Origin of the sequence: Olleya sp. ITB9 (assembly GCF_001315805.1) — a bacterium.
Lineage (GTDB): Bacteria > Bacteroidota > Bacteroidia > Flavobacteriales > Flavobacteriaceae > Olleya > Olleya sediminilitoris.
In genome coordinates this window covers 1-115343 of sequence record NZ_BCBW01000057.1, presented here as the reverse complement: position 1 = coordinate 115343, position 115343 = coordinate 1, and the positions used below count along the sequence as shown (strand labels likewise).

Here is a 115343-nt window from a genome sequence, read left to right as displayed (position 1 = left end):
CAGCAGTTTTTGCAGCTTCGGCAGCATTATTAATTGGTGTTGGTTTGGCCTTACAAACGTTATTTCAGGATATTATTTCTGGTGTGTTTATTTTAATAGACCAATCTGTACACGTTGGAGATATTATAGAAATTGACGATAAAGTTGGTCGTATTGAAGAAATTAAACTTCGTACTACAAGAGCAGTTACAATAGACAATAAAGTATTAATTATACCTAATCATTTATACTTAACCAATAGTTTGTATAATTGGACACAAAACGGATCAACTACCAGAGAAAGCGTCGATGTTGGAGTGGCTTATGGAAGTGATGTAGATTTGGTTAAGACATTATTGTTACAAGCAGCAAAATCATGTAAAATGGTGTTTGAACAACCAGCTCCTGCAGTTTTGTTTACAGATTTTGGGGACAGTGCTTTAAATTTTAGAGTTGCATTTACTATTGCGGATAGCTTTAATGCTAGAATCCCTAAAAGCGAAATTAGATTTGCAATAGATAAATTATTCAGAGAAAATAATATATCTATTCCATTCCCTCAAAGAGACATACATATCATACAAGATAATAATCAAAAACAAGAATTAAAAATTAAATAACAAGACACTATATGAGATTATATTTAGGGACTATTTTATTAACGTTAATGCTACTTGGTAGTGTAAATGTTGCCAATGCTCAACTAACAGATTTAGCTAGATTAGAGTATTCCTATGTGCCTAAAAGTAATTCTGAAGATAGTTTTGACAGAGTTAGAGCTCTTTTAAATTACCCAATTAAAACCAGTGAAGACTGTTATTTAATTGTTGGTGCAGAGTATAGTCGATTAACATTAGATTTAGAAGACAGTTATCCTTTTCCGACCTCTAATTTAAGACGTTTACATATCTTAGATTTTAATGTTGGTTATACTTTTAAGTTAAATAAAAATTGGAGATTAGGAGCTAAAGTTACACCCAGAATAGCGTCTACTTTAAGACATAAAATAACTGGAGATGATATATTTTTAAATGGAGGAATTTATGCCATTAACGATAAAACTAAAGACGCCAACATTAAAAAGCCTTACAGATTAATTTTGGGATTAACCTACAATAGTACAACTGGTATACCATTACCATTACCTTTTGTTAGTTATTTTAGACGTGTCAACGAGAGTTGGTCTTATAATTTAGGAGTGCCAAAAACTAATATCAAGTATTTTTTTAACGAAAAAAATATCGTACAAACCTTTGTTGGTATTGATGGTTATTTTGCTAATACACAAGAAGTTTTTACTATAGATGGTAAACAAGCAGACAGTATTTCTTTGTCAGTAATATTAGCAGGTTTAGGTTATGAATATAATTTTACAGATAATTTGGTATGGTATTCGTATGTTGGTCATACAATTAGTATGAGTAATAGATTAAGAGATGAAAATAGAGAAGATGTTTTTAAGTTAGATAACGTAAATGCATTTTATTTAAGAACAGGAATAAAATTTAAAATATAATGCCAAAAATATTAGTAATAGAAGACGAAGCAGCCATAAGAAGGGTTTTAGTAAAGATTCTTTCTGAAGAAAATGATACCTATCAAGTTGAAGAAGCTGAAGATGGATTAGTTGGTATTGGAAAAATTAAAAAAGAAGATTACGACCTTATACTTTGCGATATTAAAATGCCTAAAATGGATGGCGTTGAGGTATTAGAAGCAACTAAAAAAATTAAGCCAGAAATACCAATGGTTATGATTTCTGGTCATGGAGATTTAGATACAGCAGTAAATACAATGCGTTTAGGTGCGTTTGATTATATTTCAAAACCACCAGATTTAAATCGTTTATTAAATACTGTACGTAATGCTTTAGATAGAAAAGAATTAGTAGTAGAAAACAAAATTCTTAAAAAGAAGGTCAGTAAAAAATACGAAATGATTGGAGATAGCGATGCTATTTCTCAAATCAAAGATATGATTGATAAAGTAGCACCAACAGATGCTAGAGTATTAATTACTGGACCAAACGGAACAGGTAAAGAGTTAGTCGCACATTGGTTACACGAAAAAAGTACACGTGCAAAAGCACCAATGATTGAGGTGAATTGTGCAGCAATACCTAGCGAGTTAATTGAAAGTGAGTTATTTGGTCATGTTAAAGGTGCCTTTACAAGTGCAGCAAAAGACAGAGCAGGTAAATTTGAAGCTGCTAATGGAGGAACCATTTTTTTAGATGAAATTGGAGACATGAGTTTATCAGCACAAGCTAAAGTTTTACGTGCTTTACAAGAAAGTCGCATACAACGTGTTGGTAGTGATAAAGACATAAAAGTTAATGTACGTGTGGTTGCTGCCACTAATAAAAATCTTAAAAAAGAAATTGCAGATGGTAATTTCCGTGAGGATTTATATCATAGACTAGCGGTAATATTAGTTAAAGTTCCGGCTTTAAATGACAGACGAGAAGACATTCCGTTGTTAATTAATCATTTCTCTAAAAAAATAGCCGAAGAGCAAGGGACTGCACACAAATCATTTTCGGCTAAAGCCATAAAATTATTACAAGATTATGATTGGACAGGTAATATTAGAGAGTTACGTAATGTTATTGAAAGACTAATTATTTTAGGAGGACCAGAAGTTAGCGAAAAAGATGTAAAACTATTTGCTAGTAAATAGTCGTTAATATAAATAAAAAAGCCTCAATATTAATTGAGGCTTTTTTTATGTTTTATTGTTTACAGGTCTTTAATTTTTCAAGATACTGTTGTGTGATTTTAACAGCTTTCTCTAAATAATAAGATTTAATTTCAGGCATAGTTGCTGTTGTGGCATCCATAGTACTTCCAGTATTGTCATTAACTGTAGTGTTGCAATTACAGCTTTGAAGCAAGTTATTGTAACTAGACACATTATTAGCAATAGCTTGGTTTTGTTTAATAATAAATTGCTCTTTTTCTAATTGTGCTTTTTTTGCTTTTTGGTCTGCTAACTGTTGTTTTAAAGCGTTAGCTTGTTGTTCCAACGCAGCTTGTTGTTGTTTTAATTGAGCTTGTTGTTGCTCTAATTGTGACAAAGCACTACCACCATTATCGGTTGTGACATCAGTAGTTGCTGTAGTCTCAGAGCTTGTACAAACATCATATTCGTAAAAAATATCCAAAATCAACTTTTCAGCCATTTGTAAATAAGTACGTCCAGATGCTAAATCATCTGCTAACAAAGCAGTATCCATATACGTGCTAATGCTTCTAGATAAATCTAAAGCTTTAGTACAATCAGAATCTTGAAGGCTAGTTTTAACGTTTTCAATAGCTTTTTTGCACAAATCAGCATGATATTGTAAACCAGCTAAGTTATAGGACTCAATACCAGCAGTAAGGTTTTTACTAACAATACCAAGGTTGGTATGTACGTCTCCAGTTACATAATTTTTTGCATGCGTTAATTGTAACGCAATGATGCACAATAAAATAGTAAAGTAATTTTTTTTCATAAGTAGGGTTTTTTGTTGGGAAATGCTAAAATAATAAATTTTCGCAATTAAACGACTTTTTTTGTATTTAAACTGATAAAATTTGTTAAAATATAGTTTAAAACAATGATTTTTGTGTTTTTAATAATTATTTTCGATTGTTTTAAGAGTGTTCTAAAAAGTGATTAAACAGCAAGTATTAATAATTACATTATATTTAGTAAATAAATTATTAGCATGAAGGACATAAAAATTAGCGACCATAAAATCACAAAAATTAAATTAAGTGACTTACCAAGCCATATAGATATTAATGCAGATAAAGACCAAACCGAAGATGCTTTACGCAAAGTAAGACGCCAATTAGGAAAGCTTCAAGACACCATGTATGCACATGGTAAATACTCGGTTTTAGTCTGTTTACAAGGTATGGATACGTCAGGTAAAGATAGTTTAATACGTGAGGTTTTTAAAGATTTTAATGCAAGAGGTGTTGAGGTTATGAGCTTTAAAGTACCAACAGATTTAGAGTTAAAACACGACTACCTTTGGAGGCATTATATACAATTACCAGCAAGAGGTAAATTTGGAGTGCATAATCGTACACACTATGAAAACGTCTTAGTAACACGCGTACATCCAGAATATATTTTAAGCGAGAATTTACCAAACGTAAACAGTATCAAAGACGTTGATGAAGCCTTTTGGAACCATCGCTTTGAGCAAATTAATAATTTTGAAAAACACTTAACAGATAACGGTACTTTAGTCTTTAAGTTTTTTATGAATTTATCAAAAGAAGAACAGCGTAAAAGACTATTACGTCGATTAGATAAAAAAGAAAAAAACTGGAAATTTTCTGCAGGAGACCTAAAAGAACGCAAATTATGGGACCTATACATGAATTGCTATCAAGATGCAATAAACAGGACAAGTACCAAAAATGCACCATGGTATAATATTCCAGCAGACGACAAACCTACAGCACGACTAGCAGTAGCTCAAATTTTGTATGACACATTAAAGCAATACACAGACATACAAGAGCCAGAATTGGATGACAAAACCAAAGCCAATCTACATTTGTATAAAGAGCAATTAAATAACGAGTAAAATATATTTGGCGTTACCACAAGGGTCGCGCTTTCCATTATATCTTTTTTTGCCATATATGGCAGCAAAAAAAGGATGCCATTTCAATCGCTAACGCAACTATCATGAAACAACTAGCAATTATTCTAACACTATTACTATCAATAAACGCAACAGCACAAACAGATCAAGAAGTCGTAAAAACCATTTATAGTCAATCCTTAACCAATGGTAAAGCCTACCAATGGTTAGACCATTTATCAAACCAAATAGGAGGACGTTTATCAGGATCTACAAATGCAGAAAAAGCTGTACAATACACAAAACAAGAACTAGAAAAATTAGGATTAGACAAAGTTTGGTTGCAAGAGGTAATGGTTCCAAAATGGGAACGTGGTGCCAAAGAAGTCGCACATTTTACAACCCAAAATAATACTTTTAATGTTAATATTTGTGCACTAGGTGGCTCTGTGGCAACATCAAAAAAAGGGTTAGAAGCAACAGTAATAGAAGTCAAAAGCTTTGAAGAGTTAGCAACACTAGGTACTAAAGTAAAAGGTAAAATAGTATTTTTTAATGGAGCCATGAATCCAGAATTAATACACACCTTTGAAGCTTATGGTGGATGCTCTAAACAACGTTATGCAGGAGCTTACGAAGCAGGTAAACTTGGAGCTGTTGGTGTAATAGTACGTTCTCTAAATTTAAGACAAGACGATTTGCCACACACAGGAAGTATGAGTTACATGGATTTGCCAAATAACCAACGTGTACCATCTGCAGCAATAAGTACAAATGATGCTAATAAATTATCTCAAGCCTTAAAAAAGGATGTTAATCTAAAATTCTATTTTAAACAAAGCTGTCAACAATTTGAAGATGTGCTGTCATACAATGTAATTGGAGAAATTACAGGAAGTCAATTTCCAGATGAATATATGGTTGTTGGTGGACATTTAGATTCATGGGATTTAGGAGATGGATCTCATGACGATGGTGCAGGAGTAGTGCAATCTATGGATGTTATAAGATTATTAAAAGAAAGTGGTATCAAGCCAAAACGTACCATAAGAGTGGTTCTGTTTATGAATGAAGAAAACGGTCTGCGTGGTGGAAAAAAATATGCAGAAGAGGCTAAACGTAAAAACGAGAATCATGTCTTTGCGCTTGAAAGTGATTCAGGAGGATTTTCGCCTCGTGGTTTTAGTTTTGATTGTAGTGAGGCAGCATTAAATAAAGTACTAAGTTGGCAGTCTTTATTTAAACCGTATTTAATTCATTATTTTGAAAAAGGGTATAGTGGTGCAGATATAGGACCACTAAAAAACGACCATATCGTTATGGCTGGTTTAAGACCAGATTCTCAACGTTATTTTGATCATCATCATGCTGCAAACGATACCTTTGATGCAGTCAATAAACGCGAGCTAGAATTGGGTGCAGCAACAATGACAAGTTTAGTGTATTTATTTGATAAATACGGAACAAGTAATATACCACAGGTTAAAGAATTTAAGGACTAGTAGGTGAGTTATTTTGTTTTTATAGCAGAAGTTTTAATGGATATCTATTTGTTTTTTTTAGATTTCAAATTCTGGAAAAAGAAAAGAGCACAACGTAGATATGAAAAGGAAAACAGATTGCCTAAAAAGCGCATGATTTATCCTTCAGAAAAAAATCCATTTAAAATTTTTGGTCCTTTTCATTATTTTAATAGTTCCTATTTCTATCATAATATCCTAACTAAATATTAATGATTATGATCTAACAGAAAAGCGAATAGATAAAATTCAAGAGTTATTAACTGCCGAAAAAAAAGCATTCACAATATATCCTAAAGAATTAAAAACTATAATTAGAAATAACCCATTTCGTAAAAACTTAACAAAAGACTAATGGAATAATCTATTTTATTATTCTACCTCAGATGATGGTTTAACTTACAAGTTAGTTTCAAAAGGTCCAGATGGTATTTTAAACACTAAAGATGATATTAAATAAACGTTTATGTATGATTATAATGTCAATCGTTTTTTTTCAATGTAAAAAAGAAAAACAATTGACTGTCAATGCTACGCAACAAATTGTTGAAAAGGAGAGTGTTACATTAGATACTTTAAAACTTACAAAGGGTTATGATTTTCCTGTAGGTAAACCAGATGCTAAACGTTATTATAATGCGCAAAAATTTCAAGAAAACAATCATTTAGGTGATGATTGGAACGGAGTAGGAGGTGGTAATACAGATTTAGGAGATCCAATTTATGCTATAGCTAACGGTTATGTTTCTTTTGCTAAAGATGTCAAAGGTGGTTGGGGAAATATTATTAGGATTATACATCATAATCCTGATGCTACCAAAGTAGAATCTTTGTATGCGCATTGTCAAAAAATATTAGTAAACAAAGGAGATTATGTTACCAAAGGAACTAAAATAGCAACTATAGGTACAGCGGATGGAGCATATTTGGCTCATCTTCATTTTGAAATTAGAGATCAAATTAATTTGCCAATTGGTCCTGGATATTCCAGCGATATAAAAGGGTATTTAAATCCAACAAAGTATATCAATAATAATAGATAAAATGAAAACATTATCAGTCTTACTCCTTTACTTAACAACAACAATTATGATATCTCAAACTAAAACAAATTTACCGTATTTTGAGTTGCCAGAAGCATCAAAAAACTTTACAGCAGGCACTGTTGCAGCAAGACAAATAGATGCGTTGGGTTTTAGGTTTTATCATGCTACGGATGGATTGACTCAACAAGATTTAGAATTTAAACCAGATGATGATGCTAAAACTTCAAATGAAACCATTAAACATATTTATGAGCTTTCAAAAATAGTTTTAAACTCTACTTTAAAGCAAGATAATATCAAATCTCAAACTGTTCTTGATTTTAATCAATTACGTACACAAACTTTGCTTAATTTAAAGCAAGCAGCAGATATTTTAAGATCAAGCAATGATATATCTCAATACGTTATAATATTTGGGGATAATACAATTCCTTTTTGGAATAATATTAATGGTCCAATATCAGATTCTATTTGGCACTGTGGTCAAATTGCTTCTTTTAGACGCATGTCAGGTAATCCAATTAATCCAAAGCTTAACCACTTTACTGGAACAGTAAAAAAAGACTAAATTATGAGTAACGCTATAATGCATCAAATTCATCCAGTATTGCCAGTTCAAAATGTTTTGGCAGCTTTATTTTTTTACACTCAAAAATTAGGTTTTGAAATAGCTTTTGTGGACGACCCAAAAGATCCTAAATACGCAGGAGTTAAACGTGATCATATAGAAATTCATTTACAATGGTACGACGAAAAAGAATGGGATTTTAATGCGGATAATAGACCTATGCTGCGTATTGCAACACAAAATGTTGATTACCTGTATCAGGAATATAATTTTAAAAGAGTATTTAAAGAAAAAACTGTAGTAAAAAGTACAGATTGGGGAACTAAAGAGCTTTCTTTTTATGATTTATTTAAAAACGGATTAACGTTTTACCAAAATATTTAGTTTTTCTGATTGACTAATTTGTTTAAACTATCTAAAGTCAATGGTTTTTCAACATATTCGGTAATCATATCATAGGTTTTTGATTTTTTTTTGTCTTTTTCATCAATAGAAGAACTAGTCATGTATAAAGGCGAGCTAATGTCTAAACCAATGTTTTTACAAGCATCTAAAAACTGCCATCCATCCATGATAGGCATATTTATATCTAATAAAATAAGATCCGGAAATGTAGATTTATTTTTATGTAAATTAGTCAATCCATCCAAAGCTTCTTTTCCATTTTTGAAAATTAAAAATTGCTCAGAAAAGGCATTCATTTTCATTAGCTTTTTAACAGCAAACGTATAAATTAGATCATCATCAATTATACAAACAAGATTGATAGTGTTATTCATAATCAAATAAAATGCTAAATTTTGTGCCAATATCAACAGTACTTTCTACTTCAACAGATCCACCTATAGCTTCTATTTGATTTTTGGTTATAAATAACCCTAGACCACGTGCTTCCTTATGTTTATGAAACATATTATACATCCCAAACAATTTATCTCCATATTTGTCAAGGTCAATACCTAATCCATTATCTTTAATTGTAAGTATAACTTTATTATCTTTTCTAATTGCTTCAATGTTAATTATTGGATTAATATCTAGTTTCCTGTATTTAATAGCATTAGTTAAAAAGTTAATTAATATACTATCAATGTAAGCTGGTATCCCTTTTATTGTAGTTTTTGGGTTGATTTTGACATTGATGGTTGCATGATTTTTAATTGAAAGTGCTTTAATGCTATTTAGTGCATTATCTGTGTATTTAGATAAATTGATAGCTTCTAACGCTTTATTTTCATAGTTGTTATAAATAGCAACTTCATTTAAATTAAGGATAGTTTCATTCAAGTTTTCTACAGCCTTTTCTATTAACGGAAAGTATTCGTTAGTTGTAAAATTTGGATATTCTTCTTTTTTCAACTTAAGTAGCATGTCTAAATTTCCTCCGTGAGACCTTAAGTTATGGGATACGATGTGTGCAAAGTTTAATAATCTATCGTTTTGTTTAGAGCTAACGTCAAGTAATTCGGATATTTTATTTTTACTATCTTTTATTTCAGAAACATTATTAATGTTTGCTATAAAATGTTCTGGGATACCGTTGTAATCTCTAACTATTGTTAAAGATAGTATACAATGTACGTTAAAACCTTCTTTATGCAGGTATCTTTTTTCTGTTTGGAAATTGTCTATATCTCCAGATAGCATAAGTTTTAACTCCTTTTGCCCAATTAAACGGTCTTCAGGATGTGTCAATTGCAAATAAGTAGACTTTAAAAACTCTGTTTCTGTGTAACCTAGCATTTTACAAATACCAGGATTAATTTTTTTCCAATTACCATTTAAATCTAATATAGCAATACCTGTTATGGAGTGGTTGAATAAGGTGCGTAGTTGTTTTTCTTTTAAAGCTGTAGCATTGGCTTTAACAGTTTTGTCATGAATATCTTGAAAAACACCTCTAATAGCAATACAAGTGTCATTTTCAAATTTTGGATAGCCAATTGCTCTTATCCATTTTTCTTTTCCTGAAGGTGTAATAATAATAAACTCGTCGTCAAAACTGTTCCTTGATTCAAGAGATTGATTAAGTAATAGTGTAATCTTATTTCTATTTATACCTTCTTTATAGAAATTTATAGCTGTATTAACATCAGGAATATAATCCTGTGGTACTTCATGAATTTTTTTTGTTACAGAACTCCATTTAAGATTGTTAGACATTAAATCTAATTCCCAAGAGCCAATTGCCAATGAATTTTCAATGAGATTTAAAAAATCATCATCATGAATTTCGTTTGAAATAATTTGGTGAGAATTATTTGGAGTCATATATTATTAATTTAAGGACACCCAAAAGATAACTTTAAAATAATTTTAATTTTTGGATGCTCTAATGTAATATATTTTTTCGACAAAAAGCTTCTTTTTCCGGTTAAAATACAAATTTGCTTTATTGATAAGTTTCTTTTTTTTTTTTCAATACTAAAATTTAACCGAATTTTTATTTCGGTATTTAAACTAATAAAACACTGTTATCTAGTGTTTTATTAGTTTCTTTTTTTATTTTGTAACAAGTTTTTTCTTGTCTTTAGGAGTTAATTCAATTTCTACTTGATTATTAATTATATCCTCAAAAGTTTCTCGTTTTCTAATCAAATGCGCTTGACCATTATAAACCAAGACTTCTGCAGGTCTGTATCTAGAATTATAATTACTAGCCATAGAGTAGCAATAGGCTCCAGCATTACTAAAAGCTAAAATGTCACCTTCATTAATTTCGGCAATACGTCTATTATTAGCAAAAGTATCTGTTTCGCAAATGTAACCAACAACACTATAAAAACGTTCTCTACCTTCTGGATTAGAAATGTTTCTAATCTCATGCTGAGATCCATATAGCATTGGTCTAATTAAATGATTAAAACCACTATCTACTTGTGCAAAAACAGTTGAAGTTGTTTGTTTAACTGCGTTTACGTTAACTAAAAATTGGCCAGCTTCACTAACTAAAAATTTTCCAGGTTCAAATGCTAAGGTTAGTGGTTTACCATATTCTTTACAAAACTCATTAAAACGTTGACTTAATTTTTGTCCTAATTCTTCAATATTAGTTTCAATATCACCAGTTTTGTAAGGTACTTTAAATCCAGAACCAAAATCTATAAATTGTAAATTTTTAAAGTTTTTAGCTGTTTCAAATAAAATCTCGCTAGCATATAAAAACACATCAATATCTAAAATATCACTACCTGTATGCATGTGGATACCGTTAATATTCATTTTAGTATTTTCAACAATCCTTAAGATGTGTGGTATTTGATGTATCGAAATTCCAAATTTACTATCAATATGTCCAACAGATATATTTGTGTTACCTCCAGCCATTACATGTGGATTTATTCTAATACAAACAGGTGTTTCTGGATGTTTAGTTCCAAACTGTTCTAATATTGATAAATTGTCAATATTAATTTGACAACCTAACTTAGCAACTGTTTCAATTTCTAATAAAGACACACCATTTGGTGTAAAAATAATATCCTTTGCTTTGTAGCCAGCAGCCAGACCTAAATGTACTTCTTGTATAGAAACAGTGTCAAGTCCTGCACCTAATTGTTTCATAAATTTTAAAACAGAAATATTAGATAACGCTTTAACAGCATAGTTAATTTTTAATTGTTTAACAGTGTTAAAAGCAGAAGTCAAACGTTTATATTGTGCTTCAATAATATTAGCGTCATAAACGTATACTGGACTTCCAAAGTCTTTAGCTATTTCTAGTAATTGGCTGTTTTGCATGTTGTAATTTTTTGTCAAAGTTATTTTTTTAGAACAAAAAAAAAATTAAAACAATAAGATATTACACATTTGTAACATATTGTTAATTATTTAACAAATTAAAAATTATTTAAATTGTTGGTTTTTTTCATAATTAAATATTAGGGTAAGTTAAAGTGATTATTTACTTTTGTAACTCTAAAATTTTACTCTAAACAAGATGAATTTACACGAATATCAAGGAAAAGAATTATTAAGCAGCTTTGGCGTACGTATCCAACGTGGTATTGTTGCTCAAAATGCTGACGAAGCAGTAGCTGCGGCAAAAAAACTAACTGAAGATACAGGAACAGGATGGCACGTTATTAAAGCGCAAGTTCATGCTGGTGGACGTGGTAAAGGTGGAGGAGTTAAGTTAGCCAAAAATTTAGATGAAGTTAAAGATATAGCTGGTCAAATTATTGGTATGGACTTAGTAACACCTCAAACATCTGCAGAAGGTAAGCGTGTACACCAAGTTTTAGTTTGTGAAGATGTGTATTATCCTGGAGATGAAGAACCAGATGAATTTTATATCTCAGTATTATTAAACAGAGGAACTGGTCGTAACATGATTATGTATTCTACAGAAGGTGGAATGGATATTGAAACTGTTGCTGAAGAAACACCACATTTAATATTTAATGAAGAAATAGATCCTGCTACAGGAATATTACCTTTTCAAGCAAGACGTATTGCTTTTAACTTAGGTTTATCTGGTTTAGCTTTTAAAGAAATGACAAAGTTTGTTACTTCTTTATACACTGCTTATGTAAAATCAGATTCTTCTTTATTTGAAATCAATCCTGTATTAAAAACTAGTGATTCTAAAATAATGGCTGTAGATGCAAAAGTATCTTTAGATGCAAATGCATTATACAGACATAAAGATTTAGCAGCTTTACGTGATTTACGTGAAGAAAACGCAATCGAAGTTGAAGCAGGAGAGCAAGGTTTAAACTATGTTGATTTAGACGGAAACGTTGGTTGTATGGTAAATGGAGCAGGATTAGCTATGGCAACAATGGATTTAATTAAGCAAGCAGGTGGTGAGCCAGCTAACTTTTTAGATGTAGGTGGTACTGCAGATGCTGCAAGAGTTGAAATAGCATTCGAGCTTATTTTAAGAGATCCAGCTGTAAAAGCAATTTTAATTAACATTTTTGGAGGTATTGTACGTTGTGATCGTGTCGCTCAAGGTGTTATAGATGCTTACAAAAACATGGGTAACATTAATGTGCCAATTATTGTACGTTTACAAGGGACTAATGCAGATATAGCTAAAAAATTAATTGATGATTCTGGTTTAGATGTAATGAGCGCAACAGAATTCCAAGAAGCAGCAGACAAAGTACAAGCAGTATTAGCTTAGTACATTAACTTATATATAAAAAAAGAGCAACTAAATTAGTTGCTCTTTTTTTTTGGTTTAGAATAGGTTTTATTTAAATCTATTTTTTTAGGTTTCGCTTTCGCGGAAATATGGCCTGATGGTTTCTCTCCCTTTTTAGGCATTGGTCCTCTTAGATGGATCACTAATCCATTTAAAAAATTACGTAAAATCTGATCTCCACACTCTACATAATTAGGATGGTCCTCTCTTCTAAAAAAAGCACTTAATTCGGTTTTAGAAATTCTGAAATCTACTAATTCTAAAATTTTAATAATATCAGTGTCTCTAAAACTATGAGCCACTCTCAGCTTTTTAAAAATATCGTTATTTGTCATGTTCTTAATATAAAGTACAAAAGTACAAATTTGAAAACGGTTAACTAATTATAATGAAAACAATAAAATGCATACAATTTTTTACTTAATAAATCGTTTTTAGAATTTAGTAAAAAATTAAAACAAATATAAATATCAGATCATTCAATACTAAAGTTTATTAATCTGAAAATAATTTAAAATCATTGTTAAGCATCATTTTACATCTATTTATTTGGATAAAATAAAAAGCGATTAACATCATTAAATAGTGTTGATATAGTTTTCAGACAAGTTGTAATTAATTAAAAATCAATTAAATAGAGGGTTATTTTTCGATGAACTACCAATTTTAAATGATTATTATATAACAATATTAGTTAACTTTATAATAAATAATAATCCCTTAATATTATGCATAATAGAAAAGAAAAATTAAGTCTATTATCAGAAATGATTGCATTTGCAAAAAGTGATGATAATATTAAAACGGTAGAGTATAATTTTTTGTTAGCAGTTGCTAAACAATTAGAAATATCAAGAGAAGATTTTGATTATTTAATTAATAATCCAATAAGTAGAATCAATCTTAAATCCCATAGTCAGCGTATCGTGCAATTCCATAGAATGGTATTATTAATGCATGTCGATAAGGCTAGAACACAAAACGAGCTTGCTAAATTGTATAACTATGGTCTTAGAATGGGTTTAAACCATAACTCTATTACTAAAGTATTATACTTAATGGAAGGTTTTCCTGATATGATAGTTCCTGCAGATGTATTAATAGACATTTTTAAAGTGCAGTATAATTAACTATTGTATTATTTTGAATACCTATTAGAAAAATCAAATACTAATATTATAAATCTAGCTTATTAAGTTAGACAATAAAAGTGTGTTAAGAAGCTATTCAACAAGTATAATTAGTTAAGCCTTTAAAGCTTCTAATTTTCCTTGATAGTCTTTAATTTCATCTCTTAGTTTTGCAGCAACAATAAAATCTAATTGTTTAGCAGCCTCTTCCATAATTTTACGTTTCTCTCTAATTTTCTTTTCTAATTCACCTTTAGATAAATATTCGCTTTCTGGCTCAGCAGCTTTAGCAGCCTCTAGGTCGTAACTATAAGTACTAACCGAGTTTTGTGATAAAGCACTATCCAAGCTTTTATTTAAAGCTTTAGGGACTAAGTTGTTTTTAGTATTATAATTGATTTGCTTGGTACGTCTATATTCAGTTTCATCAATGGTTTGTTGCATGCTTTTAGTAATCTTATCTGCATACATAATTGCTTTACCATTAAGGTTACGTGCTGCACGACCGACAGTTTGAGTTAAAGATCTAGCCGAACGTAAAAAACCTTCTTTATCTGCATCTAAAATAGCAACTAAAGAGACTTCAGGTAAATCTAAACCTTCACGTAATAAGTTAACACCAACTAAAACATCATAAATACCTTTACGTAAATCTTGCATGATTTGAACACGCTCTAAGGTATCTACATCACTATGTATATAATTTACACGCACATTTATTCGGCTTAAATATTTAGTTAATTCTTCAGCCATACGTTTTGTAAGTGTAGTAACTAAAGTACGTTCGTCCTTTTCAACACGTTGTTGTATTTCTTCAATTAAATCATCAATTTGGTTTAAGCTTGGTCTGACTTCAATAATTGGATCCAAAAGACCAGTTGGACGTATTACTTGCTCTACATAAACACCATCCGTTTTTTGTAGTTCATAATCTGCAGGAGTTGCACTAACATAAACGACTTGGTTTTGTAACGCTTCAAACTCTTCAAATTTTAACGGTCTGTTGTCCATAGCAGCAGGTAGTCTAAACCCATAGTCAACAAGGTTTTCTTTTCGACTTCGGTCACCACCATACATAGCATGTACCTGAGATACCGTTACGTGACTTTCATCTACAACCATTAAATAATCATCTGGAAAGTAGTCTAATAAGCAGAATGGTCTTGTGCCAGGTTCACGACCATCAAGGTAACGCGAATAATTTTCGATACCAGAACAATACCCTAATTCTCTGATCATTTCTAAATCAAATTCGGTACGTTCTTTCAGACGTTTTGCTTCTAAATGTTTACCAATGTCTTTAAAGTAATCGTGTTGTTTTACTAAATCATCCTGAATAGATTTTATAGCGTTTTGTAACACATCAGGAGAGGTTACAAACATGTTTGCTGGATATATGGTAAGTCTGTCGTATTTTTCTACTATTTCGTTAGTTTGAATATTAAAAGCTTCTATTTCTTCAATTTCATCTCCAAAAAAATGAATTCTGAAAGCATCATCAGCATAACTTGGGAAAATGTCTACAGTATCGCCTTTTATTCTAAAATTACCATGTCTAAAATCTGCTTCAGTACGCGAGTATAAACTTTGTACTAATTGATGTAATAATTTTGTGCGTGAGATTTGTTGGTCAACCTCAATAGTAATTACATTTTTCTGAAACTCGACTGGATTACCAATACCATATAAACAGGATACAGAAGCAATAACTATGACATCACGACGTCCTGATAATAGGGAAGAGGTTGTGCTTAATCGCATTTTCTCTATCTCTTCATTGATAGATAAATCTTTTTCAATATAAACACCAGAGGTAGGTATATAAGCTTCTGGTTGATAATAATCATAGTAAGACACAAAATACTCTACAGCATTTTCTGGAAAAAACTGTTTAAATTCTGAGTACAACTGAGCAGCTAATGTTTTATTATGTGCTAAAACTAAGGTAGGCTTTTGTGTTTCTTCAATCACATTGGCTACAGTAAAGGTTTTACCAGAACCTGTAACACCTAATAAAGTTTGGTATTTGTCTTGATTGTCCAAACCACCAACTAATTGTTTGATAGCATTAGGTTGATCTCCAGTTGGCTTAAACTCTGAATGTATTTTGAATTTCATAAATACAAAATTACAGAATAATAAGCAGTTTTTTATTTAAAGGAAGGTTAAAGCTTGTGTGGCTTATCTTATTAAACTAAAATGACCTCTTGTAGTTGTTCCGTTAGGGAAAGTCGCTAAATACCAATAATCATTGGTTGGTAATAGTTGTCCATTTAATGTTCCGTCCCAACCATTAGATTCAGGATTTATTTGATGTAATAGTTTACCAAAACGATCAAAAATCTTAATGTCCAAATTGGTATTAAAGTCTAAAGTCATTCCTGAAGGCTTCCAATATTGATTATAAATATCTCCATTTGGAGTAAAGTATTTAGGAAAACCTAATATGGCAAACGTTTGCTGAGTAATACCACAGCCATCAATATTTCTAACATATACAGTATGTAATCCAGAATTTAAATTGGTAAATACATTGCTGTTTTGATAGCTTCCTTGGTCCAAAGCGTACTCAAAATCACCGTTATTTTCAAGTATTATTGTAGTAGTATTGTTACTAGTCAATTGAGTGTAATTAATCTCTTGTATAATAGGAGCTTCAATTGCTGTAACAGTTATATCTCTAGTATTAAAACAACCATTTGGATCTGTAATAATTACTGTGTAAATACCAATTTGATTTATGTCTATAAAAGACGTGTTGACACTTGTATCTGTTCCGTTTAGTAACCATTGGTAATAATAGTTGCTAGGTGAGTCGTTTAAAACGCCTCCTTGTAAAGTTATGGTTTCAGGATAGTTATTTAAACAATACTCAACAGTTTCATTTACTGATACTTGTGGTGTGTACAATACATTAAGTTGTACTTCTGTAATAGCATAACAATCGATGCTGTTGGTTTTGACTTTTGCAATTATAGTTTGTGTGTCTGGTTGTGTTGTTAAAAATTGTGTTGGCAACGGATTGCTTTCCGCGAAAGCGTCCTCCATTGTATTGTAAAAAATTATTGAAGCATTGGCAGGAACTTGAGGTTGGATTTGTGCAGCGACCTCGTCTAAATCAAAAGTTGCTAAACCGTCAATGTCACCATCATCACAACCATCAAAACTATAATTAGGCAAAGTATTATTGGATATGCCCAATGCTATTTGAGAGATATTTGTACAGCCAGACTGATTATTAACCAATAAAGTATAAACGGTTTGGTTTACACTTGTGTTTTCAAAATTTTGAGGTGTCGCAATTGGGTTTGATTGTTGTTCGGCATCCAATTGAGAGGTATAAAAACCTTGTATAGATAAATCTGGATTTGAGCCTAAGAGGGTTTGGTCGACAGAAAATAAATTATAATTACTAAAGCCATCTTGATCAAAATCGCATTGTATTATTGAGGTGTTTGAAGTTGGAAAATCATCATATTTTTCGATAACAATTTCACCATAACTAATGCAACCATTGTCTAAAATAACCTCAACGTTGTATGTTCCTGCATCTTGAATGTCTAATGTAGGATTGGTTTGAGTAGCTAATAAGGTGTTGTCTTGATACCAAGTGTAAACGTTATTACCAGTTTGTGTTGCGTCCAAAGTAATAATATCGTTTGGACATAAAGCATTATTTGTGTCTTCTAATAAATTAGGACCTAAGTTAGTGGTGACTTGAAAACTTCCAGCTTCTAAAAATACAGCAGAATCGTATCTGTAATTTTGCTCGTCTGCAATTACAAGCTTTACTTGATAGGTTGCATTAGGTGTTGTGTTTGCTGTAGCAGAAAGTACTTTGGTTTGTCCATTAAAATTGATTGGTGCATTGGCATCATTCCAACTTCCAAAATAAAACTGATTTTCTTCTTGACAACCACCTGGTATTTCTGGATGAACGGTTGTAACCTTTACAGGTGTTTGTGTATTAGGTACTAAAGCTATATTTTGGTATTGTTGTTGACCAACTTCGCGAATTAAAAATCCAAATAAATCAGAAAATTGACATGTATTAGGATTATTTTCTTGATACTCTTCTGATGCAAAAATGTAATTGAAGCTAATTTGAGAGGCTACAGTAGAAAATTCAAATTCAAGTATGGTTGCGTTGATAGTATTGTTTTCGTTTAAAGCTATTTCTAGATCTTGGTCACCAGACCAATTATTAGCATTGTCATCACTTAAGGATGTGTTAGGACCATTAACATTACTTAAGCGTCCAGTACTTAAAACAATACCATTTTGAAACGGAAACGTTGTACCTGTTGCGTCAAAATAACCATAACTTTGGTCTGAACCTCCAAAATCGCCACCAACAACATTGGTTACTTGAATATTTGTAATACAGTTACTGTCAATTAAAACATCTTCTATTAACTGTTGAGGTGTATAAGTTTGTACGTCTGTTGTAACGTTTTGTGCAGTAATAACATTAACAATCAAAACTAAAACTAAAAGTAATCTACTTTGCATATCAATTTTTAGGGATAGCAAAGGTAAACAACAATTATTTTTAAAATAAAATTTTAAGTGTTAAAGCTTTAGAGCAAAATGACCTTTAACCTGAAACTCAACAGCTCCCTTTTTAACATCAGCAACAAACCAATAATCACTACTTGGCATTAGGTTTCCATTATAACGTCCATCCCATCCCATCGAGCTGTGGTTTAGCGTTTTTAATAACTTACCATAACGATCATAAATATTAACAACAGTACCTTCTAATTGGTTGACACCAGTGATGTGCCAAGTATCAAAGTAGCCATCTCCATTTGGAGTAACAAATTTAGGTGTATCAATTATTACTATTTCTTTAGATGTCGAGTTACAGCTATTTAAATCTATAACCGTAATCACATGAGGTCCAATGGGTACATTAGTAAATAGGTTAGATTCTTGAGGAGCTTCGTCGTCAAATTGATATAGGTAATTTCCAATACCAGAAACCTCAACGGTTACATTATTTGGATCTGAAAAATCTACAGTCTCAGTAAAATCTATTGTTGCAGCTTCCGACTCTGACACAGTAAACGTTGTTGAGGTTGTACAACCGTTTTGTGTAGTTACTGTAACGGAATATGTTCCTATTTCTGTTATTTCTATATAACTACTTGTGCTATTAGTTGACCAAGCATAATTATCTGTAGGTATATTAGTCTCAGCAGATACTAATAAAGGTAAGTTTTCTAAACATAATACCTGATCTTGAATATCCAACTCTGGTTTTCTATTTACAATAGTTTTAAAGCTTGTAGTATTGTAACAACCTGTGGTATTATTTTGAACTCTAATGAAGTATTCAGAATTATTTTCAGAATCTACGTTTAAATCGTCTAGTATATTAGTGTTATTTTCTGCATCAACTAGCGTTTCAAAATAAGAGACAGTAAACTCACTAGGATTTTGACCATTTAAAGCTGTAGCTGTTTGTTGACTAAAATCAAAAATTGCAAAGGTGTCATAGTCATTATCACATTGCTCTAAATCTGGAACTGTTCCTGCTGTTGGTATTGGAAAAGCTTGCAGTGTAAAACTGCCTATATTATAACAGATGCTATTAGTAAAATTAGCTCTTACAAATATAGTTTGATTACCAATAGTATAGTTGTAATTGTTGTCTAAAGCATTTTGTTGTGCTTCAGCATCAACTTGTGAAGCATAAAAAGTTGCTTCAATAGATAGTGTTGTGTCTGTAATATTAGGTAAAGCTTCGTTTAAATTATAAGTATTCGTGCTATCTTCACAGGTGTTTACTACAACATTTGGTGTTATAGTTGGAGGCGTATTAACTGTTAGTAATAACGGAATTTCGGCATAACAATTAGAAACGGTATTTAATACTTTAATATAAACTGTTTGTGGATTTACTGTGTTTGTAAAGTTAGTAGGATCCATGATTCTGTTTGAAGATAATTCTAAATCTTCAGAAGAAGTATAATATTCAACAACAGTGTTATCTTGTCTTATAGAAAGTACTTCAAATTCTGAAACCGTTAAATCAAACGTTGCAAAACCATCCGTATTATCATCACACATTTCTAAACCACTAGCAGAGTTTGTTGAAGGTACAGCAATAACGTTAAACACAAAACTTTCTATACCTTTACAAAACGTACCATTGTCTATAGTTGCAAATACTTGTTGCGGATTTACAGTGGTTGTAAAACTATCAGGTAAAGGGTTGGTTTGTGCTTCTGCATCTGCAAGCGTTAAGTGGTAAGTTATACTTAATGTTTCAGGTGAATTTTGACTGATTTGAGAAGATATTTCAGTTAAATCAAACGTAGAAAACCCATCATTTGAAACATCATCACAAACAAACACATCTGTTGGTGCATCGTAAATTGGGTTAGAACTGACTTCTATTTGAAATGACGATGTGCCATAACAATCTGAATCTGTAGTGTTTTGAACACGAACAAATATAGTCTGAGGATTAGAGATGTTTTCATAAATATTATTTTTGTTAATTGGGTTATTTCCAGAATCAGCATCTACTTGAGATGTATAATATAACACTTGCTTACCTGTTTGTCCATTAAGTATTTCGGCATCTTTATTAGAGAATAAAAATTCGCCTATTTGGTCTCCATCAGTCTCGCAACTAATATAGGTTTCAATTGCATCAAAGACAGGTAATGTGTTGACATAAATTCTAATATTGTCTACTCTAAAACATCCTGTTGTTTCGTTTTCAACACGACAAAATACCATTTGGGTGTCTGCATTGTAACTAGTATCGTTTAGTATAGGGTTACTGTTAGATTGAGCATCCACTTGTGTGTTGTGAAATGTAATGGTTCTGTTGTTGGTATCTGGTACCATTTGATCTATAGACTGTGTTAAATCTACAATAGAAAAACCATCTTGATCATCATCACAAATAATAATGTCTTCGGCATTATTTACTTGAGGAGCAGGTAATACGTTAATAGTTAAAGCAGAAGTTGCACTACAACTATTTTGATTTTGGACTCTAACATATACTGTTAAAGGGTTACTTGTATTGTCATAAAAAGGTGGTAATGCATTAACGTTAGCTTCTGCATTAGCTTGAGATGCAAAATATTTTACTGTTCCGCCTTCAACACCAGTTGCAACATAATCGTCAAAGCTAGTTAAGTCTATACTTGTAAACCCATCACTGTTGGTATCACAATAATTTTGTGTTGTTAATGTTTGTATATCAAAACCTTGGTTAATTATTAGTTGTATTGAAGATTTATAAGAGCATGCTGGACTCTGTAATGTAATAAATAATGTTTTAGGTGCATTGTTTACAGTATACGGTTGGTTTTGGTTAATAGCATTGGTGTTTGCTGTTTGGTCTTCAACGGTTTCATAAAAATCAATTGTTAGATCTTCGTTACCATTAATTATCATAATACCAACTTGTAGTAAATCAAAATCTACAATTCCATCATTGGAAGCATCATCACATTCGTAAAAATCTGTTATTTCGGTACCAGTTTCAAGTAAAAAAGTGTGTAATTCTTGTGGTACTATTGACACGCAACCAGTATCATTGTCTTCAACTCTAATAAATAAGGTTTGTACAAATTGTTGCGTATTTGGATAGTTGGTTGGATTGTTAATAGGGTTTGTGCCTTCATAAGCTTCATCTTCGGTTTCATGATGAGTTACTGTCACATTTGTAAGACCTTGTAATACGTCATCAAGATTTTCGGTTAAATCAAAATTGTCATAACCATTTCCGTCTTGTTCACAAGCATCTAAAGATAATGTGTCCATATTGATATCAGGAAAGTTATTAATCTGAATATCTAAAGTTGTTGTCGTACTACAACCTGTAGTTATATCTAATACACTAACGTAAAGTGTTTCAGTATTACTAACAGGAGTATAAGGCGACTCTATTTGGTTTTCAATACTGTTTGCATCAGTTTGATTAAAATGATAATTAACATAGTAGTTTGGATTATTGTTAGTGATTTCGTCGTTTTTTACCGTTAAATCAATTGCACTATTATTAGCAGCGCAAATTGTTAAATTAGAAGGGTTAGTTATTGATAAATAAGCGTTTATTATTAAATCAAAACTGCCCATGTATACACAACCAGAACTATTATTTTGTGCTCTAAAATATATTGTTTGTGTAGGGTTTGTACTTAAATACTGTATGATAGCATTAGTGTTTTCTATTGCTTCATTTTGATATAAATGAAATGTTGTCGTATAAGTTGCACTTGGTAAAGTCGTTTCTACTTCAGAAATTTTTGTACTTAAATCAAAGATTTCTTCTCCATCATTTGAAGCATCATCACAAACTTCAAAATCTGATATTAAAGTTCCGTCTTGAATGGTGTTTAAAGCAATATTAATTGAATCTTCAAAAGTACAAGTGTTTGTATTTAATGGTACAGTGACTTGCACAGTGTAGTTTCCATTTGTATCAACAAATAGAGAGTTTGTATTCTGTCCTGCTATAATTGTATTGTTTACATACCATTGGTAAGTTGCTTGCGGATTATTAGTGTCTGCATTTAATGTAATAGAAGTGTCACATGTATTAATGTCCTCACCTAAATCCACACTATCTGTAAAACTGTTACCTTCAATAAATACAGCAGTATCAAAATTACGATCGGTTTGATCTGCAATTATTAATTTAATGTTGTATTGTACGTTTGGCAGTATGTTAGCAGATGCACTTAAAACTGTGGTACGACCATTAAAGTTTGTGTCTCCTACGTTATAACCTTCAAAATATTGACCATTTTCTGCAGTACAAAACCCAACAATATCATCATGAATAGTATTTGTATTTACAGGTATACTTGTATTTGGGACAACAGCAATATTTTGATATGCATCACCACTTCCAGCTTCTCTAATTAAAAAAGCAAAACCATCAGAATATAGACATGGATACTCAGCAAAATATTCTTCTGAAGCTAAAATGTAATTAAATTGAACTGTATTTGAAGCTGATATAAAATCAAACTCAATTGATGTTGCATTTAATGTGTTATTTATACCTAAGGCAGCTTCTAAATCTGGATCTGTAGTCCAAGCTGTAGTTCCTTCGTTTAAAGGACTAGTATTTAATGTGTTTCCTGCAGAGTTAGCTTGACCTGTAGATAACATTATTCCGTTTTCAAACGGAAAATCAGATCCAGCTTTTTCAAAATAACCAAAACTTGAAAATCCATCAATATTTCCGTTTACAGTAGAATTTATATTAGATACCTCAACACAGCCTTGTACTAAATTATCCTGAACTAATTGTTGTGCAGAAAACGAATCATCAATAGATATCTGTTGAGCAAAACTTGCTGACGAAAGCACTAAAAGTAGAGTGAAAAATGTTGGTCTTAGGTTAATTTTCATTGCTTTTATTGGTTTTTTGTTAAAACACGATGAAATACATATATTATCGATTAAAGGACAAACATATATAAAATATCGACTAAACGCAAATTTTGACGATAAAAAGAAATTTTTATTTTCCTGATTTCTAAATTATTAGCAAAAAGTCACGTTTTTAGACTTGCTAAGCGTATTTTGAGATATAGCTATTTTTTTAGAAAAAAATGTTTCTATTGGAGTTTGAGAGGATAGTTTTATTAAATGAAGCTTAGCTAGATTGTTTTAATAACTCAAAAACATCATTTATTTTGAAGAATACTAATTTTGAATGTTATATGGGTAGGTAAAAACGGTACAACCTGAAGTATTGATTAATACTAAATATAAAGTCGATTATTTAGTAATTAATATAAACCCACCCTGTTTGGATTTGGTAATTAGGGTCTTTAAGATTTAGTACGTAAAAATATGTGCCTGTAGGAACAATGTCTCCTTGATTAGTTAAGCCTTGATTAACTTGACCATACCATTTTGTATTATTATTACCTATAAAGATTAAAGTGCCATAACGATTATATATCAATAATTCGTGATCTTGAAAGACATTATATAATCCTTGAATATTAAAATAGTCGTTTATGGTATCTTGATTTGGAGAAAATCCATCCGGAATAATAGGAGGGCAGTTAGTTGTGTTTAAGGTAAAAAGAAATAAGTCGAAACATAATTGTGTTTGTGCAGCAACATATATTGTTTGTGGAGTTGTATTAGAAATGTAATGATTTGGATTTGTTATGGCATCTTGATTGTTTAAATCATCTAAACTGCTATAAAAAAATAGGTCTTGATACAAGTTTAGGTCTATATTAATTAAAGCATTGTTTAAATTATAAATGCCTGTATTATAACCTTGATCACAAGCTACTAATTCAGCAAGCTGAATAGTTTCAGGAATTGGTATAAGTTGGATGGTCGAGAATGTGTTATTGTTTACTTCATTTGTTTCAGTTACTAAACCATTATTGTTTCCGTCGTTATCAACTTCAATTTCAATAATAAAAGTATCAGGTATAGTATTAGGTATTTCTAAAGTAATTTGACTTGTTTCTTCTTCTCCAATACCAATTATAGTGTTGGTTTGACTTTGCCCTATTAATACGTTGTCTATAAAAAAAGCAATTGGTGTATTGGTTGGTAAAGCAGCTGTGCTATTGTTGTTGTATACAGTATAATCTATAGTAATGCTTCTGGTATTACAGTTTGTTTGGTAAAAATTTTGTGTAACCGTTGCATCTGGTAATTGACTATTTAAAACGGTAATAATATTGTTAAGAATGATTAAATCGGCTCTAAAAATACCGTTACTATCAAAATCACCTGTGGTTAGATTAATAGTAACTTCTGTATCTCCAATTTGTATATTGTTTTCGATGTTATAAACATCTAAATCAGCATTATAAAAGTTAGTAGAATTTGTAAAACTATTGGTTCCGTTAAAAGCATTGTCAGGTAAATTTAGAGGAGGATTGGATAAGACATTTCCGTTAATTGATAGTGATTCTCCAAAATTTAAAGCATTATCTCCTTCCCAAGCTAAAAAACCAATTTTAGCATTATTGTTATCAAGTACGTTTACGTTTTCTAGAATAATAGTTTTATCTTGAACGTCAGCGTTAATAATTTCCAATCCTAAAAATAGATTAACTTGATTTAGTGGTAATGTTGGTTGTTCATAAATAACATATAAACTCCAACCTGCGTAATTAGTTCTGTTATTACAATAACCTGGAGTGTTTGTTAATGTGTCAGAAATATCTAAATCTGAAAAAATATAATTTGTACTGCCTTCATTATTAATTTGATCAGTGACTTCTGCATAGCTAGCAAAATAGGTAAGCAAACCATTACTACCTACATTATAGTCTACAGTAAATGTATCTTGGGCATTTATAGATGTAGTGTTAAGCGTAACTTGGTTATCGCCAGTTCCAGAACCAGACCAAAATAAATAGGCAGCAACAATGTTTGTATTGTTTGGTAATGTTAAATTGGCTTGAGAGGATGGAAGTGTTTCGCAAAAGAATTGAGAAAGATTATTTTCTGCTTGATTTAAAGTGTTTCCAATAGCTATATAATCATAGCGTCCATTAAATTGTTGAAACAATTCAATGTTTTGTGCACTTGCTTTAGCAAAGCAAAGTCCAATTATTATAATGACGAAAAATACATGTTTCATTAGTTTGTATTCTTGCTTAAATGTACAAGTTACTATCGTTTTAAAGTGAAATGATTTCTATAAATACGTCCATCCTGAAGTTTTACTGTAAACCAATAATCGTTAGTAGGTAATGGTTGTCCGTTAAAAGTACCATCCCAACCTTGGCTGTTAGGAGTGAATTCTTTTAGTAGTTTTCCGTATCTATCAAATATTTGAATAATTGAATTAGCTTGAAACTGAGAGGAGACTCCATATACTTGCCAATAATCGTTTTTTCCATCGTCATTTGGTGTGAAAAATAAAGGAAATCCAATTACCGAAAACATTTGATCTATTGTGCCACAATTATTTTTGATATCTGTAATATTAACCTGATAAATTCCTGGTTTTATATTATTAAAGATGTTATTATTTTGAAACCCTGTTGAAAGTCCTTCAGCATTAATTAATTCAAAAGCGTAGTCTCCTTCACCTGAAGTCAAGATTGTTACGACATTATTATTTAAACTGCCATCAACTACAATAATATCTTCAATAGTTGCAATGTTTGAAGGTTGAACAGTAAAGGTTTTTGTTTTTGGGCAACCTTCTGCAGTTGTTACAGTAACAGTAAATTGACCAATTGTATTGACCTCAATAGAGGCAGTAGTTTCGCCAGTTGACCAATTATAGTAATAGTTAGGGTTTGCTGTGTTGGTTGCTGTTAGTTGTATGGTTTCAGGAAATTGATTAAGACAATATAAAACAGTTTCGTCTTCTGTAATTTGTGGTAAGGGATTAATAGTTAACAAAAATTCGCTAATACCGTAACAGGCATTGTTGTTTTCTGCTCTAGCGTAAATGACTTCATTGTAAGGGATTGTATTGTTATATAATGAAGGTAAAGCATTAACTTCTAAAAGAGCATCATCGTATGTACCATAATAGCTAACCGTAATACCAGCAGGAAGTCCATTTGTTATCTCTGTTGAGAAAGTATCTAAATCAAAGGTGTTAATTCCATCTTCAGAGCCAAGTTGGTCACAAACAGGAGGAGCAATATAATCATTAGTTTGTGTAACGCTAACTTCTAAAGTTAACTCGGACAAAGCAATACAGTTTGTTATGGTATCTGTAACAACAACATAAATATTTTGAGGGTTTGAGGTATTACTATAAGCGTCTCCGTTTATAGGATTTGTCTCTGATTGCGCATTGCTGAAAGTTGTATAAAATGCTATAGTATTCTGGCTGTTGTTATTAGTTATGTTTGCTGAAGCTTCATTTAAATTAAATATAGTCTGACCATCTGGAACTCCATCTTCGTCACATTGAAATAAAATGTCATCATAGGCTTCAGGTACAGGATTAACAGTAATGTTAAAGCTATTGGTAGTAAAGCAATCTGTGTTAATACTATTTTCTAATCTTACAAAAATAGTTTCTGTGATAGGTGTTGTGTTGTAATAATTATTTGGTAAAGGGTTTGCACCTATGTCAGCATCATTTTGTGTGTTGTGATACGTTATATTATAAAGTGTTGTACTTTGTAATCCATAGACTTGCGTATTGTAGCTTGCTAAATCTATAGTTGTTTGTCCATTAGTGTCGTCTCCATCGGTAGAATCATCACAAGTTTCATAGTCGGATAAATTATCTATAATTGGAGTATTATAAATTTCAATATTAAAACTAGTAGTATCATAACAATTGTTATTACCAAAATTGAAAATTCTAGCAAAAATGGTTTCTTGTGAAGCATTTACAAGATAATTATTTGGCAATTCATTTTGCCCCAAATCAGCTTCATTTTGTGTTGAATGATAGGTAATTTCAAATTCTAAAGAATTTTGACCATTTAAGATTGATTCATTTTGATTAGATAGCAATATATCACTACTGGAATCATTATCATCATCACAAATAATAATATCATTTGGTTGAGTAGCAATAGGTATATCATAATAAGTTACAATAGCTTGTCCTTCTTTTGTGTCACAGTCACCATTATTTAAATCAATAATAACCTCATAGTTTCCATTTTCATTTATTAATAACTCATTTGGTATTGTTGGAGTTGTAAGGATAGTACCATCTTTATACCAAGTATAAGTTGCTCCATTAATATCTTCAGCTGTTAGCGTATAGTTTTCTCCTGTGCATAATGGTAAGACTACAGAGTTGGAGGTGTCAGTAGGGATGATATCAATTTTTTCTGAAAAGAAAGAAGAAATAAAAGGAGGTAAGCCTTGCCTTGAGACGCGACCATTCAAGCTTATTGCTTCATGTTGGTAATCTGAAAATTGACCTAATTGATTTGGATTATTAATAACACTTAAAAAAGGAGAGCCTTGATTATAAGTTGCACTTAATGATCTGTAAATTTTACCGTCAGGACCTAATTGTAAAGCACTTCTATACATGACTCTTTGGTCTAAAACTTGTTCTGATTGGCTTATATTATTAGACGTTAGATCATATTGAAGCAAGGCACCATATTGTGCACTGGTATTTTCAAAATTATCGGAGTCTGTTTCAAAATATGTACTAACGTATAATACTTGATTATTAGGTGAAAATTCTACTCCATAGGCACGTTGTGTTTTTCCTAATGGATTGATATTTATTTGTATTTGTTGCGAGTTACTTACCTGTCCAGTATTAGTATCAAAGTCATATAAAAATAAACCACTACCAACGTTTGCAGAAGCTATTTTTGTTCCGTCTGGAGAAAATTTTAAATACCCTCTTCTTTCTGAAATACTGAAAGGTATCGTTGATGTAACTGGAGTAGTGTTTACACCAGTTGAAGAAACTTCAAAAGCATAAAAAGTAGTGTTATTGTTGTCTACAGCAGAAGGGTTTGTTAAAGCATCATTACTTGCAAAAGTCACCACCCAAATATTTTGAGATTGGCAATCTTTAAGTACTGCACTTAATTTTTCTGAAGCTCTAGATAATAAAAATTGATTTTTAATATTAGTTACAGCTCCTAGTCCATTATCTAATGACATGTTGACTTCAGTAAAATTGAAGCCTTGGTCTTGTTGCCCAAAAAACTCTGTACCTTGAGTAAATATGTAATAAATATTTGGGTCACCTGGTTTAGGAATAATTATGGCAGACTGTGTACTTGAAGGGTTACCATCCAGGTTATTACCATTAAGCATAACATTATGGTTTTTATTATACACAGTAATTCCATCTGTGTAAAATAATAAATCACCAGCACTATTTGATATGCTTGTACAGCCTTCATCAGTTGCTAATTGACCATCAGTTAATGCTGTAACAGCATTAGTGTTTGTGTTAAATTGTATTCCAGCATTATCACCAAAATACCAGTTTGCAGCTTCATTTTGCGCCTGTAATATAAAGCTGCAAAGTAGTATTAATACTAAAAATATCTTTTTCATAAAAAAATCTATAATTAGTAAATGTATTATAATAAAATCTTATAAATAAATGTAGTTTGTTAAAAAATAAACAAGGTTTTTTATAAATCTCTTTTTTGTAATAATTTATAAGAGAAAAATACAAATAAACTAGTCCACCCAAGAACAATAAATATTTCGTACCAATGTACAGCAAAATCATATATAAGTTCTGTTTTTTCTGGAGACTTCATAGCTACAATACGTCTAAAGGGTTCGTCTATTAATTTAGACATAGACTTTAATGGTAAAAAGTTTTGAATTTTAGTCGCAATGTCATCATCGTAATTTTTTAATATTATACCATATATAATCCATTCGATTATAAATAGGATGAATAAAAAAGCTAGTGCAAATGCAGAGCGTTTTATTAATACTGCAGCAAATAAGCATAAACTAAAAAAGCCAATAAGTTTTACTAAATAAGCAAGTAAAAAGATGCTTTCACTAAACATATAATAAGCTTCACTGTCACCATTATAGTATAGTCCAATAGCTAAAGTTAAAATACCAACTAATAGTGTCGATACAACAGAGAAAAATACTATAGCATAAAATTTTGACAGTATAAACTCTTTTTTACTAAGACCATCAATTAAGTTTTGCTTGATGGTTTTGTTACTATATTCATTACCAATCATGCTAACCACAACTATAGCAAAAAATAGCTTAAATAATGACGAGAAAAAAGTGGTAATATGCCAAATGTATGGAAAATCAAAAATTCCTACACTACCTAAATCTATTGTAAATAGACCAAAGAAATTGATTTTAAATGAGGATAATAATATGATGAAAAACGGTAATATAAATGAAAAGAAGATTAATATTTTACTAACCCTATTTTCTAAAAGTTTTTGTAATTCTATTTGTAAAAGTCGTAACATGATTTGTGTGTTTTGATGGATTAGTTTTTGTCTTCTAAGTTATCTGTAAGTTGAAGAAATTGTTCTTCTAAACTTTCTTTACGCAATACTAGATGCGACAGTGCAATACCTTTGTCTAATAGCTCTTTGTTAAAAGAGGCTGCAGATGTTGGTGCATTTAAAAAGGCAGTTATTAAATCCTCTGTTACTTTTGTGTTTTTAATATTTGGATGCGTATTTAGATAATCTAAAAGTGCTGTGTTGTTATCACATTTTAATTCAAAAAAGCCATCACTAGAAATCATTTGATCTACTGGACCTTCATATAATTTATTTCCCTTTCTAAGTACAACAACATGTGAGCACACTTTTTCAACTTCATCTAATAAATGAGACGCTAATAAAATGGTTGTACCTTGACTTGCAATATCTTTAATTATAGCTCTAATTTGGTGTATACCTTGAGGGTCAAGACCGTTTGTGGGTTCGTCTAAAATTAAAATTTCAGGATCGTTAAGTAATGCAGATGCTATTGCAAGGCGTTGCTTCATCCCTAAAGAAAAGGTTTTAAATTTACTGTCTTTACGGTCAAGTAAGCCTACTAGTTCTAGTTTTTCGTCTATTTTTTCTTCAGTAATTCCCTTTATTTTACAAACTAATTTTAAGTTTTTGTATGCTGACATGTAAGGGTAAAAGTTTGGACGCTCTATAATTGCTCCAACTTTTTTTAAGGCGTCATGTGTTGAGGTCTGACCATCAAACCAGCTAAAATCTCCGCTGGTTTTATTAACGACGTTTAAGGTAATACCTAATGTTGTAGATTTACCACTTCCGTTTGGTCCTAAAATACCGTAAACGTTTCCTTTTTTAATGGTAAATGATAAATTGTTGACAGCTGTTAAGTTGCCATATTGTTTAGTAAGATTACTAATGTTAAGAATGGTGTCCAAGATAAATGGTTTTTTAGTACTAATTTAAAATTAGTAATGGTTGGTTTAATTGTAAGACGATAGTACTGTAAAATTGTTACAAATTAAAAATTAGTTTTAAATTTGATACACTATATAAAGCTATGAAAGACTTAAAAATTTCTAAAAAAAAGCCATCTTATCCTATAAGTGATAAGTTGAATGATTATTTGTCAGAATATAACCGGAACTCTAAAATCACTATTTTATATGACGATTTACTGCGTTTTCAAGGCGCAATTACGGTTTATGATAAAGATGATAATGATACACTTTGGGTACGTGTTTATTTTAGCGAATTTGATAGAGCAGAAATAGACTTAAGTCTTAAAAAAGTATACACAAGATTGCATTCTGATGGAAATGAAACTTCAATTCCGTTTTTAAATGTTGATGCAATTGACTATTGTACCTTTGGTAACTCTAAACCTTTTAGAATAAAAGTTAGAAATATTTTAAATGATAATTACACTTATTTTTATGTCAAAAAAGCTGATGCTTCACGTATTTATGGATTAGAATTAGAGCATATGTTGTCTCCGTACAATTTGAATTTTATGGTGCATGGTAATACTTTAATAGAAGAACATATAGCAGGAATACCTGGAGACGAGTTTATTAAAACCATGCTTAATGATTGTACAGAATCTGAAAAATCTCAAATAGCCAAAGAGTTTGTTAAATTTAACGAGCGCTGTATGATTAGGCTTTTAGGAGATATGAGAGCTTATAATTATGTGATTGTGCCAACACATGATTTTGATCATGTGGTATTTAAAATTAGAGCTATAGATTTTGACCAGCAATCATACGAAGGTAAGTTTAATGTGTACAGACCTCAGTTTTTTAAAGAAAATTTAAAGTTAGTTGAGTTAGTTACAAAAAAGTTTAAAAAAGAATCTATTGATCAATACAAAATAGAAGAACGTTCCATAGTTGCTAAACGTATGATAAGTTACAACGATCGTATTGATCAATTATTAGATTGTATGGTAAATGATACTATATCAAACCCAGAGCATATTAAACTTTTAAAATCTAAAATCTATGATTATACCTTAGATCTAAAGTTTAAGAAAAGCCAGAATATGGGTCAAATAGTAAAAAACGCATTATCGTTTGTAAAACGAAACTATGAGAATGTTAATACTAAAGGGTTTTAATTCCAGTTTTCGTTAAAATCTAAATTGTCGTAGTCATCAATATTAAAGTCATCATCAAATTCTGCGTCAAATTCATCTTTTTCAGCTTCAAAAACTTTATCAGGAGCTTCAGTTGGAACTTGACCTTGTACATACATTAGGTTTGGATAATCCACACCTTCAGCAGTTTCAACAATTTCTGCTAACTCAACAAAAAAGGTCCACATACTCATAAAATCGTACACATAAATTAGCTTCGTTTGTGCCTCGTGTACTGTGTCTGAGATAGAAGTTTCGTTCATTAACTTAACTTCATTTAGACCATCACTCATGTCAAAAAGACTTATTTCTTCACCTTGATTCCATTCTTCATCACTAATATAAAATGATGCCATTTCAGTACCATCAAAGCCAAAACATTGTGTAATAACGTTGTGTAAGTCTTCCATAGTATCGCTTTCACGAATTTCAAAATCTCTGAAAATATCTTCTTCTGTATCGTTATCAAGTATAACTCTAAATCTGTAAATCATAATAAAAAAATAAGTGTGTAAAGATACTGTTTTTAGGTGTTATTTGCTAAAACGATGTAACGTAAATGTCATGGCACTCAATAATAAAAAGGCACCAACTTGATGGACAACACCTAACCAAACCGGAACTTGTAATATTAATGTAAATACACCAAGTACAAATTGTAAAAAGACTAAACCTAATAATAAATTTAATGCTTTTTTCTGGTAATGTGAGTTAATATATTTTTGACCTTTAAAATAAATAAAAAGTATAAAAATAACCACAAGATAGGCTAATGTACGATGTGCAAATTGCACACCACTTTTACCTTCTGTAAAATTGGCAAATAAGGTGTCACGTTCTATATAAGCGCTTTCATGTATAAATTTACCTTCGCTCATCATTGGCCAATGGTTATGTACCCAACCAGCATCCAATCCAGCGACAAAAGCACCATATATAATTTGTATAATAAGCACCAATAAACCTGCTTGAATTAATCTTTTAAATCTAGTATTTCTAATTTCGGTAAATGGAAACATTAAGTCTAATGCTACCCAAAATGTTGCTGCAAATGTTATAAATGCAGTGGTTAAATGCATTGCTAACCTGTAATGGCTTACATCAGGTCTATCAACCAATCCGCTTTTGACCATATACCATCCTAAAAAACCTTGAAAACCACCAAGTATCATTAATCCAATGGATTTTTTTATAGTTGGTTTTGTGAGTTGCTTGGTAATTAAAAAATATAAAAATGGAAAGAAAAAGACCAAACCAATAAAACGTCCAATGACACGATGGATCCATTCCCAGAAGTAAATATCTTTAAATTCTTCTATACTAAAATGTGTGTTTAGTTTTTGGTATTCTGGGTATTGTTTATAAAGATTAAAAGCTTCTTGCCACTCTACATCGTTCATTGGTGGTATTGTACCAGAAATTAGTTTGTAATTAGAAATTGATAATCCAGAGTGTGTTAAGCGTGTTATACCGCCAACAATAACCATTACAAATATTAGCACACAACCTGTTAGTAGCCAATAAATGACCTTTTTGTTGTCCTTTTTCATAACTTAATGTATTTATAAATTTTCTTACAATTCTTTTTTAAAGCATAAACTTTGGTCTATACCTTTATATTGACCGTAATTATCTGTGATTTTATAATTACAGCTTTTGTAAAGCTGGATAGCTTCAAGTTGTCTAATACCAGTTTCTAAAATACTATATTGATAATCTAATTGTTTTGCCCAAATCTCTAAAAGATTTAGTACAGCTTTTGCAACACCTTGTCCTCTTGCAGCTTTGGTAGTAAACATGCGTTTAATTTCAACTGTTGATTTATCAAAAGGTTTAAAAGCAGCACAACCTACAGGTTTGTTTTTAATGTAAGCAACAACAACATGATTGATTGTATCTAAACCATTGTATTGATTATAAAAATCATGGTCCTCACCATCTGTAATTTTTAAAAAATCATCTAATTGAATGATAAGACTTTTAAAGTCGGAGTTATCAGAATTGGTTTTAATTAATTCTAACATACATCACTTAATTAACGGTTAGACCTAATGCTTTTCCTTTTTCTAACATTAAATTGAAAGCAGCTTCATGATTGTTAGGAATGTCTCCTTCCAAAATAGCTTCTTTTATAGCTTCTTTAATAATTCCAATTTCTTTTGAAGGTTTTAAATTGAAGGTTTTCATAATTTCTTCACCTGAAACAGGAGGTTGAAAGTTACGTACGTGATCTTTTTCTTCTACTTCAATAATTTTTTCTCTAACAATTTTAAAGTTGTTATGGTATTTATTGAACTTTTTAGGGTTTTTGGTCGTAATGTCAGCTTCACAAAGTGTCATTAAATCATCAACATAATCTCCTGCATCAAATACTAAACGTCTTACAGCAGAATCTGTAACAATATCTTGAGCCAAAACAATAGGTCTAGAGCTCATAAATACCATTTTTTGGACAAATTTCATTTTGTCATTTAATGGCATTTTTAACCTTTTAAATAAATGGTATACCATTTTTGAACCTTCAAATTCGTGACCATGAAATGTCCAACCTACTTTTTTGCTAAACCGTTTGGTTGGTGCTTTTCCTATATCGTGTAATAATGCAGCCCAACGCAACCAAAGATTATCTGTATGTTTGGATATGTTGTCTACCACTTCTAAAGTGTGGTAAAAATTATCTTTGTGTTTTTGTCCTTCAACCTCATCAATACCTTTAAGGTTTGTTATTTCTGGTAAGAAATGTTTTAAAAGTCCTGTTTTTTCTAATAATAAAAACCCTTTGGAAGGTATTTTACTTTCAATTATTTTATTTAGTTCAACAACAATACGCTCTTTAGTAATAATCTTGATACGGTCGCTATTTCTTGTTATTGCATTTAAAGATTCTGCTTCAATTATAAAATCTAATTGTGTTGCAAATCTAATAGCACGCATCATACGTAAAGGATCGTCGCTGTATGTAATATCTGGATTTAAAGGTGTTTTAATTACCTTGTTGTCTAAATCTTCAATACCGTTAAATGGATCCAATAAATCACCAAAATTAGTTTCCGATAAGTTTAAGGCTAATGCGTTAATGGTAAAGTCTCTTCGGTTTTGATCGTCTTGTAACGTTCCGTTTTCGACAATTGGATTTCGACTATCTTCGTTATAAGATTCTTTTCTAGCTCCTACAAATTCAATTTCAATGTCATTATAACGTAACATTGCTGTTCCATAGGTTTTAAAAACTTGTACTTTAGGTTTGTTTGGTAATAATTGTGCTACAGCTCTTGCTAGCTCAATACCACTTCCAATTGCAACAATATCAATATCTTTTGCAGTGCCACGTTTAAGCAAAAAATCACGTACAAAACCACCAATAACATAGCTGTCTAAGTTTAGATTTTTAGAGGCTTGAGATATAATTTTAAATATAGGGTTTTGTAGTGCTGCTTTGTAATTCATTGGTGCTATTTACTCACGAATAATTTTAACTCCACCATTGTTAGATAACTTAATAATTGTTGATGGTTTTGCGTTTTTATTTTCGTTTTGCAAATTTACGACATAATCCACACCTTTTAAAATAGCTTCGCTTATTTCTTTAAACGAATTTGGTGTAGGTTGACCACTAATATTGGCAGAGGTAGATACAATTGGACGACCAAAATATTTGATTAGTTTTTCGCAAAATTTATGATCAACAATTCTAATAGCTAAAGTATTGTCTTTAGCTACTAAATTTTCTGCAATACCAGCAGGAGAATCATAGATTACTGTTGTAGGTTTGTCTGCAATATCTAAAATAGTATAAGCCATTTTCGGAACATTGTCTACATGTCTTTCAAGCATACTATAATTGTTAACCAAACAGATTAGTGCTTTATTGTCTTCACGTTGTTTTAAATTATATACTTTTCTAACAGCATTTGCATTTGTAGCGTCGCAACCAATTCCCCAAACAGTGTCAGTTGGGTAAAGTATTAAACCACCTTGTTTAAGGGTTTGGATTGCTTTTTCTATTTCTTCTTTCATTGGATTTAATTATGTTACAAAATTAAATTATTTTAATGGATATGCTTACTTTTATGCCTCGATATAGTATTTAATATGAATATAAAAAACATTTTAGTAGCAACCAATCATTTAGAAGCTATAGGTGGTACTGAAACTTTTACTTTTACATTGATTGAAGCTTTACTTAAAAAAGGTTTTAATGTAGAGTATTTTACCTTTAAAAAAGGTGAAACATCTAAGAGGATTGAAAACAATCTTGGTGTTAATTTTATGGATAAAGCTAATTATGACTTAATTTTAGCTAATCATAATACCTGTGTAAATTATTTAAGTAGAAGAGGGCTTTTAATACAAACATGTCATGGCATTTTTCCAAAATTAGAGCAGCCTAATAGGTACGCTGATGGCCATGTTGGTATTTCTGATGAGGTTGTTAGCTTTTTGAAAAACAAAGGATTTCTTGCTAAGTTAATTTTTAATGGTATTAATTGTCAGAGATTTGATGCAAAAAAAACAATAAATAAAAAATTGACTAATGTTTTAAGTTTAAGCCAATCAAGTTTAGCTAATGCTAAAATAGAAGCTGCATGTCAAAATTTAAACTTAAACTTTAGAAAGTTTAATAAATACATTAATCCAATATGGAATATTGAGAATGATATTAATGAAGCTGATTTGATTGTAGGTTTAGGAAGATCTGCTTATGATGCTATGGCTTGTGGTAGAACAGTTTTAGTTTATGATGAACGAGAGTATGCTAAAAGTTTTGCTGATGGCTATTTGAAACCTGAAATGGTAGATTTGTGTGTTAAAAATAATTGCTCAGGTAGATTTTTTAAAAAGCAATTTGAAATCGAAGATTTGGTTTTAGAATTTAAAAAATATAACGCTACAGATGGTCAAAAACTAAGGGAAATTGTGTTAAATAAGTTTAACATAGATAATCAAGTTGATGAGTATTTAAATTATGCTAATTCAATTAGTAAAAAGTCTAATGTTATAATCTTACAGGTTTTATATTTATTACAGGAGATAAAAATTAAAAGTAGGAAAATCAGACATTTTAGAAAGCAATTATTCAATTCTAAAAACTCATAAATTAAAAACTTTTTTCACCCAATTTTCTAATGTGTATTTGTAATATATATTTTTTGGTATCGCTTTGTAATTTGACTTAAAAAATGTTTTTTTGATATCAATTTTTTTATCAATGACAACAATATTATTAGAGTCATAAAAATCATAATTTTTACAATTAGAATTATTAGTTATGATTTTTTTTTGAATAGCCATTGCTTCAAAAAATCTGAAACTTAGGCCTGTTTGCTCGTCTCTAATTAAATCTATAATTGTCTCTCCTGACCTGTAAAAATTGATCAATTGCTCTTGTGATAAAGAATTCTGGGTAAACTCTATTACATCCCCATATTCTTCTTTTATGTAATTTAAGGCTTTGTTTTTTCCAACAATAATACATTTGAAACTTATTTTTTGTGCTTTTAAAAATTCTATGATGGGAATGAGTTTTAGTAGCCTTTCATCGAATGACCCTAAATAGACAACATCGAACGACGGTTTTATTTTAGATGTTATTTTTTCTAAATAATTGTAGTTTGAGATGTGATTAAAACCATAATGATTAATGTCGTTTTTGTCAAAAGAAAAAATGGAGTCAAACAATCCATCAAGAAGATGTTCAATTGGGTTTCTAGCTACACTATCGTATAAGTAAGCTATATATCTTTTAGTATGTTTTTTTATTTTTGCATGATGTTTTAAATCAATAACTTCAGGGTTTATAACAAGAATTTGGTCTTGAGGCCCTAATGTATTCAAGCATTCAATAATATAATCCTGTCGTTTTATCTTTTTTAAATTCTTTTTTAAAATTACTTTACTAAAGGAATTTATAACTTGGTCTTTTAAGTTTTTATGTTTGTAATTTCCTATTTTAATGTGTGTTGCTTCATGCCCTAAACTATTTAAAGTAGTAGCAATATGGTAATCATAATTCCAATGGTCAAAACTAATAACACAAATTTTTTGAGGCATAAAATAATTGTCGTTTTTGGGTAAAAATAAATAAAACCAAGAGATTGACTCACTTAAGTTTTAATATTTATTAGTTTTGTTTAACTAAATATTTATAATGAAAAATATTGTTGTTGGTTTTTTAATGTCTTATGACTACGAGAAATTAAAATTGTCTATTCCTCCAGTTTATGAACAAGCGGATAAAATATATCTAGCTTTAGACCATAAACAACGTACCTGGAAAGGTGAAACTTTTGATGTTGATCCTACTTTTTTTGAATGGCTTTCAAATTTTGATAAGCACAATAAAATTGAAATTTATAAAGACAATTTTTTTGTGCCTGAGCTAAATGCTATCCAAAACGATACCAGAGAACGTCATATGTTGTCATTAAAAATGGGTATTGGTAATTGGTTAGTGCAAGTGGATGCAGATGAGATTTTTATTGACTTCACTCAGTTTGTTAAAACCTTGCGTCAACATGATCATTTTTTAGATAACCCTAAGAAAAATCCAGTTCAAATAGCAGGTTTTTTAATTAATATTTATAAGTATTTAGAAGACGGAATGCTTTACGTGGATGAGCCTACAAAAGTAATGTTGGCGACCAATTACCCAAATTATAAATACGCCAGAAATAGTAAAGAGCGTGTAATATATACCAATAATGTATTGCTACATGAGTGTTTGTCTAGAGATGAGGCGTCTCTAAAATTTAAACTAGATAATTGGGGACACTCCCATGAGCTTAACGATCAGTTTTTTCCAAAATGGCAAAAAGCAAATAAAAATAATTACAAAGAGTTAAAAAATCTGTTTTATTTAGATCCAGAAATCTGGAAAAGCTTAGGGTATTTTCCAACACATGATTTAAATGAAATTAAAAATTTAGTAGAAAAAGACGAAACTTTGGCACCAACAAAGTCTTTTTTATTGAAGAAAAATTTTGGGCAATGGTTTAAATTTTTAAAGATTTTTAATAAAAGTAAAATCGAATTCGAATCTTATTTTTAGTATGAAGCATTTAAAAACAACCTTATTAATAGCTACTTATAATTGGCCAGAAGCATTAGATTTAGTTTTACAAAGCGCATTAAACCAAAGTCAGTTACCTGATGAAGTTATTATTGCAGATGATGGGTCAACTAATGATACTAAAGTTTTAATTGATAGTTTTAAGACAAAATTTGAAATTCCTTTGATTCATATTTGGCAAAAAGACGAAGGATTTAAAAAAGCCCATATTTTAAACAAAGCAATAGCAAAAGCATCAGGAGATTATATAATCCAGGTAGATGGAGATTGTATTATGCATTCGCATTTTATTAAGGATCATTTACAATTTGTTCAAGAAAACACTTATTTATTTGGATCTAGAGTAAATATCCAAAAAGATTATTTAGAAACTTTGTTTAAGACTAAACAAATCACTTTTTCAGCTTTTTCTAAAGGAATAAAAAAACGTACTCGTGCTTTACATATTCCAATGCTAAGTAAATTATATAAACCAAATGCTGAGTTTTCAAGTAAATTTAGAGGTTGTAATGCCTCTTATTTTAAAAAAGATTTTATCGCTGTTAATGGTTATAATGAAGATATAACTGGTTGGGGAAGAGAGGACTCTGAGTTAGTGTTAAGGATGCACAATAATGGTTTGCAAGCTAGACGTTTACGTTATAGAGGTATTGTGTTTCATATTTATCACAACGAAAAATCTAGAGATAGATTTGAAATTAATGATACTATCGAACAAAAAACTATTAACCAAAATATTAAATGGGCTAAAAACGGAGTAGATAAGTATTTAACTTAATCTATTTTACGATACATAGTCCATAATTGGATATAGCGTTTAAACACCGAAAATGCATGTACATAACAAATAATAAAACCTTCTTTACCATCTAAAAATCCAAACCTTAAAAAGTATTGGTGCATAAATCTGTACCATGGTCTAAATAAAAAATGATACAAATTTGGACGTACATTCTTTTTAAATAAAGCTTCTGCTTGTAATTTACTGTACTGCGTTAATTTTTGATTATAATTATCAAAATCTTTATACGTTTGGTGCTTAACGTGGTGTCTTAATTTACCAATGGTAGCAGTAGTTTGTATAGCTTCATGTACTAATTTACCATTATACTTACAATAATTTTTGTTAAATAAACGCACTGCAATATCTGTTTGAAAGCCACTATATTTAATGCGTTTTCCCATAAAATGGTAATCACGCTTTACGCGGAAAGCTTTAGCTGTTGGATTAGACCTCACAGTAGCGACAAGCTCTGTAGCTAAGGCTTCAGGCACTTCTTCATCCAAATCAAAAAAAGTCACCCAATCATGTTTTGCTAAGCTAATTGCATAATTTTTTTGTGAGGAAAAATCATCAAAAACACGCTTGACAAACGTGACTTTTGGATGTTTGGCTAAAGCTTCGGTATGGTCAGTACTAAAGGAGTCTACGATAATAATTTCATCTGCAAAAGACATACTATTAATATAGTGTTCTATATTATGTGCTTCGTTATATGTTATTGCTAGAGCAGTTATCATGCAAGAGAAAATCAGATTTTTGCCAAATATAACCATTAGGCTTTATATATTTGTGTGCAGAGTATTCAAATTAAAACAACGTGCCAAAATTACCCATTTTAATGTATCATAGTGTAACCTCTAAATCTCATGAGAGTAAAGGGTTGACTATTGACGTCAAAATTTTAGAAACACAATTATTGTGTCTAAAAGCAAACGGTTATACGACGTTGCATTTTAAAGATTTACAACAATTTAATTCTGCTAAGGATTTTCCAGAAAAAGCAGTAATAATCACATTTGATGATGTATATGTTAATCAATTAGAATTAGCCTATCCATTATTTGTAAAGCATAATTTAAAGGCTTGTTTTTATATACCTTTTAAATATGTAAATGGTGTTAATACTTGGGATGAAGGCGAAGAGCCTATCATGTCTGTGGAACAATTACAGAGTTTAGATAATACTGTAATAGAGTTAGGTTTACATAGTTTTGCACATCAACGTTATGACCAATTATCAATTGAAGCGATCCAAGCAGATTTTGATTTATGTAAAGCGTTTATAGTAAAAAACAACTTAGATATTAATAATACCTTAGCCTATCCTTACGGGAAGTATCCTAAAACAGGAGAGGAGCAGCATGCTTTTTTTAAATGTTTAAAGGATAATAATATTGCTTACGGTTTACGTATTGGTAACAGAGTTAATAAATTTCCGTTTAAAAACCATTACGAAATTCAGCGTTTAGATATTAAAGGAGATGATAGTATAAAAGTTTTTCAGCGAAAGCTTAAAAAAGGAAAAAATTGGTTTTAGTAATTACTTTTATATTATATTTTACCTATTCCCTTTTTGAAGTAACATTAACTTGACATACCTAGAAAATACACCATAAGCATTAACGCTAGCAACGGTTAATCCAGGAATACCATCCATAAATCCACGTCGTAATATATAACTACTAAAAAAGCGATAAAAGGGTTTAAATGCTAAATGAAAATAAGTGGCTTTTTTACCTTTTTTTAGCATTTGCTCTGCCTGAAACCATGCATAGCTATCTTTTTTACTGATATAGTGTAGTAATCCTTTATAGGTAAAATGAAGCACAGGATTTTTTAATTGACCAATGGTACCATCAATAATCAATTTTTCGTGTACCAAACCTTCAAATTTGCAATTGTTACGTTTTACTAATCGTGTTACATTATCACTATGGTGGTATAAAAAACGATTCATATAATAATGCGGAAAGTTTAACTTGTAGCCAGCATGTTTGTTACTTTTAATGGCTTCAAATATTTCCTGTTGTAAGGCATAAGGTATACGCTCGTCAGCATCTACAAACAAAATCCATTCGCCTTTTGCAAATTGTAAGGCGTGATTTTTTTGGTTAGAAAAATTGTCAAATGCACGCAAATAGACTTCGCAACCCATTTGTTTTGCTATTTGTACAGTATTATCAGTACTATTGGAGTCCACGACAATAACTTGAGAAGCAAAGTCCACAGATTGGATCGCTTGCGCAATGTAAGCTTCCTCGTTATAAGTTGGTATAATTACTGTAATAGCATCCATATAAAAACCAAAATTACTAAAATAATTTTATCTTTGTAGCTATAATGAAAATAGATACTTCAATAATAATTAGCACCTATAATTCTCCGGAATGGTTAGCAAAAGTACTGTATGGTTATAATAACCAAACGTACCGTAATTTTGAAATCGTAATCGCAGATGATGGTTCTAAACAAGAGACCATAGATTTAATTAAATCCATACAGGAAGAAGTCTTTTATCCTATTATCCACGTGTGGCATGAGGATAATGGATTCCAGAAATCTGAGATTTTAAATAAATCCATTACACAATGCACATCAGATTATATTATAATGTCTGATGGTGATTGTATACCACGTCAAGACTTTGTAGAAGTCCATGTGAAAGAGCGTGAGATAGGTTACTTTTTATCTGGTGGTTACTTTATGTTACCAATGGATATCTCTAAAGCTATTACTAAAGAAGATATTTATAAAGCCAATTGTTTTAATTTAAAATGGCTTAAAAAGAATGGCTTAAAAGCATCTTTTAAAAATAATAAACTGATAGCTAAAGGGTTAAAATCTAAAATTTTAAATGCTTTAACACCTACTAATGCTAGTTGGAATGGACACAATGCTTCTGGTTGGAAAAAAGATATTGTTGCAGTTAATGGTTTGGATGATCGTATGCAGTATGGTGGTCAAGATCGTGAGCTTGGTGAGCGTTTAATGAATTTAGGTATTAAAAGTAAGCAAATTAGGTACTCAGCTATTTGTGTGCATTTAGACCATAAACGTGGTTATAAAAATGAAGCTTCAATAGCTAAAAACAGAGCGATTAGAGACGTCACTAAAAATGAAAAGAAAGCTTGGACAGATTATGGAATTGTAAAAAAAGCTTAATTTTTAAAAGCTTTTAAATGAAAATCTAAAAACGGAACCAATTTTGTTAAAATCATTTCTGGCGTTAACATACGGTATAATTCGTGTGGATTTTCTTCTATCTTGCGTCTTTGTTCAACACTAAACTCATCAAATAAGTTTGGTTTTTCTTCAAGTAAATGTATAGATGTATGTAGTTTACCATCTTCAAAACTAGCCCAATGTTCTTTTAAAACATAAGGAGAAAAAATTGTAAAAGTCGGTTTGTCTAATGCTTTTGCAATGTGTACAACACCACCTTCATTACCAACAAGTAGCTCGCACTTATTCATTAAAGTAATAAAACCTCTAATACTATCTTCGTAAAGGTCAATAATGATATTGTCTTTATTTTGACATTGGTTATATATATTTAAGGCATCGTCCTTTTGATCAGGAGCGTAATTAAATAACACATTAATGTCATAGTTAGAGGTAATATAATCTATAACAGATACTATGTACTGATATGGCATAGATTTTTGAGGTGTACTTCCTAAAACACCTAGCATTATAGCAGGTTTATTGTATTTGTCTAAAGCATCATATTGTTTTTCAGATTCAGTTAAAACAATATGTGGTTGATAATCTATTTTGTCTTCTGGTAATTTAAAAAAGCTGTTAAACATATTAACTCTATCTTGAATAGCTTTACCACTAATGTGTGTTTTTTCTTCAAGTAAAGGTACAGTGTGAGTGTAAAATTTAAACCAAGGATTTTTGCCTCTTTTTTGAAATCCAATACGCATGTCTGCACCAGAAAAATAACAAATCAATCGACTTTGAAGCTTAGTGTAAGGATCAAAAATCACATCATAATTGGTTTTTTTTATACGTTTAATCAAACGTTTCATGACCATAAACTGTTTTAATTCTTTTTCGTTTACAGCTATAATATTGTCAATTGCTGGATGGTTGTTAATCACACCAGTTGTATAGTCATATACCAAATAATCTATTTGACTATCTGGATAAATGGTTTTCATATTCTGAGCAATTACTGATGCTATCAATACATCACCAATACGTTTATTTTGTATGACAAGAATTTTTTTCATGTATGCTGACCTCTTTCAGTCTAAAGTTTTAACGCGTATTTTCTTTTTTTTTCCGCTTTTGCGCAAAATATAATTTTATAGGCTTTTATTAAAATTTACTTTAATATATCTTTGAATAATATTAAAATAACCAATTATCATACACTGTCACCCAAAATATCAACATTTAAAGCCTCAGTTATTACAACTCATTTCAGCGTTTGAAACCTCTGGAGAGGCAGTAACTATTGGTCAACGTAATGTTATTAAAGCATTTGAGATTGAAGGATTAAAACTAAATGTCAAATCTTTTAAAGTGCCTAATGCCTTTAATAGTTTTGTGTATAAATATATACGTCCTAGTAAAGCAAAACGATCTTTTGAGTATGCAAATAAGCTAATTAACTGCTCGATATCTACACCTTTTCCTATAGCTTATATAGAAAACAGTACTGTATCAGGATTGAAAACTAGTTATTATATTAGTAAACATATTGATTATGACTTTGAGTTTAGAGAGTTAATACACAATCCAAGTTTTCCTGAACGTGAAATAATTTTACAACAGTTTGCTGATTTTACGTTTAAACTACATCAAAACAATATTAACTTTTTGGATCATTCACCTGGAAATACATTAATTACAAAAGGCAATGGTGGTTATCAGTTTTATTTAATAGATTTAAATAGAATGCGTTTTGAAACCATGACTTTTGATAAGCGAATGCATAATTTTAGACGTTTATGGTTATCCAAAACAATGATTAAAGTTTTAGCTGAAACTTATGCCAAGCTTTACAATAAATCTTATCAAGACACACATGATTTAATGTTGAAGTATAGCCGAGCATTTCAACTAAAAATTAATAGTAAAAAACTGAGACGTAGCGGTAGAAAAATGCAGTTTAAAAAATAATATATAAACTAAAAAAGCCTCTAAAATATTTTTTAGAGGCTTTTTTTATTTAATAATGTTGTGCTATCTAAACAGCTACATCATATTCTCTTAAAGCATCATTTAAAGATGTTTTCTTGTTTGTACTTTCTTTACGTTTACCAATTATTAATGCACAAGGTACTTGAAATTCTCCTGCAGCAAAGGTTTTAGTATAACTTCCAGGAATAACTACAGATCTTGCAGGTACGCGACCTTTCATTTCTACAGGCTCATCACCAGTTACATCAATAATTTTTGTGCTCATTGTTAAAACAACATTTGCGCCTAAAACAGCTTCTTTTTCTACGTGTACACCTTCAACAACTATACAACGTGATCCAATAAAAGCACCATCTTCAATAATAACAGGAGATGCTTGTAAAGGTTCTAATACACCACCAATACCAACACCACCAGATAAGTGTACATTTTTACCAATTTGTGCGCAACTACCAACAGTAGCCCAAGTGTCAACCATCGTTCCTTCATCTACGTATGCACCAATGTTAACGTAACTTGGCATTAAAATAGTTCCTGCAGATATATAAGCACCATGACGTGCAACTGCGTTTGGTACCACTCTAATTCCTTTTTCTTTATAACCCGTTTTTAGTGGGATTTTGTCGTGATATTCAAAAATACCAGCTTCTAATGTTTCCATTTTTTGAATTGGGAAGTATAAAACAACTGCTTTTTTTACCCATTCGTTAACTTGCCATCCATCATTTGTAGGTTCTGCTACACGTAGTTTTCCTAAATCTAAAAGGTTAACAACTTCTCTTATAGCTTCAATGGTTTTTGTTTCGGTTAAAAGCTCTCGGTTATCCCAAGCGCTTTCTATCGTTTTTTGTAATTCTGTCATGTCAATTTTTGTTTGACACAAATATAATTCGTAAAAATTAAAATATGGCACAATATTTAAGGTGTTAAGAGTAGAAAACTATAAATTTGTACAAAATTTAACATGGCTCGCATTTTAGCAATAGATTACGGAAAAGTAAGAACAGGTTTAGCAGTTACTGATGAGCTGCAAATTATTGCATCTGGTTTAACAACAGTTAATACCAAAGAGTTGTTGTCTTATTTAAAAGAATATTTAGGTAAAGAACAAGTAGAGCTTTTTTTAGTAGGAGAACCAAAACAAATGAATAATACACCTTCAGAAAGTGAAGCGTTAATTATTCCGTTTTTAGTTAAACTAGAAAAAGCCTTTCCAAACGTACCAATAAAACGTGTGGATGAACGATTTACCTCTAAAATGGCAACACAAACACTAATAGATAGTGGGTTAAAGAAAAAACAAAGACAAAATAAAGCGCTTTTAGATGAGGTTAGTGCAACCATAATTTTACAAAGCTACCTTTACAATCAATAATAATAGTATGATATTACCAATAGTCGCTTATGGCGATCCCGTTTTAAAAAGAAAAGCAAAAGATATTCCTGAGGACTATCCTAAATTAAAAGAACTAATAGCCAACATGTACGAGACTATGTATGGCTCATTTGGAGTAGGATTAGCAGCGCCTCAAATAGGATTATCAATACGTTTGTTTATTGTTGATGCAACCCCTTTTGCAGACGATGAAGATAATCTTGATGCAGATCAAATAAAGTTTTTAAAAAACTTTAAACATACATTTATTAATCCAGTGATTTTAGAAGAAACTGGTGATGAGTGGGTTTTTAACGAAGGTTGTTTAAGTATTCCTGATGTAAGAGAAGATGTGTTTAGAAAACCTAATATTAAAATCGAATATTATGATGAAGATTTTAATAAACAAACGATGGAATTAGATGGTTTAGCTGCAAGAGTTTTTCAGCATGAGTATGATCACATCGAAGGGATTTTGTTTACAGACCATTTATCTGCCTTAAAAAAGCGATTAATTAAGGGTAAATTAACCAACATTTCAAAAGGAAAAATTAATGTAGATTATCGTATGAAGTTTCCTTTAATGAAAAAGAAACGTTAAACGTTTGGAAAACCCAAACTAACATAAGATATTTGCCATCCTATTTTTTAACTCTGTTTTAACCAGAGCAAACTTAAAAACGGATAATAACAATAAAAACAATATATGGCTTTAGATAAAGTATTAGCAATAGCAGGTAAACCAGGATTATATAAATTAGTAACTCAAACTAGAGGTGGTTTTATTGCCGAATCTTTAATTGACAACAGACGTATGTCTGTAGGAATACAACAAAACGTTAGTATTTTAAGCGAAATAGCAATTTATACTCTATCAGAAGAAGTACCATTAAAAGACGTTTTTAATAAAATTAAAGACAAAGAAAATGGAGCTGAAACTAGTATTAGCCACAAAGAGTCTAAGGACAAGTTAGAAGAATATTTCTTTGATGTATTACCTGATTATGATGAAGATCGTGTTTATGCAAGTGACATCAAAAAAGTAATACAATGGTATAATATGTTACATAAAAATGACATGTTAAACTTTGAAGAAGCTGATAAAGCAGCAGCAACAGACGAAGAAGAATAGTATTTAGATACTTATTAATATTAAAAATCCAGCATACGCTGGATTTTTTTGTTTAGTTTTTTAAGCTCAAACAATCAACGTATTTTTACAAAAACCTTTTTTAAAATGAATTCTAGAGCAGATCAACTTAAAGCATTTGACCGTTTACTAACTATTATGGACGAGTTAAGAACACAATGTCCATGGGATAAAAAACAAACCATGGAAACCTTACGTCATTTAACTATTGAAGAAACTTATGAGCTAGGTGATGCTATTTTAGATAACGATTTGGAAGAGGTTAAAAAAGAAATAGGAGACTTAATGCTTCATATGGTGTTTTATGCCAAAATAGGTAGCGAGAAAAACGCTTTTGATATTGCAGACGTATGTAATAGTATTTGCGAAAAACTTATCCATAGGCATCCACACATTTATGGAGATGTAAAAGTAGAAAATGAAGAAGATGTAAAGCGTAATTGGGAAAATTTAAAATTAAAAGAAGGTAAAACAAGTGTGCTTGAAGGTGTACCTAATAGTTTACCAGCTTTAGTTAAAGCAAGTCGTATACAGGAAAAAGTAGCAGGAGTAGGTTTTGATTGGGAAAAACCAAAACAAGTTTGGGAAAAAGTAGAGGAGGAGCTTAATGAATTTAAAGTAGAGGTAGATAAAGGTGATGCTGATGCTATGGAAGACGAGTTTGGAGACGTTTTATTTTCTATGGTAAATTATGCTAGATTCCTAAATATTAATCCAGAAAATGCTTTAGAACGCACTAACAAAAAATTTAAAAAACGTTTTCAATATTTAGAAAAAAAAGCAAAAGGGTTAAACAAAGATTTAAAAGATATGACTTTGGGTGAAATGGATGTTTTTTGGGAGGAAGCCAAAAAGCAGTAATTAGAAAATCTATTAGAGGATTTTCAAATACGCCTACTTTTTTGGGAAGAAGCCAAAAAACAGTAATTAGAAATTTTTTGGAATGAAGATAATTTCTTTTAAATTATTATCCCTTTCCAAAGCTTTGTAAACACAGTGTTTTTTGAATAAAAATAAAAAAAAACGTTTTTTTTTATTTTTCGTAATCCAAAACTATAATTGCGACGTATATATAACAAATGACACAAGCTTTTTCAAAGTAATAGTTGATTAATAGCATACATCACTTATGATGTCATTACATATATTATTTCTTGTAAGCGAAGAGAAATAATTGGTTAGTTTAGTTAGGATCCAATAACCTACTTCTTTTAGAAGTAGGTTTTGGTTTTTTAGGACTTTTTGTAACATAGATTTAAACCATAAAAAAAGCCTGCAAGATTTATCTAGCAGGCTTTTTATTATTAGTGATTACTATTTAATATAGACTTTTTATCTTTTTAAGTTTAGTAGTCCATAAAACTAAGCTGTCTTTATGCTTTTTAATGTTTTTATGTACATCTTTAACTAAAGGATTGTCAGATTTTACGTTAGAGAAAAACTGAAGGTTATTTTCTAATTGATTAATTTCACCTTTAATTTCATCTACTTTTTTCTGAATGTAAAAACGCTCGTTATCAAGAGCTTTAGTGTCGTCTCCAGAAGTCAATTGGTCTAACTTATTTTCAAACTTTATTAATTCAGCTTCAGTTTTATTTAAATCTAAAGATTTAAATAATCCATCTAAAGCATCATTAAAATCACTTTCAATTTGACGTTTATTACGTGGTACTCGACCAATTGTTTTCCAACTATTGATTTGTTCTTTAATAGTTGCTAAATCTGTTTTCTGTTCTCCAGTTAAAGCTAAATTTTTAACTTCAGCTAATAGTGTTTGTTTTTCAGTATAAGCAACTTCTTCTTCAGCACTTGCAGCATTGCGTTGTTCTTTTATACGATCAAAGTAATGGTTACAAGCACTTTTAAATTGCTTCCAGATTTTATCACTATCCTTTCTTGGTACATGTCCAATACGCTTCCAATCCCCTTGGATTTTTTTCATTAATTGGGTTGTCGCTTGAAAATCTTCACTGTCTTTATTTTTTTCAGCTATTTTAATTAATGCTAGCTTTTTTTCAAGGTTATCATATTGATCCTTTTTTAAGCTTTTATAAAAATCGTTTTTCTTTCTATTAAAACCTCTAACTGCTTCTTTAAAGCTAGCCCAAGTAGCTTCGTTAACTTTAATTGGTACTTTTCCTGCTTTAAAAAATTCTTCTCTTAAAGCTTCAATTTCTTTAATTTTATTTTGCCATCCACCATGATTAGTGATGTTTTCGTTAGCTTTTTCTTCAATTAAAGTAATTATAGCCTGTTTGTTAATTAAATTTTGCTCATATACCTTATCAAGATTTTTAAAATAGTCTTGACGTTTAGCATTTATTTTTTTGGTCGCTTCTTTAAAGCGATCCCAAATTGGTTCTCTATGTTCTCTGGCAACAGGACCTAATTCTTCCTTCCAAATTTTGTGTAAATTTTGAAGTTCTCTAAAGGCTCTGTTAGTATTTTCGTCATTAGCTAACGCTTCAGCTTGCTCAATAATTTTAGTTTTTAATTCTAAATTATGTGCAAAATCTTTATCACGTAAATCTCTGTCTAAATGAAGTAAATCATAAAAACGTTCAACATTAAAATGGTAGCTATTCCAAGCATTGTTATATTTGTCACGAGGTATTGGACCAGCAACCTTCCACTGTTCTTGTAGCTCTTTAAATTTTTTGTATTTAGTATTCATTGAGTCTTCTGCATCTTCTGTTAATGCTTTGATAGCCTCAATAATCTCTAATCTATTAGTCAGATTTTGTTTGTGGTTTTGCTCGATATTTTTGTAATGCGCATTCAAACGTTGTCTGAAGTCTTTGTAGCTATCTTTAAAGCTACGTTGTAATGGAGAGTTGTATCTAAAATCAATCTCGTTACCACCATTACTTAAAAACTCTTCCTTTTTTTCGTCTAACAGTTGACTGAATTGCTTGTCAAATTCTGTTTTGATAGCATCCACATGTTTTTTTATAGCTTGAACTTTTTCGTTTTTAACTAAACGTTCAATTTCTATAACCAATTGTTCAAGGTTAAGTGACTCGTAATCCTTGTCTTCAATGTTATGACGCTCGCTGTTTCCTTCATCTTCTGCATCCTCAGCATTAGAATCGTCAATTTCATTTAACACTTCATCGTTTTCTTCTGTTACAGAAGTCGTTTCTTGAGGTGTCTCAGGTTGTACGTTTTCAATATTTTCTTCCGTTCCATCTGCGTTTTGCAGGTTATCTAGCTCTGACATTTTATAAATGTTTTAATTTGTTTTTATGTATTTCAGCTTTTAAAGATAATAACTACTTCAAAAACTACCAATATTTTAAGGGTTTACTCTTGGTTTTAAATTATTTATTCCAGATTTTCCATGATTTTTCGGCTTGAAAAACCAACATATCATAACCATTAATGGTTGTTGCGCCTTTATTTTTACCGTTTTTAAGAAACACAGTTTCTGATGGATTATATATTAAATCAAACAAAATGTGTTTAGAAGAAATCCCGTTATACGGAATTTTAGGCGCTTCATTCACATCCGGAAATGTCCCAACAGGTGAACAATTAATAATTAGTTTATGTTTTTTGATATCTTCTTCGGTTAGCGTATCATACGTGAAAGCTGCTTTTTTTGAAGCTTTACGTGATACAAAACGATACTCTATATTTAATTGATTTAATACAAATGCAATAGCTTTACTGGCACCTCCAGTACCAAGTATTAATGCTTGCTTGTGACGTTTTTTTAAATGAGGTTTTATTGTTTTTTTAAATCCGTAAATATCTGTATTATAGCCTTTAAGTTGCCCTTTTTTTGTGAGTTTTACAGTGTTAACAGCACCTATTTTTTTTGCTTTTTTATCTAGTTTATCTAAAAAAGGTATTATAGTTTCTTTATAAGGAATAGTGACATTTAAACCTGATAAGTTATCTGTTTTTAGAATATTAGTCTTAAAGGCTTCAATGTCCTGAATGTCAAAATTTTGGTAAGTTGCATCAGTAATTGCTTCGTCTTTAAATTTTATTGTAAAATAATTTTGCGAGAAAGAGTAGGAGATATCCTTACCAATTAATCCGTATTTACGCATGTGATTGAGATGTTTTATTTCCATAAATTTCTAATGCTAATACTATTGCTATTCCCATTATGGTATAAAAAATAGCAAGGTAGGTTTGTGTATTAAGCTCTGGTAAATAGCGATGATAATTTTCTACTATTTTATGACCTTTAGAGTCTAAAATAAAAGTATTGTTTGTTGATATTTTATATATAGTTTGTTTGAAAGGCCAAACGACACCTAATGATCCTATTATAAACCCAATGATTGAAGCTAATGTTACACTTTTATAATGCTTTAAAATATAATTTAAAACATGAGAAAATGTAACTAGACCTACAACAGAGCCTAATGTAAATACAGACAAAACTTTTAGCATTCTGATGCGCTCTATATTAGCAGTAAAACTAAAATCTCCAACCAAAATATCTGAAACGGTATCATATAAAGCATTGACCGAGTCTACTAACAGTAAAACATAATTGCCTAATAGTATTAAAATAAATGAACCCGAAAAACCAGGCAATGTCATACCCGAAACACTAATTATACCACAGAAAAACACAAATAATAGATTATCGTTTTGTGTTGCAGGATCTAAAAAACTAATACTAACACCAATTGCTGTGCCTATGATTAGTGCAATGTAAGTTGTGGTTTTCCAGTCTTTAAAATCTTTACTTATATAATAAATAGATCCTATAATCATACCAAAAAAGACACTCCAAACATAAAGGTGGTAATGTGTTATTAAGTAGTCTAATAGTTTTGAAATACTAAAATAGCTAATAATCATCCCAAGAAAAAGCAAGCTTAAGAAACGACCATTTATATATTGGTAAAATAATTTAAACTCTCCTTTAAACAAAAGTTTTAAAGCAGTTCCGTTTACTTTTTGTAAGGATTGGATAAACTCTTCATAAAAACCAGCGACAAAAGCAACGACACCTCCAGATACACCAGGGACTTTATTAGCTGCTCCCATACCTATCCCTTTTAAAACAAGGAATAATTTATCTTTAAAGGTTGTTAAATTTTCCATTTATTTAGCTTTGTTCCCTACTTTTTCAAGAATAAAAATAGTTAAAAATCCAGCAATCATTAATCCTATTGCTAGAGTTGTTTGTGGTTGTGCCAAGTAATTGTTTATTTCGCTGTAATTTAATGGGTAAACACTTTGTTCTAAAACGGTTTTATAGGTTTCAAAATCGTTAGTTGTTTTTTGATAAAACGATAGTGTTCCAAAGTCCGTAACAGTATTAAAAGGGACGACTTTACCTGTCTCTTCAACCATTACTGAAACTGTTTTTTTCCAAGGCCAAACTTTGTTTAATGAGCCTAAAATAAAACCTGTTAATATAGCTAAAGTCGTGTTATGATAATTTTTAAATAACCATTTTAAAACGTGACTGAAACTTAAAAGTCCAATAACTGCACCTGTACCAAATAAAGCTATTTTTTTTATATCAAAATCATGAAAGGCATCACTTAAAGTTTTATAAGCACCTAGTATTACTAATATAAAACTACCTGAAATACCTGGTAGAATCATTGCGCAAATGGCAATTGCACCAGCAATTAATAAAAAGTATGAGCTACTATTACTAGCTAAGGATGGTAAGCTAGTCAAATAAAAAGCAGTTACAGCACCAATTATTACAGCTACTATTGTTACAACTGACCATTTGGTTATTTGTTTTCCTATAAATAAGATACTGGCAATAATTAATCCAAAAAAGAATGACCAAATTAAGACTGGATGGTGTTCTAGTAAATATTTAGCCAAACGCATGAATGATACAAAGCTAATTACTATTCCCGTTAATAAAGCCAGTAGGAAATTGCCATTTAGTTGTTTCCAAAATGCAGAAACCCCTTCAGACTTGAGGGTTTTAAATAATGAGAGATTTACACCACTAATTGTAGCAATTAACTCTTCATATATACCTGAAATAAAAGCAATTGTTCCTCCAGAAACACCAGGAACTGCATCAGCAGCTCCCATTGCCATACCTTTTAAACTTATTAAAAGATAATCTTTTAACCGTCTTTGCATAATTTGATTTTTGTTACTAACCAAAGGTATGTAAAAATCGTTTTAATTTGGATTATTGTAGTTTATTTAATGCTTTTTTAAAGGTTAAAGACTTATAAATTGTAGGGAATAGCTCTTCTATAATTATTGCGTTTTCAGGGTTTATTGTCCATGCATTTTTAAGATGATAACTTCCTTTTTCTGTTTCTAGAATACTATAATATATACCAGCTAATCTAAATTCTATTTCAGATTCTTCAGGATAAAACTCGGCTGCCTGTATCAAGTTTAGACTTGCAGCTTCATTTTCACCTAATTGTAATAGAATATCGGTTCTTTGTAACCAAGAATTTAACTCGTAGTTACCTAACTCTAAAGCACGTTTGTAGCCTCTTTCAGCTTCTTCAAGATAATTTAATCTATGGTTTATTTGAGCAAAAAGCTTCCAGTACACAACGTTTTCACTATCTATATTAATAGCTTTATTAATATAATATAAAGCTTTTTGATAGTTTTTTTGTTTGTTGTAAAACTTGGTAATAGCAATCCATCCTTTGTCTAATAATGGATCTTCTTTAACTGTTTTATAGTAGTATTGTTTTGCTAAATCATCTTGTCCTAGTTTTTCATGACAACATCCTAAGCGTAATAAAGCAAAAGATGTTGGGTCGTCTAATTCTAGAGTTAAAGCATAATTTTCAATAGCTTCATTATAACGTTTTAATTTTTCTAGTACTTTCCCTTTTTCAAGGTACGCACCAACAAAACGGTCATCCGATATTATTGCAAAATCAAAAGCGTTTAATGATTTTGTATATTCTTTAATTGCATAGTATTGCTTTCCTAATTGATGCCAACCAACCTCTGAATATGGGTTATTATCTAAATATTCGTTTAAAAACTTTATGGCTTCATTGTTTTCATTTAAAAAATCAAAACAATACATTACATTGTGTAAAGAAGAATAATCTTCAGAGTCTTCTGATAAACAACGCATAAAACTATGTTTAGCTTCTTGAAATTTATCTAGAAATAAATATTCCATTCCGATTAAAGAATGAAGTTCTGAGGTTTCTTCAGCTAAATCTAAAGCTGTTTTTAAAACCTTAATAGCAGCTTCATGCTTATCTTCTTTGGATAATATATTTGCTTTTTGAATGTATATTTCTTCATTTGAAGGTTCTAAAATATACAAAGCATCTAAAAGCTGATTTGCTTCTTTTAGCTTATTTTCGAAAACATAAATTTCAACTTGAAATAATTTTAGGTTTGTAGATGTTGGGTGTTGATCTAAACCTAATTTTATAGCTTTTTTTGCTAAGGATACTTTACCTTGATTAAGGTAATGGTGTATTATATTTTCAAATTCGCTTGAATCAAAAAACAACACATTGTTTGTTTTTAACATCGATTCAAATTTTTTAAGCGAAACTTTATGTGGTTCTTCTTGACTAAACTCCATAGGCATTGTTTAGGTATTTCTAGTGTAATAAATGTACTGTTCTATTACTTTGTATACGCTAAAAAACTTTTTTGTTTTTAACAAAGTAATCAACAATTGTAGGTTTAAATGTGTTTTTGGGTGATTTGTAGTGACTTAACTTTTATTTTGGTCACTTATTTTATTTAAGAGGTCAATTATGATGCCACAACCTTTAATTAGCTCTTCATTACTTATAGTTAATGGAGGAGTTATCCTTAATGCTTTAGGCTCAAAAAGTAACCAAAAGAGTATTAAACCTTGGTTTTGAGCTTCTAAGATGACTTGATTGGTGATGTCTTCAGATGTTGTTAGTGCAGCTAACATGAGACCACGACCTCTAATTTTAGTGATTAAAGGGTGTTTGAGATGTTTTTTTATTAATTTTTCTTTGTTTAGTACTTCTGACATTAAGTCACTATTTACAACTTGTTTTAATGTTGCTAAAGCAGAAGCAGCTATTAATGGATTACCACCAAATGTAGTAATGTGACCTAATTTTGGACTGTTTTGTAATGTGTCCATGTGTGTCTTAGAGGCAGTAAATGCTCCAATTGGAAGACCTCCACCAAGACCTTTACCTGTGACAACAATGTCAGGTATTACATTGTAATTTTGAAAACCAAAGAGCTTACCTGTACGTCCTATACCTGGTTGTATTTCATCTAGTATTAAAAGCGCTCCAACCTCATGGCATCTAGTTTTGAGTTTGGCTAAATAATCATTTGTAGGTTCTATAAATCCAGCTCCTCCTTGAATAGTTTCAACAATTACAGCAGCTGTTTTTTGTGTAATGTGTTTAAAGTGAGGTTCGTAATTAAAGGTGATATGACTAATGTCTGGTAATAAAGGTCTAAAAGGCGCTTTACGCTCTTCAAAATCCATTAGACTTAAGGATCCCATTGTGTTACCATGATAGGCATTGTGTGCAGCAATAATCTGACTACGACCTGTGACACGACGTGCTAATTTAATAGCGCCTTCAATAGCCTCAGTCCCAGAATTAACTAAATATGTGGCTTCCAAAGGATCTGGTAAATGTTTAGCCATGAATTGGCAAAGTTGTACAGCAGGTTGTTGTGCGTACTCGCCATAAACCATAACATGTAAATATTTATCGGCTTGGTTTTTTATGGCTTCAATTACTTTTGGATGACTATGACCTAACGTACAAGCAGAGACACCAGCAACAAAATCTAGATAAGCTTTTTTGTTAGTATCGTAAATATAGCTTCCTTTAGCATGAGAAATTTCTAGCGCCAAAGGATAAGGTGATGTTTGAGCTTGGTATTTTAAAAATTCTGATTTCAAATGGTGTTATTATTCTTTTTTAGGCGCTATTAAAGGCTTTAAAAATTTCTTGGGTATTGTTCTAGAGGCTTTTGGAGCCTGATCTTTTTTGTTTAATTTTTTATTTTCCGCTTCTTGATCTGCTTTATTTACACGATCAAGTAATGCGTCTCCAAAAAACTCTTCATCAGCTTTATAAGGTTCTAAACCTTTTATGGTTGGTAAATTAAGAAGTGGATCGTCTTTAAACAAATCTTCAACTGATTTTGGTCTTTCGTCATCACGCCAATCAAAGCCTCTTAGTTTTCTTGCGTTTTTGGGTAAATCTTCTTCTGTATATAATTTACCTTCAAATTGTGTGATTTTTCTTAATTCTATAACTTCTTTAGCTTCAAATAAAATAAGAATATCAGCAGATTTAGATTTTTCAATACCAATTAATTCCTTATCATCATTTCGACTATAGTTGATGGATTCTGCATTTTTTAAAATATCGACTTGTTTGATATCATTATTATCGTCAAAAAGTCCAATTAATACTTTTCCTGAAATTTGGTTGTAGGCATCTTCACTAATCGTGTCTTTACTAATTAAAAAGGCATTATTAAATACAATTAGCGAATCTAATTTCTCGGTTTTAGGATTAGATTTTAAATGAATGGTATCACCAGTCATTTGATTGTCAAGATTCCAAAGAATAGGTCTTCTGGCAACTGAAAAGGCATCACCTTTACTTAATCGTTTTAAATTAATTAATTGTGTTAATCCTGTCTTGTGATCTGCATGTATTGAATCTGCTTTAGCACTAATATCTGATTTGTAAACTTTACCATTGTAGTAGCCTCTAGTAATACGATGTTCTGGTTTTCCTGTAACCATAAGTGTATCTGCGTGCATATAAATGCTATCCGTTTCTTGAGTTGTAATGGCTAAAGCACGTTTAGTAATATACACAGAGTCTTTTGCACGATAGACTTCTGCATAATGTCCCTTGATAATACTACTGTTTATTGTGTCTGTAACTACAATGTTATTTGTTGCAGATGCGAAGTTTTTATTTCTGTCAAAGTATAAGCTATCACCTTCAATAACTCGATTATCATAATCTATTCTTGATTTTCTTACAAAATATCCAGTGTCATTAGTGGTATTATAAAAGCCACGTTCGCTATATATTTTACTGCTATCTCCAACAATTGTTGACGGTCCATACATGTATGCATGACCATTATCAGAGAAGTAGTCTAACGTTTTTGTGTTTAATTCATATTCAGGATTTACTAATCTTACGCTATCTACAAAACGATATTTTTTTTGGTTCATATAGTAACGACCAATACGACTTGTGATTGTTCCTGAAGAGTCTCTGACTACTTTTCCTCCAGTTCTGTAGTATGATTCTTGATTTGCTCTATTAAAATATAAAGTATCTGTAGTTATTGTAGATTGAGGATCCGTTAAAACGACGTCTCCACTAGCAAAAGCTAATTGTGTTTTACCCGAATATTCAACATATTTAGAGGTCAAATTAATAGTGTCACCTTGCTTCATGTTTACATTCCCATAAGCTTCGACAAAATCTTCTTTACCATAAAAGATAGCTTTATCGCAAAACATATCAATACCATCATGGTAGATGTGTACTTGTCCTTGGTCACTTCGTGTTAATATGCTAGCTCCAGGATGGTTAACTTCGTCAATATCACCAAAAGCTCCTGAGTCTTTAATTAATATGTGTTTTTCTTGCGCTATTCCTAACTGTGAGAATAACATAGCAATTAAAATAATGGTTGAGTATGTATTAAATTTCAAGATATACGTGTTTATCACAAAAATAACGATTTAATAGACTTACTATTATGTATTAATATTTATTTAAGATGAAAAAACCTGCTATTATATTGAATAGCAGGTTTGTATTTTGATATTAGTTATGTAATTATCTAAAAATAGTTTGTTTTCTGTCAGGTCCAACAGATACTATTGTAATAGGAATTTCTAATTCTTTTTCTAAGAAGTTAATGTAGTCATTAAGTTCTGATGGTAATGTTGAAGCTTCAGACATTTCTGTTAAATCTTCAGACCAACCTTTAAAATCAGAATAAATAGGTTCTACATTTTCAGGTTCGATATTATATGGTAAATGAGTGATTGTTTCTCCTTTATACTTGTAACCAGTAGCAACTTTTAATGTTTTAAAACCAGATAAAACATCTGCTTTCATCATCATTAATTGAGTCACACCATTAACTTGACAAGCATATTTAAGGGCTACTAAATCTAACCAACCACAACGTCTTGGACGTCCTGTTGTTGCTCCAAACTCATGACCAACTTTAGCCATAGTTTCTCCATCAACATCAAATAATTCTGTTGGAAAAGGTCCAGATCCTACACGTGTTGTATATGCTTTAAAAATACCAAAAACTTCACCGATTTTGTTTGGTGCAACTCCTAAACCAGTACAAGCTCCTGCTGCTGTTGTGTTACTAGACGTTACAAATGGATAGGTTCCAAAATCAATATCTAATAAAGATCCCTGTGCACCTTCTGCTAAGATTGATTGTCCAGATTTTTGAGCTTGGTAAATGTATTCTTCAGAGTCAATAAACTTTAAAGATTTTAAAACTTTGACAGCTTCAAAAAATTCAGTTTCTAATTCTTTTAAATTGTACTGTATATCTACATTATAAAAGTCAATCATAGACTCATGCTTATCTGCTAATGAACGATATTTATCTTTCCATGTGTCTAACTCTAAATCTCCTACACGTAAACCGTTACGACCAGTTTTGTCCATGTAAGTTGGTCCAATACCTTTTAAAGTAGATCCAATTTTTGCTTTACCTTTAGCAGTCTCACTTGCAGCATCTAATAAACGATGCGTTGGCAAAATAATATGAGCTTTGCGCGAAATAAGAAGTGATTTTCTATAATCTACATCTTGCTCTTCAAGTTTATCTAATTCTTTTTTAAAAATTACAGGATCAATAACCACTCCGTTACCAACAAGATTTGTTGCTTCGTCATGAAAAATTCCTGAAGGAATAGTATGTAGCACATGTTTTTTACCGTTAAAAACCAATGTGTGTCCTGCATTTGGACCACCCTGAAAACGTGCTATAATATTGTATTTAGAGGTTAATACATCGACAATTTTTCCTTTGCCTTCATCTCCCCATTGTAAACCAAGTAGTAAATCTACTGCCATTTTTAGTTAGTTGTGTTGTTATTATTTTTTTTTCGGTTACCGTAAAAGTATAATGAATGCTTCGATATTTCGATATCAAAAACTTCTTCGATTGTTTTTTTTATTGCCTGAATTCTTGGGTCACAAAACTCAATAACTTCTCCTGTATCTTGCAATATGACATGGTCATGTTGCTTGTCAAAATAAGATTTTTCGTAATGTGCTTGATTTTTGCCAAATTGATGTTTTCTTACCAATCCGCAATCTAATAGTAATTCAATGGTATTGTATAACGTAGCACGACTAACACGATACTTTTTTTTCTTCATATTATCATATAAAGATTCTATATCAAAATGCTCTGAATTTGAATAGATTTCTTGAAGTATAGCGTAGCGTTCTGGTGTTTTTCTATGACCATTGTCTTCTAAAAAAGAGGTGAAGACGTTTTTTACTATCTCTTGATTTTTTATATCTGTTTTTCCACTCATAAATACCACGCAAATTTACATCTTTTTTTGAGGTTAAACTCATAAAAATGGTAATTTGACTAACGTGTTATTAGACACTTATTAACAACTTAGCTTTAAATCCTGCTAACTTTATCAATTCCGTTAATTTTTTTAAGATTATCTATTAACTTTTTAAGCATGGTTTTATTGCGAACAATAACGTTAATTTTACCTTTAAATACACCATCATCACTTTGAAAACTTAAGCTATTCATGTTAACATGCATGTTTGAAGAGATAACTTTAGTGATGTCATTAACCAGTCCTAAATTGTCAATTCCAGATAATCTAATTTGTGCAGCAAATTCTTGTTGAGATGAGTCTATCCATTTGGCTTGCATAATACGATATGCGTAATTGGATTGCAAACTTAAAGCATTTGGACAGTTTTTTTTATGAACTTTAATTCCGTCATTGATAGTTATAAATCCAAAAACAGAATCTCCAGGTATTGGATTACAACAATTTGCTAATTTATAATCTAATCTTTCTTCTTCTTTACCAAAGACTAATAAATCATACTTGTTAGTGATTTCGTCTTTATTAATATCATCAGGATTGGTACCCGGTTTTCGGTTCATTTTACTTTTTAGGAAACTTACTAATGCATTACTTCTTGAAGCTGCATATTCTTTTAACATGGTATTATCAATGTTTCCTGTACCGACACGATAGAATAAATCTAAGCTTGTTTTTAAATTAAAATGGCTGACCATTTCATTTACTGCTTTTTCGTTTAAAGTAATTTTTAGTTGCTTTAATTTTCGTCTTAAAATTTCTTTACCATCTGCAGCAATTGCTTTAGTTTCTTCTTTTAACAACGATTTTATTTTACCTCTTGCTCTTGCTGTGGTTGCATAATCTAACCAGTTTGGATTTGGTTTTGCACTCTCTGAAGTTATGATTTCAACCTGATCTCCGCTTTTTAAAGTATGACTTAACGGAACCAATTTTCCGTTTACTTTTGCTCCTCTAGTTTTACGTCCAACTTCTGTATGTATATTAAAAGCAAAGTCTAAAGGAGTAGCTCCTTTTGGTAAAGATTTTAACTCTCCTTTAGGTGTGAAAACAAAAATTTCTTTTGAATATAAATTCAGTTTAAACTGCTCTACAAAATCTACTGCATTTGTGGATGCATTTTCTAAAGCTTCTTGTAGACGATTAATCCAAATGTCTAAATTATCTTCTTTATCATCTGCATTTTTATATTTATAGTGTGCAGCGTAGCCTTTTTCGGCAATTTCATTCATGCGCTCACTACGCACTTGTACTTCTACCCATCGTCCTTTTGGACCCATTACAGTAATGTGTAAGGCTTCATAACCTGTAGATTTAGGTGATGATATCCAGTCGCGTAATCTGGTTGGATTTGGTCTGAAGTGATCGGTTACTATAGAGTATATTTTCCAGGCTAGAAACTTTTCGTTGTTTCGGTCACTTTTGTAAATAATTCTTACAGCAAACTTGTCGTAAACTTCATCAAAAGTCACACCTTGTTTGGCCATTTTTCGTTTTATCGAAAAAATAGATTTTGGTCTTCCTTTGATACTGTAATTTAAACCTTCTTTATCTAAAGAGGTTTTGATAACTTCATTAAATTCGTTTATATACGCATCTTGCTGCTCTTTACTTTCTTTTATTTTATTAAGAATGTCGTTGTAAGTGTCAGGTTCTGTATATTTTAGACCAAGGTCTTCAAGTTCGGTTTTAATATTGTATAACCCAATTCTGTGTGCTAAAGGTGCATAAATGTATAAGGTTTCTGAAGCAATTTTTTCCTGTTTATCAGGACGCATGCTGTCCATAGTTTGCATATTATGCAAACGGTCTGCTATTTTTATAATAATAACTCTAACGTCATCATTTAAAGTTAATAGCATTTTTCTGAAGTTTTCAGCTTGTAAAGACACATCCATGTCTTTTTCTTTGCTTAAAGATGAAATTTTTGTTAATCCGTCTACAATTTTGGCAACGGTTGTACCAAACAAATTTTCAATATCTTTAATTGAATAGTCCTCATTATCTTCTACCACATCATGAAGCAATGCAGCTGCAATTGAAGTTGCATCTAATCCGATTTGTTCTGCTACAATTTTAGCCACAGCAATAGGGTGAAAAATATAGGCTTCTCCACTTTTTCTGCGTTGATGGCTATGTGCTTCAACAGCAACATCAAACGCTTTTCTAATTAGTTTTTTGTCATCGTCAGACAAGGTGCGATAACTTACTTTTAGTAAATGTTTATATGCTTTTGCTATTTCAGCATTTTCTTTTTCAATATCAATTTCTATCATATAAGGCTCTCCTTCATTTATATTAGATTGCGTACTAAAAATACTATAAAATTATGAATGAACAACACTCAAAATGCTAATTTTGATTAAAACTGAATAAGGTGCTTTTTTTGTCGGATAAAGAGGTGAATAAAAACTATTATTCTTTATAAACAGCCATTTTTAAACCCATTCCGTAGTTATTTAAACCAGCGTTTAAAAGGTTTGAATTATTGATGTTTTGTTTATCAAATAAAACCCATTGTCCATTGTTATGAAACACACGTTTTACAAAGGTGTTTTTTTGATTAATTTGATCTGTAAAAGGTAATAAAGGTCTAAATGTTATGGATACTTTTACAATGCCACGTCTAGTTTTGATTTCTTTGTATTTTTTATTGGGTAATAATTTTCCGTTTTTATCTGTAAAACCTAATACTTGAACAGAAACATAAATTCCCTCTTTAGGTATAAAAATATCAAAACCAGAAACGTCAAATTCAAATACAGGTTTAGTATTTTCGGTTGCTATAAAAACAGCTTTTTCATAAGTTAAAACATCACCAGGTAAACCATTGTTGTTGTCGTAAAACTGAACTCTAAATAATGTTGAAAACGGTCGTTTTGCTTGTTTGCTTTTGCTTCTTTTTTTCCAATCTTTAGCTTCTGTTTTAATAGGAATTAAAACTTTAGTTAAGTGCTTAGGTTTTGCATCTGTATTAGGAAAAAAGACAGCAATTTCACTTTCTATAGTAGGTAGCCAACATTTATAATAATCATTATGATCTGTTGGTTTTAAAGTCACCTCTTTAAATTTTCCTGTAGGTTTTGCTGTAACAATTACTTCGTCTAAAACGTTAGATTGAGGCGTTAAATATAACGTGTCTTTTAATGTTGAAGCTGCTAATTTGGTGTCTTTATATCCTAAAGCAGAAATGTAAAGCGAATCAATATCTGAGTATAATTTTTTAGTAAAATAGAATGAACCATCCTCTGCAGCAAACAATCCGTTACCATTACCAAAAGATATGGTTGCAAACGAGACGCCTTTTTTAGAAACACTGTCTAAAATAGTGGTTTGACTATAGCTGTTTGTATAGTAAACTACGAAAAGTAATGTGATTAGGTGTTTTAATTTCATACTACTAATATAGCAAAATTAATACCAACGCTTTTTCTTCTTTTTAGAGGCTTCACTTTTACGACCTTTTTTATGTTTACTTCCTGTTTTTTTAGATTTATGTACAATTGGTTTTGCTTTTGGATCTAATGGATAAGGATGATCATCCATAACATCTAATTGTAAATGTATTAGTTTTTGAATGTCTAAAACGTAGCTTTTCTCGTCAGCACTACAAAGCGAATAAGCCATACCAGATTGCCCAGCACGAGCAGTACGACCAATTCTGTGTACATAAGTCTCTGGTACATTTGGTAGATCAAAGTTTACAACAGCATCTAAATTATCGATGTCAATTCCACGAGCTGCTACATCTGTAGCGACTAAAATATTGACTTCTTTTTTCTTAAATTTATTTAAAGCTTCTTGTCTAGCAGTTTGGCTTTTATCACCATGAATACTATTTGCTTTATAACCGTTTTTTAATAATGTTTTTTCAAGTTTGTCTACACCATATTTTGTGCGTCTAAAAATAATAATATGACCCTTTATGGTATTACGAAGTAGGTGTAAACATAATTCGATTTTATCCTTTTTAGGAACAAAATATAATAACTGATTTACATTTTTTGAAGTCGAACTATTCTGTGCAACCTCAATACGTTTAGGTTGGTTTAAAATGGAGCTTGCTAATTGCTCTACTTTATAAGGTATTGTTGCCGAAAATAATAAGGTTTGTTTAGTGCTTGGACATAAACGTTCTATTTTTTTGACATCATCTATAAAACCCATGTCTAACATTAAGTCAGCTTCATCAAGAACAAGGGTTTCTATATAATCTAGATTAATTTGATCTTGTTTATGTAAATCTAATAAACGACCAGGAGTTGCTATTAATATATCAACACCATTTTTAAGTTTTTCAATCTGAGGCTCGATGGATGCTCCACCAAAAATAACAGTGCTAGTTAAATTGGTATGAGTTGCATAGCTGGTAAAATTTTCGGCAATTTGTATCGCTAATTCTCTAGTAGGACTAACTACTAAAGCTTTTATTTTTTTTCCTTTTTTAGGACCTTCTTGTCTGTCAAATAACAATTGTAAAATAGGTAATGCAAATGCAGCAGTTTTACCTGTACCTGTTTGAGCAGATACAATTACGTCTTTTTTATCAAGTACTAAAGGGATTGCTTTTTCTTGTACTAGTGTTGGGTTATCGTAACCTTTTTCGGCAATTGCGCGTAATATTGGCCTATTTAATTGTAAGTCTTTAAATGACATAAGTTATAATTTGCTACAAAGGTAGTTTATTCAGTCATAACTTGTATTGTGTATGTTGCTACAATATCATTATTGATTTTTAAATGTACGTCATGCCAACCTTCGGTTTTAAAAAGATGCTTAAAAGCTATGGATTGTCCTTGGATATTTAAATCAAATATTTTTAGTGATTTTAAGTTTCCGCCTGAAAAATAGACTAGACTAATCTGTTCTTTTTTGATAGGTTTAAAGGTTTCAAAACTAAATGTCATAGCATTGTTTATTTTTACATTGGTGTATAAGTTGGAAGGATTTGTTGTTAATATTTGGTGTTTAAATGTGGATCCATATACTATTGGAGATGCAACAAAAGCGTTGTTGTTTGAGTTGGTGTCCAATAACCATTGTGTGTTTAACGGATAATGATTTTGTCTAAATAATTTAGGGTCTGTTAAAAAATAACCTAAATTATAATCGTTTATGAATATGTCGTTTAGAAAATAGCCACTGGACCAAGTTGCATCACATAAATACCATTTTTTGTTAAGTTTTACAGCATTCCATGCGTGATTTGCTATCTGTAAAGTGTCTGTATTTGTATTGGCTGATCTGCCATAACCATTAATTATTTTACTTTCTATATTGGCCAAAAAACACAATTGATTTATCAAATAGGCATAGCCAGAACACATGGTTTTTTTACGTTTAAATAGTGTTTTAAAAGCAATAGTTTTATACTGATCATTCCACGCTTTGAAAGTTAAACTATCATTTTTGTATTTTTTACGGTATTTGCTAACCTTTTGATCTTGATTTAAATCCCCTTTTATATTGTTACAAACCCATGAGTAAATTGCTCTAAATTTTTCGGCATCAGTATTTAGTTTATGGGTTAAATTATACGCTAAGACAGGTAAGTTGTCCAGTTTTGCGCCTTTATTTAATTGGGCAATATTATCTGCTCTTGTAAAATTTATTGTTTTAAAATCAGAAATTTGAGCATATAATATTTGTACGCAAACAAAGCAACCTATTAATAGGAGGTTTTTCATAAGTATAGAAAATTATTTACGTTTTGATTGAAATACTTCTTTTACAGCTACTTTACCCATTAAAATATAATGGTCATTGTTTAATGTTACGTCAAGATTAACTGTTTTTTTATTGTCAGGATCTGTTACTGTTATTTTCTTTGCTTCATAACCAACATAGCTAAAAACTAATATAGATCCTTTATTTAGTTTATTAGGAAATGTGAAGTTACCATCAAAATCAGTCTGAGTCCCAATGTTTGTTCCTTCTAAAACAATATTTGTAAGTGGTAATGGTAAACCGTCGTCATCTAAAACAGTCCCTTTAATTAATATGGGTTGGTTTAATTGTTTTATGGTTTTGGATGTGTTTTTTGTTATGTTATTACTGTCTTGAGCTTGAGCTGTAAAAAAGGATAAAAAGGCTAAGCATGCTAATCCAATACTGCTAACTAAATTCAATTTTTTATTTTGTTTAATAGGTTTTGAATAGCTTGTTAATTGTGTGTTTTTAAATTGACCACAGGTATTTAAATTGTTTTTATTTTGAAAAAATAAAGCAATTTGGTTTGGTGTCCAATTTGTAAAATCTACCACTTCTTTAGTGCAAGAATTACAAAACCCTCCATTTGTTGTAGGAGTGAAGTTGCTAAATTTTTCTTGACAAGGTGTTTTAATATTTAAGTTAATTTGATTTTTCATGATATACCGTTTTTAAGTTATACATCAAACTTATATAACTTAGTAATGGTATAAAATAGACAATGAGTAAACAGTGCTTTTTAAATGGTAAACAACACTTTTGGCTAAGTATAGCTTTTTTTTAAAGGTAAGTTATTGACACAGTTTTTCAGGAATGTTCAATTGGTTTGAAATTTTTCTACGTCTTAAAGTAACCTTTTTAGGATTGGTTTTTAAAAATTGAATAGGTAATTCTGTCGTAAGTGTAATTGCTTCAAATGTAGTTTTATGCTCAAAAAAACATTCATTTATATAAGCTGTATTGTTGTAGTTAAATTCAAACTCTACAACATATAAAAATTCTTTTATAACTTTAGTTTTGGAAGAATCAAATGTGGAACTGTTAGTATGCGAATAGTCGTCGATTCGTTTATTGGTAATCCTTGCAAAGGTATAACTGCCATATTTTTTTACTTTAGTTTTTTCGTAATAATACATTATACTAGAAGGTAAAGTAAAGAGCATAAATGCTGAAGCTAGTACTATAAAGGCATAGCCAAAAATTACAAAACCAATACCGTTTTGTTCAATATGATTACCTAAATAGATAAAAAAACTACCAAAAACAATAAATATTAGCCAGATACCAAGTAAACCCAAATGTGGTTTTATAGCTTCTGTTACAAAATGTTTTTGATCGTTAAAAGTGACTTTCAATATTTTTTATAAAATGAATTAAAATAGCAAGTTAATTAAAAACCGAATGATATTTAGTCGTTACTTTGGTTAAATTAGTTGACAATGTTTTTAACCATAATAATTGATTGCTAATTAAGTGTGCTTCTTGAAGGTTTAGTAATGTTTTTGTGTCAATTAATGTTTGACCAGCTTTAATTTGGTTATCACGCTTGTCTGATAATTTTGCATAATGTTTTTGAAGTGTTTGATGGGCTTGTTGAATTTCTTTTTCTTCTGAAACAACAATTTGCTTATTACTGTCTAATGTTTTTGCCGATTGATTTAAAGTTGTAGTAATATCTTTTATAATAGTATCAAATTCTTCTGAAGCAGGAGTTGTTTTATGATTTAAAATATAGCGTCCAATAGAAGCTGTAGCAGATAATATAGTGTGATTTAGTGTTACAATATCATATATTAAAACCGATTGTTTTTGCTTAGATTTAGGGTCTTGAGTCAGTCTTTGAAAAGCAGCATTAAGATTACTCATGGCTATAAATGCTTCTTTTCTGGATACTTTATATTTTAATGTGTTAGCTTCTTTATCGTGATATAAGTTTTTAGTAGCCCTTAAATAATTACTATTTGCAGTTATAACATTTAGTATAACCGAATCTAGATTTTTGTACTCCCAACTTGGTAAAATTAAATAATTTGCCAATACAGCAATTGTTGCACCAATAGCAGTGTCAATTACTCTAAACTGAATGACAGCAAAAGCATTAGGCTCTATTAAAGCATACACAAACACAATGTGTAACGTGATAAATGCTGCGCCAATTTTATAACTTTGTTGTATTAACGAAAAAGCAAAAGTTAATGACAATACAGCTAAAACCATATAAACGGTAATGTTTTTGGTTATTAAAATTATTGCTGTTGCTATCATAGCTCCAATTATGGTACCTATAATTCGGTTTTTAGAGCGTTCTTTAGTTAAACCATAATTAGGACGCATAATAACTATTATGGTTAAAATAATCCAATAAGCATTTTTTAGGTCTAAAAGACTACCAAAAACAAACCCAAATACAATAGCAATTGTTAGTCTTAAAGCATGTCTTAACATTGGAGACTCTAAACTAAAATGCTGTAGCAGAATATTAAACCTATAATCTTGAGAAGTTAAAAATTGTTTAGACTCTTGGACTACTAAAGATGCTTTAGCATTATTTTTAACTTTAGTTAATACGCGTCTTATAGCTTTAACTTCTTGAAATAATTGCTTTTGATAATCTTGTAAATTACGCATGGTAATAGCTCCATCTCTTGCCTGTGGTAATGAGATTTCAGAGACGTAAGCTTCAATAGCTTTTTCAGTATTATCGGTAATTTTATTAATATGTTTAATATTGGGAAGCTCACCTTTTTTTATTAATAATTCAGATAGTTTTATTAAGTGATTTCCTAATTCTTTATTAAGCTTTTTAAAAGGACTTAGGTGTTGTTTTTGTAAACCAAAAAGAGTGTCTATTTTAGAGTAATCTATGGTGTTAGCTAAAGCCAGTTCAAAAATATCGATTAACGAAATAAATATTAGTAAACGTCTTTCGTTTGAAAACGAACGACCAGAACGTTTTCTACCTTCTAAAAGTAATTCTCTTAACGTTTCATGTTTTTCGCTAATTTGCGTTTGAATTATTAGTGCTTTTTTCGAAAACTTTTCACGCTTGTTAGGCTTAGTTAAAAGTTTAGCTCTAATTTTTAAATATTGACCTGTTAACGCTAAAGTGTCTGATAGTAATTGGTCATCATCTTTTTTAGGAAAAATCCAATAGGATAATAATGATACTAATAAATACCAAAACCCTCCAATACCTAAAAAACCAACATGTATAATAATAGAGTTTAAATCTGGTTTGCTTACTGCTAAAGCTAGTACTATGGCTAATAAACCTGAAAAAGAAATTAATGAAGCCCTAAAACCATACACAGATATTAAACTTATTAAAAAGCTTAACACAGCAATAGTAAGTATTAATACAATAAAAACAGGTTTGGTTACTAATACTAAAAAGGTGACAATAACAGTTAATGCTACGCTAATTAGTGTCCCATTAATTTTACGTCTTAAACTACCAGGTACGTCACTTGGTGCATTTAAAAAAGTACCTAAAGCTATTGCAGGAGCAAAAGCAAAAAGGTCTAAAAGATTTAAAACAACTAGAGGTAAAACAATTGCTATGGTTAGTACAACGCCTCTATAAAAGCTTGAACCTTTAAAGAAAAGCTCAGTAGTTTTAAGATGTTTTTTTAACTTAGTTTGCATAGTCAGACAAAGGTAAGTTAATGCAATTAGTTTAAATTATAAACTTTACTTAAAGTATTAATAAGCCAAAATCTCTCAGTTTTTGCAAGGATTTAGAGAACCAAAATAATTCGAAATTTTCTAAATTAGTTTCAAAGTCTTTTTTTAATGTCGAAAACGAAAGTGTTTTTCCGCTTGACGGTTTTAAAAGCTCTAAGGTATTTAGCAGCCATTCGCCTTCAGGCTTATTTAATGTTAATTGAAGCGTTTCCGTTTTATCATGAAACGTTAAGTCTAATAAGTAATTGGTAAATCCTTTTTTTATCTTTGTGCGTTCTTCAACCAATGGTAAATGTCCTAACCAAACTATTTTTGCTGTAGGTTTTGTGTTTAAAATAGTTTCAGTATTTAAACAATCTTCAATATAAAAAGGAGCTATTGTGGTTTGCGGAACTGTAAAATCAAACCAATCTTGTAAATCCATGTCAAAACCAATACCATGCATAAAATTGAATAGTGATTTTTTTAGCCCATAACTAAATTGCGAATGATCTATACCTGTGTTGTCTGTAAAATCTATATCATTATTAGCAAAAGAAATGGATTTATAATGAGGTGTAACACCATAATCTGATGGGTTTTTACCAATAGGACTATGTGCTGTTAAAGCAAATTGATGCCAAAATCCAGATTGAATAATACCAAGCTGAAACAATTGTCTAACCATTTCTAAACTATCTATGGTTTCTTGCTCAGTTTGCGTTGGGTAGCCATACATTAAATAGGAGTGAACCATAATATTGGCTTGTGTAAAATTACGTGTCACTTGTGCCACTTGCTGTACAGTGACTCCTTTATCAATTAATTTTAAAAGTCTATCTGAAGCTACTTCTAAACCACCAGAAACTGCAATACAACCAGAGGCTTTTAGTAAGTAACACAGGTCTTGAGTAAAGTTTTTTTCAAATCTAATGTTAGTCCACCAAGTAACGGTTAATTGTCTTTTTAAAATTTCTAGAGCTAATGCTTTCATTAAAGCAGGAGGAGCAGCCTCATCCACAAAATGAAATCCGTTTTCACCAGTTTGAGCAATCAACTGTTCCATTCTGTCTACTAAAAGTGAAGCAGCAATGGGTTCGTAAATTTTAATATAATCTAAAGAGATGTCACAAAAGGTGCATTTTCCCCAATAACAACCATGAGCCATTGTTAGCTTATTCCATCTGCCATCACTCCATAAACTATGCATTGGATTAGCAATTTCGATAACCGAAATATAATCTTCTAAAAGTAAGTCAGAATAGTCAGGCGTACCAACTTGTAATTGTTTATAATCTGGTTTTGTAGTATTGTTTTTATAGCTAACTATTCCGTTTTCTAAAACAAAAGTACGTTTGTATTCTTGTTTATAAAGGTCTTTATTTTGATTAGCTGCATTTACAGCTTTGTGTAATAGCTCTACAGGTAATTCGCCATCATCTAATGTTATAAAATCAAAAAAATCAAAAACACGTGTGTCTGATACTTCACGTAATTCGGTATTAGGAAAACCACCACCAATAGCGATTTTTATGTCAGGATAATTGGCTTTTATAAACTGAGCAGATCTAAATGCACTGTATAAATTCCCTGGAAAGGGAACCGAAAAACAAACCAATTTTGGACTTACTGTTTTAAGTCTTTTGTTTAGAATAGATAAGGTGATCTCATCAATAACTGTTGGTTTGTTTTGCAAGCTGTTGTATAACTCGTCAAAAGCATTTGCACTTTGCCCTAAACGTTCTGCGTATCTACTAAATCCAAAATTTGGGTCGATACACTCAATAATAAAATCTGATAAATCTTCAAGATACAAGGTTGCTAAATGTTTGGCTTTGTCCTGCATTCCCATTTCACCAAATGCCCAATCCATATCTTCTAATTGGTTAAATCTTGAAGCTTGAGGTAAAAAATTAGTAGTACAAATTTGTCTGGCTAAAGTTTGATTTTTGCCTTGTAAAAATAAAATAACAGCATCTAAAGGTTGAAGATAGTTGTCTTTTAAAGTGTAAATACGTTGACAATTATCTGTGACAATACTTTGATTTTTGATGGCTAAATCAAAAAGATTTGTAAACGTTTTCTTACTGAATAATTCCAGAATAACCTCAATACCTAAATCCATTTGAAATGCAGAAATGTCTTTAGTATTTAAAAAACCTTTTAAATATGCAGTCGCAGGATAAGGTGTGTTTAATTGAGTAAAAGGTGGTGTTATTAGTAAAAGATCTTTCACAAATGTTGTTTTTTATACAGTTGCAAAGGTACTTTAAATTACTTGGAGTAATGCCAAAACGGGATAGTTACTATCTTATTTTTAGTATTTATACTATCCTGCTTTTCAATTCTAAAAATGTCTAAACTATGTTTGCCTTCGGTAAGGTTTTTTAAAGGTAGAACTGTTTCAAACCCTTCTTGGTTGTTATTATGTCTTGTGTAAATAAATTCAGGTTGGTTAAAATCTATACTATCTATTTTAAAACTATAAATTTTAGTCAATGTTTTTAAATATTCTGTTTTTAGGCTATCCATGTTTTTAATTTTCACGACTTCATTAAAACTAAAGTTTAAGCCAGATTTTAAACCACGTTTATCATATTGTGGTTTTAAGGTTTTATTAAAATTAAAAATAGCGTCTTCGATGTCTTCATTATATTCAATAAAAACGGGAAGGTAATTAGTGGTAATAATTTTAGAAGGTATAGAAGCGTTTTTAATAAACATACCTTTTTTTGTAATTGTTTCGTCGTAATTATTAATGTTAGCAATATACTGATTAGAGTCATCATTAGTATTCAAATAATTAGACCTGTTATGTTGGTAAGATGCTAAGGTTGCAGCAATAAAGTATAATGGAATTAATGAAAAATGTAGTCTTTTACCAAATCTATTATCCAAAAAATTATGGACTAATGGTCTGTATAAAAAGGAAAGTGTTAAATAATTAAATACCCAATAAAAAGGAAAGTATATTTTAGCTAACCATTTGTTTTTTTTAAGATACCCTTGTGTTACAAAATCTATAAAAGTTAAAAACATGCCTATTAAAACAAAAAATAGTGCGCCAATACCAAGTACAAAAATTATTTTGTTGCTATTTTGATGATCTTTTATCATTAATATTGAAATAGCAACAATACTACCAATGCTAATAAAAATAGATAACATATAAAAAATCAATAAAAAAGAAGTCGCAAATAGTATACTACAGTAATCTTCTAATTTAGATATGTATTTGTCAAAAGATCCTGTTTTACGTCTTATATAGCGATCAAATTTAGGTCTATAATTTAATTTTTTATAGTCAATATCTCCAGATACATAGCGTAATCCTAAGGCTCCAATCCATAATCCTCTTAATACAACGTGTAATAAAAGAGAGGTCATTAAGATGTAACAAGAAAATAACATTAAAACAATACCAATAGATATTATAGTATTGCCTTCGTTACTTGAAATGTTATAATATAATTCTAAGGGGTCAAAAGCTTGAGATAATCCATAAACTGAAAACCCAGAAATAATAAGTTCTAATTGCCAACTTTCTTGTTGAAGTTTATCAAGCCAAGCCTTAAAAGCTTTGGATCTGTAATTATTTTGCATTGAAATTTTGGTTGGTTACCGTAAATATAATTTAAATAATGAAAATGTTACTTTTCATTATTTAAAATAGTAGCAACTGCTTGCTTGTACTTAACTGGATTACCTGCTTTTTTTATGGCTTTATATGTTTTTTGCGGATTAGAGAATGACTGAGAGAAAAATTCCCAAAAGCCTAACATTTTCATTTTTATAGGTGTTGGACCAGACAGATACTCGTCATATTGTTGATAAATTGTGTCATGAAATTGGCTAAAAATGTCCCAACGGTTTTTAGGATATTCGGTTGTGTTATTTTTAATCATACTTGGTAAAAAAGGATCAGCAATTAGACCACGACCAATCATAAAATGATCAATGTCTGGAAAACGTGCTTCCATATTCTTAAAAGAGGCTACACTTGTAATATCACCATTGTAGTATAATTTATGTTTGGTACTTTTTGTACAACGTTCAAAAGCATCTAAATCTACAGGCCCTTTGTATAATTGCTTACCAATTCTGGCATGTATCGCAATATTTTTAAGTGGATATTTGTCTAGAGTAGGGAAGGCGTCTAAAATTTCGTTAGCGTTATCATAACCCATTCTCATTTTCATGGATACAGTAATATCACTCTCGTTATGTGCTTTGTTTAAAATCTCATCAATTTTTGTCGGATTACAAATTAATCCAGAACCCATACCAGATTTTGTAACCATTGGATATGGACAACCTAAATTCCAGTTTAGTTCTTTGTAGCCTAAACTTTGTACATACTTAATCACAAATAAAAACTCGTCAGCATCATTGGTCATTACTTGTGGTATGACATTTAATGTGGTGTTATTTTCTGGTTGTAAATCCAGTTGATAAGAATTTTTGATTTTTAATTTACCATTTAACCTAATATATGGTGCATAAAATGTATCAATACCACCAAAGTAGTGATGGAATGCATTTCTAAATCTAAAATCAGTGAAGCCTTGTAAAGGCGAAGACAATAAGGTAATGGACATTAAACAGTATTTGTTAAGCAAATATAGTTTAAATTGAAAAAGAGTTACGCGATTTTACTTTTGAATATATAAAACCATCATTGTTATAAGGCTAATTAATAAAATTAAGATGACGTAATTTTTAGTTTTAGAAGGATCATCTATTATATGATTGCCTTTTTTTTGAAATTGACTAAAATCTTCAGGTATTAGTGGACTTGACAAGTCCGTAGATATAAAATTAGGTTTACCATCAAAATAATCTGGATTGTTGGTTAATCTGTCAACAATATCTTTACTTTCTTTTAAGCCAATATTTAATTGGTCTCTTACAGATTTTATGGCTTGTAGTTTTTTTCCTTTGGCAATTAACAGTAATAATTTGGTTTTATTAATTAGTGTATTGTTAATGATAATTGTACTCATAGCTAGAAAGTTGCTGGTTTTGACAGGTTAATTAATTGGTTGTCATAATAGCATTTATTTGCTTTAATTAAGCATATGGTATTGGTATATAGTAAGGTAAGGTGTAAATGCAAACTGAAACTATAATGTGTTTTTATCATGTTAACTAATTATCATTTAGCTTGTACAAGTTAGTCATTTTTTTTTAATTTAAAAATGAACGATCATTTTTGAGTATAACCTAATGATTTAATTTTTGTTATTAAACCACTAATGTATCTGGCTGTATTTATTGTATTATTAGGTTTGTAGTAATAAAAAAACCACCTATTTCTAGGTGGTTTTTTGTTTCCGCGAAAGCGATATTTTTAATAGTAAATTACTTTAGTAACTCGTAACTACGTTTTACAAAGTCTGATAATTCTTTACCTTTTAGTAAACCTTGAGATAAACGTGCTAAGTCTAAACTTTGCGTGATTAAATGCGTTTGTTTGTCTTTAGCTTCTGTATTTAAAATTTCTGCTACTAAGTCAGAGTTTGTATTAACAACAAGGTTATACATTTCTGGCATGTTACCAAACATTTGCATTCCGCCTCCACCACCAGATGCTTGCATCTCTTTCATACGACGCATAAATTCTGGTTGTGTAATCATAAACGGAGTCGCATTACTATCCATAGCTTCTAACTGTACCATGAATTTTTCTGAAGGAATAGTAGCTTTTAAAATTTCGTCTAGAGCTTTAGTTTGCTCTTCGTCAAGCTTAGATATTGCAGCTTCGTCTTTGGCAATTAATTTGTCAATAGAGTCTGCGTCTACACGTGCAAATGTTATGTTTTCTTTAGTAGATTCTAGTTTTTGCATTAAATGCGAAACGATAGGACTGTCTAATAATAAAACTTCGTAACCTTTATCTTTGGCAGCTTCAATGTAGCTATGTTGCTCATCTTGATTACTTGTGTAAAGTATTACTAATTTATTGTCTTTGTCAGTTTGTTTAGCCTTTATTGCGTTAAATAACTCGTCATAAGTGTAAAACTTACCATCAACAGTTGGATATAACGCAAATGCATCTGCTTTGTCAAAAAACTTATCTTCAGACAACATACCGTATTCAATAACAATTTTAATGTCATTCCATTTAGCTTCAAACTCTTCACGATTATTATTAAATAAAGATTTAAGTTTATCTGCTACTTTACGTGTAATGTAAGAACTAATTTTTTTAACTGCACCATCGGCTTGAAGGTAACTACGCGATACGTTTAATGGGATATCTGGACTGTCAATAACACCACGTAACATAGTTAAAAACTCAGGTACAATACCTTCTACGTTATCTGTAACGTAAACTTGGTTTTGATATAACTGAATTTTATCCTTTTGCATAGCCATATCCTGAGACATCTTAGGGAAATATAAAATACCTGTTAAGTTGAATGGATAGTCTACATTTAAATGAATGTGAAATAATGGATCTTCATGCTGTGCTGGATACAGCTCACGATAAAATCCTTTGTAGTCTTCGTCCTCTAACTCAGTTGGTTGTTTTGTCCAAGCTGGATTAGGGTTGTTTATTATGTTGTCAACAGTGATTTTTTTCTGAGGCTCAGTAGTTTCTTTACCTTCAGCATCAGTAGTTGTTTCTGGTGTGTGATCAGGATCGTTTACTTCTTTAGTTCCAAATTTAATTGGAATAGGCATAAATTTGTTATACTTATATAATAAGCTGCTAATACGTGCTTCTTCTAAAAACTCAGTAGAGTCTTCAGCAATATGTAATATAATCTCAGTTCCTCTATCTGTTTTATCAGCTTCTTCTAATGTAAATTCAGGAGATCCATCACAAGTCCAATGTGCAGCTGTAGTACCTTCTTTATGAGATTTGGTGATGATTTCTACCTTTTCTGCAACCATAAATGCAGAGTAAAAACCTAATCCAAAGTGTCCAATAATACCAGAGTCTTTTGCACTGTCTTTGTATTGGTCTAAAAATTCTTCAGCTCCAGAAAAAGCAACTTGGTTGATGTATTTTTCAACCTCGTCTGCAGTCATACCAAGACCTTGATCAATAATATGAAGTTTTTTACCTTCTTTATCAATTTTAACCTCAATAACTGGGTTTCCATATTCAGATTTTGACTCTCCAATACTAGTTAAATGCTTTAGCTTTAAAGTAGCATCTGTACCATTACTAATTAACTCACGTAAAAAAATCTCGTGATCACTGTATAAAAATTTCTTAATTAACGGGAAAATGTTTTCAACCGAAACATTAATATTTCCTTTTGCCATGATAATATTGTTTATGTTTTAATTTCCGCTTTAAGCGAAAAAATAGATTTATTATTTGCTTTGTTATAGACAACAAAAATGCCAATTGATTAACTTGACCTTTTTTGTGACAAGATGACATAAAAAAACCATTCGTTTTACTGAATGGTTTTTAGGTAATCCGTTTTTATTGAGATTTATTGTTTGTTTTTAACATGTTTGTCTAACCATTGTTCTTGTTCCCAAAGCATATGCATAATAGATTCTTTGGCTCTGTATCCATGACTTTCTTTAGGAAGCATAACTAATCTTACAGGTGCACCTAAACCTTTTAATGCGTTAAAATAACGTTCGCTTTGTAATGGGTAGGTTCCAGAGTTATTATCTGCAACACCATGTATTAACAGTAAAGGTGTTTTCATTTTGTCTGCATGCATAAATGGAGACATGTTATAGTATATTTCTGGAGCTTCCCAATAGCTACGTTCCTCACTTTGAAATCCAAAAGGTGTTAATGTTCTATTATATGCACCACTTCTTGCTATACCAGCAGCAAATAAATTTGAGTGCGATAATAAATTAGCTGTCATAAAAGCACCATAACTATGACCTCCTACAGCAACTTTATTTCTGTCAATATATCCAAGATTATCAACAGCATCAATAGCAGCTTTTGCATTGGCTACTAATTGTGTTCTGAATGAGTCGTTTGGTTCTTCAGTACCTTCACCAACAATTGGGAAAGCAGCATCATCTAAAACAACATAACCTTTAGTTACCCAATATATTGGAGAACCCCAATATGGATACACAAATTCGTTTGGATTAGCTGTACTTTGCGATGCACTTGACTTATCTTTAAATTCTCTTGGATAAGCCCATAAAATCATTGGGTATTTTTTATCCTTTTTATAATCTAGAGGTAAATATAATGTGCCTTCTAAATCTAATCCATCATCTCTTTTGTAGTTAATAACACGTTTGTCAACATTTTCTATACTTTTAAAAGGATTTTTAAAATCTGTAATAGCTTTTAAATCATTGTCTTTGTAAATATTTCTTATGTAATAATTAGGGTATTCTGTTTTAGATTCTATTCTAACTAAAACATCTCCCTTTTTCATATCTAAAGCAGTGTTTAAGCTTTCTAGCTTATCAGTGTATTTAGATTGGTATAAACGTTTAGTCGTGTTGGTTGTAATATCATATTGATCTATAAAAGGAAATTGTCCTTCTTTAGAGAAGCCTTCACCCATTAAAAATAATTTATCACCATCCATTGTTAATGTATAATTACCATATTTGTTTTTAGACCTCACAAAATCTCCTGGATCGCTATATACATCTTGATAGCTTCTGTCTGTTATTATTTTAGCGTCTTTAGTATTATCTGAAGGATTAAATAAATAGGTTTTGGTGTTTCTTGTATTCCACCAATAGTCATAAGCAATAGCAGTATTGTCATTTCCCCAAGTGATATTAGAAAAACGTTGTTTGGTTTTTATAAGAAGTTTTGCATTTGCATTAAAAGGTGCTTCCATTTGGTAAACAGCATCTCTAAAATCTACTTTAACTGCTGGATCACCTTTATCCAAAGCTTCAGTCCATACTAAGGTTGACGGTTTGTCGCTTCTCCAAGTCATGTTTCGTTTTCCAGTTCTAGTAGACATGAAACCTTTTGGTCTAACTTCGTCTAAAGCAACATCATTTACTTTAGAAATTAATTTAGCTTTATTGTCATAAATATTACTTTCGTTAGGAAACCTAGAATAGGTTACTAAATATGAAAATGGTTTTTTGATTTTTGTAATCATAATATAAGTTCCGTCAGGCGAAAAGATAATATTACGATACATATCTGCCTTTAAAAATGTTTCAGTTTTACCTTTTACAGATACTTTTTTAATTTCAGATCGTGCAAGTTGTTCAAAATTAAATTCATCATTAGGTGTTTTTAATAAATCTTGGTACGTTCTGTTTTGTGCTTTAGCACCATCACTTACAGACACTGTAGGACCAGACGGTACAGCAGTGGAGGTGTTTATTAAAGGTTTTCTGTCACTTGGTAACATTTTTACCAATAGATTTTGATTGTCTTCAAGCCAATTTAATGTGCTTCCCATATTAGCATTAACATTAGCGTCTGTAATTTTTTTAGCAGACGCTTTATTAATATCTACAATCCAAACTTCAACACCTTTATCTGTGGTGTTAAGACAGGCAATCATGGTTTCATCTGGAGACCATCTAAAGCCTGATAATCTTGGTTTAGCTGGTAAGCCAGATATTTGCTTAGCGACTTTATCTTTTGTTTTTTTAATTTTTAAATTAGTGTAATAGGTTGTTCTGCTTCCAATGTTTGTTACAGGATTTATTCTTAATCCTGCTAAACGTAATTCGGTTTCAGATAATTCTGTAATAGATTTATATTGATTACGATAAAACAAAACCATGTTTTCTCCTTTACTGTCAATTTGTACACCAGGAGCTAAATCTGCATCTGCTAATTTTAAAATTTCTTCAGAAGGTTTTTGGTACGTTAAATTTTGTTGCGCATAGCTATTACTAAGTAGTAAAATAGCAAATAATTGAAGTAGTTTTTTCATTTTTAATAAGGTTGATTTTTCAACTTTCAAGTTACTTAAAATCTATTTTGGTAAATGTGATAGATTTGTTAAAACTTATAGCAAATTTTATTGTCAATTAATAGTTAGTTATTATGCATGCATAATTAAATAGTGTAATTTGTGAAATCTTTATTTTTGAAAGCATTAAATTGCGAAACTATTTGCTTTAGTGATAAAAGAAGCAATAGCATTAATAAAAATATAATTAAATGTATAATTCAAAAATTATTGGTTTAGGTAAGTATGTGCCTGACAACGTTGTGACTAATGAAGATTTATCCAAAATGATGGATACTAATGATGAGTGGATTACAGAACGTACTGGAATTAAGGAAAGACGTTGGGTAAAAGAAGGCTCTGGTGACACCACTGCTACAATGGGTGTAAAAGCTGCTAAACAAGCAATTGAACGTGCTGGAATAGATAAAGATGATATTGATTTTATCATTTTTGCAACCCTAAGTCCTGACATGTATTTTCCTGGTCCAGGAGTGCAAGTACAACATGCTTTAGGTATTAAAACGGTTGGAGCCTTGGATGTACGTAACCAATGTTCTGGTTTTATATATGCATTATCTGTAGCAGATAATTTTATTAAAACTGGTATGTATAAAAACATATTAGTTATTGGTAGCGAGCTGCATTCTCATGGTTTGGATAAAACTACAAGAGGTCGTGGTGTTACAGTAATTTTTGGAGATGGAGCAGGAGCAGCAATTTTAACAAGAGAAGAAGATACTACTAAAGGAGTTTTATCCACACACTTACATAGTCAAGGTGAACATGCAGAAGAATTAGTGTTGGTTGCACCAGGAATGGGAAAGCGTTGGGTTAATGATATTATTGCTGATAATGATCCTAATGACGAAAGCTATTTTCCGCATATGAATGGTCAGTTTGTATTTAAAAATGCGGTTGTTCGTTTTAGTGAAGTGATAATGGAAGGTTTAGTTAAAAACAAAATGGGTAAAGATGCTATTGATATGCTAATACCTCATCAAGCAAATTTACGTATTGCACAATTTATACAAAAGAAATTTGAATTAACAGATGACCAAGTGTATAATAACATTATGCGTTATGGTAATACAACTGCAGCATCTATACCAATAGCTTTGACTGAAGCTTGGGAAGAAGGTAAAATAAAGGAAGGCGACAATGTTGTGTTGGCTGCTTTTGGTAGTGGTTTTACTTGGGGAAGTGCTATTATTAAATGGTAATTAATTACAAGACTTAATAATATTTTATATAATTAAAAAAGCCAAACACAATTTTGTGTTTGGCTTTTTCTATTAACTAACTAACTATTTAACTTAACTATATAAATCTGTTGGTTTTTTGTGAAGACTAATTCAAATAAAAATAAAAACGATTTACTGTTTTGTTACTATTAAGACGCCTAAAATTGAATTTTATTACGCTGATTATCAGTATTTAACGTTATTTTAACATTAGGTTGTTTAATTACCAAATAATGTGTTAAAAATAAAAACCCAAAGTTGATCAGACTTTGGGTTTTCTTTATCTAGCAACTAACCTAAACACTAACCATCAACTGTTTTGTTAGCAACTAAATAGCCTCTAGAAGGTATTTTTATATTACATAAATCCGCCTCCAGATTTAGTATCATTATCTCTTTGTTTTCTTGATTTTGCTCTGTAGTTTCCTCCTCCAAAGCGGTAAGATAAACGTCCAGAAATTTGTTGACTTTCCCAATTAAAACGTCCAACTTGTACATAAGGTGTCTTACCTTCAAATTGTGCATACATAGTATCAAAAATGTCATTGTAGCTTAAGCTAAAGCTTGCTTTACCTTGTAAGAAGCTGTAACGCATCCCTAAATTTACCATAAACATGTCATTAGTTTCAAACTGTATGTTTTTGTTTTTTCCACTATACATTCCAAAAGCAGATAGACTTAAAGCTTTGGTTACTTTAAAATTATTAAAAGCCCTAACATTCCACATAACATTATCTACTTGTACAGTATTTAAAACAATGTTTTGATTACTATCAAAAGATTCGGCTACACTTTTTTGAGTTTGAGAAAATAAATCGAAACTAGCATTAACACTCCACCATTTAGTAGGCCTGTAGTTTGATGATAACTCAACTCCGTAAGCAGATGAGTTGTCAAAGTTTAAGTTTGTAAAAATTAAACGATTTGTATCTGTTCTATCAATAAGTATGGCTTGTTGTATCTCGTCTTCAATAATTCTGTAAAATACACCAGCAGTAATGCTTCCGTTTTCTAATTGTCTTGTGTAATTAGTTTCAATAGAGTTTGTAAATTGTGGACGTAACTCTTGATTTCCAAATTGAGAAATTAATGGTGTGTTCCATTCAGGTAAAGGATTAACTTGACCAATTCCTGGACGATCTACACGTCTGCTGTAATTTACCTGAAACGAGTTTTTGTCTGAAGGAGAATACGTTACAAAAGCCGAAGGGTATAACTTAAAATAATCATTGTCAAACGGAATATTAGTTTGCTCATTAGATTGTAAATCTTCTTTAAAAGCTTCTGAGTTTACCGTTACATTTTCAGCACGTAAACCAACTTGGTAACTCCATTTGTCTAATGTTTTACCGTACGTTGCATAAGCAGAATAAATGTCTCTTGTGTAATCAAAAGTTGTGGTTGTAGGTATGTAATCTCCATTTTGATTGGTCTCTCTTGCATCAGATTGATAGTAAATATTGGTATTAAATAATCGTGCTTGAAGTCCAACTTCTAATTTTGCAGTTTCAGATAAAGGGTTGCTGTAGTCTAAGTTAATAGTACTGCTTTTTCGGTCTGTATCTGTATCTTCAATAAAATTAGGACGTTGTGAGCTAAAAAAGTTATTTCGTGTAAAGGCTAAACCATTATAAGTGTTGTGATCTACTTCTAATTCAATATTATGTCCTTCATCATTAAAATCATGCTTGTAATTAAAATTATATTGTTGTGAATCATTTTCGTTATCACTTCTTGTGTATTGACTTTCGTTTAAAGATGTATCAAATAAATAGTTTATACTTGAGTCTACGTCAACCCATCCATTAAATATATTTTGATTTGTAAATACTGAAATAGTGTTTTTATCATCTAAATAATAATCCAAGCCTACTTTAAATAAATGAGATTTGTTATTGTTTAAAATCTCAAAATTTTGATTAATATTTTGTTCAATTCTATTGATTTCTCCAAAATTGAAATTTTTTGTAACACTGTTATTATATGATCCATAAACGTTAAACTTTCCGTTTCTATAATTGGCATCAATAGAGCTATTAAATTTAGCTTCCACATCATGGGATAACCCTATGTTTAGGTTTCCGTTAAAACCAATTTTTGTATTTTTATGTAATACAATATTTATAATTCCGCTCATTCCTTCAGGATTATACTTAGCAGAAGGATTTGTAATTAGTTCAATGCTTTTAATAGAAGACGAAGGGATTTGTTTTAGTAACTGTTCGGCAGGAATATTAGATAATTTCCCATCTACCATTACACGTACATTTTGGTTACCTCGCAAACTAATAGATCCTGTTTGTTGGTCCACACTTACAGATGGTAAGTTGTTCATAATCTCACTAGCTGTAGCACCTGCAGTTTGCAAGTCTTTACCAATGGTAATAACTTTACGATCAACTTTTTGTTGTATTGTTGAGGTTTCAGCAACAATCGTTACTTCATCCAAACTTGTTGCAGCTTCTTCAAGATTTATAGTTCCTAAATCTATTTTTTTATTGTCTTTAGAGATGTTAATAGTTTTGGTTTGTGATAAAAATCCAAGATATTCAATACTAACAATGTGTATTCCAGCTGGTATTTGGTTTACTTCAAATTGACCGTCATTATTTGTGATACCTCCAGTAATTAAATTGTTTTTAGAGTCCTTAATAATTATATTTACATAAGGTAAGGGTTGGTTTAAAGTTACGTCTAATACAGTACCAGTAACAGTTCCGATTTTTGGTTTGACATTAGGTTGGTTTTGAGATTGCATGCTAAAGGCTACCAATAGACATACGATGGTGAATAGTTTTTTCATTGTTTTGATTGATTATTTGATTGATGTTTGGTTATGCTATAAAGACGTCACAATTGTCAATCTGTTACTGTAAAAAATCGTTTTATTAAAACTTTAACATTTATGAATAAAAAAACATTGGTTCTAGGAGCTTCCTTAAAACTTGACAGATATAGCAACATTGCATTACGTAAATTGGTTAATTATAACCATAGTACAGTTGCTTTTGGGATGAAAGCAGGACAGGTAAAAGGCGTTACTATTGACACTCAATTACAACAATATCAAGATTTAGATACAATAACGTTATATCTTAATCCGACACGTCAAAAAGAATATTATGATTATATAACTGGTTTAAATCCAAAGCGAGTCATTTTTAATCCAGGTACAGAAAATCCTGAATTATATCAATTATTAACAGCTAATGGTATAGATTATGAAGTTGCCTGTACTTTAGTATTACTATCTACAAATCAGTATTAGGTGTCGCTTTCGCGGAAATTAAATACAGACCTAAACATGTTATTAGTCCGTTTAACGGAAGGATTTCCCAATGGAAAGCATATTGACCAATAAAACTATCCGGAAAGTTTCCAGGTAGTTCTGTGATTATATAAGTAATTATAATTGAAGCTAGGCCAACAATCCATGCAAATTGGTCTTTAATGCTACGTTTACTAAGTATACCAAAAGCAAATAAACCCAATAATGGACCATAAGTAAAGGTAGCAAACTTAAAAAGGTTGTTTACAACGCTACCTTCAAGTTCATTAAAAATAACAACAACAATAATCAAAAGTAACGATACACCAATGTGTACTTTTTTACGTAAAGGTTTTTGTTCCGTTTTAGGCAGTTTTTCAATATTTAAAAAATCTACAGAAAAAGAAGTTGTTAGCGACGTTAAAGCACTATCTGCACTGCTATAAGCAGCAGCAATTAGTCCAATTAAAAAAGTGATTTGTAACCCAAGACCTAAACCTTGATTCATGGCTATTTCTGGAAATAACAAATCCGTACGCGTTTTACCATCAACAACAGGAATTGAAACACCAAACTGCTCGGCATAAATAAATAGTAAAGCACCTAATGATAAAAATATAATATTTACAAAAACCAATAAAACAGACATGCTAAACATGTTTTTTTTAGCATCAGAAGGGTTTTTACAAGTTAAGTTTTTTTGCATCATGTCTTGGTCTAAACCAGTCATTGTAATGGTTATAAAAATACCACCAATAAAATATTTCCAGAAATATATTTTACTATTAACGTCATCAAAAAATAGCACTTGACTTTTTGCAGCAAAAGCCTCTTGACTAAAAATGGTTGCAATAGACCAATCAAGTTTATTTACAATTAAAACAATAGCAACAATAACACAAGTTAACATAGCTAATGTTTGTAATGTGTCTGTCCAAACAATAGTTTTAATACCACCACGATTAGTATATAACCAGATTAGTAATATAGAGATTACAACGGTTAACCAAAACGGAACGCCTAATGCTTCAAAAACTATATATTGCATTGCTAAAGCTACTAGAAACAGTCTAAAAGCTGCACCTGTAACTCTTGATAATAAAAAGAAAAAAGCACCTGTTTTGTAACTTGTAGTGCCAAAACGTTGTTCTAAATATTGATAAATGGACGTAACATTTAGTTTGTAGTATAATGGTAGTAATACTAATAGTACAACCAGATAACCAACAAAAAAACCAAGCACACCTTGCATGTAAGCAAACTGTTGACCTTCAATTAAACCAGGAACAGATATAAATGTAACACCAGATAATGAAGCGCCAATCATACCAAAAGCAACGACATACCAAGGTGATTGTTTATTTCCTTTAAAAAACACATCGTTAGAATCGTCTTTACCAGTAAAATAAGAGATTAATATTAGCACACCAAAGTAAGCAGCTATTAATAAAAGGATCTGTATTGAAGTCATAGTTTTTATTTGTGAAGCCAAAATACAAAATTAGTATGTACAAGCTATATTAAGATTTGTAAAACGTGTTTTAAACTTTTTGAATGGATGATTAAAATAAATTCGAAAACTAGCATCAAATACATTAATTTTGCAGCTTATGGAATTTTCATCAAAACTTCTTGAAAACGCAGTTAACGAGATCTCGCAATTACCAGGTATTGGTAAGCGTACAGCATTGCGTTTAGCCTTACATTTGTTACGTCAACCCAAAGAGCATACCCATAATTTAAGTCATGCTTTATTAAATATGGTCAACGATTTAAAATTATGTAAATCTTGTAATAATATAAGCGATAATGATTTATGCGACATTTGTGCTAACTCATTACGTAAGGATGATGTAATTTGTGTGGTTGAAGATATAAGAGATGTAATGGCTATAGAGAATACAGCGTCTCATAAAGGTTTGTATCATGTTTTAGGCGGAAAAATATCACCTATGGATGGAGTAGGACCACATGATTTAAATATAAATAGTTTGGTTCAAAAAGTAAAAGAAGGTAAGGTAAAAGAGCTTATTTTTGCTTTAAGCCCAACTATGGAAGGAGATACAACCAATTTTTATATCTACAAACAAATCAAAGATTATAGCATTCAAACCTCTACAATAGCAAGAGGAATCTCTGTTGGAGACGAGCTAGAGTATGCAGACGAAATTACCTTAGGACGTAGTATTTTAAACCGTATTCCGTTTGAATCTTCATTAAAATTATAGGCCATTAATGAAGCTATCCGTAATTATCTTAAATTATAACGTACGCCATTTTCTAGAGTTATGCTTACAAAGTGTTGAAGCAGCAATAACAAACCTAGATGCCGAAATAATTGTAGTAGACAATAACTCTCAGGACAATAGTTGTGCAATGGTATTACAAAAGTTTCCGGAAGTAAAACTCATTCAAAACAATCAAAATTTAGGATTTTCAAAAGGAAATAATATTGGTGTGCAACAAGCTAAAGGAGAGTATTTATGTATTCTAAATCCAGATACTGTTGTTCCAGAAGACTGTTTTGAAGAGTTGTTTGATTTTTCAAAAATTAAAAATCAATTAGGTCTTTTTGCTTGCAGATTAATAGATGGTAGTGGTGGTTTTCTGCCAGAAAGTAAGCGTCATATTCCGACACCAAAAGTGGCTTTGAAAAAAATGATTGGATTGGATAAAAGCTACTATGTAACTAGTATTAAACCCAACTCTACAGGCATTTCGCCAATTTTAGTTGGTGCTTTTATGATGGTTAAAAAAGACTTATATCAAGAAGTGGGAGGTTTTGACGAAGACTATTTTATGTATGGTGAAGATATAGATTTGTCATACAAAATAACCAATTCTGGTTATGATAATATGTATTATGGTCCAATAAAAGTGATTCATTTTAAAGGAGAAAGTACTTTAAAAGATGCTAATTATGCTAAACGCTTTTATGGAGCCATGCAAATTTTTTACAAAAAGCATTTCAAACGCAATATTTTGTTTGATAGTCTAGTTTGGTTAGGTATAAAAACCGTTAAAATTTTAAAAAATAACGCTTTCGCGGAAATAAAGCCAGCTGTAAATCATGTGTTGGTTTCCAACCGAAACTACAAAGCATTAAATGCTAAGTACAATAATACATTGCAAATTGTTTCAGAAGTAGTACCATTTAAAAAAAACACACAAGTGATTTTAGATGCTAACTATTTAAGTTTTAAAACAATAATCGAAACGCTTACAAATTCTGAAAAAAATAAAAATATAACCTTTAGAATTATTCCAAAAAGTTCTAATTTTATGCTCGGAAGTGATTCCACAAAAAGTAGAGGTGAAGTGCTTCACTTTTAAGATATTGTAAAATGATGCATAATAAGTAGTAAAAACGCTTATTATTTATTAATTTTGCAATTCAACACATTAAAAAGACTATTAGATTATTAATATGGCAAGATTTGAGCTTAAGTTACCAAAAATGGGAGAAAGCGTTGCAGAAGCAACAATTACTTCATGGTTAAAAGAAGTTGGAGATACTATTGAAGCAGATGAGGCAGTTTTAGAAATTGCAACAGACAAAGTAGATAGTGAAGTACCAAGTGAAGTTGATGGTGTTTTAGTAGAAATACTATTTAACGCTGACGATGTTGTACAAGTTGGTCAAACCATAGCAATTATTGAAACCGATGGTGATACTGCCTCAGCAACTGAAGCACCTAAAACCGAAACTAAAACACAAGCAGATCCTGTTACTGCTCAAGAAGTAACAAAATCTGTAGAAACTGCTAAAGATAGTGTTGCGTCAATAACATCTAATGACGATCGTTTTTATTCGCCATTAGTAAAAAATATGGCAAAAGAAGAAGGTATTGCGCAATCAGAATTAGATGCAATAACTGGAACAGGTAAAGATGGTCGTGTGACTAAAAACGATATGATTGCTTATCTAAAGGATAGAGGTAATCAACCAGTAAAAGCTCAAGCAGCACCAATTGCGACTACAACTAAGACTACTGCACCAGCACCAAAAGCAACACCAATTGCTGCATCTGGTGAAGATGAGATTATTGAGTTAACCAGAATGGGTAAATTAATATCGCATCACATGGTACAATCTGTACAAACTAGTGCGCATGTGCAAAGTTTTATAGAAGCTGATGTTACAAATATTTGGAATTGGCGTAAAAAAGTTAAAGATGGTTTTGCAAAGCGCGAAGGTCAAAACTTAACGTTTACACCAATATTTATGGAAGCTATAGCAAAAGCGTTGCGTGACTTCCCGATGATGAATATTTCATTACAAGGTGATACAATCATAAAAAAGAAAAATATTAATCTAGGTATGGCTGCAGCTTTACCAGACGGTAATTTAATTGTACCTGTAATTAAAAATGCAGATCAATTAAATCTAGTTGGTATGACAAAGCAAGTTAATGATTTAGCTGGACGTGCTAGAGAAGGTAAATTAGCACCAGATGATATACAAGGAGGAACCTACACTGTTACCAATGTAGGTACGTTTGGAAGTATTATGGGTACGCCAATTATTAATCAACCTCAAGTAGGTATTCTAGCTTTAGGAGCAATTCGTAAAGTACCTGCTGTAATCGAAACTCCAGAAGGTGACTTTATCGGAATCCGTTACAAAATGTATCTGTCACACAGTTACGACCATAGAGTTGTTAATGGCGCATTGGGTGGACAATTTGTTAAAGCTGTTAAAGATTATTTAGAAGCTTGGGATAAAAACAGAGAGATCTAAACAACAAAACGTTATATATTAAAAAAGCACAATCTTAGGATTGTGCTTTTTTTATTTAAAATTTACTTTTAGGTTTGTAATGGTTAATCTAAAATATGCAAATCTCTTTTAATTCTTTGTTCAGTAGGTCTTAATAATGCCATGTATACTATTAATAATATTCCAAATACGATAAATTTTGGAAATATTATTAGTATAATAAATGCAGCTCCTTCAAGTATGGCATAGCGTACAATGGTAGCACTTTGATAGGCAACTAGTTTTTGTTTTAAGCTTAAATTATTTTCAATTTTAGAAACCAATCTTTTAAATAGTAGGTTGCTAAGTAAAAATGCAACAATTGGTATGGCTAAATAAATCATGTTTTCATTATTAATTTCAGGCATTTTTAGTTGACTAAAGTCAGATAGGTTGCCTAAAAAAAAGTATGCCATTATTAAACCGAATACTAATGCTATATGGATGATTTTAAAAATTTTTAATTGTTCTTGCATGTTTTAAATTTTTCTTAATTCTACGCGTCTGTTTTTTGTGCGACCTTGTTCTGTAGTGTTATCTTCGATTGGTTTTGTTTGTCCAAAACCTTTACTTTTGAGTCTGTTGGCGTCTATTCCTTCATCAATAAGCGAAATTTGTACAGATTTTGCTCGGTTTTCGGATAATTTAAGATTTGATTTCTCATCACCAACATCATCTGTATGTCCTTCAATACTAATTTTTAAATCTTTATTGTCTTTCATCATTTTAGTGATTTCATCAATGATTTCAAAAGATTCAGTTTTAATTCTTGATTTCCCTGTGTCAAAATTAATGTGTAATGAAGCAAAACCTTTTGTTTCAATGTCATTTAAAATGTCTTTAGCAGTTACTTTTTCGATGGTTTGTTTAAAATTTTCTAATTCAACAACACCAATATTTCCTGTTGACGTATCTGAATATATTTGAAACCCAATTTTTTTATCAACAGTCTTAAGGACATACATTCTGACTTTATCGTTAACCACATCACCAACATAAAATTTATTCATGTGTGCATATTGTTCGTTTGGAGAGGTTCCCCAAGTTTTAATAAGTTCGTTTGGTATTTTTTTATCCGAAACTAGGACAGCTCCTATAGATTTAAGGTATTCTTCAATACTTTTATCAAATAAGTATTGGTTCCATTGTTTGCTATTTGGATCCATTTGAATACTCATTTTATCAACACGTCCTTCTAAATCAAAAAGTGTAGTTCCATCAAACATTTGCAGTTTATGAAATTCATAAGACTGAGTACCACTATTACTTTTGTTAATCTTCATTGTTTTAGGAGGTGCAATATAAGGGTAGTCTCCAATGTCTTCAGTTGAGGTTGTGATATTATCCCAAGAAAACTTCGTGTCATTAGTTGTTGTTGGTTTTTCTGTAGAAGGTGAATCTGTTATTTTAGTTGTCGAAGTATTAACTGTTTTATTATCGTTAGTTATTATTTTTGTATCTTCTTTACAGGATAAAAAAAGTAGTGAAAGTGCTAGACTAGTGAAGATGATTTTTTTCATTATTTTGGTTTGATTAAAGCGTATTTTTCTTTTTGCAAAATTTAAATCTAATTTAGTTTAAATATATGACATAATCAAGCTATCAAATAATTACTGTTTTATTGTGTTTTTATTCTAAACCAAAAACACACAAACCGCTAATAAAAGCTAAGTTTGTGTGTTGCATTAAAACTAAATTTAAATATTAATTATACGACATCAGCAGTTTGTTTTTGAGTGATGTTTTTTTTTGTTTTAACTTCAAATTGATTGGAAGTGTTTTTTGTTCCACCAGCTTTTAAAGCCTTATCACCTGCAAAAAATGTTTTGTGGTCATCGCCAAGATCAGAACCTGCCATTCTTTGGTGTTTAACGCAAGCTACACCTTTACGTATTTCTTGTCTTTGTACGTCTTTAACATAAGCAAGCATCCCTTGATCTCCAAAATATCCAGCGGTTAAATCATTCATGTGTAATGCGGTTGTGTGATATGTTGGTAAGGTAATTAAGTGATGAAATATTCCAGCGTCTCTTGCTCCATCCATTTGAAAGGTTTTAATTTTTTGGTCTGCTCTAAAACATAATTCAGTATTGTCGTACTCTGCATCCATTAGGTTGTTACGGTCGTAAGCAGTCATGTTTTCTCCTTCAGCAAGCATTTCTTCAAATACTTGATTGCGGAAGTTTAAAGTCCAGTTAAATGATGGTGAGTTATTGTAAACCAATTTAGCATTTGGAATGACCGCTTTTACTTGGTTTACCATGTTTGCAATTTGTTTTACATTAGGTGTAGGTGTTTCTATCCATAACAGATCTGCTCCGTTTTGTAAACTTGTAATACAGTCTAAAACGACACGTTCTATATTTGTGCCTTCTCTAAATTTATATAAACCATTAGCTAATCTAACAGGACGTACCAATTTACCAGCTCTTTTAATTAGGACGTCGTTTTCTTTAGCTTCTGTAATGGCTATTTCTTCTGCTTCAACAAAATCTAAATATTTTGAAGCTAAATCACCAGGCTCTTGGCTAACAGGAAGTTTTTGAGTTAAACCTGCACCTTCAGAATCTGTTCTAGCTACAATTACACCTTCATCGACACCTAGTTCTAAAAATGCATATCTTACAGCATTTAGTTTGGCTATAAAATCTTCATGAGGTACTGTTACTTTTCCGTCTTGATGACCACATTGTTTAGCGTCAGATACTTGGTTTTCTATTTGTATAGCACAAGCTCCAGCTTGAATCATTTTTTTTGCTAACAAGTAGGTTGCTTCTTCATTACCAAAACCAGCATCAATATCTGCAATAATAGGAACAACATGTGTTTCAAAATTATCAATTTGAGCCTGTACGTCTTCGCCATTTTCTAGTTTTCTAAATAAATCGTTTAACTCAATAGCATCTGCTTGACGTAAAAAATCATAGATCTCTGCTATTAAATTTGGTACTGCAGTTTTTTCATGCATAGACTGATCTGGTAAAGGTCCAAATTCAGATCTTAATGCAGCTACCATCCAACCAGATAAGTATAAGTACCTTTTATTAGTAGTATTGTGGTGTTTTTTTACAGCAATCATTTTTTGCTGTGCCACAAAACCATGCCAGCATCCTAAAGATTGTGTGTATTTTGAGTTATCTGCATCATGCTCATCCATATCTTTTCTCATAATTGCTGCGGTATATTTTGCAATTTCGATTCCAGATTTAAATTGATTTTGTGTATACATTCTTGCTGCACTTTCAGGATTTATAGCATTCCAAGTGGTGCCAAATTTTGCTTTAAGTTGCCTTACTGTATCTAAAGCTGAGCCATAATTTGTTTGTGATAAATTTTTCATAATTTTGTGATACGTTATTTATTATTAATAATTAGATCCTGTTGATTGTTGCCGCAATCGCAGGATTGTTTTTTTATATGTATTGGTAAGCAGGAAGCGTTAAAAATTCTTCAAATTTGTCTGCTAAAACTAATTTATCAAATAAGTCTATAGCTAATTTAAATTTGGTGTCTTTAATATTTTCCTCACCAATTTCGGTTAATATTTTTTCTACTTCATCATTAAAAAGGGTGACATAAAGTTTCATGTCAAACGCACGTCCATCTTCTAAGATAACTTCGTTTTTTAGCCATTGCCAAACTTGTGTTCTAGAGATTTCAGCAGTAGCTGCATCTTCCATCAAGTTGTATAGTGCGACTGCACCATGACCTCTTAACCAAGCTTCTGTATATAAAATTCCGACATTAATATTTTTTCTAATTCCAGCTTCAGTAACAGTACCTTTTGGAACTTCCACTAAATCTTTTTCTGTAATACTTATGTCGTCACGTGTCACGTGTAATTGGTTTGGTGTTGGCATGTGTTTGTTAAATTCGGTTAAGGCAACATCTACTAATGCAGGATGTGCAACCCAAGTCCCATCATGTCCATTTTTAACTTCACGCTCTTTGTCTTTTCTTACTTTTTCAAGCGCTGCTAAATTTGCATATTCGTCATTTTTAATAGGTATTTGTGCAGCCATTCCACCAATAGCTAAAATGCCTCTTTTGTGACAACGTTGTATCACTAATTTTGAATACGCATCCATAAATGGTGTTGTCATAGTAACCTGATCACGATTAGGGACTACAAAGTTTGGGTGATTTCTGAATTTTTTGATGTAAGAAAAAATGTAATCCCAACGTCCACAGTTCAATCCAACAATATGTTCCTTTAATTCGTAAATAATTTCGTCAAGCTGAAAACTTGCAGTGATGGTTTCGACTAAAACAGTAGCTTTAAATGTACCTTCTTTTACTTTCAGGTATTCTTCTGCAAAAGTAAATACGTCATTCCACCATCTAGCCTCTAAGTAATGCTCCAATTTTGGTAAATAGAAGTAAGGTGCAGTATTATTTTTTAGTAATGTTTTTGTGTTATGAAACACGTATAAGCCAAAATCTATTAAACTACCAGAAGCTTCTTGTTTATCAAATGTAATGTGTCTTTCATTAAGATGTAACCCTCTTGGTCTAACTAATAATACAGCAGTTTCTGGCTTTAGTTGATAGGTTTTATTCTTTTTAGTATCTACTAATGTTATGGTTTTATTGTTAGCATCCATTAGGTTTTTTTGACCTTCGATGTTATTTTTCCAACTTGGAGCATTGCTGTCTTCAAGGTCTGCCATAAAGGTTTTTGCACCAGAATTTAATGCATTAATAACCATCTTTCTATTTACAGGACCTGTAATTTCTACACGCCTATCTTGTAAATCTTTTGGTATTGGATTTGCTGTCCATTCAGCTGTTCTAACGGATTCAGTTTCTTTTGGAAATTCAGGAAATTGACCTTTATCAAAAATTGCTTGTTGTTTGACACGCTCATCTAATAATTCTAATCTTCGATTGTTGAATTTTTCATGTAAAGCTGTTAAAAAAACTAAGGCTTCATCTGTTAAGATTTCTGGGTAGTAATTTGTAACGTCTCTAGAGAATGTAATTTTTGGTTGTTTTAAAAGAGTGTTTTCCATGGTGTTATGATTTTATATGACAATATTAAAACAAAGAATTGAATAAAACAAGCGAACGTTCGCTAAAAATGTTTTTTCGCCAAAATAGAATATTCGCAAAAAATGCTATATTTGTATTTATGGAAGAAGATTACATAAAACTAATATTTGGATTAAAGCTAAAGCAGATAAGGACTGATAAGAATTTATCCTTATTAGGATTGTCTAAACTTTCAGGTTTGTCAAAGTCCTATTTGAACGAAATAGAAAACGGAAAAAAATATCCAAAACCTGATAAGATTGCTATACTTTCTGAAAAATTGGATGTACCCTATGACCAAATGGTGTCTCTTAAATTGGACAAAAATTTGGCTCCAATTGGTGATCTATTACAGTCAAAAATTTTAAAAGAAATTCCTTTAGAACTTTTTGGAATTAAAGAAAGTAACCTGATAGATATCGTTGCTAATGCACCAGCTAAAGTCAATGCATTTATTAGCACAATTATTGAAATTGCACAAAATTATAACTTTAGTAGAGAAAGTTTTTATTTAGCTTCTGTACGATCGTTTCAAGAAGCGAATAATAATTATTTTGAAAACTTAGAGCAAAGTGTCTTGAAATTTGCGGAAGCCTACCATATAGATTTAAATGAAACAATTACATCTAAAGATTTAGAGGAGGTTTTAGTTGAAGAATATGGTTATACCATTGAAGCCAATGAGCTTAGTAAATATGAAGCTTTAGGTAATTTAAGGTCTATGTTTGTGCCTAAAACCAAAACTTTGTTGTTAGCTAATGAAATTGATGAGCCTCAAAGAACCTTTATCTATGCAAAGGAATTAGCTTATAATTTTTTAAAAATAGAACAACGTTTATATACGTTTCCTTGGATAAAATTTGACAGCTTTGATCAGGTTTTAAACAATTTTTATGCATCTTATTTTGCGGGAGCTTTAATTATACCAAGCGCAAAAATTATTTCGCAACTAAACCATATTTTTGAAAAAGAAACTTTTGATGCTTCATTATTTTTAAAGGCTATTGATAGTTACAATGCATCACCAGAATCGTTTTATCAACGTTTGACTAATGTTATACCCAAAGCATTTAATATTCAGAATTTGTTTTTTTTGAGGTTTACGCATAAAGCTAATAGTAAAAACTTTTATTTAAAAAAAGAATTACATTTATCACACCAACAATCTCCTCATGCAAATGAAACTAATGAGCATTACTGTAGACGTTGGGTGTCTTTAAAAATGCTAAAGGATATTAGTAAAAGTAAATCAGACCATGTTTTTGATTATCAAATTTCTAATTATAAAGACGATGGTGTAAAATACTTGGTGTTGTCATCTGCAACTAAAGATCCTTTTAAAGAGAATCATTACCGAAATATTACAATAGGTTTGTTAATTAATAGACAATTACAACGTAAGGTTAATTTTTTGCAAGATGAAATTATAGAAACCAAAAATGTAGGTGTGACTTGTGAGCGTTGTGCTATTAAAGACTGTAAGGATAGGGAAGTGCCTGCGGTTTTTTTAGAGAAAAAAGCAAAAAATAAAAAAATGGAATCTATAGTAAGTGAATTAACCACTAAGTTTTCTTAAACCCTAGTCGTATAATTTATACTAATGAGCCATAAATAAATCTGGAGGCTAAGGATTTACCAAAGAAGAATGCCGAAATAGCTAAAATACCATCACTTAGAGAAAACCATAGTTCTTTAGGAAGCATAACAATTGTCGTAATTGTAGCAATAACCATTAATCCACCAACAATGTATGAAGGTATTATGCTTGTCTTAGAAATTATTCCTGCAATGGTCATACCTGTTATAATGCCAAGAAAATGAGCAATTACAACAAACACTTTGGCGCCTATTGGTATTAAATGCATATTAGCTTTAATAGATTCCATATTATTTGGATCAATAGTCTCTGGTAATGGGTATAAATTATGACCAAGTAGTGTTTCAAAAATGTAAACTGTAACAGCTGCTACAATAAATCCAACGATGGTTGCTAGTATATTTTTAAGCATGATATTAAGTTTGAGACGTTAGTTAGTAATTAAATTTACAAAAAAATCCTAAAGCTTTCACTTTAGGATTTTAATTATTTTACAGTATATATTTTTAGTCGTTAACTAAAACCCATTCTCCTTTGTTAATTAAAGGTTCCGCTTGTTTATATTTTACTGTTTTACTTTCTCCAGTAATAATATGCTTGATATTTACTTTGTCATTACGACCAATTTTAGGTTGATCTCTAACAATAGTTTCTACTACTTGTTGTTGAGGTTGTGTGTTACTTGCTGCTCTGTTTTGTGCAGCACGCTCATCTAAGTTTTGTATTTCTTCTTTTTGTGTTTGAAGATTGTCTTTTTTACGTACTTCTCTGGCTTCACTAATAGCGTTAGTTGTTTCGGTAGGTAATTCTCCTTTAAATAAGAAAGAAATAACGTCCTTATTAACTTGGTCAATCATAGCTTTAAATAACTCAAAAGCTTCAAATTTATAAATTAATAAAGGGTCTTTTTGTTCGTGTACAGCTAATTGTACAGATTGTTTAAGCTCGTCCATTTTGCGTAAATGCGTTTTCCAGGCATCATCAATAATAGCAAGAGATATGTTTTTTTCAAAATCGGTAACTAATTGTTTTCCTTTAGTTTGATAAGCTTTTTCTAAATCTGTTACAACTTGTATGTTTTTAACACCATCAGTAAAAGGAACTACAATGCGTTTGTATTGGTCACGTTGATTTTCGTATACGTTTTCAATAACAGGAAATGCTATGTCTGCATTACGCTCCATTTTTTCTTTATAATGATCAAAGCCAGCTTTGTAAATGGTTTGAGCAATAGCTAAAGGTGTCATTTTATTAAACTCTGCTTCTGTAATAGGAGAAGACATTGAGAAGAATCTGATTAATTCAAATTCAAAATTCTTAAAGTCATTAGCAGCTTTGTTAGATTCTGCAATACCTTCTGAAGTATCATAAATCATGTTTGCTAAATCCACACGAAGACGTTCTCCAAATAAGGCATTGTAACGACGTTTGTATACAACTTCACGTTGAGAGTTCATAACATCATCATACTCTAATAAACGCTTACGAACACCAAATTGGTTTTCTTCAACTTTTTTCTGAGCACGCTCAATAGATTTAGAAATCATAGAATGCTGAATGACTTCACCTTCCTGTAATCCCATTCTATCCATCATCTTAGCGATACGCTCTGATCCAAATAATCGCATTAAATTATCTTCAAGCGACACGTAAAATTGAGAGCTTCCTGGATCTCCTTGACGACCTGCACGACCACGTAACTGTCTGTCTACACGTCTAGAATCATGACGTTCTGTACCAATGATGGCTAAACCACCAGCAGCTTTAACTTCGTCACTTAATTTAATATCTGTACCACGTCCAGCCATATTGGTTGCTATGGTAACTTGACCTGCTTTACCAGCTTGGTCAACTATTTCTGCTTCTTTTTTGTGTTGTTTGGCGTTAAGTACGTTGTGAGGTACTTTTCTAATAGATAACATTTTACCTAAAAGTTCTGAAATTTCGACACTAGTCGTACCAATTAATACAGGACGTCCAGCTGCAGAAAGTTTAGTAACTTCTTCAATAACTGCATTATATTTTTCACGCTTAGTTTTGTAAACTAAATCTTGTCTATCATCTCTAGCAATTGGTCTGTTGGTAGGGATTTCTACTACATCTAATTCGTAAATTTCCCAGAATTCTCCAGCTTCTGTAACAGCAGTACCTGTCATACCAGATAGCTTTTTGTACATTCTGAAGTAATTTTGAAGCGTTACCGTTGCAAAGGTTTGGGTTGCGTCTTCAATTTTTACGTTTTCTTTGGCTTCAATTGCTTGGTGTAATCCATCGCTATAACGACGACCATCCATGATACGACCAGTTTGCTCGTCTACAATCATAACTTTATTATCCATGACCACATATTGTGTGTCTTTTTCAAATAAAGCATAAGCTTTAAGTAATTGATTTAATGTGTGAATACGCTCTGACTTGATTCCAAAATCACGAAATAAATCTTCTTTAAGATTAGCTTCTTCTTCCGACGATAAGTTTTGAGCTTCAATTTTTGCAATTTCAACACCAATTTCTGGCATTACAAAAAAGTCAGGATTATCTTTTCCAGATAAATAATCAACCCCTTTATCAGTTAATTCTATCTGATTATTTTTTTCTTCAATAACATAGTACAGTTCTGCATCAATCTTAGGCATTTCGCGATTGTTGTCCTGTATGTAATAGTTTTCGGTTTTTTGAAGAATTTGTTTTACACCTTCTTCACTTAAAAACTTAATTAGGGCTTTGTTTTTAGGAATACCTCTATAAACACGTAGTAGTTTAAAACCACCTTCTTTAGTGTCACCTTCGGCAATAAGTTTTTTAGCTTCTACTAAAACTTGAGTTAAATATTTACGTTGTGTATTAACTATATCGTCTACTTTTGGCTTAAGCTCAGTAAACTCATGTACGTCTCCTTTTGGTATTGGACCAGAAATAATTAACGGTGTACGTGCGTCATCTACTAATACAGAATCGACCTCATCCACAATTGCATAATGGTGTGGACGTTGCACTAAATCTCCTGGTGCATGTGCCATATTATCACGAAGGTAGTCAAAACCAAACTCGTTATTGGTACCATAAGTGATGTCTGCGTTGTATGCTTTGCGACGTGCATCACTATTAGGTTGGTGGTAATCTATACAGTCAATACTTAAACCATGGAAGTTAAATATTGGAGCCATCCATGCGCTATCACGTTTTGCTAAATAGTCGTTTACAGTTACTAAGTGTACACCTTTACCAGCTAACGCATTAAGGTAAACAGGCAATGTTGCTACTAAGGTTTTACCTTCACCAGTTTGCATCTCGGCAATTTTACCTTGGTGCATTGCTACACCACCAATAAGTTGTACATCATAATGTACCATGTCCCAAGTTATAGCTTTACCAGCAGCATCCCAAGAGTTAGACCAAGTTGCTTTGTCGCCTTCAAGGGTTACAAAATCTTTGTCTCCAGATAGGTTTCTGTCAAATTCATTTGCAGTTACCGTAATTGTTGGATTGTCCTTAAAACGTTTAGCAGTTTCTTTTACAACAGCAAAGGCTTCAGGTAATATGTTATTTAATGTTGCTTCTGTAGCAGTGTACGAGTCGTCTTTAATTTTATCAATTGCAAGGTAGATGTCCTCACGTTTATCGATGTCTTCAGTCGCTTCAGCTTCTGTTTTTAAAGCTTCAATTTTACTGTAAAATGGTTCTCTTGTTTCAGCTATTATAGCTTTAAACTCATCTGTTTTAGCTCTTAATTGATCATGAGATAAAGCGCTTAGGGCTTTTTCAAAAGATTTAATTTTATCTACTATTGGTGTGATGGCTTTGACGTCTTGTTTAGACTTGTCGCCAACAAACACTTTTAGTACGGAATTTAAAAAACTCATAGTTTTTGTGTTTTATTTAAGATGAAAGACTTTGGTTTTAAAGGCTTTCATGTTTAGTTTTTAATAGGTTAAGTTGCTTTGCTTAATAGGTTAGCAACTTTAGGTTTGTTAATACTTTGTCAATCGCATGATTACCTACGATTGATAATTTTTTTAAAGACACAAAAAAGTGTTTTTAAAACGGGCTTAAATATACGTTTTTAGCTGCGCTTAGCTAAATTTTAAAGCACAAAAAAAGTCTCTAATTGAGACTTTTTTGTACTATTTGATGTTATTAATATTCATCCTCATTCCAGAGGTAATCTTCGTCAGTTGGATAATCTGGCCAAATTTCTTCTATAGAATCGTATGAATCTCCTTCATCTTCAATAGATTGTAAATTTTCTACAACTTCTAAAGGTGCTCCTGTTCTAATTGCGTAGTCAATAAGCTCATCTTTAGTTGCTGGCCAAGGTGCATCACTTAAATAAGATGCTAGTTCTAATGTCCAATACATTTCTTATGCGGTTTTTATTTTTGCAAAAATAAATTTTTAGTTTAAATAGTCAAGAAAAAAGTGAATTATTTTTTCATTAAAAAAAAGAACGTCTTTTAAACTGAAACTACTTGATACTAAAGTATTTTGCAGTGTTATTAATCACAGTGCTTTATAAAACGGTTTACTTTTTTTCCGGAATCCACTTTACTTCGTCTGCTTGTAAGTCATGAGACAATTTTCGTGCCAATACAAAAAGATAGTCAGATAGACGGTTTAAATAGGTTAAAGCATTAGCTTCAAAAGGTTCTAAATCGTTAAGTGCTGATGCTAAGCGTTCTGCACGTCTACAAACCGTTCTGGCAATGTGACAGAATGACACAGTTTGGTGTCCACCTGGTAACACAAAATGTGTCATTGGTGGTAAAGCTTCATTCATACCATCCATTTCACGTTCTAGAATGGCAATGTCTTCATCTGATATTTTATTAATGTTTAATCGCTCTTTTCCGTTTTTTAAGATTGCTTTTTCTGGGTCTGTGGCTAAAATAGCTCCTACCGTAAACAGTTTATTTTGAATGACAATTAAAATGTCTTTGTATAATGTGTTGATGTTTTGATCTCTTATCAATCCAATATATGAATTAAGTTCATCAACCGTTCCGTAGCTATCAATCCTAATATGGTGTTTTGGTACGCGTGTGCCTCCAAACAAAGCAGTTGTACCTTTATCTCCTGTTTTAGTGTAAATTTTCATGTTTACGAAGTTAAAAGTTATTAGTTTAAAAGTGAAACTAATTTTTGTAAAATGTGACTGTTAAAATGAAATTTAAAAAAGATTGTAAGACGTTTAGAGGTAGAGTTATTTGTTACAGAATAAGTTTACAGTCTTATTGTAAAATGTTCTTTAGCTTGTTCTTGTCGGAAAAATACAAACCCAAAAGCATAAGTATCTATAGTAACAGTTACTTTAGGGTGTTTTTTGATAGTTTCCCAAGCTTCAGTCATGTCTTTTGACCAATAAATATCGTCAAAAATTAGTATTGAATCATTGTGGGTTTTTGGTAGTAATGCCTCAAAATAGTATAAGGTAGCTTGTTTGTTGTGGTTACCATCACAATAGATTAAATCGTAGGTGATTTGTGAGTCTAACTGCTGGATCACTGTTTTGAAATCACCTGTTTTTAAAGTAATATTATTTAAGTCGAAATGTTTAAATTGGTCTCTAGCTACTTCCGAAATATTTGGACAGCCCTCTATTGTGGTAATGTTTGCTTCAGGATTACCTAAAGCTAAAGCTTGAGTAGCAACACCTAAAGAGGTTCCTAATTCAAGAATGGTGTTGGGTTTAAAATAATTAGCAAGTCTGTATAGTAATTTAGCTTCTTTGTAACTTGAGCCAGCTACTTTAGTGATTTGTGATATGGTTCTGGAATTGCCTTTAAAAACTTGACTTCCTGCGCCTAAATCAGTAACCTTTATTATAGTCTTATTTTGTATGAGTTGTTTTTGGTAAGCTTTTATTGTTTTGTAAGCTTGTTGTTTTTTTGAATTATAAAAACATTTAGTTACTAAATTATATACAAAAGGCGAGTGGACACCATGTTGATTGGTTGATTTTAAAAGTATTTTAAAATACTGTTTAATTTGGTATAGCATATAATGCTTTATTTTTTGAAGATGTAGTAATTATTAAAAGTTGATTGTTTTAAGATTCTTTTAATTTATTAAATGCTTTGATTTGATTTTTTAAATCAGCATTTTCTTTTTTTAAATCTATAATTCTTTCTTTTTGTAATTCGATCATATAATCCAATTGATTAACATCTATTTCTGGTATTTCATTGGATACACCTCTAAATAGCCAATTTGCATCTAAATCTTCAAATTCATTCAATATTTTGTATATTTTATCTGTACCAAAAACTCTTCCGTTTTTAATATTGCTAATTTGACTACCAGAGAAACCTAACTTCCTGGCAGTGTCATTAATTCCTAAACCTTTGTTTTTTAAGTATTTGTAAAATCTAAGTCCTACTTCGTTAAATTCAGGCATTAAAATATTATGGTTTTAATAATAATTACGTTGTTCAATATAATGTATAATCAGACAAAATATTATATATTCGCACAAAAAAATGAATATTTAATCATTTTAACAAATATAATATTACAATAATTAATAAATAAATAATACAAAACCCCTAAATTATGTCTGATTTTTTAAATCAATTTGCGAGTGAATTGAAAGAGAATGTTTCTGGATATCTAGCAGTGACAGTAACTGAAATTAAAAGTGGAATTTCATACTATTCGGATTCAATATCTCCAGATTTTGATCCAGAACTTGCAGCAGCATTTAACCTTGAAGTTGTAAAAGCTAAACTGAAGGCTATTGAAGTTTTAAATTTAGATCAGAGTATTGATGATATATTAATAAATATAACTGGTCAAATTCATATTATTGATATTTCTGAAGATAATAAATACTTTATTTATTTAGCAGTTGATTCAACTAAATCTAATTTAGGTATGACTAAGTCGTTATTAAATAAGTACAAGAATAAACTGTCTGGTAAGCTATAAGTTTTCTTACTTTAAAATAAAAAAAGCACAATAATTTTATTGTGCTTTTTTTATGTTTGAATCTAACTCTAGTTTTGGTCTTCTAATTTTTCGGCAAGTTCCATCCAGCGCATTTCTTTTTCTTCAATGCTATCTAAAATGGCTTGTATTTTATTAGATAATTCATTGATTTGATCTTGTGTTAAATCGGGATTTAAAAACTTCTGTTCTATTTCTTTTTTATCAAACTCTAAGGATTTGATTTTGCTTTCTAGATTATTATATTCTTTTTGCTCGTTATAAGACAATGCAGTGTTGTTGTCTTTTTTCCAGTTTTTCTTTTCTTTTTTGTCTTCAGAATTTGATGTGTTCTCTGGAGGTTTACTGTCTTCGTAAGTACGATAATCTGTGTAGTTACCTGGAAAATCTTCGACAACACCTTCGCCTTTAAATACTAAAAGATGGTCTACAATTTTATCCATAAAATAACGGTCGTGTGACACCACAATTAGGCAACCAGGAAAGTCTAGTAAAAAGTCTTCTAATACATTTAGTGTAACAATATCAAGGTCGTTGGTAGGTTCATCAAGTATTAAAAAGTTAGGGTTTTGTATTAAAACGGTACATAAATATAAACGTTTACGCTCTCCACCACTTAGTTTTTCAACAAAATCGTATTGTTTTTTTCTGTCAAATAAAAAGCGCTCTAATAATTGTTGCGCGCTAATTTGACGTCCTTTTTTTAATGGAATATAATCACCAAACTCTCTAACAATATCAATTACTTTTTGACCTTCTTTAGGATTAATACCTGCTTGAGTATAGTATCCAAATTTTACGGTTTCACCAATAATTATTTTTCCACTATCAGGTTGTGTGGCTTGGGTAAGCATGTTAAGAAAGGTAGATTTTCCTGTACCGTTTTTACCAATAATACCAACACGTTCGCCACGTTGGAAATTGTAATTAAACTTGTCTAAAATGGTTTTATTTTTAAACGCTTTAGAAAGGTTAACCATTTCTACAATTTTGCTTCCTAAGCGTTCCATATTAAGTTCAAGCTCTACCACATGGTCATTTCTACGTTTATGGGCTTTGTGCTTTATTTCGGCAAAATCATCAATTCTAGATTTAGATTTTGTGGTACGTGCTTTAGGTTGGCGACGCATCCAAACCAATTCTTTTTTAAATAATTGTTTGGCTTTACCAGTTTCTACTTGCTCTCTGGCAACACGTTCTTCCTTTTTTTCAAGGTAATAAGAGTAGTTTCCTTTGTAGCTGTATAACTCGCCATGGTCAAGTTCTATAATTTCGTTACACACACGTTCTAGAAAAAAACGGTCGTGAGTCACCATAAATAAGGTGATGTTTTCTTTAGCAAAAAAAGCTTCAAGCCACTCGATCATTTCTAGGTCTAAGTGGTTGGTAGGCTCGTCTAAAATTAATAAATCAGGTTTGTTAATTAAAGCATTGGCTAGACTTAGACGCTTTTTTTGTCCACCAGATAAACTACTTATTTTTTGATCTAAATCGTCTAATTTAAGTCTGAATAATATTTGTTTGTATTGTGTTTCAAAGTCCCAAGCATTGTGTCTATCCATTTGCTCGAAAGCTTTTTGGTAGACGTCTTCATCTTCAGGATTAAGTAATGCTTTTTCGTAATTTTTAATAATATCTAACACAGGATTGTCTGCGTCAAAAATAGCTTCTTCAATAGTAAGCTTTGGATCTAGTACAGGTTCTTGTGGTAAAAAAGCGACTTTAATATCTTTTCTGTAAATAATATTACCTTGGTCAGGCACATCAAAACCAGCTAACATTTTTAGTATGGATGTTTTTCCAGTTCCGTTTTTAGCAACAAAAGCAATCTTTTGATCTTTATGAACGCTAAACGAAATGTTTTCGAATAAAGTTAATTCGCCATAAGATTTGGCAATGTTTTCTACAGTTAAATAATTCAAGACGTTAATTTTTTTACAAAGATGGTTATTTTAGATGAATAGAAGAAAAGAGAGTAGGGGAAAAGTGAATGCCAAGCTGTAAGTCGGTTTTTATATTTGAAAAGCAATAATATTATATTTGAAGAAGAGTACTAACGAATCTTATTTTTGTGACATTAAAACAGGTATTTAATTGAATAACAAAATCATGAAAATACAGACCTGTTATTGATGTATTTTACTTTTTGTAAAAGTCCAAAAACGTCGATATATGTTTTGTTTTTCAGGTTGAAAGGTTATATTTGTGACTTATCAAACGTCTTATTAATGAAGCAAATTATTATGTGTATTGTTGTTGTACTTGGTTTTTTAAGTACATCTTGTATTACTCAAAAGGACGTGGTTTACCTTCAGGATAAAGGAGCTGTTGTTAACGATTCTTTACAGATCCAAGCTTTAGCAACACCTTATAGAGTGCAAGTCAATGATTTGCTAAGTGTAAATGTTAAGGCAGAAAAAAAAGAAATTAACGATTTAGTACAAATATTTAATCCAACAACTAATATTGTTAATGATTCTGAACAGTCATTGTATTACAATGGTTTTACTGTGGATTTACATGGTAATATCGAGTTTCCTATTTTAGGAGAAGTTAATGTTTTAGGCTTTACAACTGATGAAGTCGAGCAAAAAGTAAAGGATGTTATACTTCAAAAATATTTAAAAGACACTGCAAAAATATTTGTAACTGTTAAGTTGTCTGGTTTAAAATACACTACTCTGGGTGAAATAAGTAACAAAGGAACTCAAGTGTTATATCAAGATCGTGTTAATATTTTAGAAGCTATTGCTAATGCTGGAGATATTTTAGATACAGGAGACCGTAAAGATGTACTTATTGTGAGGCAATACCCTAATGGTCAAAAAATACACCACATAGACTTGACTGATATTGCAGCAATGCAATCTGAATTTTATTACATCCAACCCAATGATTTAATTATGGTTAAACCATTAAAACGTAAATCTCTAGGAGCAGGACAAACCGCTACACAAACGTTAACTACAATTGCTAGTATCTTTTCGGTATTAGTAAGCACTTATTTTTTAGCACGTAATTTATAGATTATGGAAGATCATTTAAGTAACGGTAATTCTCAAATGTTTGACTTTAAGGCTTTTGTTTACAGAGCTATTAGTTACTGGAAATGGTTTGTGTTATTATTAATTGTGGGCTTGTATGTTGTTTATCAACAAAATATTAGACGCGAGTTTCCTTATACACTAGAAGCCTCTTTAACTGTACAAGATGATAAAAACCCTTTATTTACTTCTAATACAAGTTTGGTTTTTAACTATGGTGGTATATCAGGAAAAGTTCAAGAAGTGTTGCTTAATTTAAAGTCAAGAAAACATCATGAGAAAGTAGTCGATAGTTTAAACTTATATTTAACCTATTCTACACAAGGACGTTTTTATAAAACAGATATTTATGGTAGTCAGCCTTTTAAGTTTGTTGGTTTAGATAGTGCTTATCAGGTTATAGGTCAGCCAATAAAAATTAATTTTAGTGACGCTAATACTTTTACTTTATCTTATGATTTTGGAGAAGCAACCAAAGTTACTGCTCAAAATTATCTAGATAAAAGCATTAAGACAATTGCTTTAAAGACACCAACGTTTTCTAAGTCCTATACTTTAAATGAATATATAGATTTGCCTTTTTTTAAAGGTAGTATTGTGAAAATTAAATCTAAAGACATAGCTATAAATACAGACTATTTTATTCAGTATAACAACTTTAACAGTACTGTATCTTCTTTTGTAAATAATTATGCTGTCACCAATCAACAAGGTTCGCCATTGTTAGTGACTAGATTAACTAATAAAAATAAAGCTAAAATTGTTGATTATATTAATACGTCTGTTTTTATTTTAGAACGTGATCAATTGCAACGTAAAAATCAATATGCCATAAATACAGTTGCTTTTATTGACAAACAATTAGCAAGGGTTAAGGGTCAGTTAAACAGAAAAGCAGACTCGTTAAACGACTTTATGCGTAGTAATAAGATATTTGATTTAGAAAATGAAAGTACTTTGCTATCGGCTAAAATTGAAGGTTATAATGATCAAAAAGAAATACTGAATCAATCGTTACTGTCTTATGATTTATTAAAAAATTACTTATTAACAAGTCAGGACTTTACAAGTTTTCCTGCGCCAGCATTACAAGGGATTGACGATCCAAATATTTCGGCAAGTATTTCTAAGATTATAAGTTTGTCCATACAAAAATCTACTTTAGAATCTTCCGTAAGAGATAATGTTTCGGTATTTGGTGATTTAAATAATCAGATAGAATCATTAAAGAATGTGATGTTAGAAAACATTGCTTCGGTTAAAACCAACATTGGTTATCAAATTCAATCTATCAATTCAAAAATATATAGTTCAGAAAGTCAATATTCTACTTTACCAGAAAGTCAACAAAAATTAGAAGCTATTGAGCGCGAGTATTTACTTAGTCAAAGTACTTATAATTTGTATTTGGCTAAACGTGGTGAAGCCGATTTAATAAAAGCCTCTAATATTTCTGATATTATTTTAATTGAGCCAGCAAAAGATATAGGTCAAGGTCGTAATAAGGTTAACCTTAGCATACGCTATGTGTTTGCTGTTTTGGCAGCTTTAATACCAATTATAATACTTGCTTTTATTATTACATTTTTTGACAATAAAATACATGTTCCGAGTGATTTAGAAAAACTGGCTAATATTCCGTTATTGGGTGTTGTCGGTAAAAATGATACAGATAATAATTTGGCAGTATTTAATAAGCCTAAATCAGCAGTAGCAGAGGCATTTAGAGCTGTACGTTCTAGCCTTCAATTTATATATAAAAAGCATGAATTAGAAGGGACTAAAACCGTTATGGTGACGTCTTCAATTAGTGGAGAAGGTAAAACGTTTTGTTCTATTAATATAGCATCTGTTTTCGCTTTAAGCGGAAAGAAAACCGTGTTAGTAGGGTTAGATTTACGTAAACCGAAGATTTTTGGCGATTTTGATATTGATAATTCTATTGGTGCAGTTAATTATTTAATAGGTCAAAAGAATTTATCTGAAGTCGTGCAAAAGACTAAAGTTGAACATTTGGACGTCATAACCTCTGGACCTATTCCTCCTAATCCATCAGAATTATTGATAGGTGAACAAATGGATCGTTTTATAGAGGAGTTAAAAGCGAATTACGATTATATTGTTTTAGATACACCACCTCTTGGTTTAGTAGCCGATGCGTTTGAGTTAATTGAATATGCGGATGCGTCTTTATATGTTGTACGTCAGGATTATACTAAAAAAGAAATGCTAGGTTTAATTAATGATAAGCATAATAAAGGAGAGGTAAAAAACATCAGTTTTTTGTATAACTTTTATGATCAAAAAGGAAAGTATGGTTATGGTTATGGTTACGGTTATGGCTATGGTGCCTATGGTAATGGCTATCATGAAAATGAAGTAGAAAAGCTAACGGTATTAAATAAAATTAAAGGACTGTTTAAAAAGTAACCGTATAATTTTAAAAAAAAATAAATAACAAACATTGAATTCTGTTTCAGAAAATAACGACTGGTTATATACAATTTCACCTAAACGAAAATTAATAGATCTTAATTTTAAAGAAATTTGGCGTTATCGTGACTTGCTATTCTTGTTTGTTAAACGCGATATTATAACTCAGTATAAGCAAACCATATTAGGTCCATTATGGTATTTTATACAACCCTTGTTTACAGGAGTTATATTTACTTTAATATTTAATAATCTAGCAGCAATACCAACAGGAGATGGTATCCCTTCGTTTTTATTTAATTTAGCAGGTATCACGTCTTGGAACTATTTTAGCACCTGTTTGACAGGTACAAGTAATACGTTTTCAGCTAATCAAGGTATTTTTGGAAAGGTGTATTTTCCTAGGGTTATCACACCTTTATCTGTGGTGTTTTCAAATTTGTTAAAATTCGGAATTCAACTTTTAGTATTTACTATTTTTTACCTGTATTTTGTTTTCTTTACTGAAACAGCTTACAGCGCATTACCACAATTAGAAATACTATTACTTCCTGTTTTAATAACTTTTATGGGCTTGTTTGGTTTAGGATTTGGAATGATTATCTCGTCCATGACTACTAAATACAGAGATTTAACTTTCTTGGTTGGTTTTGGCGTCCAGTTATTAATGTATGCTTCGGCTGTGATGTATCCCTTGTCTTATTTTAAGGAAAAAGTACCTGAATATTCTTGGATTGTTGAGTATAACCCAATGACTACCATTATAGAGTTGTTTAGATATATGACCTTGGGTGTTGGTGAGTTTTCAATATCAAAATTTATTTATGCTGGAAGCGTCAGTATTATAGTGTTTTTGATTGGATTGGTCATTTTTAATAAAACGGAAAAGTCTTTTATTGACACGGTTTAGTTTGGTTATTAGTGAGGTAGTGAGAAGTGAAGCGTGAGTATTTAGAAGTGAATAGTGAAATAGATAAAAAGAAGAATGATTAGTTTTTTTGTTTTTTATTATTCTTTAAATATTATGTAATATTTTAATTAGGTGTTGGATTAGTTCTTCTTTAGTATATCTCCCTTTTGTTTTGAACAGGAGATATTTTTGTTTAACAGTTTTTTAATCTTTTGAAGCACTTTTGTTAGTTTTTTACTAAAGTGGTTAACTCTGGTGCATTACCATGAACTATCTATGGCTTTACTATGGAGTATCTATGGAGTATCCATGAAGTATCTATGGAGTAGCTATTTATTGTATTCTTGAATTACATAAAAATAATCTTCACTTAAAATTTTTATAGTTCCACAAAAGTATAAATTAAAATTAACGTTAATTTAATGCTAATCTATTTTGTGCATTAAACAAGGCGTGTATTTAAGCAGGTATTTCCTACATTTTAACGAATTTAATTGCCAAACATTCATCTTCTTACCCCTTTTTGTCCTTTTTTTTAAGATAATTGCGGAATTATAGGTTTTTGTGTGTAAAGGAAACCTAGACTAACCAAATGTACATGCTTATGGAAATTTTTACTTATACTAAGTTAAAAATCAATTACTCATTTTTTTATTTTATTTTTTTGTTTTTTTCTCATTTAGTGGCTTAGCTCAATGTGATATTACAGGTATATCAACGTCAATGATATCTACATGTAATAATAATGGAACAGTATCAGATCCTTCAGATGATACTTTTACTGCAGATATAACCGTTATATTTGATACACCACCAGCAACAGGGACATTAGATTTGACAGGTGATAGCGGAGTAATATCTGTACTTGTATCTGATTTAATCACTAGTACTTCACATACATTTAGTGGAGTATCAATGATTGCTGATGGAACTTCTATAGATATAACAGCAACCTTTTCAGACGATGTAACTTGTAGTTTTAATGAACCTGTAGCTGGATTGGCTCCAGCTTCATGTAGTCCAGATTGTGAAATAACAAATATAACTGTTAGTAATATATCTACTTGTTCTGATGCGGGAACTCCAGTAAATCCTGATGATGATACTTATACTGCAGATATTACAGTAACATATTCTAATCCGCCTTCTAGTGGAGATATAATCCTTACAGGAGATACAACAACAAGTATTTCTGTTGCTGCTGCATCAATAGGTGCAACATCCTATACTTTTCAAAATGTTACCATGCCTGCAGATGGAGGTCCTATAGATGCAACAGTAGCATTTTCAGGTGGCGCATCTACATGTACTTTATCTGTTTCTACAGGAACTGCTCCAGCTTCATGTAGTCCAGATTGTGAAATAACAAATATAACAGTCAGTGATATTTCTGTTTGTTCTAATAACGGAACACAAGGAGATCCAAGTGATGATACTTATACTGCAGATATTACTGTTACATATTCTAATCCACCTACAAGTGGTAATATAGTGCTTTCTGGCGATGGATCAAGAACTGAGACTATATCTATAGGTTCAACATCTCATACTTTTCAAGATGTTACCATGCCTGCAGATGGAGGTCCTATAGATACAACAGTAACATTTTCTGGAGGTACATCTACGTGTACTTTGTCTGTTTCTACAGGTAATGCTCCAGCTTCATGTAGTCCAGAATGTATAATTACTAACATCACAGCAGATAATATCTCTATCTGTAATGATGGAGGAACACAAGGATCAGGTCAAGGTGGAGATGATACATTTACAGCAGATATAACAGTGACGTATGATTTTGTTCCTGCTTCTGGTACATTGGATTTAACAGGAGATTTACTAACACCAACAGCAGTTGGAGTTGGAGGTTTGGATTCTCCGACAAGTCATACTTTTGTAGGAGTACAGTTTACTTCAGATGGTGGACCTGTAAATTTGTCTGCAGATTTTTCGGACGCTTTTACAAGTTGCATTTTTAATAATTCAAATGTTTTTACAGCACAATCGCAATGTAGTGAACCAGTAGGTAATGGTGGTTTAGCTTTAAATAAAAGTCATTGTGATTGGGGATATACTACTAACGATACTTATATTATAAGATATTCAGGTAGTCTAGTTAACAATGGTACAGATCCTGTATACAATGTTAGTATTATAGACGATTTAGGAGGTGCGTTTGGTAATGATGCTTTTATTGATGGTTTTATTTCAAGATCAGTTGGTCCTAACATAGATGGTTGGTCTCTTAATGCAGGTTTTAATGGTACTACAGATGAAGAATTGCTAAGTACAACAGTACTTAATGAGCTTGCACCAGGAGAAAGTATAACTTACGGGTTTTGTGTAGAGGTTACAGCAGATCCATCATTAGATGGTACAAGTATAACTAACACAATTGTAGCAACCGCAAATAATTCAGTAAACGGAGAAGCTTATACAATATCAGCTACAGATGTAGAAACTTTTGAAGAAAATTTATCTATATTAAGTGCTGGGTTAGAGGTGGACGATGCAACACCATCTGTAAATACGGATGGTACGGTAGATTTCTTTTATACTATAACATTAAGGAATTCAGGATCTGGAATAGCTTCAGATGTACAATATGTAGATTCTTTTGATCATTTGTTTTCAAATGGAATACCAATAAACACATTAACTGTAACTCAATTATCTGGAACTTTAAATCCAAACCCAGATTTTGATGGAGGCTCAGGTATAATAGGAACTTCAACAGATTTATTAGTTTCGGGTCAGACTATGGCTCCAAATGCAACAGCTAGTTTTAGAGTTGATTTAAATGTTGGTCCTACAGGAAATCAAACCACAAGAAATACTCAAGGTGTTTTTTCAGGAACAGACGCAAATGGCATAACAGTATCTGATACCTCTAGAAGAAATTTGACAGCTCTACATGATGAAGAGCAATGTTTTTGTGAGCAAACCCCTGTGAGAATTCAGTTTGTGCCAATTCCAATTGTTACAAAAACTATTATAAACAATGATCCAGCAGGAACATTAGGAAATAGAGATATTACATTTCAAATAGAAATAGAAAATGATCCAACATCTCCAGTCGATTTATTTAATCTTCAAGTAGTCGATGATATTGAAGCAATGTGTCCAGGTAATATTGTTAGTGTTGGAGCTCCGCAAATTACGACTTCAACAGCAACTGTAGATCCTGTATTAAATACATTTTACACAGGACAAGGTTTAAATAATATTTTTGAAAATAATACCGGTCAATTTGCTCCAGGTGAAAGACTAATATTAACAATTGATGTTGAAATAGCATTACCATGTACAGGAGATAATGTTGCAACTTTTACAGCAACAGATCCAAACGGTACAGTTTTAGCACCAGTAACTTCTTCTGTTAGTATAAATAATCCTCCAGAAGCTGATGATGATACAGATACGACTAATGTTGATACACCAATTACTATTGATCCTTTAAGTAATGATACAGATCCTGATTTAGATTCAATAATTATTTCAGAGGTTGATGGCATTGAAATAACAGAGGGTGGCGCACCAGTTGTTTTATCTGATGGAACAATTGTTCAATATATAAGTGGAGAGTTACTTATTACACCTCCTTCAGGAAGTAATGCTCCAATTTCTTTTCCTTATACAGTACAAGATCCATTAGGTAATGAGGATACAGCAAACATTTTTATTAATATAAATACGTGTTCAATAACAACTATTACATTATCAAATATATCTGCTTGTAATTCTGGAGGTACAACAGGGGATTCTACAGATGATACATTTACAGCTGATGTTACTATAAATTATACAAATCCTCCAGGAGAAAATCCAGTTGGATCAGGTCATTTAATATTATCAGGTGACGCTACAGCATCTGTTAGTGTAACAGCATTAGATTCTGCTACTTCGCATACTTTTACAAATGTAACTTTTAGTGCAGATGGAGGTCCAGTGGACTTAATCGCTGAATTTGATAATCCAAATGGTTGTTCTATTTCACAAACTGCTGGTACAGCTCCGGACTCTTGTAGTATTGCAGTAGCTGATATAGGCGTAACAAAAACTTTAAATGAAAGTGGACCTTTTCAACCAGGAGATACAGTATCATGGACAGTTGTTGTTAGTAATTTAGGAACAGATACTGCTACAAATGTAATCCTTTCAGATACACCTACTAATGTTACAATAACAAACATTTCAGGTGGTGGATGTACTACATTGCCATGTAATTTAGGCTCTGTTTCTGCAGGTTCACCTGCAAACGATGTTATTGTTATTGTAACAGCTACTATAGATGGTGCAGGAGCATTTTCTAATACAGCATCAGTTTCTGCAAGTGAAGTTGATAATAACCCAGCAAATGATATAGATGATGGATCCGATGGAAATAATGACGGTATTGCTATTGGAGAAGCAAATCTTGTTACAGTTAAAACGCTATTAAGCTCAGATACAACTCCATCAGAGGGAGCTGTTGTAACATATATAATTACAGTTAATAATAACGGACCAGATGATGCTACAAATGTAGTATTAGAAGATACAATTCCTGTTCAATTAACAGCAACTTCAAATAATGGATTAACAGGGGGTGATCAACCATCAACATATGTTGAACCTAATTGGACCATTCCTTTAATAGAAAGCGGTCAATTTGTAACGCTTATAATTGAAGGTACTGTAAATTTAGGAGAAGATGGAAATACAATAACTAATATCACTACAGCTGCTATTACAGCAGATCAAACTGATCCAACTACAGCAGGAGATGATTTAAATGAAAGTGTTACCGTAGACGGTTGTATTGATACTGATGGTGATGGTGATTGCGATAGCACAGATCCTGATCCAGCAGATCCATGTAATTTTACACCTGGTAGTATTGCAGATCCAACAAACTCTATTTGGGCATCAGCAGATTGTGATGGAGATGGTGATCCTAATGGTTCGGATCCAAATCCGAATAATCCATGTGAATTTACTGCAGGTACTACTGCTCCTTCAGATCCAATGATGCCAGGGACTCCTGCTCAAACAGCTTATGATATTTGGGCAGCAGAAGATTGTGATGGAGATGGCGTTACAAATGGACAAGAAGTTATAGATATGACTGATCCTTATGATGAATGCGAATATCTACCGGTTAATCAAGATTACACAACTACAACAGCTCAATTCCAAGATGAAGATTGTGATGGTGACGGAGTAACAAATGCAAACGAAATAGATCCTGATGGAAATGGTGTTGATGATGGTAATGGAACGGATCCATTTGATCCTTGTGATTATGAACCTTTATTGGTGACTGAAGCACAAACCGGAGCTTGGATTTTAGCCGATTGTGATGGCGATGGAGATCCTAATGGAAGTGATCCAGATCCAACAGACCCATGTGAGTTTAGTTCAGGAACTACGACACCTTCAGATCCAGCAATGCCTGGAACACCAGAACAAACAGCTTATGATTTTTGGGCTGCAGCCGATTGTGATGGTGATGGAACATTAAACGGTAACGATACTGAGCCATATAATCCATGTGTCGATGACGGAACAATCGGAGATGAAGATACAACCAACGCAATCTGGCAAGCAGCCGATTGTGATGGCGATGGCGAAACAAACGGAACAGAGAACAATAACGGTTCTGATCCTAATAATCCATGTAGTGTTAGTGGAGTGTCTACAATACCAGCAACTACCGATCCAAACTATTCAGTATGGGCATCAGCCGATTGTGATGGAGATGGAGAAACTAATGGCGAAGAAGTAGTAAATGGAACAGATCCTTTTGATCCATGTAGTGTAACAAACCCAACGACACCATTATCTACTGATCCAAATTATTCAGTATGGGCATCAGCGGATTGTGATGGAGACGGAACACCAAACGGAACAGATCCTTCACCATATGATCCATGTGTGGATGATGGAACAACAGGAGATGAAGATACAACGAATGCAATCTGGCAAGCAGCCGATTGTGATGGAGACGGAACATTAAACGGAACAGATCCTTCACCATATGATCCATGTGTAGATGATGGAACAACAGGAGATGAAGATACAGCGAATGCAATCTGGCAAGCAGCCGATTGTGATGGAGACGGAACAGCAAACGGAACAGATCCTTCACCATATGATCCATGTGTTGATGACGGAACAACTGGAGATGAAGATACAGCCAATGCAATCTGGCAAGCAGCTGATTGTGATGGTGATGGAGAAACAAATGGACAAGAGATTGCAAACGGAACCGATCCTTATGATCCTTGTAGTAATAGTTCTTCAACAGTACCAGATCCAAATGATGCTAACTATTCAGTATGGGCATCAGCCGATTGTGATGGAGATGGAGAAACTAATGGCGAAGAAGTAGTAAATGGAACAGATCCTTTTGATCCATGTAGTGTAACAAACCCAACGACACCATTATCTACTGATCCAAATTATTCAGTATGGGCATCAGCCGATTGTGATGGCGATGGAACAGCAAACGGAACAGATCCTTCACCATATGATCCATGTGTGGATGATGGAACAATAGGAGATGAAGATACAACGAATGCAATCTGGCAAGCAGCCGATTGTGATGGCGATGGAACAGCAAACGGAACAGATCCTTCACCATATGATCCATGTGTAGATGATGGAACAACAGGAGATGAAGATACAACGAATGCAATTTGGCAAGCAGCCGATTGTGATGGAGACGGAGTTCTTAATTCAGATGAAATATCAAACGGAACAGATCCAAACGACCCATGTGATTATAACGTGTCAGATGT

At 31.2% G+C, this 115343-nt stretch carries 89 protein-coding genes (1 of these 89 running past the window's edge); 32 read left to right on the top strand and 57 right to left on the bottom strand.

What is annotated here, in order from left to right; all coding sequences use genetic code 11:
* The 3 genes in view from ITB9_RS15130 to ITB9_RS15120 are tightly spaced (at most 11 nt apart) and all read left to right on the top strand, a layout consistent with a single transcriptional unit that may run on beyond the window.
* Positions 1–599: the 3' portion of a mechanosensitive ion channel family protein gene (locus ITB9_RS15130; RefSeq protein WP_187294284.1), read on the top strand. Its footprint begins 352 nt before the window's first position; the window shows 599 of its 951 coding nt (coding positions 353–951); the start codon falls outside the window, past its left edge; it ends in the stop codon at positions 597–599.
* A gap of 11 nt (positions 600–610) precedes the next feature.
* Positions 611–1495, top strand: a complete 885-nt coding sequence (locus ITB9_RS15125) for a DUF6268 family outer membrane beta-barrel protein (protein WP_222829370.1) — start codon at positions 611–613, stop codon at positions 1493–1495.
* Positions 1495–2658 (top strand): sigma-54 dependent transcriptional regulator, encoded by a 1164-nt coding sequence (locus ITB9_RS15120; protein ID WP_028606995.1) that lies wholly within the window; start codon positions 1495–1497, stop codon positions 2656–2658. The genes ITB9_RS15125 and ITB9_RS15120 overlap by 1 nt, the downstream gene beginning before the upstream one ends.
* 52 nt (positions 2659–2710) lie before the next feature.
* Here ITB9_RS15120 and ITB9_RS15115 read toward each other — a convergent pair whose 3' ends face one another.
* The gene (locus ITB9_RS15115; RefSeq protein WP_054852896.1) at positions 2711–3475 is read right to left on the bottom strand and encodes a hypothetical protein; all 765 of its coding nucleotides are present in this window, start codon (positions 3473–3475) and stop codon (positions 2711–2713) included.
* A 216-nt stretch (positions 3476–3691) separates the two neighbouring features.
* Between ITB9_RS15115 and ITB9_RS15110 the strand changes: the two genes are divergently transcribed.
* The 5 genes from ITB9_RS15110 (at position 3692) to ITB9_RS15085 (ending at position 8085) form a co-directional block, all read left to right on the top strand.
* The gene (locus ITB9_RS15110; RefSeq protein WP_054852895.1) at positions 3692–4567 is read left to right on the top strand and encodes a PPK2 family polyphosphate kinase; all 876 of its coding nucleotides are present in this window, start codon (positions 3692–3694) and stop codon (positions 4565–4567) included.
* A 104-nt stretch (positions 4568–4671) separates the two neighbouring features.
* Positions 4672–6069: a M20/M25/M40 family metallo-hydrolase gene (locus tag ITB9_RS15105; protein ID WP_054852894.1), complete on the top strand. Its 1398-nt coding sequence runs from the start codon at positions 4672–4674 to the stop codon at positions 6067–6069.
* 464 nt (positions 6070–6533) lie between these two features.
* Complete coding sequence (locus ITB9_RS15095) at positions 6534–7130, top strand: M23 family metallopeptidase (RefSeq protein ID WP_054852892.1); 597 nt, start codon at positions 6534–6536, stop codon at positions 7128–7130.
* A gap of 1 nt (position 7131) precedes the next feature.
* On the top strand, positions 7132–7701 hold the full coding sequence (locus ITB9_RS15090) for a hypothetical protein (RefSeq protein WP_054852891.1): 570 nt from the start codon (positions 7132–7134) through the stop codon (positions 7699–7701).
* A gap of 3 nt (positions 7702–7704) precedes the next feature.
* Positions 7705–8085 (top strand): glyoxalase/bleomycin resistance/extradiol dioxygenase family protein, encoded by a 381-nt coding sequence (locus tag ITB9_RS15085; protein WP_054852890.1) that lies wholly within the window; start codon positions 7705–7707, stop codon positions 8083–8085.
* Here the strand turns inward: ITB9_RS15085 and ITB9_RS15080 are convergent.
* The 3 genes from ITB9_RS15080 to lysA all read right to left on the bottom strand — a co-directional run bounded on the left by ITB9_RS15080 (position 8082) and on the right by lysA (position 11442).
* A complete protein-coding gene (locus ITB9_RS15080; protein WP_054852889.1) occupies positions 8082–8480 on the bottom strand; it encodes a response regulator in 399 nt (132 codons plus the stop codon). The genes ITB9_RS15085 and ITB9_RS15080 overlap by 4 nt on opposite strands.
* Entirely contained in the window at positions 8473–9972 is a 1500-nt protein-coding gene (locus ITB9_RS15075) for a PAS domain S-box protein (RefSeq protein WP_054852888.1), read from the bottom strand. The genes ITB9_RS15080 and ITB9_RS15075 overlap by 8 nt, the downstream gene beginning before the upstream one ends.
* Before the next feature lie 231 nt (positions 9973–10203).
* A complete protein-coding gene (gene lysA, locus ITB9_RS15070; RefSeq protein ID WP_054852887.1) occupies positions 10204–11442 on the bottom strand; it encodes a diaminopimelate decarboxylase in 1239 nt (412 codons plus the stop codon).
* A gap of 199 nt (positions 11443–11641) precedes the next feature.
* On the opposite strand from lysA, the gene sucC reads away from it, so the two are divergent.
* On the top strand, positions 11642–12832 hold the full coding sequence (sucC, locus tag ITB9_RS15065) for an ADP-forming succinate--CoA ligase subunit beta (RefSeq protein WP_054852886.1): 1191 nt from the start codon (positions 11642–11644) through the stop codon (positions 12830–12832).
* Between the two features lie 35 nt (positions 12833–12867).
* Here the strand turns inward: sucC and ITB9_RS15060 are convergent, their stop codons facing one another.
* Positions 12868–13188 carry a DUF1456 family protein gene (locus ITB9_RS15060; protein WP_054852885.1) on the bottom strand — a complete coding sequence of 107 codons (321 nt, stop codon included), beginning with the start codon at positions 13186–13188 and terminating at the stop codon, positions 12868–12870.
* Between the two features lie 393 nt (positions 13189–13581).
* Here ITB9_RS15060 and ITB9_RS15055 point away from each other — a divergent pair, with 393 nt between their 5' ends.
* Entirely contained in the window at positions 13582–13983 is a 402-nt protein-coding gene (locus ITB9_RS15055) for a hypothetical protein (protein WP_054852884.1), read from the top strand.
* Positions 13984–14097: 114 nt separating this feature from the next.
* On the opposite strand, the gene uvrB is transcribed toward ITB9_RS15055, so the two are convergent.
* From uvrB to ITB9_RS15020, 7 genes are all read right to left on the bottom strand, one after another.
* On the bottom strand, positions 14098–16101 hold the full coding sequence (gene uvrB, locus ITB9_RS15050; protein ID WP_054852883.1) for an excinuclease ABC subunit UvrB: 2004 nt from the start codon (positions 16099–16101) through the stop codon (positions 14098–14100).
* Between the two features lie 63 nt (positions 16102–16164).
* Positions 16165–18495 (bottom strand): T9SS type B sorting domain-containing protein, encoded by a 2331-nt coding sequence (locus ITB9_RS15045; protein WP_054852882.1) that lies wholly within the window; start codon positions 18493–18495, stop codon positions 16165–16167.
* Between the two features lie 60 nt (positions 18496–18555).
* Positions 18556–23373 (bottom strand): T9SS type B sorting domain-containing protein, encoded by a 4818-nt coding sequence (locus tag ITB9_RS15040; protein WP_054852881.1) that lies wholly within the window; start codon positions 23371–23373, stop codon positions 18556–18558.
* 376 nt (positions 23374–23749) lie between these two features.
* Positions 23750–25588 (bottom strand): gliding motility-associated C-terminal domain-containing protein, encoded by a 1839-nt coding sequence (locus ITB9_RS15035; protein WP_054852880.1) that lies wholly within the window; start codon positions 25586–25588, stop codon positions 23750–23752.
* A 32-nt stretch (positions 25589–25620) separates the two neighbouring features.
* On the bottom strand, positions 25621–28965 hold the full coding sequence (locus ITB9_RS15030; RefSeq protein WP_054852879.1) for a T9SS type B sorting domain-containing protein: 3345 nt from the start codon (positions 28963–28965) through the stop codon (positions 25621–25623).
* A gap of 80 nt (positions 28966–29045) precedes the next feature.
* Positions 29046–29870 (bottom strand): ABC transporter permease, encoded by an 825-nt coding sequence (locus ITB9_RS15025; RefSeq protein WP_028289453.1) that lies wholly within the window; start codon positions 29868–29870, stop codon positions 29046–29048.
* 20 nt (positions 29871–29890) lie between these two features.
* The gene (locus ITB9_RS15020; RefSeq protein ID WP_028289454.1) at positions 29891–30799 is read right to left on the bottom strand and encodes an ABC transporter ATP-binding protein; all 909 of its coding nucleotides are present in this window, start codon (positions 30797–30799) and stop codon (positions 29891–29893) included.
* 122 nt (positions 30800–30921) lie between these two features.
* On the opposite strand from ITB9_RS15020, the gene ITB9_RS15015 reads away from it, so the two are divergent.
* Positions 30922–31980 (top strand): hypothetical protein, encoded by a 1059-nt coding sequence (locus ITB9_RS15015; protein WP_028289455.1) that lies wholly within the window; start codon positions 30922–30924, stop codon positions 31978–31980.
* Here the strand turns inward: ITB9_RS15015 and ITB9_RS15010 are convergent.
* From ITB9_RS15010 to ITB9_RS14990, 5 genes are read right to left on the bottom strand one after another with little or no spacing between them, the layout of a single operon-like run.
* Complete coding sequence (locus tag ITB9_RS15010) at positions 31977–32492, bottom strand: hypothetical protein (protein WP_028289456.1); 516 nt, start codon at positions 32490–32492, stop codon at positions 31977–31979. The two genes, ITB9_RS15015 and ITB9_RS15010, sit on opposite strands and share 4 nt — an antisense overlap.
* Before the next feature lie 39 nt (positions 32493–32531).
* Positions 32532–33548 carry a COX15/CtaA family protein gene (locus tag ITB9_RS15005; RefSeq protein ID WP_054852878.1) on the bottom strand — a complete coding sequence of 339 codons (1017 nt, stop codon included), beginning with the start codon at positions 33546–33548 and terminating at the stop codon, positions 32532–32534.
* 24 nt (positions 33549–33572) lie between these two features.
* Positions 33573–34022: a GNAT family N-acetyltransferase gene (locus ITB9_RS15000; RefSeq protein ID WP_054852877.1), complete on the bottom strand. Its 450-nt coding sequence runs from the start codon at positions 34020–34022 to the stop codon at positions 33573–33575.
* A 7-nt stretch (positions 34023–34029) separates the two neighbouring features.
* A complete protein-coding gene (locus ITB9_RS14995; RefSeq protein ID WP_054852876.1) occupies positions 34030–35445 on the bottom strand; it encodes a CCA tRNA nucleotidyltransferase in 1416 nt (471 codons plus the stop codon).
* A gap of 9 nt (positions 35446–35454) precedes the next feature.
* Complete coding sequence (locus tag ITB9_RS14990) at positions 35455–36015, bottom strand: L-threonylcarbamoyladenylate synthase (RefSeq protein WP_054852875.1); 561 nt, start codon at positions 36013–36015, stop codon at positions 35455–35457.
* 75 nt (positions 36016–36090) lie between these two features.
* On the opposite strand from ITB9_RS14990, the gene ITB9_RS14985 reads away from it, so the two are divergent.
* The gene (locus tag ITB9_RS14985; protein WP_054852874.1) at positions 36091–37095 is read left to right on the top strand and encodes a hypothetical protein; all 1005 of its coding nucleotides are present in this window, start codon (positions 36091–36093) and stop codon (positions 37093–37095) included.
* Here ITB9_RS14985 and ITB9_RS14980 read toward each other — a convergent pair.
* Entirely contained in the window at positions 37090–38049 is a 960-nt protein-coding gene (locus tag ITB9_RS14980) for a hypothetical protein (RefSeq protein WP_054852873.1), read from the bottom strand. The two genes, ITB9_RS14985 and ITB9_RS14980, sit on opposite strands and share 6 nt — an antisense overlap.
* 97 nt (positions 38050–38146) lie before the next feature.
* Between ITB9_RS14980 and ITB9_RS14975 the strand changes: the two genes are divergently transcribed.
* Positions 38147–39046, top strand: coding sequence for a hypothetical protein (locus tag ITB9_RS14975; protein WP_054852872.1), 900 nt, complete (start codon positions 38147–38149; stop codon positions 39044–39046).
* Position 39047: 1 nt separating this feature from the next.
* Positions 39048–39845 carry a glycosyltransferase family 2 protein gene (locus tag ITB9_RS14970; protein WP_054852871.1) on the top strand — a complete coding sequence of 266 codons (798 nt, stop codon included), beginning with the start codon at positions 39048–39050 and terminating at the stop codon, positions 39843–39845.
* Here the strand turns inward: ITB9_RS14970 and ITB9_RS14965 are convergent.
* Positions 39842–40588: a glycosyltransferase family 2 protein gene (locus ITB9_RS14965; protein ID WP_054852870.1), complete on the bottom strand. Its 747-nt coding sequence runs from the start codon at positions 40586–40588 to the stop codon at positions 39842–39844. The two genes, ITB9_RS14970 and ITB9_RS14965, sit on opposite strands and share 4 nt — an antisense overlap.
* 80 nt (positions 40589–40668) lie before the next feature.
* Here ITB9_RS14965 and ITB9_RS14960 point away from each other — a divergent pair, with 80 nt between their 5' ends.
* Positions 40669–41388: a polysaccharide deacetylase family protein gene (locus tag ITB9_RS14960; RefSeq protein ID WP_261975679.1), complete on the top strand. Its 720-nt coding sequence runs from the start codon at positions 40669–40671 to the stop codon at positions 41386–41388.
* Positions 41389–41409: 21 nt separating this feature from the next.
* Here the strand turns inward: ITB9_RS14960 and ITB9_RS14955 are convergent, their stop codons facing one another.
* Entirely contained in the window at positions 41410–42147 is a 738-nt protein-coding gene (locus ITB9_RS14955; protein WP_054852869.1) for a glycosyltransferase family 2 protein, read from the bottom strand.
* A gap of 44 nt (positions 42148–42191) precedes the next feature.
* Between ITB9_RS14955 and ITB9_RS14950 the strand changes: the two genes are divergently transcribed.
* On the top strand, positions 42192–43013 hold the full coding sequence (locus ITB9_RS14950; protein ID WP_054852868.1) for a glycosyltransferase family 2 protein: 822 nt from the start codon (positions 42192–42194) through the stop codon (positions 43011–43013).
* On the opposite strand, the gene ITB9_RS14945 is transcribed toward ITB9_RS14950, so the two are convergent.
* Entirely contained in the window at positions 43010–44089 is a 1080-nt protein-coding gene (locus ITB9_RS14945; RefSeq protein ID WP_054852867.1) for a glycosyltransferase family 9 protein, read from the bottom strand. The two genes, ITB9_RS14950 and ITB9_RS14945, sit on opposite strands and share 4 nt — an antisense overlap.
* Before the next feature lie 295 nt (positions 44090–44384).
* Between ITB9_RS14945 and ITB9_RS14940 the strand changes: the two genes are divergently transcribed.
* The gene (locus ITB9_RS14940) at positions 44385–44984 is read left to right on the top strand and encodes a lipopolysaccharide kinase InaA family protein (RefSeq protein WP_261975678.1); all 600 of its coding nucleotides are present in this window, start codon (positions 44385–44387) and stop codon (positions 44982–44984) included.
* A gap of 67 nt (positions 44985–45051) precedes the next feature.
* On the opposite strand, the gene ITB9_RS14935 is transcribed toward ITB9_RS14940, so the two are convergent.
* The gene (locus ITB9_RS14935; protein ID WP_028289470.1) at positions 45052–45867 is read right to left on the bottom strand and encodes a 2,3,4,5-tetrahydropyridine-2,6-dicarboxylate N-succinyltransferase; all 816 of its coding nucleotides are present in this window, start codon (positions 45865–45867) and stop codon (positions 45052–45054) included.
* Positions 45868–45969: 102 nt separating this feature from the next.
* Between ITB9_RS14935 and ruvX the strand changes: the two genes are divergently transcribed.
* The 4 genes from ruvX to mazG all read left to right on the top strand — a co-directional run bounded on the left by ruvX (position 45970) and on the right by mazG (position 48391).
* Positions 45970–46380: a Holliday junction resolvase RuvX gene (ruvX, locus tag ITB9_RS14930; RefSeq protein ID WP_028289471.1), complete on the top strand. Its 411-nt coding sequence runs from the start codon at positions 45970–45972 to the stop codon at positions 46378–46380.
* 7 nt (positions 46381–46387) lie between these two features.
* Positions 46388–46981, top strand: a complete 594-nt coding sequence (gene def, locus ITB9_RS14925) for a peptide deformylase (RefSeq protein ID WP_028607020.1) — start codon at positions 46388–46390, stop codon at positions 46979–46981.
* Positions 46982–47086: 105 nt separating this feature from the next.
* Complete coding sequence (locus ITB9_RS14920) at positions 47087–47512, top strand: DUF5606 domain-containing protein (protein WP_028607021.1); 426 nt, start codon at positions 47087–47089, stop codon at positions 47510–47512.
* A 105-nt stretch (positions 47513–47617) separates the two neighbouring features.
* The gene (mazG, locus tag ITB9_RS14915; RefSeq protein ID WP_054852865.1) at positions 47618–48391 is read left to right on the top strand and encodes a nucleoside triphosphate pyrophosphohydrolase; all 774 of its coding nucleotides are present in this window, start codon (positions 47618–47620) and stop codon (positions 48389–48391) included.
* Positions 48392–48848: 457 nt separating this feature from the next.
* Here mazG and ITB9_RS14910 read toward each other — a convergent pair whose 3' ends face one another.
* The 22 genes from ITB9_RS14910 to ITB9_RS14805 form a co-directional block, all read right to left on the bottom strand.
* Positions 48849–50750 carry a DUF349 domain-containing protein gene (locus ITB9_RS14910; protein ID WP_054852864.1) on the bottom strand — a complete coding sequence of 634 codons (1902 nt, stop codon included), beginning with the start codon at positions 50748–50750 and terminating at the stop codon, positions 48849–48851.
* A 100-nt stretch (positions 50751–50850) separates the two neighbouring features.
* Positions 50851–51588 (bottom strand): shikimate dehydrogenase, encoded by a 738-nt coding sequence (locus tag ITB9_RS14905; RefSeq protein WP_028289476.1) that lies wholly within the window; start codon positions 51586–51588, stop codon positions 50851–50853.
* The gene (locus ITB9_RS14900; RefSeq protein ID WP_054852863.1) at positions 51581–52600 is read right to left on the bottom strand and encodes a DUF368 domain-containing protein; all 1020 of its coding nucleotides are present in this window, start codon (positions 52598–52600) and stop codon (positions 51581–51583) included. The genes ITB9_RS14905 and ITB9_RS14900 overlap by 8 nt, the downstream gene beginning before the upstream one ends.
* Positions 52601–53614 carry a DUF368 domain-containing protein gene (locus ITB9_RS14895; RefSeq protein WP_054852862.1) on the bottom strand — a complete coding sequence of 338 codons (1014 nt, stop codon included), beginning with the start codon at positions 53612–53614 and terminating at the stop codon, positions 52601–52603.
* A 52-nt stretch (positions 53615–53666) separates the two neighbouring features.
* Positions 53667–55055 (bottom strand): tetratricopeptide repeat protein, encoded by a 1389-nt coding sequence (locus tag ITB9_RS14890; protein WP_054852909.1) that lies wholly within the window; start codon positions 55053–55055, stop codon positions 53667–53669.
* A gap of 135 nt (positions 55056–55190) precedes the next feature.
* Positions 55191–56384, bottom strand: a complete 1194-nt coding sequence (locus ITB9_RS14885; RefSeq protein ID WP_054852861.1) for an aspartate aminotransferase family protein — start codon at positions 56382–56384, stop codon at positions 55191–55193.
* A gap of 9 nt (positions 56385–56393) precedes the next feature.
* Complete coding sequence (locus ITB9_RS14880) at positions 56394–58175, bottom strand: OstA-like protein (RefSeq protein ID WP_371440205.1); 1782 nt, start codon at positions 58173–58175, stop codon at positions 56394–56396.
* A gap of 127 nt (positions 58176–58302) precedes the next feature.
* Positions 58303–59574, bottom strand: a complete 1272-nt coding sequence (locus tag ITB9_RS14875; protein ID WP_054852860.1) for an adenylosuccinate synthase — start codon at positions 59572–59574, stop codon at positions 58303–58305.
* Positions 59575–59576: 2 nt separating this feature from the next.
* Positions 59577–60044, bottom strand: a complete 468-nt coding sequence (locus tag ITB9_RS14870; RefSeq protein ID WP_028289482.1) for a Fur family transcriptional regulator — start codon at positions 60042–60044, stop codon at positions 59577–59579.
* 95 nt (positions 60045–60139) lie between these two features.
* The gene (locus ITB9_RS14865; RefSeq protein WP_054852859.1) at positions 60140–62359 is read right to left on the bottom strand and encodes a bifunctional (p)ppGpp synthetase/guanosine-3',5'-bis(diphosphate) 3'-pyrophosphohydrolase; all 2220 of its coding nucleotides are present in this window, start codon (positions 62357–62359) and stop codon (positions 60140–60142) included.
* 139 nt (positions 62360–62498) lie between these two features.
* Positions 62499–63479, bottom strand: a complete 981-nt coding sequence (locus tag ITB9_RS14860; protein WP_054852858.1) for a hypothetical protein — start codon at positions 63477–63479, stop codon at positions 62499–62501.
* An 18-nt stretch (positions 63480–63497) separates the two neighbouring features.
* A complete protein-coding gene (locus ITB9_RS14855) occupies positions 63498–64739 on the bottom strand; it encodes a DEAD/DEAH box helicase (protein ID WP_054852857.1) in 1242 nt (413 codons plus the stop codon).
* A 26-nt stretch (positions 64740–64765) separates the two neighbouring features.
* Positions 64766–65770, bottom strand: a complete 1005-nt coding sequence (locus ITB9_RS14850) for a transglutaminase domain-containing protein (RefSeq protein WP_054852856.1) — start codon at positions 65768–65770, stop codon at positions 64766–64768.
* Between the two features lie 12 nt (positions 65771–65782).
* Positions 65783–66451, bottom strand: coding sequence for a carboxypeptidase-like regulatory domain-containing protein (locus tag ITB9_RS14845; RefSeq protein ID WP_054852855.1), 669 nt, complete (start codon positions 66449–66451; stop codon positions 65783–65785).
* Between the two features lie 132 nt (positions 66452–66583).
* Entirely contained in the window at positions 66584–67147 is a 564-nt protein-coding gene (locus ITB9_RS14840) for a hypothetical protein (protein WP_054852854.1), read from the bottom strand.
* Positions 67148–67178: 31 nt separating this feature from the next.
* On the bottom strand, positions 67179–69437 hold the full coding sequence (locus ITB9_RS14835) for an FUSC family membrane protein (RefSeq protein WP_054852853.1): 2259 nt from the start codon (positions 69435–69437) through the stop codon (positions 67179–67181).
* A 49-nt stretch (positions 69438–69486) separates the two neighbouring features.
* Positions 69487–71691, bottom strand: coding sequence for a radical SAM protein (locus ITB9_RS14830; protein ID WP_054852852.1), 2205 nt, complete (start codon positions 71689–71691; stop codon positions 69487–69489).
* 38 nt (positions 71692–71729) lie between these two features.
* On the bottom strand, positions 71730–73058 hold the full coding sequence (locus tag ITB9_RS14825; protein ID WP_054852851.1) for a hypothetical protein: 1329 nt from the start codon (positions 73056–73058) through the stop codon (positions 71730–71732).
* 47 nt (positions 73059–73105) lie between these two features.
* Entirely contained in the window at positions 73106–74053 is a 948-nt protein-coding gene (locus ITB9_RS14820) for a tRNA-dihydrouridine synthase (RefSeq protein WP_054852850.1), read from the bottom strand.
* Positions 74054–74107: 54 nt separating this feature from the next.
* Positions 74108–74458, bottom strand: a complete 351-nt coding sequence (locus tag ITB9_RS14815) for a ribosomal protein L7/L12 (protein WP_036598471.1) — start codon at positions 74456–74458, stop codon at positions 74108–74110.
* Positions 74459–74816: 358 nt separating this feature from the next.
* Positions 74817–76733, bottom strand: a complete 1917-nt coding sequence (gene htpG / locus ITB9_RS14810; RefSeq protein ID WP_054852849.1) for a molecular chaperone HtpG — start codon at positions 76731–76733, stop codon at positions 74817–74819.
* Positions 76734–76909: 176 nt separating this feature from the next.
* Entirely contained in the window at positions 76910–79318 is a 2409-nt protein-coding gene (locus ITB9_RS14805) for a S9 family peptidase (RefSeq protein ID WP_054852907.1), read from the bottom strand.
* A gap of 230 nt (positions 79319–79548) precedes the next feature.
* Between ITB9_RS14805 and ITB9_RS14800 the strand changes: the two genes are divergently transcribed.
* Positions 79549–80559, top strand: a complete 1011-nt coding sequence (locus ITB9_RS14800; protein ID WP_028607041.1) for a 3-oxoacyl-ACP synthase III family protein — start codon at positions 79549–79551, stop codon at positions 80557–80559.
* Positions 80560–80938: 379 nt separating this feature from the next.
* Here the strand turns inward: ITB9_RS14800 and ITB9_RS14795 are convergent, their stop codons facing one another.
* A complete protein-coding gene (locus tag ITB9_RS14795) occupies positions 80939–83383 on the bottom strand; it encodes an outer membrane beta-barrel family protein (RefSeq protein ID WP_054852848.1) in 2445 nt (814 codons plus the stop codon).
* A 102-nt stretch (positions 83384–83485) separates the two neighbouring features.
* Here ITB9_RS14795 and ITB9_RS14790 point away from each other — a divergent pair, with 102 nt between their 5' ends.
* Complete coding sequence (locus tag ITB9_RS14790; protein ID WP_028607043.1) at positions 83486–83848, top strand: CoA-binding protein; 363 nt, start codon at positions 83486–83488, stop codon at positions 83846–83848.
* Here ITB9_RS14790 and ITB9_RS14785 read toward each other — a convergent pair.
* Positions 83832–85319: a sodium:solute symporter gene (locus ITB9_RS14785; RefSeq protein WP_054852847.1), complete on the bottom strand. Its 1488-nt coding sequence runs from the start codon at positions 85317–85319 to the stop codon at positions 83832–83834. The genes ITB9_RS14790 and ITB9_RS14785 overlap by 17 nt on opposite strands.
* 139 nt (positions 85320–85458) lie before the next feature.
* Between ITB9_RS14785 and recR the strand changes: the two genes are divergently transcribed.
* The 3 genes from recR (at position 85459) to ITB9_RS14770 (ending at position 88589) form a co-directional block, all read left to right on the top strand.
* On the top strand, positions 85459–86076 hold the full coding sequence (gene recR, locus ITB9_RS14780) for a recombination mediator RecR (RefSeq protein ID WP_028289499.1): 618 nt from the start codon (positions 85459–85461) through the stop codon (positions 86074–86076).
* 7 nt (positions 86077–86083) lie between these two features.
* Positions 86084–87181 (top strand): glycosyltransferase family 2 protein, encoded by a 1098-nt coding sequence (locus tag ITB9_RS14775; protein WP_054852846.1) that lies wholly within the window; start codon positions 86084–86086, stop codon positions 87179–87181.
* A gap of 94 nt (positions 87182–87275) precedes the next feature.
* Positions 87276–88589 (top strand): dihydrolipoamide acetyltransferase family protein, encoded by a 1314-nt coding sequence (locus ITB9_RS14770; protein ID WP_054852845.1) that lies wholly within the window; start codon positions 87276–87278, stop codon positions 88587–88589.
* A gap of 83 nt (positions 88590–88672) precedes the next feature.
* Here ITB9_RS14770 and ITB9_RS14765 read toward each other — a convergent pair whose 3' ends face one another.
* The 4 genes from ITB9_RS14765 to aceB all read right to left on the bottom strand — a co-directional run bounded on the left by ITB9_RS14765 (position 88673) and on the right by aceB (position 93619).
* A complete protein-coding gene (locus ITB9_RS14765; RefSeq protein ID WP_054852844.1) occupies positions 88673–89083 on the bottom strand; it encodes a hypothetical protein in 411 nt (136 codons plus the stop codon).
* Between the two features lie 3 nt (positions 89084–89086).
* A complete protein-coding gene (locus ITB9_RS14760) occupies positions 89087–90127 on the bottom strand; it encodes an OmpA family protein (RefSeq protein WP_054852843.1) in 1041 nt (346 codons plus the stop codon).
* Between the two features lie 188 nt (positions 90128–90315).
* Positions 90316–91947, bottom strand: a complete 1632-nt coding sequence (locus ITB9_RS14755) for an isocitrate lyase (RefSeq protein WP_054852842.1) — start codon at positions 91945–91947, stop codon at positions 90316–90318.
* 73 nt (positions 91948–92020) lie between these two features.
* Entirely contained in the window at positions 92021–93619 is a 1599-nt protein-coding gene (aceB, locus tag ITB9_RS14750; RefSeq protein WP_054852841.1) for a malate synthase A, read from the bottom strand.
* Positions 93620–93738: 119 nt separating this feature from the next.
* Here aceB and ITB9_RS14745 point away from each other — a divergent pair, with 119 nt between their 5' ends.
* Complete coding sequence (locus tag ITB9_RS14745; protein WP_054852840.1) at positions 93739–95214, top strand: helix-turn-helix domain-containing protein; 1476 nt, start codon at positions 93739–93741, stop codon at positions 95212–95214.
* Positions 95215–95230: 16 nt separating this feature from the next.
* Here the strand turns inward: ITB9_RS14745 and ITB9_RS14740 are convergent, their stop codons facing one another.
* From ITB9_RS14740 to ITB9_RS14715, 6 genes are all read right to left on the bottom strand, one after another.
* Entirely contained in the window at positions 95231–95647 is a 417-nt protein-coding gene (locus tag ITB9_RS14740; protein ID WP_054852839.1) for a hypothetical protein, read from the bottom strand.
* Positions 95648–95741: 94 nt separating this feature from the next.
* Positions 95742–99098, bottom strand: coding sequence for a preprotein translocase subunit SecA (gene secA, locus ITB9_RS14735; protein WP_054852838.1), 3357 nt, complete (start codon positions 99096–99098; stop codon positions 95742–95744).
* 274 nt (positions 99099–99372) lie between these two features.
* Positions 99373–99594, bottom strand: a complete 222-nt coding sequence (locus ITB9_RS14730; protein WP_006989959.1) for a DUF2795 domain-containing protein — start codon at positions 99592–99594, stop codon at positions 99373–99375.
* Positions 99595–99757: 163 nt separating this feature from the next.
* Positions 99758–100330, bottom strand: coding sequence for a cob(I)yrinic acid a,c-diamide adenosyltransferase (locus ITB9_RS14725; RefSeq protein WP_054852837.1), 573 nt, complete (start codon positions 100328–100330; stop codon positions 99758–99760).
* 125 nt (positions 100331–100455) lie between these two features.
* Positions 100456–101232 carry an O-methyltransferase gene (locus tag ITB9_RS14720; RefSeq protein WP_054852836.1) on the bottom strand — a complete coding sequence of 259 codons (777 nt, stop codon included), beginning with the start codon at positions 101230–101232 and terminating at the stop codon, positions 100456–100458.
* A 49-nt stretch (positions 101233–101281) separates the two neighbouring features.
* Positions 101282–101629: a helix-turn-helix transcriptional regulator gene (locus ITB9_RS14715; protein WP_054852835.1), complete on the bottom strand. Its 348-nt coding sequence runs from the start codon at positions 101627–101629 to the stop codon at positions 101282–101284.
* A gap of 155 nt (positions 101630–101784) precedes the next feature.
* On the opposite strand from ITB9_RS14715, the gene ITB9_RS14710 reads away from it, so the two are divergent.
* Positions 101785–102159 (top strand): hypothetical protein, encoded by a 375-nt coding sequence (locus ITB9_RS14710; protein ID WP_054852834.1) that lies wholly within the window; start codon positions 101785–101787, stop codon positions 102157–102159.
* A gap of 68 nt (positions 102160–102227) precedes the next feature.
* On the opposite strand, the gene ITB9_RS14705 is transcribed toward ITB9_RS14710, so the two are convergent.
* Positions 102228–104099 carry an ABC-F family ATP-binding cassette domain-containing protein gene (locus ITB9_RS14705; RefSeq protein ID WP_054852833.1) on the bottom strand — a complete coding sequence of 624 codons (1872 nt, stop codon included), beginning with the start codon at positions 104097–104099 and terminating at the stop codon, positions 102228–102230.
* A 306-nt stretch (positions 104100–104405) separates the two neighbouring features.
* Here ITB9_RS14705 and ITB9_RS14700 point away from each other — a divergent pair, with 306 nt between their 5' ends.
* From ITB9_RS14700 to ITB9_RS14685, 4 genes are all read left to right on the top strand, one after another.
* Positions 104406–105203, top strand: a complete 798-nt coding sequence (locus ITB9_RS14700; protein WP_054852832.1) for a polysaccharide biosynthesis/export family protein — start codon at positions 104406–104408, stop codon at positions 105201–105203.
* 3 nt (positions 105204–105206) lie between these two features.
* Complete coding sequence (locus ITB9_RS14695; RefSeq protein ID WP_054852831.1) at positions 105207–107651, top strand: exopolysaccharide transport family protein; 2445 nt, start codon at positions 105207–105209, stop codon at positions 107649–107651.
* Between the two features lie 34 nt (positions 107652–107685).
* Entirely contained in the window at positions 107686–108564 is an 879-nt protein-coding gene (locus ITB9_RS14690; RefSeq protein WP_054852830.1) for an ABC transporter permease, read from the top strand.
* Between the two features lie 723 nt (positions 108565–109287).
* On the top strand, positions 109288–115343 hold a 6056-nt coding region (locus tag ITB9_RS14685), incomplete at its 3' end, for an Ig-like domain-containing protein (protein ID WP_148638483.1).

Excerpts from the sequence above, each read along its gene's own strand:
- ITB9_RS15125 (WP_222829370.1), top strand. The coding sequence starts at position 611 with ATGAGATTATATTTAGGGACTATTTTATTAACGTTAATGCTACTTGGT.
- ITB9_RS15120 (WP_028606995.1), top strand. The coding sequence starts at position 1,495 with ATGCCAAAAATATTAGTAATAGAAGACGAAGCAGCCATAAGAAGGGTT.
- ITB9_RS15115 (WP_054852896.1), bottom strand. The coding sequence starts at position 3,475 with ATGAAAAAAAATTACTTTACTATTTTATTGTGCATCATTGCGTTACAA.
- ITB9_RS15110 (WP_054852895.1), top strand. The coding sequence starts at position 3,692 with ATGAAGGACATAAAAATTAGCGACCATAAAATCACAAAAATTAAATTA.
- ITB9_RS15105 (WP_054852894.1), top strand. The coding sequence starts at position 4,672 with ATGAAACAACTAGCAATTATTCTAACACTATTACTATCAATAAACGCA.
- ITB9_RS15095 (WP_054852892.1), top strand. The coding sequence starts at position 6,534 with ATGATATTAAATAAACGTTTATGTATGATTATAATGTCAATCGTTTTT.
- ITB9_RS15090 (WP_054852891.1), top strand. The coding sequence starts at position 7,132 with ATGAAAACATTATCAGTCTTACTCCTTTACTTAACAACAACAATTATG.
- ITB9_RS15085 (WP_054852890.1), top strand. The coding sequence starts at position 7,705 with ATGAGTAACGCTATAATGCATCAAATTCATCCAGTATTGCCAGTTCAA.
- ITB9_RS15080 (WP_054852889.1), bottom strand. The coding sequence starts at position 8,480 with ATGAATAACACTATCAATCTTGTTTGTATAATTGATGATGATCTAATT.
- ITB9_RS15075 (WP_054852888.1), bottom strand. The coding sequence starts at position 9,972 with ATGACTCCAAATAATTCTCACCAAATTATTTCAAACGAAATTCATGAT.
- lysA (WP_054852887.1), bottom strand. The coding sequence starts at position 11,442 with ATGCAAAACAGCCAATTACTAGAAATAGCTAAAGACTTTGGAAGTCCA.
- sucC (WP_054852886.1), top strand. The coding sequence starts at position 11,642 with ATGAATTTACACGAATATCAAGGAAAAGAATTATTAAGCAGCTTTGGC.
- ITB9_RS15060 (WP_054852885.1), bottom strand. The coding sequence starts at position 13,188 with ATGACAAATAACGATATTTTTAAAAAGCTGAGAGTGGCTCATAGTTTT.
- ITB9_RS15055 (WP_054852884.1), top strand. The coding sequence starts at position 13,582 with ATGCATAATAGAAAAGAAAAATTAAGTCTATTATCAGAAATGATTGCA.
- uvrB (WP_054852883.1), bottom strand. The coding sequence starts at position 16,101 with ATGAAATTCAAAATACATTCAGAGTTTAAGCCAACTGGAGATCAACCT.
- ITB9_RS15045 (WP_054852882.1), bottom strand. The coding sequence starts at position 18,495 with ATGCAAAGTAGATTACTTTTAGTTTTAGTTTTGATTGTTAATGTTATT.
- ITB9_RS15040 (WP_054852881.1), bottom strand. The coding sequence starts at position 23,373 with ATGAAAATTAACCTAAGACCAACATTTTTCACTCTACTTTTAGTGCTT.
- ITB9_RS15035 (WP_054852880.1), bottom strand. The coding sequence starts at position 25,588 with ATGAAACATGTATTTTTCGTCATTATAATAATTGGACTTTGCTTTGCT.
- ITB9_RS15030 (WP_054852879.1), bottom strand. The coding sequence starts at position 28,965 with ATGAAAAAGATATTTTTAGTATTAATACTACTTTGCAGCTTTATATTA.
- ITB9_RS15025 (WP_028289453.1), bottom strand. The coding sequence starts at position 29,870 with ATGTTACGACTTTTACAAATAGAATTACAAAAACTTTTAGAAAATAGG.
- ITB9_RS15015 (WP_028289455.1), top strand. The coding sequence starts at position 30,922 with ATGAAAGACTTAAAAATTTCTAAAAAAAAGCCATCTTATCCTATAAGT.
- ITB9_RS15010 (WP_028289456.1), bottom strand. The coding sequence starts at position 32,492 with ATGATTTACAGATTTAGAGTTATACTTGATAACGATACAGAAGAAGAT.
- ITB9_RS15005 (WP_054852878.1), bottom strand. The coding sequence starts at position 33,548 with ATGAAAAAGGACAACAAAAAGGTCATTTATTGGCTACTAACAGGTTGT.
- ITB9_RS15000 (WP_054852877.1), bottom strand. The coding sequence starts at position 34,022 with ATGTTAGAATTAATTAAAACCAATTCTGATAACTCCGACTTTAAAAGT.
- ITB9_RS14995 (WP_054852876.1), bottom strand. The coding sequence starts at position 35,445 with ATGAATTACAAAGCAGCACTACAAAACCCTATATTTAAAATTATATCT.
- ITB9_RS14990 (WP_054852875.1), bottom strand. The coding sequence starts at position 36,015 with ATGAAAGAAGAAATAGAAAAAGCAATCCAAACCCTTAAACAAGGTGGT.
- ITB9_RS14985 (WP_054852874.1), top strand. The coding sequence starts at position 36,091 with ATGAATATAAAAAACATTTTAGTAGCAACCAATCATTTAGAAGCTATA.
- ITB9_RS14980 (WP_054852873.1), bottom strand. The coding sequence starts at position 38,049 with ATGCCTCAAAAAATTTGTGTTATTAGTTTTGACCATTGGAATTATGAT.
- ITB9_RS14975 (WP_054852872.1), top strand. The coding sequence starts at position 38,147 with ATGAAAAATATTGTTGTTGGTTTTTTAATGTCTTATGACTACGAGAAA.
- ITB9_RS14970 (WP_054852871.1), top strand. The coding sequence starts at position 39,048 with ATGAAGCATTTAAAAACAACCTTATTAATAGCTACTTATAATTGGCCA.
- ITB9_RS14965 (WP_054852870.1), bottom strand. The coding sequence starts at position 40,588 with ATGATAACTGCTCTAGCAATAACATATAACGAAGCACATAATATAGAA.
- ITB9_RS14955 (WP_054852869.1), bottom strand. The coding sequence starts at position 42,147 with ATGGATGCTATTACAGTAATTATACCAACTTATAACGAGGAAGCTTAC.
- ITB9_RS14950 (WP_054852868.1), top strand. The coding sequence starts at position 42,192 with ATGAAAATAGATACTTCAATAATAATTAGCACCTATAATTCTCCGGAA.
- ITB9_RS14945 (WP_054852867.1), bottom strand. The coding sequence starts at position 44,089 with ATGAAAAAAATTCTTGTCATACAAAATAAACGTATTGGTGATGTATTG.
- ITB9_RS14935 (WP_028289470.1), bottom strand. The coding sequence starts at position 45,867 with ATGACAGAATTACAAAAAACGATAGAAAGCGCTTGGGATAACCGAGAG.
- ruvX (WP_028289471.1), top strand. The coding sequence starts at position 45,970 with ATGGCTCGCATTTTAGCAATAGATTACGGAAAAGTAAGAACAGGTTTA.
- def (WP_028607020.1), top strand. The coding sequence starts at position 46,388 with ATGATATTACCAATAGTCGCTTATGGCGATCCCGTTTTAAAAAGAAAA.
- ITB9_RS14920 (WP_028607021.1), top strand. The coding sequence starts at position 47,087 with ATGGCTTTAGATAAAGTATTAGCAATAGCAGGTAAACCAGGATTATAT.
- mazG (WP_054852865.1), top strand. The coding sequence starts at position 47,618 with ATGAATTCTAGAGCAGATCAACTTAAAGCATTTGACCGTTTACTAACT.
- ITB9_RS14910 (WP_054852864.1), bottom strand. The coding sequence starts at position 50,750 with ATGTCAGAGCTAGATAACCTGCAAAACGCAGATGGAACGGAAGAAAAT.
- ITB9_RS14905 (WP_028289476.1), bottom strand. The coding sequence starts at position 51,588 with ATGCGTAAATACGGATTAATTGGTAAGGATATCTCCTACTCTTTCTCG.
- ITB9_RS14900 (WP_054852863.1), bottom strand. The coding sequence starts at position 52,600 with ATGGAAAATTTAACAACCTTTAAAGATAAATTATTCCTTGTTTTAAAA.
- ITB9_RS14895 (WP_054852862.1), bottom strand. The coding sequence starts at position 53,614 with ATGCAAAGACGGTTAAAAGATTATCTTTTAATAAGTTTAAAAGGTATG.
- ITB9_RS14890 (WP_054852909.1), bottom strand. The coding sequence starts at position 55,055 with ATGGAGTTTAGTCAAGAAGAACCACATAAAGTTTCGCTTAAAAAATTT.
- ITB9_RS14875 (WP_054852860.1), bottom strand. The coding sequence starts at position 59,574 with ATGGCAGTAGATTTACTACTTGGTTTACAATGGGGAGATGAAGGCAAA.
- ITB9_RS14870 (WP_028289482.1), bottom strand. The coding sequence starts at position 60,044 with ATGAGTGGAAAAACAGATATAAAAAATCAAGAGATAGTAAAAAACGTC.
- ITB9_RS14865 (WP_054852859.1), bottom strand. The coding sequence starts at position 62,359 with ATGATAGAAATTGATATTGAAAAAGAAAATGCTGAAATAGCAAAAGCA.
- ITB9_RS14860 (WP_054852858.1), bottom strand. The coding sequence starts at position 63,479 with ATGAAATTAAAACACCTAATCACATTACTTTTCGTAGTTTACTATACA.
- ITB9_RS14855 (WP_054852857.1), bottom strand. The coding sequence starts at position 64,739 with ATGTCATTTAAAGACTTACAATTAAATAGGCCAATATTACGCGCAATT.
- ITB9_RS14850 (WP_054852856.1), bottom strand. The coding sequence starts at position 65,770 with ATGAAAAACCTCCTATTAATAGGTTGCTTTGTTTGCGTACAAATATTA.
- ITB9_RS14845 (WP_054852855.1), bottom strand. The coding sequence starts at position 66,451 with ATGAAAAATCAAATTAACTTAAATATTAAAACACCTTGTCAAGAAAAA.
- ITB9_RS14835 (WP_054852853.1), bottom strand. The coding sequence starts at position 69,437 with ATGCAAACTAAGTTAAAAAAACATCTTAAAACTACTGAGCTTTTCTTT.
- ITB9_RS14825 (WP_054852851.1), bottom strand. The coding sequence starts at position 73,058 with ATGCAAAATAATTACAGATCCAAAGCTTTTAAGGCTTGGCTTGATAAA.
- ITB9_RS14820 (WP_054852850.1), bottom strand. The coding sequence starts at position 74,053 with ATGTCCATTACCTTATTGTCTTCGCCTTTACAAGGCTTCACTGATTTT.
- ITB9_RS14815 (WP_036598471.1), bottom strand. The coding sequence starts at position 74,458 with ATGAGTACAATTATCATTAACAATACACTAATTAATAAAACCAAATTA.
- htpG (WP_054852849.1), bottom strand. The coding sequence starts at position 76,733 with ATGGCAAAAGGAAATATTAATGTTTCGGTTGAAAACATTTTCCCGTTA.
- ITB9_RS14805 (WP_054852907.1), bottom strand. The coding sequence starts at position 79,318 with ATGAAAAAACTACTTCAATTATTTGCTATTTTACTACTTAGTAATAGC.
- ITB9_RS14800 (WP_028607041.1), top strand. The coding sequence starts at position 79,549 with ATGTATAATTCAAAAATTATTGGTTTAGGTAAGTATGTGCCTGACAAC.
- ITB9_RS14795 (WP_054852848.1), bottom strand. The coding sequence starts at position 83,383 with ATGAAAAAACTATTCACCATCGTATGTCTATTGGTAGCCTTTAGCATG.
- ITB9_RS14790 (WP_028607043.1), top strand. The coding sequence starts at position 83,486 with ATGAATAAAAAAACATTGGTTCTAGGAGCTTCCTTAAAACTTGACAGA.
- ITB9_RS14785 (WP_054852847.1), bottom strand. The coding sequence starts at position 85,319 with ATGACTTCAATACAGATCCTTTTATTAATAGCTGCTTACTTTGGTGTG.
- recR (WP_028289499.1), top strand. The coding sequence starts at position 85,459 with ATGGAATTTTCATCAAAACTTCTTGAAAACGCAGTTAACGAGATCTCG.
- ITB9_RS14775 (WP_054852846.1), top strand. The coding sequence starts at position 86,084 with ATGAAGCTATCCGTAATTATCTTAAATTATAACGTACGCCATTTTCTA.
- ITB9_RS14770 (WP_054852845.1), top strand. The coding sequence starts at position 87,276 with ATGGCAAGATTTGAGCTTAAGTTACCAAAAATGGGAGAAAGCGTTGCA.
- ITB9_RS14765 (WP_054852844.1), bottom strand. The coding sequence starts at position 89,083 with ATGCAAGAACAATTAAAAATTTTTAAAATCATCCATATAGCATTAGTA.
- ITB9_RS14760 (WP_054852843.1), bottom strand. The coding sequence starts at position 90,127 with ATGAAAAAAATCATCTTCACTAGTCTAGCACTTTCACTACTTTTTTTA.
- ITB9_RS14755 (WP_054852842.1), bottom strand. The coding sequence starts at position 91,947 with ATGAAAAATTTATCACAAACAAATTATGGCTCAGCTTTAGATACAGTA.
- aceB (WP_054852841.1), bottom strand. The coding sequence starts at position 93,619 with ATGGAAAACACTCTTTTAAAACAACCAAAAATTACATTCTCTAGAGAC.
- ITB9_RS14745 (WP_054852840.1), top strand. The coding sequence starts at position 93,739 with ATGGAAGAAGATTACATAAAACTAATATTTGGATTAAAGCTAAAGCAG.
- ITB9_RS14740 (WP_054852839.1), bottom strand. The coding sequence starts at position 95,647 with ATGCTTAAAAATATACTAGCAACCATCGTTGGATTTATTGTAGCAGCT.
- secA (WP_054852838.1), bottom strand. The coding sequence starts at position 99,098 with ATGAGTTTTTTAAATTCCGTACTAAAAGTGTTTGTTGGCGACAAGTCT.
- ITB9_RS14730 (WP_006989959.1), bottom strand. The coding sequence starts at position 99,594 with ATGTATTGGACATTAGAACTAGCATCTTATTTAAGTGATGCACCTTGG.
- ITB9_RS14725 (WP_054852837.1), bottom strand. The coding sequence starts at position 100,330 with ATGAAAATTTACACTAAAACAGGAGATAAAGGTACAACTGCTTTGTTT.
- ITB9_RS14720 (WP_054852836.1), bottom strand. The coding sequence starts at position 101,232 with ATGCTATACCAAATTAAACAGTATTTTAAAATACTTTTAAAATCAACC.
- ITB9_RS14715 (WP_054852835.1), bottom strand. The coding sequence starts at position 101,629 with ATGCCTGAATTTAACGAAGTAGGACTTAGATTTTACAAATACTTAAAA.
- ITB9_RS14710 (WP_054852834.1), top strand. The coding sequence starts at position 101,785 with ATGTCTGATTTTTTAAATCAATTTGCGAGTGAATTGAAAGAGAATGTT.
- ITB9_RS14700 (WP_054852832.1), top strand. The coding sequence starts at position 104,406 with ATGAAGCAAATTATTATGTGTATTGTTGTTGTACTTGGTTTTTTAAGT.
- ITB9_RS14695 (WP_054852831.1), top strand. The coding sequence starts at position 105,207 with ATGGAAGATCATTTAAGTAACGGTAATTCTCAAATGTTTGACTTTAAG.